The sequence below is a fragment of the Streptomyces sp. NBC_00568 genome (assembly GCF_026341855.1).
Classification (GTDB): Bacteria; Actinomycetota; Actinomycetes; order Streptomycetales; family Streptomycetaceae; genus Streptomyces.
Window position 1 is genome coordinate 6149705 of the sequence record NZ_JAPENW010000001.1, and the last position, 115343, is coordinate 6265047.

The 115343-nt window shown below is 70.7% G+C and carries 90 protein-coding genes, 3 rRNA genes, 1 pseudogene and 1 riboswitch (2 of these 95 running past the window's edge); of the genes and pseudogenes, 53 read left to right on the forward strand and 41 right to left on the reverse strand.

Annotation, left to right across the window (positions count from 1 at the left end; genetic code table 11):
- Positions 1–969, forward strand: the 3' portion of a protein-coding gene (locus OOK38_RS26775) for a hypothetical protein (RefSeq protein WP_266756387.1). The gene continues 144 nt to the left of window position 1, outside the view; 969 of the gene's 1113 nt are visible here — the last part of the coding sequence; its start codon lies off the left edge, out of view; its stop codon occupies positions 967–969.
- Between the two features lie 14 nt (positions 970–983).
- The gene (locus OOK38_RS26780; RefSeq protein ID WP_266756385.1) at positions 984–2096 is read left to right on the forward strand and encodes a phosphotransferase family protein; all 1113 of its coding nucleotides are present in this window, start codon (positions 984–986) and stop codon (positions 2094–2096) included.
- Positions 2097–2109: 13 nt separating this feature from the next.
- Here OOK38_RS26780 and OOK38_RS26785 read toward each other — a convergent pair whose 3' ends face one another.
- A complete protein-coding gene (locus OOK38_RS26785) occupies positions 2110–2547 on the reverse strand; it encodes a hypothetical protein (RefSeq protein ID WP_266756383.1) in 438 nt (145 codons plus the stop codon).
- 268 nt (positions 2548–2815) lie between these two features.
- Here OOK38_RS26785 and OOK38_RS26790 point away from each other — a divergent pair, with 268 nt between their 5' ends.
- The 4 genes from OOK38_RS26790 to fxsA all read left to right on the forward strand — a co-directional run bounded on the left by OOK38_RS26790 (position 2816) and on the right by fxsA (position 7480).
- A complete protein-coding gene (locus OOK38_RS26790; RefSeq protein WP_266756381.1) occupies positions 2816–3256 on the forward strand; it encodes an Lrp/AsnC family transcriptional regulator in 441 nt (146 codons plus the stop codon).
- 567 nt (positions 3257–3823) lie between these two features.
- Positions 3824–5440 carry an amidohydrolase gene (locus tag OOK38_RS26795; protein ID WP_266756379.1) on the forward strand — a complete coding sequence of 539 codons (1617 nt, stop codon included), beginning with the start codon at positions 3824–3826 and terminating at the stop codon, positions 5438–5440.
- A gap of 540 nt (positions 5441–5980) precedes the next feature.
- On the forward strand, positions 5981–6772 hold the full coding sequence (locus tag OOK38_RS26800; protein WP_266756378.1) for a polyprenol monophosphomannose synthase: 792 nt from the start codon (positions 5981–5983) through the stop codon (positions 6770–6772).
- A 138-nt stretch (positions 6773–6910) separates the two neighbouring features.
- Positions 6911–7480 carry an FxsA family membrane protein gene (gene fxsA, locus OOK38_RS26805; protein WP_266756376.1) on the forward strand — a complete coding sequence of 190 codons (570 nt, stop codon included), beginning with the start codon at positions 6911–6913 and terminating at the stop codon, positions 7478–7480.
- A gap of 472 nt (positions 7481–7952) precedes the next feature.
- Here fxsA and OOK38_RS26810 read toward each other — a convergent pair whose 3' ends face one another.
- The 4 genes from OOK38_RS26810 to OOK38_RS26825 form a co-directional block, all read right to left on the reverse strand.
- A complete protein-coding gene (locus OOK38_RS26810) occupies positions 7953–8327 on the reverse strand; it encodes an RNA polymerase-binding protein RbpA (RefSeq protein WP_003977404.1) in 375 nt (124 codons plus the stop codon).
- 255 nt (positions 8328–8582) lie between these two features.
- Entirely contained in the window at positions 8583–9932 is a 1350-nt protein-coding gene (locus OOK38_RS26815) for an MFS transporter (RefSeq protein WP_266756374.1), read from the reverse strand.
- Between the two features lie 40 nt (positions 9933–9972).
- Positions 9973–10740, reverse strand: coding sequence for a glycerophosphodiester phosphodiesterase (locus OOK38_RS26820; RefSeq protein WP_266756373.1), 768 nt, complete (start codon positions 10738–10740; stop codon positions 9973–9975).
- On the reverse strand, positions 10737–11459 hold the full coding sequence (locus tag OOK38_RS26825) for a YitT family protein (protein WP_266756371.1): 723 nt from the start codon (positions 11457–11459) through the stop codon (positions 10737–10739). Before OOK38_RS26825 ends, OOK38_RS26820 begins: the two co-directional genes overlap by 4 nt.
- Before the next feature lie 63 nt (positions 11460–11522).
- Here OOK38_RS26825 and OOK38_RS26830 point away from each other — a divergent pair, with 63 nt between their 5' ends.
- On the forward strand, positions 11523–13022 hold the full coding sequence (locus tag OOK38_RS26830; RefSeq protein ID WP_266756369.1) for a PLP-dependent aminotransferase family protein: 1500 nt from the start codon (positions 11523–11525) through the stop codon (positions 13020–13022).
- 135 nt (positions 13023–13157) lie between these two features.
- Here OOK38_RS26830 and OOK38_RS26835 read toward each other — a convergent pair whose 3' ends face one another.
- Both OOK38_RS26835 and OOK38_RS26840 read right to left on the reverse strand, forming a co-directional pair.
- Positions 13158–14735: an ATP-binding protein gene (locus OOK38_RS26835; RefSeq protein ID WP_266756367.1), complete on the reverse strand. Its 1578-nt coding sequence runs from the start codon at positions 14733–14735 to the stop codon at positions 13158–13160.
- Positions 14736–14774: 39 nt separating this feature from the next.
- Positions 14775–14969, reverse strand: a complete 195-nt coding sequence (locus tag OOK38_RS26840; RefSeq protein WP_037621052.1) for a hypothetical protein — start codon at positions 14967–14969, stop codon at positions 14775–14777.
- 260 nt (positions 14970–15229) lie between these two features.
- Between OOK38_RS26840 and OOK38_RS26845 the strand changes: the two genes are divergently transcribed.
- The 5 genes from OOK38_RS26845 (at position 15230) to OOK38_RS26865 (ending at position 20646) form a co-directional block, all read left to right on the forward strand.
- Positions 15230–15622 (forward strand): ankyrin repeat domain-containing protein, encoded by a 393-nt coding sequence (locus tag OOK38_RS26845; protein WP_266756365.1) that lies wholly within the window; start codon positions 15230–15232, stop codon positions 15620–15622.
- 300 nt (positions 15623–15922) lie between these two features.
- Positions 15923–17341 (forward strand): HEAT repeat domain-containing protein, encoded by a 1419-nt coding sequence (locus tag OOK38_RS26850; protein WP_266756363.1) that lies wholly within the window; start codon positions 15923–15925, stop codon positions 17339–17341.
- A gap of 139 nt (positions 17342–17480) precedes the next feature.
- Positions 17481–18644, forward strand: a complete 1164-nt coding sequence (locus OOK38_RS26855; protein WP_266756361.1) for a glycosyltransferase family 1 protein — start codon at positions 17481–17483, stop codon at positions 18642–18644.
- The gene (locus OOK38_RS26860) at positions 18641–19795 is read left to right on the forward strand and encodes a glycosyltransferase (protein ID WP_266756359.1); all 1155 of its coding nucleotides are present in this window, start codon (positions 18641–18643) and stop codon (positions 19793–19795) included. Before OOK38_RS26855 ends, OOK38_RS26860 begins: the two co-directional genes overlap by 4 nt.
- Entirely contained in the window at positions 19792–20646 is an 855-nt protein-coding gene (locus OOK38_RS26865) for an SGNH/GDSL hydrolase family protein (RefSeq protein ID WP_266756357.1), read from the forward strand. Before OOK38_RS26860 ends, OOK38_RS26865 begins: the two co-directional genes overlap by 4 nt.
- Positions 20647–20800: 154 nt before the next feature.
- Here OOK38_RS26865 and OOK38_RS26870 read toward each other — a convergent pair whose 3' ends face one another.
- The 5 genes from OOK38_RS26870 to OOK38_RS26890 are packed head-to-tail and all read right to left on the reverse strand — an operon-like array spanning position 20801 to position 25314.
- Positions 20801–21670 carry a biotin-dependent carboxyltransferase family protein gene (locus OOK38_RS26870; protein ID WP_266756355.1) on the reverse strand — a complete coding sequence of 290 codons (870 nt, stop codon included), beginning with the start codon at positions 21668–21670 and terminating at the stop codon, positions 20801–20803.
- Entirely contained in the window at positions 21667–22284 is a 618-nt protein-coding gene (locus tag OOK38_RS26875; protein WP_266765584.1) for an allophanate hydrolase subunit 1, read from the reverse strand. Before OOK38_RS26875 ends, OOK38_RS26870 begins: the two co-directional genes overlap by 4 nt.
- 56 nt (positions 22285–22340) lie before the next feature.
- Positions 22341–23114 carry a LamB/YcsF family protein gene (locus OOK38_RS26880; protein ID WP_266756353.1) on the reverse strand — a complete coding sequence of 258 codons (774 nt, stop codon included), beginning with the start codon at positions 23112–23114 and terminating at the stop codon, positions 22341–22343.
- 29 nt (positions 23115–23143) lie between these two features.
- Positions 23144–23941: a putative hydro-lyase gene (locus OOK38_RS26885; RefSeq protein ID WP_266765583.1), complete on the reverse strand. Its 798-nt coding sequence runs from the start codon at positions 23939–23941 to the stop codon at positions 23144–23146.
- A gap of 53 nt (positions 23942–23994) precedes the next feature.
- Positions 23995–25314 carry an MFS transporter gene (locus OOK38_RS26890; RefSeq protein ID WP_266756351.1) on the reverse strand — a complete coding sequence of 440 codons (1320 nt, stop codon included), beginning with the start codon at positions 25312–25314 and terminating at the stop codon, positions 23995–23997.
- A 257-nt stretch (positions 25315–25571) separates the two neighbouring features.
- Between OOK38_RS26890 and OOK38_RS26895 the strand changes: the two genes are divergently transcribed.
- The 4 genes from OOK38_RS26895 (at position 25572) to OOK38_RS26910 (ending at position 34026) form a co-directional block, all read left to right on the forward strand.
- A complete protein-coding gene (locus OOK38_RS26895) occupies positions 25572–26276 on the forward strand; it encodes a GntR family transcriptional regulator (protein WP_266756349.1) in 705 nt (234 codons plus the stop codon).
- 375 nt (positions 26277–26651) lie between these two features.
- Positions 26652–28169: a hypothetical protein gene (locus tag OOK38_RS26900; RefSeq protein WP_266756347.1), complete on the forward strand. Its 1518-nt coding sequence runs from the start codon at positions 26652–26654 to the stop codon at positions 28167–28169.
- 316 nt (positions 28170–28485) lie between these two features.
- The gene (locus OOK38_RS26905; protein WP_266756345.1) at positions 28486–29364 is read left to right on the forward strand and encodes a hypothetical protein; all 879 of its coding nucleotides are present in this window, start codon (positions 28486–28488) and stop codon (positions 29362–29364) included.
- 69 nt (positions 29365–29433) lie between these two features.
- On the forward strand, positions 29434–34026 hold the full coding sequence (locus tag OOK38_RS26910; RefSeq protein WP_266756343.1) for a hypothetical protein: 4593 nt from the start codon (positions 29434–29436) through the stop codon (positions 34024–34026).
- Positions 34027–34127: 101 nt separating this feature from the next.
- Here OOK38_RS26910 and OOK38_RS26915 read toward each other — a convergent pair whose 3' ends face one another.
- The 9 genes from OOK38_RS26915 to OOK38_RS26955 all read right to left on the reverse strand — a co-directional run bounded on the left by OOK38_RS26915 (position 34128) and on the right by OOK38_RS26955 (position 46055).
- Positions 34128–35678 carry a GMC family oxidoreductase gene (locus OOK38_RS26915; RefSeq protein WP_266756341.1) on the reverse strand — a complete coding sequence of 517 codons (1551 nt, stop codon included), beginning with the start codon at positions 35676–35678 and terminating at the stop codon, positions 34128–34130.
- Positions 35679–35695: 17 nt separating this feature from the next.
- Complete coding sequence (locus tag OOK38_RS26920; protein WP_266756339.1) at positions 35696–37258, reverse strand: APC family permease; 1563 nt, start codon at positions 37256–37258, stop codon at positions 35696–35698.
- A gap of 142 nt (positions 37259–37400) precedes the next feature.
- Positions 37401–38867, reverse strand: coding sequence for an aldehyde dehydrogenase family protein (locus OOK38_RS26925; RefSeq protein WP_266756337.1), 1467 nt, complete (start codon positions 38865–38867; stop codon positions 37401–37403).
- Entirely contained in the window at positions 38860–40005 is a 1146-nt protein-coding gene (locus OOK38_RS26930) for an aromatic ring-hydroxylating dioxygenase subunit alpha (protein ID WP_266756335.1), read from the reverse strand. The genes OOK38_RS26925 and OOK38_RS26930 overlap by 8 nt, the downstream gene beginning before the upstream one ends.
- Before the next feature lie 11 nt (positions 40006–40016).
- On the reverse strand, positions 40017–41171 hold the full coding sequence (solA, locus tag OOK38_RS26935; protein WP_266756334.1) for an N-methyl-L-tryptophan oxidase: 1155 nt from the start codon (positions 41169–41171) through the stop codon (positions 40017–40019).
- Between the two features lie 45 nt (positions 41172–41216).
- Entirely contained in the window at positions 41217–43673 is a 2457-nt protein-coding gene (locus OOK38_RS26940) for an FAD-dependent oxidoreductase (protein ID WP_266756333.1), read from the reverse strand.
- Positions 43674–43707: 34 nt separating this feature from the next.
- On the reverse strand, positions 43708–43911 hold the full coding sequence (locus OOK38_RS26945) for a hypothetical protein (protein ID WP_266756331.1): 204 nt from the start codon (positions 43909–43911) through the stop codon (positions 43708–43710).
- A complete protein-coding gene (locus tag OOK38_RS26950; protein WP_266756329.1) occupies positions 43908–44993 on the reverse strand; it encodes an S-(hydroxymethyl)mycothiol dehydrogenase in 1086 nt (361 codons plus the stop codon). The genes OOK38_RS26945 and OOK38_RS26950 overlap by 4 nt, the downstream gene beginning before the upstream one ends.
- A gap of 240 nt (positions 44994–45233) precedes the next feature.
- On the reverse strand, positions 45234–46055 hold the full coding sequence (locus tag OOK38_RS26955; protein ID WP_266756327.1) for an IclR family transcriptional regulator: 822 nt from the start codon (positions 46053–46055) through the stop codon (positions 45234–45236).
- A gap of 211 nt (positions 46056–46266) precedes the next feature.
- Between OOK38_RS26955 and OOK38_RS26960 the strand changes: the two genes are divergently transcribed.
- Complete coding sequence (locus OOK38_RS26960; RefSeq protein WP_266756326.1) at positions 46267–46587, forward strand: bifunctional 3-phenylpropionate/cinnamic acid dioxygenase ferredoxin subunit; 321 nt, start codon at positions 46267–46269, stop codon at positions 46585–46587.
- Positions 46588–46651: 64 nt separating this feature from the next.
- Positions 46652–47851: an NAD(P)/FAD-dependent oxidoreductase gene (locus OOK38_RS26965; protein WP_266756324.1), complete on the forward strand. Its 1200-nt coding sequence runs from the start codon at positions 46652–46654 to the stop codon at positions 47849–47851.
- A gap of 159 nt (positions 47852–48010) precedes the next feature.
- Here the strand turns inward: OOK38_RS26965 and OOK38_RS26970 are convergent, their stop codons facing one another.
- Entirely contained in the window at positions 48011–48649 is a 639-nt protein-coding gene (locus OOK38_RS26970; RefSeq protein ID WP_266756323.1) for a hypothetical protein, read from the reverse strand.
- 422 nt (positions 48650–49071) lie between these two features.
- Here OOK38_RS26970 and OOK38_RS26975 point away from each other — a divergent pair, with 422 nt between their 5' ends.
- Genes OOK38_RS26975 through OOK38_RS26995 form a run of 5 tightly spaced genes read left to right on the forward strand, consistent with a single transcriptional unit; the run spans position 49072 to position 57135 of the window.
- The gene (locus OOK38_RS26975) at positions 49072–52044 is read left to right on the forward strand and encodes a nitrate- and nitrite sensing domain-containing protein (protein ID WP_266756321.1); all 2973 of its coding nucleotides are present in this window, start codon (positions 49072–49074) and stop codon (positions 52042–52044) included.
- Complete coding sequence (locus tag OOK38_RS26980; RefSeq protein ID WP_266756319.1) at positions 52041–52478, forward strand: roadblock/LC7 domain-containing protein; 438 nt, start codon at positions 52041–52043, stop codon at positions 52476–52478. The genes OOK38_RS26975 and OOK38_RS26980 overlap by 4 nt, the downstream gene beginning before the upstream one ends.
- Before the next feature lie 9 nt (positions 52479–52487).
- Positions 52488–52883: a DUF742 domain-containing protein gene (locus OOK38_RS26985; RefSeq protein ID WP_266756317.1), complete on the forward strand. Its 396-nt coding sequence runs from the start codon at positions 52488–52490 to the stop codon at positions 52881–52883.
- 24 nt (positions 52884–52907) lie between these two features.
- Positions 52908–56549, forward strand: coding sequence for a hydantoinase B/oxoprolinase family protein (locus OOK38_RS26990; RefSeq protein WP_266848860.1), 3642 nt, complete (start codon positions 52908–52910; stop codon positions 56547–56549).
- A complete protein-coding gene (locus tag OOK38_RS26995; RefSeq protein ID WP_266756313.1) occupies positions 56530–57135 on the forward strand; it encodes an ATP/GTP-binding protein in 606 nt (201 codons plus the stop codon). Before OOK38_RS26990 ends, OOK38_RS26995 begins: the two co-directional genes overlap by 20 nt.
- A gap of 173 nt (positions 57136–57308) precedes the next feature.
- Here OOK38_RS26995 and glpK read toward each other — a convergent pair whose 3' ends face one another.
- The 5 genes from glpK to OOK38_RS27020 form a co-directional block, all read right to left on the reverse strand.
- Positions 57309–58829 (reverse strand): glycerol kinase GlpK, encoded by a 1521-nt coding sequence (gene glpK / locus OOK38_RS27000; RefSeq protein ID WP_266756311.1) that lies wholly within the window; start codon positions 58827–58829, stop codon positions 57309–57311.
- A 97-nt stretch (positions 58830–58926) separates the two neighbouring features.
- Positions 58927–59667: an MIP/aquaporin family protein gene (locus tag OOK38_RS27005; RefSeq protein ID WP_266756309.1), complete on the reverse strand. Its 741-nt coding sequence runs from the start codon at positions 59665–59667 to the stop codon at positions 58927–58929.
- A gap of 589 nt (positions 59668–60256) precedes the next feature.
- A complete protein-coding gene (locus OOK38_RS27010) occupies positions 60257–61900 on the reverse strand; it encodes a GGDEF domain-containing protein (protein WP_266756307.1) in 1644 nt (547 codons plus the stop codon).
- Between the two features lie 239 nt (positions 61901–62139).
- Entirely contained in the window at positions 62140–63330 is a 1191-nt protein-coding gene (locus tag OOK38_RS27015) for a lipid-transfer protein (RefSeq protein ID WP_266756305.1), read from the reverse strand.
- 28 nt (positions 63331–63358) lie between these two features.
- Complete coding sequence (locus OOK38_RS27020) at positions 63359–63805, reverse strand: Zn-ribbon domain-containing OB-fold protein (RefSeq protein WP_266848862.1); 447 nt, start codon at positions 63803–63805, stop codon at positions 63359–63361.
- Positions 63806–64008: 203 nt separating this feature from the next.
- Between OOK38_RS27020 and OOK38_RS27025 the strand changes: the two genes are divergently transcribed.
- Positions 64009–64545 (forward strand): NUDIX domain-containing protein, encoded by a 537-nt coding sequence (locus OOK38_RS27025; protein ID WP_266756302.1) that lies wholly within the window; start codon positions 64009–64011, stop codon positions 64543–64545.
- Positions 64546–64548: 3 nt separating this feature from the next.
- On the opposite strand, the gene OOK38_RS27030 is transcribed toward OOK38_RS27025, so the two are convergent.
- Positions 64549–66912 (reverse strand): TIM-barrel domain-containing protein, encoded by a 2364-nt coding sequence (locus OOK38_RS27030; protein ID WP_266756300.1) that lies wholly within the window; start codon positions 66910–66912, stop codon positions 64549–64551.
- Between the two features lie 213 nt (positions 66913–67125).
- Between OOK38_RS27030 and OOK38_RS27035 the strand changes: the two genes are divergently transcribed.
- Positions 67126–69093, forward strand: a complete 1968-nt coding sequence (locus OOK38_RS27035; RefSeq protein WP_266756298.1) for an acetoacetate--CoA ligase — start codon at positions 67126–67128, stop codon at positions 69091–69093.
- Here the strand turns inward: OOK38_RS27035 and OOK38_RS27040 are convergent, their stop codons facing one another.
- Positions 69094–70413, reverse strand: a complete 1320-nt coding sequence (locus OOK38_RS27040) for an aminotransferase class I/II-fold pyridoxal phosphate-dependent enzyme (RefSeq protein WP_266756297.1) — start codon at positions 70411–70413, stop codon at positions 69094–69096.
- A gap of 111 nt (positions 70414–70524) precedes the next feature.
- Here OOK38_RS27040 and OOK38_RS27045 point away from each other — a divergent pair, with 111 nt between their 5' ends.
- Both OOK38_RS27045 and OOK38_RS27050 read left to right on the forward strand, forming a co-directional pair.
- Positions 70525–71733 carry an MFS transporter gene (locus tag OOK38_RS27045; protein WP_266756295.1) on the forward strand — a complete coding sequence of 403 codons (1209 nt, stop codon included), beginning with the start codon at positions 70525–70527 and terminating at the stop codon, positions 71731–71733.
- A 22-nt stretch (positions 71734–71755) separates the two neighbouring features.
- Positions 71756–72649, forward strand: coding sequence for a hypothetical protein (locus OOK38_RS27050; protein WP_266756293.1), 894 nt, complete (start codon positions 71756–71758; stop codon positions 72647–72649).
- Positions 72650–72723: 74 nt separating this feature from the next.
- Here the strand turns inward: OOK38_RS27050 and ptsP are convergent, their stop codons facing one another.
- Both ptsP and OOK38_RS27060 read right to left on the reverse strand, forming a co-directional pair.
- Positions 72724–74394: a phosphoenolpyruvate--protein phosphotransferase gene (gene ptsP / locus OOK38_RS27055; protein WP_266756291.1), complete on the reverse strand. Its 1671-nt coding sequence runs from the start codon at positions 74392–74394 to the stop codon at positions 72724–72726.
- A 77-nt stretch (positions 74395–74471) separates the two neighbouring features.
- Positions 74472–74921, reverse strand: a complete 450-nt coding sequence (locus OOK38_RS27060) for a PTS glucose transporter subunit IIA (protein ID WP_266756289.1) — start codon at positions 74919–74921, stop codon at positions 74472–74474.
- Between the two features lie 668 nt (positions 74922–75589).
- On the opposite strand from OOK38_RS27060, the gene OOK38_RS27065 reads away from it, so the two are divergent.
- From OOK38_RS27065 to OOK38_RS27125, 13 genes and pseudogenes are all read left to right on the forward strand, one after another.
- Positions 75590–77115: ribosomal RNA gene (locus OOK38_RS27065) — 16S ribosomal RNA — on the forward strand.
- A 314-nt stretch (positions 77116–77429) separates the two neighbouring features.
- Positions 77430–80552: ribosomal RNA gene (locus OOK38_RS27070) — 23S ribosomal RNA — on the forward strand.
- An 86-nt stretch (positions 80553–80638) separates the two neighbouring features.
- Positions 80639–80755, forward strand: a 5S ribosomal RNA gene (rrf, locus tag OOK38_RS27075).
- Together the 16S, 23S and 5S rRNA genes form the textbook arrangement of a ribosomal RNA operon.
- A 162-nt stretch (positions 80756–80917) precedes the next feature.
- Positions 80918–81526 carry a CDP-alcohol phosphatidyltransferase family protein gene (locus tag OOK38_RS27080; RefSeq protein WP_266756287.1) on the forward strand — a complete coding sequence of 203 codons (609 nt, stop codon included), beginning with the start codon at positions 80918–80920 and terminating at the stop codon, positions 81524–81526.
- A 119-nt stretch (positions 81527–81645) separates the two neighbouring features.
- Entirely contained in the window at positions 81646–84141 is a 2496-nt protein-coding gene (locus OOK38_RS27085) for a mannose-1-phosphate guanyltransferase (RefSeq protein WP_266756285.1), read from the forward strand.
- Between the two features lie 98 nt (positions 84142–84239).
- Positions 84240–85148: a DUF881 domain-containing protein gene (locus OOK38_RS27090; RefSeq protein ID WP_266756283.1), complete on the forward strand. Its 909-nt coding sequence runs from the start codon at positions 84240–84242 to the stop codon at positions 85146–85148.
- Entirely contained in the window at positions 85145–85477 is a 333-nt protein-coding gene (locus OOK38_RS27095; RefSeq protein WP_003988855.1) for a small basic family protein, read from the forward strand. The genes OOK38_RS27090 and OOK38_RS27095 overlap by 4 nt, the downstream gene beginning before the upstream one ends.
- 5 nt (positions 85478–85482) lie before the next feature.
- Complete coding sequence (locus tag OOK38_RS27100) at positions 85483–86328, forward strand: DUF881 domain-containing protein (protein ID WP_266756282.1); 846 nt, start codon at positions 85483–85485, stop codon at positions 86326–86328.
- 61 nt (positions 86329–86389) lie between these two features.
- Positions 86390–87346: an FHA domain-containing protein gene (locus OOK38_RS27105; protein ID WP_266756280.1), complete on the forward strand. Its 957-nt coding sequence runs from the start codon at positions 86390–86392 to the stop codon at positions 87344–87346.
- A gap of 42 nt (positions 87347–87388) precedes the next feature.
- Complete coding sequence (locus OOK38_RS27110) at positions 87389–88144, forward strand: MerR family transcriptional regulator (RefSeq protein ID WP_266756278.1); 756 nt, start codon at positions 87389–87391, stop codon at positions 88142–88144.
- 86 nt (positions 88145–88230) lie between these two features.
- Positions 88231–88704: a bifunctional nuclease family protein gene (locus tag OOK38_RS27115; protein WP_006123076.1), complete on the forward strand. Its 474-nt coding sequence runs from the start codon at positions 88231–88233 to the stop codon at positions 88702–88704.
- Between the two features lie 374 nt (positions 88705–89078).
- Positions 89079–89597, forward strand: a pseudogene (locus OOK38_RS27120) (MerR family transcriptional regulator).
- A 74-nt stretch (positions 89598–89671) separates the two neighbouring features.
- The gene (locus tag OOK38_RS27125; protein ID WP_266756274.1) at positions 89672–91195 is read left to right on the forward strand and encodes a DNA polymerase IV; all 1524 of its coding nucleotides are present in this window, start codon (positions 89672–89674) and stop codon (positions 91193–91195) included.
- On the opposite strand, the gene OOK38_RS27130 is transcribed toward OOK38_RS27125, so the two are convergent.
- Positions 91117–91488 (reverse strand): PRC-barrel domain-containing protein, encoded by a 372-nt coding sequence (locus OOK38_RS27130; protein WP_266756272.1) that lies wholly within the window; start codon positions 91486–91488, stop codon positions 91117–91119. The two genes, OOK38_RS27125 and OOK38_RS27130, sit on opposite strands and share 79 nt — an antisense overlap.
- Before the next feature lie 114 nt (positions 91489–91602).
- Positions 91603–91698, forward strand: a riboswitch (glycine riboswitch).
- A 177-nt stretch (positions 91699–91875) separates the two neighbouring features.
- Between OOK38_RS27130 and gcvP the strand changes: the two genes are divergently transcribed.
- The gene (gene gcvP / locus OOK38_RS27135; protein WP_266756270.1) at positions 91876–94761 is read left to right on the forward strand and encodes an aminomethyl-transferring glycine dehydrogenase; all 2886 of its coding nucleotides are present in this window, start codon (positions 91876–91878) and stop codon (positions 94759–94761) included.
- A 135-nt stretch (positions 94762–94896) separates the two neighbouring features.
- Here the strand turns inward: gcvP and OOK38_RS27140 are convergent, their stop codons facing one another.
- A complete protein-coding gene (locus OOK38_RS27140) occupies positions 94897–95103 on the reverse strand; it encodes a DUF5999 family protein (RefSeq protein WP_323178830.1) in 207 nt (68 codons plus the stop codon).
- 378 nt (positions 95104–95481) lie between these two features.
- Positions 95482–96066 carry a hypothetical protein gene (locus tag OOK38_RS27145; RefSeq protein ID WP_266756267.1) on the reverse strand — a complete coding sequence of 195 codons (585 nt, stop codon included), beginning with the start codon at positions 96064–96066 and terminating at the stop codon, positions 95482–95484.
- A 541-nt stretch (positions 96067–96607) separates the two neighbouring features.
- Between OOK38_RS27145 and OOK38_RS27150 the strand changes: the two genes are divergently transcribed.
- Positions 96608–98125 carry a glutamate--cysteine ligase gene (locus tag OOK38_RS27150; protein WP_266756266.1) on the forward strand — a complete coding sequence of 506 codons (1518 nt, stop codon included), beginning with the start codon at positions 96608–96610 and terminating at the stop codon, positions 98123–98125.
- 150 nt (positions 98126–98275) lie between these two features.
- On the opposite strand, the gene OOK38_RS27155 is transcribed toward OOK38_RS27150, so the two are convergent.
- Positions 98276–100045, reverse strand: coding sequence for a substrate-binding and VWA domain-containing protein (locus tag OOK38_RS27155; RefSeq protein ID WP_266756264.1), 1770 nt, complete (start codon positions 100043–100045; stop codon positions 98276–98278).
- A 185-nt stretch (positions 100046–100230) separates the two neighbouring features.
- Between OOK38_RS27155 and OOK38_RS27160 the strand changes: the two genes are divergently transcribed.
- Complete coding sequence (locus OOK38_RS27160; RefSeq protein WP_266756262.1) at positions 100231–101034, forward strand: CPBP family intramembrane glutamic endopeptidase; 804 nt, start codon at positions 100231–100233, stop codon at positions 101032–101034.
- 96 nt (positions 101035–101130) lie between these two features.
- Here the strand turns inward: OOK38_RS27160 and OOK38_RS27165 are convergent, their stop codons facing one another.
- On the reverse strand, positions 101131–101940 hold the full coding sequence (locus OOK38_RS27165) for a PhzF family phenazine biosynthesis protein (protein ID WP_266756260.1): 810 nt from the start codon (positions 101938–101940) through the stop codon (positions 101131–101133).
- Between the two features lie 260 nt (positions 101941–102200).
- Between OOK38_RS27165 and OOK38_RS27170 the strand changes: the two genes are divergently transcribed.
- The 3 genes from OOK38_RS27170 (at position 102201) to OOK38_RS27180 (ending at position 104764) form a co-directional block, all read left to right on the forward strand.
- Positions 102201–102779 carry a carboxymuconolactone decarboxylase family protein gene (locus tag OOK38_RS27170; protein ID WP_266756259.1) on the forward strand — a complete coding sequence of 193 codons (579 nt, stop codon included), beginning with the start codon at positions 102201–102203 and terminating at the stop codon, positions 102777–102779.
- Entirely contained in the window at positions 102776–103648 is an 873-nt protein-coding gene (locus OOK38_RS27175; RefSeq protein WP_266756257.1) for an RNA polymerase sigma-70 factor, read from the forward strand. The genes OOK38_RS27170 and OOK38_RS27175 overlap by 4 nt, the downstream gene beginning before the upstream one ends.
- Before the next feature lie 378 nt (positions 103649–104026).
- The gene (locus OOK38_RS27180) at positions 104027–104764 is read left to right on the forward strand and encodes an alpha/beta hydrolase (RefSeq protein ID WP_266756255.1); all 738 of its coding nucleotides are present in this window, start codon (positions 104027–104029) and stop codon (positions 104762–104764) included.
- A gap of 132 nt (positions 104765–104896) precedes the next feature.
- Here the strand turns inward: OOK38_RS27180 and OOK38_RS27185 are convergent, their stop codons facing one another.
- Entirely contained in the window at positions 104897–105406 is a 510-nt protein-coding gene (locus OOK38_RS27185) for a DUF2199 domain-containing protein (protein WP_266848864.1), read from the reverse strand.
- Positions 105407–105661: 255 nt separating this feature from the next.
- Here OOK38_RS27185 and OOK38_RS27190 point away from each other — a divergent pair, with 255 nt between their 5' ends.
- Positions 105662–106312 carry a PadR family transcriptional regulator gene (locus OOK38_RS27190; RefSeq protein WP_266756251.1) on the forward strand — a complete coding sequence of 217 codons (651 nt, stop codon included), beginning with the start codon at positions 105662–105664 and terminating at the stop codon, positions 106310–106312.
- 108 nt (positions 106313–106420) lie between these two features.
- Here OOK38_RS27190 and OOK38_RS27195 read toward each other — a convergent pair whose 3' ends face one another.
- Positions 106421–106849 (reverse strand): SRPBCC family protein, encoded by a 429-nt coding sequence (locus OOK38_RS27195; RefSeq protein WP_266756249.1) that lies wholly within the window; start codon positions 106847–106849, stop codon positions 106421–106423.
- Between the two features lie 310 nt (positions 106850–107159).
- Here OOK38_RS27195 and OOK38_RS27200 point away from each other — a divergent pair, with 310 nt between their 5' ends.
- The 3 genes from OOK38_RS27200 (at position 107160) to OOK38_RS27210 (ending at position 110091) form a co-directional block, all read left to right on the forward strand.
- On the forward strand, positions 107160–107708 hold the full coding sequence (locus OOK38_RS27200; RefSeq protein WP_266756248.1) for a Clp protease N-terminal domain-containing protein: 549 nt from the start codon (positions 107160–107162) through the stop codon (positions 107706–107708).
- A gap of 196 nt (positions 107709–107904) precedes the next feature.
- Entirely contained in the window at positions 107905–108915 is a 1011-nt protein-coding gene (locus tag OOK38_RS27205) for a DMT family transporter (protein ID WP_266756247.1), read from the forward strand.
- Between the two features lie 204 nt (positions 108916–109119).
- Positions 109120–110091, forward strand: a complete 972-nt coding sequence (locus OOK38_RS27210) for a DMT family transporter (protein ID WP_266756246.1) — start codon at positions 109120–109122, stop codon at positions 110089–110091.
- A 226-nt stretch (positions 110092–110317) separates the two neighbouring features.
- Here OOK38_RS27210 and OOK38_RS27215 read toward each other — a convergent pair whose 3' ends face one another.
- Positions 110318–111007, reverse strand: a complete 690-nt coding sequence (locus OOK38_RS27215) for a pyridoxamine 5'-phosphate oxidase family protein (protein ID WP_266756245.1) — start codon at positions 111005–111007, stop codon at positions 110318–110320.
- A 35-nt stretch (positions 111008–111042) separates the two neighbouring features.
- On the opposite strand from OOK38_RS27215, the gene OOK38_RS27220 reads away from it, so the two are divergent.
- Entirely contained in the window at positions 111043–112374 is a 1332-nt protein-coding gene (locus OOK38_RS27220) for an aminotransferase class I/II-fold pyridoxal phosphate-dependent enzyme (protein ID WP_266756243.1), read from the forward strand.
- 175 nt (positions 112375–112549) lie between these two features.
- Here the strand turns inward: OOK38_RS27220 and OOK38_RS27225 are convergent, their stop codons facing one another.
- Positions 112550–113485: a DMT family transporter gene (locus OOK38_RS27225; protein WP_266756241.1), complete on the reverse strand. Its 936-nt coding sequence runs from the start codon at positions 113483–113485 to the stop codon at positions 112550–112552.
- 75 nt (positions 113486–113560) lie between these two features.
- On the opposite strand from OOK38_RS27225, the gene OOK38_RS27230 reads away from it, so the two are divergent.
- Complete coding sequence (locus OOK38_RS27230) at positions 113561–114463, forward strand: LysR family transcriptional regulator (protein WP_266756239.1); 903 nt, start codon at positions 113561–113563, stop codon at positions 114461–114463.
- A gap of 22 nt (positions 114464–114485) precedes the next feature.
- On the opposite strand, the gene OOK38_RS27235 is transcribed toward OOK38_RS27230, so the two are convergent.
- Positions 114486–114953, reverse strand: coding sequence for a pyridoxamine 5'-phosphate oxidase family protein (locus OOK38_RS27235; RefSeq protein WP_081223215.1), 468 nt, complete (start codon positions 114951–114953; stop codon positions 114486–114488).
- Between the two features lie 181 nt (positions 114954–115134).
- On the opposite strand from OOK38_RS27235, the gene OOK38_RS27240 reads away from it, so the two are divergent.
- Positions 115135–115343, forward strand: partial view of a cysteine hydrolase gene (locus OOK38_RS27240; RefSeq protein WP_266756237.1) — the start only. 430 nt of this gene lie beyond the right edge of the window; 209 of the gene's 639 nt are visible here — the first part of the coding sequence; the start codon lies at positions 115135–115137; its stop codon lies off the right edge, out of view.

Genomic DNA, 115343 nt, shown 5'->3' on the forward strand with positions numbered 1-115343 from the left:
ATCCTCGGCCTCGGCGTCTATCCGAACCTCGGCGTGATCGACGCGTACGCCACGCTGCGCCTCGGCGACGCACTGCACGCGGTCCGGGCGTCCGACGCGCTCGGCGACGACCGGATGAACCTGGCCGTGGGACCCCTGCGGATCACCGTCGAGGAGCCGCTGCGCCGGCTGCGGCTCCGCTCGGACGACGACACGCTGTCGTACGACATCACCTGGACCGCCGGCTTCCCCGCCCTCTGGGAGCCGCACCACGTTCAGCGCCGCGGTGACAGGCTCACCCTGGAGGGGCGCCGCTTCGTGCAGGCGGGCGGTGTCGAGGGCGTCATACGCGTCGGCGGCGAGGAGATACCCGTCGGCCCGGGGGAGTGGACCGGCACCCGGGACCGCAGCTGGGGGGTGCGCCCGATTCCGGGGGAGGAGGGCGGCCGGCTCGCCGCCGAGAACCCGACCGAGGGTTTCCACTGGATCTGGTGCCCGGTGCGCTTCGAGGACCGCTTCCTGATGGTCGTCGTCCAGGAGGACGCCGACGGGTACCGCTCGCTCAACGACGCGACCCTCGTGCGCGACGGCGAACGTGACCTCCAACTCGGCTGGCCCCAGGCCGACATCACCTACCGCTCCGGCACCCGGCAGCCCACCTCGGCCGTTCTCCACCTCACCCGCCCCCCGGACCGCAAGCCGCTCGAGCTGGGGGTGGAGGTGCTGGCCTCGTCCCCACTCGCGGTCGGTGCGGGATATCCGCCTGCCGACGACTGGCAGCACGGCACCTGGCGCGGCCGTGCCTGGACCGACCGCCGCGTCTACGACCTCTCCGATCCGGCCGCCCATCCCCTCGCCGGTTACGGGGTGACCGACCACGCCGCCCGCTTCACCCTCGACGGGCAGGTCGGGTACGGGATCTTCGAGCACGGCTCGTTCGGCCGCCACGATCCGAGCGGCTTCGCCGGGTTCGACTCGGTCGCGCCCTGAGAGGAGGAGTCGAGATGTCCACGGCACCCCGCCCGCGTACGACCACCCGTGACCCCGAGGAGCTCGCGCGCCGGCTCACCGCCTGGCTGAGCACCCGCCTCCCGGGCGCCGAGGCGGTCGACGTGACCGTCCCGGAGTCCAACGGCATGTCCAGCGAGACCCTGCTCTTCACCGTGGAGCATCCCGAACCACCGCTGCGGGCCTGCGCGTTGAGACTTGCCGCGGACCCGGCCGCGTACAGCGTGTTCCCCGTGTACGACATGGTGCGGCAGTACCGCACGATGCGCCTCGTCGGCGAACACAGCGATCTGCCGGTGCCGCGGGTGCTGTGGCTGGAGGAGGACCCCGGGCCGCTCGGGGCCCCGTTCTTCGTCATGGAACGCGTCGCCGGGCGCGTGCCTCCGGACGTCATGCCCTATACGTACGAGGGCAATTGGCTGCACGCGGCGAGCGACCCCGAACGCGAGCACCTGGAGGCGGCCTCGATCGCGCTCCTCGCCCGGCTCCACGACCAAGTCCCCCTGAAGGAGGCCGACTTCCTCGCCCTGGCCGGAGACGGCAGCCCGCTGCGTCGCCATGTGACGGCCCAACGCGCCTACTACGCATGGGTGATCGCCGGGCAGTCGCGTTCGCCGCTCATCGAGAGCGCCTTCGACCGACTCGAGGCGCTCTGGCCGCGCGACGAGGGCGAGGCGGTGCTCAACTGGGGCGACGCGCGCATCGGGAACGTCGTCTACGACGGCTTCGACCCCGTCGCGGTGCTCGACTGGGAGATGGCGGCACCGGCCCCGCGCGAGGTCGACCTCGGCTGGACCGTCTATCTGCACCGCTTCTTCCAGGACCTGACCGTGGGCTTCGGACAGCCGGGGCTGCCCGGCTTCCTGCGCCGCGACCGCGTCGAGGCCCGCTACGCCCGCCTCACCGGCCACACCCCGCGCGACATGGACTTCTACACGCTGTACGCCGCCCTGCGGCACGCGATCGTCATGCTGCGCATCGCCTACCGTCAGGCGCACTTCGGCGAGGTGACCGTCCCCCCGGACCCGGACACACTGATCCTGCACCACGGCAGCCTGCGGGCCATGGTGCAGGGCAGCTACTGGGATGAACCGGGCGTCGCCCGCTGAGCGCGCGGACCGCTCAGGCGGCCTGGCGCCGCATATCGGGAACGCGCATCGGGCGCGAGCCCGGGCCGCCCACGTGGGAGAACGGCTGCGTCCGCCAGTCGAGGCCCTGAGGGAGCGTCAACAGGAGGGCCGTGTCCTGCTCCTGGAGTTCCGCCGACTCGTCCGCGGGCCGCGCCTCGGTGGCCGTGCGGCCCGTGCCCGAGCAGACCGTGAGCCCGAACGGGTTCCACGGAGAGGCGCACAGCGCGTGCTCCGGAAGGACCTCCTCGTCCGCCAGCAGCGCGATCGGCTGCGCGCAGTCCGGGCAGATCACCCGGTACATCTCGAAGGTGTCGTACGCGTCGAACTCATCGCCGTCCAGGGCGTCGGATTCGACACCCTCCGGCTCGGGCTCGAGAACGGACTGCTGCCGCTTGGGCGCGGTACGACCAGGGCGCTTAAGACTCTGCATGGGATTCTCCCCCTCGGGTGGGCCGACAAGGCACTGCGACCTCGACCACAGCAAGCACTTCCCGTCCCGTCTCTGCGGTAATCACGTGAACATCACGGACCCGGTTCCATCCATGTGTCGTTCGTCACATGATGACCGCAGGTGCCTGGCCCGGCGGAATTTCTCCGCCGGGTGGCGCACAACTGACTCTAGGCCACATCACAAAGCGGGTATGACCTGCGCCGCTGAGGTATCCGGGGGGATCAACGGCCCTGTAGGTTCTTGCGTCATGGAGGAGCTGGACCGACAGATTGTGCAGCTGCTCGTCGCAGACGGGCGGATGAGTTACACCGACCTGGGCAAGGCCACGGGCCTGTCCACGTCCGCCGTGCACCAGCGGGTGCGCCGGCTCGAGCAGCGCGGCGTCATCCGCGGCTATGCCGCGGTCGTGGACCCGGAGTCCGTCGGGCTGCCCCTGACCGCCTTCATCTCGGTGAAACCCTTCGACCCCAGCGCCCCCGACGACATCGCCGAACGCCTCGCCGGCGTCCCGGAGATCGAGGCCTGCCACAGCGTCGCGGGCGACGAGAACTACATCCTCAAGGTGCGTGTCTCGACCCCGCACGAACTCGAGGAACTCCTCGGGCGGTTGCGGGCCCTCGCGGGTGTGTCGACGCGGACGACGGTCGTCCTGTCGACGCCGTACGAGTCCCGCCCGCCCCGCATCTGACGGACCCGCCCGGCCCGGATCGGACCGGCCCACGGGCGTTCGGGCCGATCTCCGGGCGTGATCACGTGGGCCTGCACGGCTGGCCGTGCGGACCGGCCGTGGGCGATCACGTGGGCCGCCCGGACGGAAACGCCGACCGACCCGGGGCGCTGCCGCGGAACCGCCCCGGATCGATGAGGCTCACCCGCCCGTGTGGCCGCGCAGACGTACTCGGGGCGGCCACGCAGACCGACCCCCGGGTGATCTCGGTGACCGCCGGGACCGATCACGCACGCTCAGCCCGAGGCGGTCGGACGGCGCCGCCCGGGTGGCCGCACAGGCTGGCCCGAGGCGGTTGCGTAAGCCCGCTCGGGTGATCAGGAGGTCCCGCGCGGAGCGCCGCGTGGAATCGTCCGCGTGACCGGGCCGACCCGTGCGGACAGCCATGCGACCCGTCCGTGTGACCGTGTCGGCCCGCCGGGGCAGCCGTGCGGATCCGTGCAGGCGACCGTGTCGGCCCGTCCGGGCGGTCGTGCCGAGACCGACCCCGGGAGCGACCCGGCGCCGGCAGGCGCGAGACTGTCTTCCATGAGTGAGAGCACCGCCCCGTCGGACACCGTGCTGCTGCGCGGTGGAGAAGTCCACAGCCCCGCCGATCCCTTCGCCACCGCCATGGTCGTGGAACGGGGACAAGTCGCCTGGGTCGGCTCGGAGGGAGCCGCCGACGCCTTCGCGGACGGGGTCGACGAGGTGGTGGACCTCGAAGGCGCACTGGTCACCCCGGCGTTCACCGACGCCCATGTGCACACCACCGCCACCGGGCTCGCGCTCACCGGCCTCGACCTGTCGGACGCGCCGTCCCTGGAGGCGGCGCTCGCCCTCGTACGCGACTTCGCGGCCGCCCGTCCGGCCGACCGGGTGCTGCTCGGGCACGGCTGGGACGCGGCCCGCTGGCCCGGCGGACGCCCCCCGACCCGCGCCGAACTCGACGAGGCGACCGGCGGGCGCCCGCTCTACCTCTCCCGCATCGACGTGCACTCCGCGGTCGCCACCAGCGCGCTCCTGGACCTGGTCCCCGGCGTCACGGCACGCGCCGGCTACGCGCCCGACGGTCCGCTGACCCGTGACGCCCACCACGCGGTGCGTGCCGCGGCGCTCGGCGCGATCGGCGGCGAGCAGCGCACCGAGGCCCAGCGCGCCGCGCTCGCCCACGCCGCCTCGCTCGGCATCGGCTCCCTGCACGAGTGCGCTGGCCCCGAGATCTCTTCCGAGGACGACTTCACCGGCCTGCTGCGGCTCGCCGCCGAGGAGCCCGGACCGCGGGTCGTCGGCTACTGGGCCGAGCGCGATGCCGACCGGGCACGGGCCCTCGGTGCCGTCGGCGCGGCCGGTGACCTCTTCGTCGACGGCTCCCTCGGCTCGCACACCGCCTGCCTGCACGAGCCCTACCTCGACGCCGACCACACGGGCGTCGCCCACCTCGACGCCGACGCCGTCGCCGCGCATGTGGTGGCCTGCACCGAGGCGGGCCTCCAGGCGGGCTTCCACGCCATCGGGGACGCCGCGGTGACCTCTGTGGTCGAAGGCGTCCGCACCGCCGCCGAGAAGGTGGGCCTGGCCCGCGTGCGCGCCGCCCGGCACCGCGTCGAGCACGCCGAGATGCTCACCCCGGAGACGGTCGCGGGCTTCGCCGAACTCGGCCTCACCGCCTCCGTGCAGCCCGCCTTCGACGCGCTGTGGGGCGGCGAGGACGGTATGTACGCCCAGCGCCTGGGCGCCGAACGGGCCCGCACGCTCAACCCCTTCGCGGCCCTGCTGCGCGCCGGTGTGCCGCTGGCCTTCGGGTCCGACAGCCCGGTCACCCCGCTCGATCCCTGGGGCACCGTCCGTGCCGCCGCCTTCCACCGGACGCCCGAGCACCGGGTGTCCGTGCGCGCCGCCTTCACGGCCCATACGCGGGGCGGCTGGCGGGCCGTCGGACGGGACGACGCGGGCATCCTGGTGCCGGGCGCGCCCGCGGACTACGCCGTGTGGCGCACCGGCGAACTCGTCGTGCAGGCCCCCGACGACCGGGTCGCGCGCTGGTCCACCGACCCCCGCTCCGGCACCCCCGGACTCCCGGATCTGACCCCCGGGAAGGACCTGCCCGTCTGCCTGCGCACCGTGGTCGGCGGACGGACGGTATTCGTACGGCCTAACGAGTGATGTCCCGGGGTTCCGGGGTCGCGATCATGGCCCGGCACCCTGTTGCGCGACCTGCGCATCCTCCGGGCTGACCAGGGCTTTGAGGGAAAAGGCGCAGATCAAGCCAGTGTTGACAGCCGACGGCAGGTGGCCGGTAGGTTCGGCCGGGTCCACCACCGGACGGCCGACCGGGGAACTTCCGCGCGGCCTCGCAGCGCCGCTGGGTCAGGGGTGGTGTGCCGCACCGGCGCATCGCCACTGGCAGCCAGGCCCAGCGCTCGCGCCACGAGGCGAGGGAACGTTCCGACAAGTCGGCAGGTGCGACCCGGGTGGGGCCCGGACGTTCAGTAGACAACGGCTTTCGGTCGACCCGCAGCCAGCGGGTCCCTGGTCGGCCCGAAGGGCGCCGGGCCCCGATCCGCAGCACACGGTTTCCGCCTCGGAACATCGATTGCTACCCGGCTCTCGCGGATTCGACACCCCCGTAGGGACGCTGCGACGCAGCAGCGCAGGTTGGGCGCACTATGGTGGACCCCTGCGTACGGATACGAAGGGGCAGCAGTGAACGACGGCGACGGGACCCTCGCGGCGGAAGCCCAGGGGAGGCAGTTCGGCCCGCTCGGCACGGCCTTGGTGATCATTCCGACCTACAACGAGGCGGAGAACATCAAGAAGATCGTCGGCCGGGTGCGATCCGCCGTGCCCGAGGCGCACGTTCTGGTGGCGGACGACAACAGCCCCGACGGCACGGGCAAGCTCGCCGACGAGCTGGCGGCCGATGACGAGAACGTCCAGGTGCTGCACCGCAAGGGCAAGGAAGGGCTCGGCGCCGCCTATCTCGCGGGGTTCCGCTGGGGCCTGGAGCACGGCTACGGCGTGCTCATCGAGATGGACGCCGACGGCTCGCACCAGCCGGAGGAACTTCCCCGCCTGCTGACGGCGCTCAAGGGCGCCGACCTCGTGCTCGGTTCGCGCTGGGTTCCCGGCGGCCGGGTGGTGAACTGGCCCAAGTCCCGCGAGTTCATCTCGCGCGGCGGCAGCCTCTACTCCCGTGTGCTGCTCGACGTACCGATCCGGGACGTGACCGGCGGCTACCGTGCCTTCCGGGCCGAGACCCTCACGGGCCTCGGCCTCGGTGAGGTCGCCTCCCAGGGCTACTGCTTCCAGGTGGACCTGGCCCGCCGCGCGGTGAAGGCCGGCTACCACGTCGTCGAGGTCCCCATCACGTTCGTCGAGCGCGAGCTGGGCGATTCCAAGATGAGCCGCGACATCCTCGTGGAAGCGCTGTGGCGCGTCACCACGTGGGGTGTGGGGGAGCGGGTCGGGCGGATCACGGGCCGCAAGCGGTCCTGACACGCGGGAGCGGCCCACGGGCCGTCCTGACGTCCGGAACGGGCCCGGTTTCGCTTCGGTACCCCGGCGGGGCGGTTCCCCGGCGGGGCTGATCATCCGCTTATCCCGTACTGAGGCGAGCCCAGGCACACTGGGAGCATGACGACAGGCGCTCCGACCCCCACCCACCCCGCCCGCCCGCGGCGCTCGCGGCTGCGTACCTTCCTGCCGCTCGGTGTCGCGGTGTGGCTGGTGCTGGAGATCTGGCTGCTGACGATGGTCGCGCGTGCCACGAGCGGCTTCACGGTGTTCCTGCTGCTGGTCGCCGGGTTCGTGCTGGGCGCCGTGGTCGTCAAGCGGGCGGGCCGCCGCGCCTTCAGGAACCTCAGCCAGACGCTGCAGCAGGCGCAGAGCGGTGTCACGCCCACGAGCGAGGGCGGCCGGGGCAACGGCCTGATGATGTTCGGCGGTGTGCTCCTGATGATCCCGGGCCTGATCTCCGACGCCGTCGGCCTGCTCCTGCTGGTTCCGCCCGTCCAGAAGGGCCTCAGCCGCTACACGGAGCGGACCTTCGACCGCAGGATGCGTGTGGCCGCCCCCGGAACCGTCGGCGACGCCTTCCAGCAGGCCCGTATCCACCGCCCCGACGGCAAGGTGGTCCAGGGCGAGGTCATCAGGAACGACGACCCGCGCGAGCCCGACGGCCACTATCCGCCGCTGAACGGCTAGACACGACGGCGCTCGGCGGGGAAGCCCGCCGAGCGGCCGGACAGGTCGGTGGCCCGGCCGGCGTACGGAGAACGAGCGGCTGCGAGTGGCCCGGGGGCGAACCGAGGCACCACTGCACCCGGCCGGCGTACGAGAACGAGCCGCTGGGCGCGGCGGCGCCCGGCGCGGGCGAACCGCGGACAGCACGACACCCGGCCCGCATGCGAGAACGAGCGGCCGGGCATGGTGCCGCCCGGCCGCTCGCCGGATCTCCGGCCGCGGGGCCCGGTCGGTCGAGCCGAGTCGCCCGACGCGGCACCCGTCCGGCCGACGCTGCCCGCCGACGTACGGATCCGGTCGGCGCTGCCCGCCGACGTACGGTGAACAGCGCCCCGGAACTCACCGGAACGCACGAGACCGCGGGCCCCGTACGTGACGTACGGTGCCCGCGGTCTCGGCGTGCGTTGTGTATGCCGCTCAACCCTCGGAGGGGTTACGCGGACTTGCGGCTGTCCCGCGGATGCACCGCGATGTTCATCGCGCCGGAGCGAAGAACGGCCAGACGCTCCTCGAGGACCTCTTCGAGCTCCTCGCGAGTGCGCCGCTCCATCAGCATGTCCCAGTGCGTGCGCGCGGGCTTCGCCTTCTTTTCCTCAGGGCCGTCGCCGTCCACGAGAAGTGCCTGGGCCCCGCAGACCTTGCACTCCCACTCCGGCGGAATTTCGGCCTCCACCGAGAAGGGCATCTCAAACCGGTGCCCCTTCTCGCATGCGTACTCCACGGCCTGGCGCGGGGCCAGGTCGATGCCGCGGTCCGTCTCATAGCTGGTCACTACGAGGCGTGTGCCGCGAAGAGCTCGCTCACTCATGAATCGTGCCTCCCGGGCTTGTCGCCCACAGGACAGGTGTCGCTGTCGTCGTCATCCGGTCAACGTCCGGTCGGCGGTAAAGATTCCCGTTAAGGGTCATGCGTCGCCGTCGTAGCCGCCCCTTGTTGTACCCACCGTCGCCCGGTTTGTCACATCTGGCATCAGATGTCACCCAACGCTTCAGTATCATTGACGCGCAGTAACGGTACGCCAGGCAGGCCAAACGCGTACACTACCGCTCTTTGGCCCCGGACGCTAAATCCTCTCGGGTACGGGATTGCCCGCGTCGCGGATCGCCTGCCGGATCGGGACCCGCGCGAGCAGGACGAATCCGAGGGCGAAGAAGACCACGAGCGAGATGATGGCGTCCCGATAGCTTCCCGTCAGCTGGTAGGTCAACCCGAACAGCAGAGGGCCGAGCCAGCTCATTCCGCGGTCGCTCATCTCGTACGCCGAGAAGTACTCGGCCTCCTTGCCGCTCGGTACGAGATGCGAGAACAGGGAGCGCGACAGCGCCTGGCTGCCGCCCAGGACCAGTCCGATGCCGGCGGCGAGGACGAAGAACCACACGGGCGCGCCCGCGGGCAGGAAGTACCCGGCGCCGAGGGTGAGCGTCCAGGCGACGAGCGAACCGAGGATGGTGCGTTTCGCGCCGTACGTGCGGGCCAGCCGGCCCATGCCGAGTGCGCCCCCGACCGCGAGCACCTGGACCAGGAGTACGGCCACGATCAGCGTCGACTGGCTGAGGCCCAGCTCCTCGGAGCCGTAGACCGAGGCCTGCGAGATGACCGTCTGGATGCCGTCGTTGTAGATGAGGTAGGCGAGCAGGAAGGAGAGCGTGAGCGGTTTCCCGCGCATGTCGCGCAGTGTGGCGGCCAGCTGCCGCCATCCGTGCGCGGACGCCTGTCCGGCGGAGGCCGTACGGCGGTCGCGCAGCCGCCTCAGCGGTACGAGGGTGAAGGCGCCCCACCAGACACCCGCCGAGGCGAGACAGATCCGCACGGCCGTCGCCTCGGAGACGCCGAAGCTGTCATGGGCCGTGAACAGGATCAGGTTCGCGACCAGGACCAGCGCGCCCGCCGCGTATCCGAAGGCCCAGCCCCGGGAGGAGACGGCGTCGCGCTCCTCGGGCGGGGCGATCTGCGGCAGGTAGGAGTTGTAGAGGACCATCGAGACGGCCAGCGAGGCGTTCGCGATGATCAGCAGCAGTCCGCCCAGCAGATAGCGGTCGCCGTCCAGGAAGAACATGCCCGCGGTGGCTCCGGCGCCCAGATAGGCCGCCGCGGCGAGCAGCGGCTTCTTGCGGCCCGTGCGGTCGGCGGCCGCGCCCGCGATCGGCATCACGAAGATCGACAGGATGACGGAGGCGGAGACCGCGTACGCGAAGAAGGAACCGGCGCGGACCGGGACCCCCAGGGGATGGACGAACCCGTCCGCGTCCGCCGCGTGCTTGGCCACCGCTGTCAGATAGGGGCCGAGGAACACGGTGAGCACGCTCGTCGAATAGACGGAGCAGGCCCAGTCGTAGAAGTACCAGCCTCGTTGTTCTCGCCGGCGTTCGGCGGCCTCCTCGGCCGCCCCCACCCGCACGGTGTCCGTGCTCACCCGTGCCCTCGCTTCTCCGTGAAGGACCGCGCGAGGAGGCTCAGAACCAGGTGCCCCGGTCTTCCAGGACCTTGCGCAGCGTGTCGATGTGATCGGTCATGATGCCATCGACTCCCAGATCCAGGAGCCGGTGCATGCGTTCCGGTTCGTTCACGGTCCACACATGCACCTGGAGCCCGCGCGCGTGGGCGGCCCGTACGAAACGACGGTCCACCACCGGCACACCCGACTGGGTCTCGGGCACCTGGGCCGCGACGGCGGAGCGGCGCACCGCGGCCGGTGCGCCCCAGGAGCGCAGCCGCAGGTTGAGCACTCCGCGGGTGCCGAAGGACGTGGCCAGGCGCGGTCCGGCCCGATGCTGGGCGCGGACCACGCGCGCCTCCGAGAACGAACCGACGCAGACCCGGTCCCAGGCGTCGGTGCGGCCGATCAGATCGAGCAGCGGGAGGAGAGCGGGTTCGGCCTTGACGTCGACGTTCCAGCGCACATAGGGGAAGGTCTCGAGCAGCTCCTCGAAGAGGGGTACCGGCTCCTGGCCCGCCACGCGCGCCTGGCGCACGTCGTCCCAGGGGAGGTCCGCGATCCGGCCCGCGCCGTCCGTCACCCGGTCCAGGGTCGTGTCGTGGAAGGCGACCAGCCTGCCGTCCGCCGTGGCGTGCACATCGGTCTCGATGTAGCGGTATCCGGCGTTCACCGCCCGCCGGAACTGGGTCAGTGTGTTCTCCAGACCGTCCGCCGACCCGCCGCGGTGCGCGAAGGGGATCGGGCCGGGATGGTCGAGGTACGGGTGAAGGGTGCGGGTGCTCACCCGGGCAGTATGGCGCGCTCCGGTCGACCGGTGGCAACAACCGCGCTGCCGACCGGTGCCGGACGGGCGGCGAACACGCGCAGGAAGAGCTGGGCGAGGGGCCCGATGGCGACGGCGTACAGCACCGTGCCGACGCCGACCGTACCGCCGAGCGCGAAGCCGGTCGCGACGACGGCCACTTCGAGGACCGTGCGCACCAGCCGGACCGAGCGGCCCGTTCGCCGGTGCAGTCCCGTCATCAGACCGTCGCGGGGACCCGGACCGAAGCGGGCGGAGATGTACAGGCCCGTCGCCACACCGTTCAGCACGATGCCCGCCACCAGCAGCGGAATCCGTACGGCCAGGGCGTGCGCGTCCGGGACCAGCGCGAGGGTGCCGTCCATGGCGATGCCGACCACGAAGACGTTGGAGACGGTGCCGAGGCCGGGGCGCTGGCGCAGCGGGATCCACAGGAGCAGCACCGCGGCTCCCACGATGATCGACACCACGCCGATCGTCAGACCGGTCAGCTCGGCGAGACCCTGGTGCAGCACGTTCCACGGCTCCAGTCCGAGACCCGCTTCCACGAGGAGCGCCGAGCTCGCACCGTACAGAGCGAGGCCGGCGTAGAGCTGGACGAGGCGGCGGGGAAGCCGTCCTGGTCCGGGAGCCTCGGCAGGTGCGGACTCGGAAGGTGTGGACACGGGATGCCCCCCAGTGGTGGTAGTGGCCTGGCGCATGACACTCTGTGGCTTGAGAAGTGGTCGCATCCATGGCCAATTCGGGGAAGGTGGACTGGAATCATGGCGCAGTGGACTTCAGCGGTGGGGGCCGCACAGCTCGCCCGGCTCCTCAACTCCCAGCAGGAGCGCCCCGCGGGGCCGGGCACCCGTCGTCCGCCCGCGTATCGCGCGCTCGCCGACGGTGTCCGGCTGCTCGTGCTCGAAGGGCGGGTCCCGGTCGCCGCGCGACTGCCCGCCGAGCGGGAGCTGGCGCTGGCCCTGTCCGTCAGCCGCACGACCGTCGCCGCGGCCTACGAGGCGCTGCGGGCCGAGGGCTTCCTGGAGTCCCGCCGCGGAGCCGGCAGCTGGACCGCGGTCCCCGCCGGAAATCCGCTGCCCGCGCGCGGTCTGGAGCCGCTGCCTCCCGAGACCCTCGGTTCGATGATCGATCTCGGCTGCGCGGCGCTCCCCGCGCCCGAGCCGTGGCTGACCCGCAGCGTGCGGGGCGCTCTGGAGGAGCTGCCGCCGTACGCGCACACGCACGGCGACTACCCCGCCGGACTGCCCGCGCTGCGCGCGATGCTCGCCGAGCGGTACACGGCGCGCGGCATCCCGACCATGCCCGAGCAGATCATGGTGACCACCGGAGCGATGGGCGCGATCGACGCGATCTGTCATCTCTTCGCCGGCCGTGGCGAGCGCATCGCCGTCGAGTCGCCCTCCTACGCCAACATCCTCCAGCTGATGCGCGAGGCCGGTGCCCGGCTGGTGCCCGTCGCGATGGCAGAGGGGCTGGCCGGCTGGGACATGGACCGCTGGCGCCAGGTCCTGCGTGACGCGGCCCCCCGGCTCGCCTACGTCGTCGCCGACTTCCACAACCCCACCGGGGCGCTCGCCGGCGAGGACCAGCGGCGCGGCCTGGTGGACGCGGCGCGCTCGGCGGGCACCGTCCTGGTCGTCGACGAGACGATGAGCGAACTGCATCTGGACGAGGGCCTGGAGATGCCGCGTCCCGTGTGCGGCTTCGACCCGGCGGGCTCGACCGTGATCACCGTGGGCTCGGCGAGCAAGGCCTTCTGGGCGGGTATGCGGATCGGCTGGGTGCGGGCCGCGCCCGACGTCATCCGCAGCCTGGTCGCCGCGCGCGCGTACGCCGACCTGGGCACGCCCGTGCTGGAGCAGCTCGCCGTGAACTGGTTGCTCAGCACGGGGGGCTGGGAGCAGGCGGTCGAGATCCGGCGCGGCCAGGCCCGCGAGAACCGCGACGCCCTCGTCGCGGCCGTCCGCAGGGAGCTGCCCCGGTGGGAGTTCTCGGTGCCGCACGGAGGCCTCACCCTGTGGGTGCGCACGGGCGGTCTGTCCGGGTCGCGGCTGGCCGAGGTCGGCGAGCGCGTGGGCGTGCGCGTGCCCTCGGGGCCCCGGTTCGGGGTGGACGGCGCCTTCGAGGGGTATGTGCGGCTGCCGTTCACCGTGGGCGGGGCGGTCGCGGAGGAGGCGGCGACGCGGCTGGCCGCGGCGGCCCGGCTGGTGGAGACCGGCGCGAGCGGAGGCGACGAAGGACCGCGGACGTTCGTGGCCTAGCGGCTCGGACGCAGGGGGCACGGACGCAGGGGGGCACGGACGACGGAGCGGCACGCATGACGGACGGGCCGGAAACTCACCAGGAGTTTCCGGCCCGTCCGTCATGCACGCGAGAAGACCTTCGGGGAAGTGCCCCTACCCCTCCGCCACCGCGACTTCGGCGACCCCGGCGACCTCCGAGGGTGCCTGTGCCGCGTCTCCCGGAGTGGTCCGCTCCGGGAGGAGGTCGAGCACCGCCCGCCGGTGCGTCTCGCTCGTCGCGTCGTCGTACGGGTCCGGTGTCGCCGGGACCTGGAGGCGCAGGACGGGCCCCGTGCCCAGGCGGGCGTAGCCGCGGCCGGGCGGGACGTCCCGGGTCGGCGTGGTGTGCGGGGGCGCTCCCAGGATCGATTCCAGCTGGGCGGCCGAGGCGGGCCCGAGCACCACGCGCGCGCGGGTGTGCTGGCGTACCGCGTCGCTCAGGAAGTCGAGGTGCTCGAAGTGCTCGGCGACCACCACCGTGACGCCCGCCGCGCGGCCGTGCCGCAGCGGAACCTCGAGCAGGGCCTGCGGGTCCCCCCGTCCGTCGGCGGCGGCCAGGTGACCGAGCGCGCTCGGCCGGTCCAGCAGGATCCACAGCGGGTTCTTGATGTCGTCGGGGGCGGGATGCCCCGCCTGACGGGCGCGGTTCGCGGCGATCAGCCGCCGCTCCGTCTCGTGCGCCGCCCACTCCAGGCTGCCGAGCGCCCCGGTCGCCGAGCACTCGACGGCCAGCACACCGTCGCGCCCGGTCAGGCACGCGTACTCGCCGGTGCCTCCGCCGTCGACGATGACGACATCGCCGTATTGAAGGGACTGCAGGGCGATGGAGCGCAGGAGGGTGGTTGTGCCGGTGCCCGGTTCACCCGCGATCAGCAGGTGCGGTTCGGTGGAACGGGCGCCCGTGCGCCAGACGACCGGCGGGACGTCGCGCTGTTCCTCGCCGTAGGTGAGCGGGAGCGTGCGCTGGACGTCGGCCGGATCGGTGAAGCCGAGGACCGTCTCGCCGGGCGCGGTGACGAAGCGCTGGGCGGCGATGTCGGTGGGGAGGGGCGGCAGGACCGTGACGGTGAGTTCGTTGCCCTCCTCGTCCCAGTCGAAGTGGTACTCACGGCCGCGGCCCGACTTGGCGTGCAGAAGCTGCTCGATACGGGCGCGGGAGTCCGGTTCGCCGTCCGTGAAGTACGCCGGGTAGCGGATGAGGAGACGGGAGACGCGGCCGTCGTCGTCGAAGTCGTACGCGTCGAAGGCCTTCTCCCAGTCGCCGCCGTGGGCGTAGAGGGGATCGGGGTCCTCGGCGGCGGAGAAATACGGGACGAGGGCCTCGTAGAGGGACTGGAGACGTCCCGTCTGTGCCTCGTCGGGACCGGTCGGGGGCGGTGGGGTGCGGTCCCGGCCGGTCCAGGCTGCCGCCGCCATCAGGCTGATGACGGCGAGCAGCGGTCCGTACGGCACCAGGGCCACGACCAGGATCACCGAGGCCACCAGGAACAGCAGCGGCCCGCGCCGGTCCTTGGGGGTGGCGGCCCACTTGCGCCGTCCGGCGGCTGCCAGCCGGCGCAGTCCACGGGTGACCGTGATCAGTGGATGGAGGACATCGGTGGCGCTGTCGGCTGCCGTCCGGGCCAGCTCCCGGCTCTTGGCGATCTGTGCGGTGCCGTTGCTGAGGATGCGGGGGAGAGGGCGCCGAGCCACTGCTGTCTCCTGAAGGTGCGTACGAGGTGGGGGACGTCGTCAGAACTTGATCCCGCCGAGGAGGCCCGCAAGGCTCTCCCCGCCGGCCTTGATGCTCGGCGCGATGGCCGTGCTCGCGAGGTAGAAGCCGAAGAGTGCGGCCACCAGGGCGTGCGACGCCTTCAGTCCGTCCTTCTTGAAGAAGAGGAAGACGATGATGCCGAGAAGGACGACGCCTGACATGGACAGAATCATTTGAGCTCTCCTGGTTCGTGGGGACAGTCACCATGAGTTGTTCCAGGATCACAGCATGTATCCATACGATAAAAGGTGCAACAGGGTGAATTTCGGCGGATTTCACTCGCGTGGTGGAGCTCTCTTGGGCTGCCTGAGCTGGTCTGTTGCTCCCGATGCACCCTTTGTGATCTTTGCCGCGGGCGATGCCTGTCATGTGCCGTCGGAGCCAGTACCCTGTCGATTCACCCGAACGGTTGCAGTGAGAGGCGGTCCGGCCGATGAGTGAAGCCCCCGACCCCGAGGTCGTGGAGCTGGCGACCAAGATCTTCGATCTGGCGCGACGCGGCGAGACGGAGACGCTCGTGGCGTATGTCGACGCGGGCGTACCGGCCAACCTCACCAACGACCGCGGCGACTCGCTCGTGATGCTCGCCGCCTACCACGGTCACGCGGCGGCGGTCGGCGCCCTGCTGGAGCGCGGCGCCGAGGCCGACCGCATCAACGACCGGGGGCAGACCCCGCTCGCCGGAGCCGTCTTCAAGGGCGAGGAAGCCGTCATCAGGGTCCTCCTGGCGGCCGGCGCCGATCCGGCCGCGGGCACCCCCTCGGCCGTCGACACGGCGCGCATGTTCGCCAAGACGGACCTGCTCGAACTGTTCGGAGCGCACTGAACCGAACGCTCTGACCAGGCGAAACGCAAGAAAAAAGGGAGGCGGAACGGGGCCGCCGGAAATACGGTCGCGGCAGGAAGAACCGCCGGGTCATCATGACGACGTGATTCACGGACGCGATGGCTGGGCAGAAGTTGCCGCACCGCGCGGGCCGTGACGCGGCCCGCATGGGCCACCGACGAGAGGCAGAGGAAGATGGTCTACAGCAAGCAAGAGACGGCGGGCGCTCCGACGTGTTGTCACGCGGCCAGGTAATGCAGGATCCCGGTTGCGTCGACGCTTGATGTGAGGCTGTTTCCCATGTTCGATCCGGTCATAGCGCCCAGCGGAACCCTGCTCGGCCTGCTCCAGAGGGGCCGCGGCGACGGCACGCTGCACGCGCTCACCGCTCCGCGAGCCGAAGCGCTCGCGGCACTGAACCACTGTGTTCTGAGGGACCCCCGCCATGACTGGCAGGTGGAGAACCGCTCCCTGTACTACGCCCGTCTCTACCTCGATCTGAGCGGTGAGCTCGACGAGATCGAGCGGCACCTCTTCGATGCCGAGGACGTTCTCGACGACTACGAGTCACGCACGGGGCTCGCCCTCGCGGTCCTCGGACACCTCGCCTCCTACGGCAGGCCGGACGCGCTCGCGCTGCTGCGCAGGTACGCCGCCGCCGGCACCAACTGGGCCTGGGCCCTCGACGAACTGGCCCTGCGCGACGACGACGCGGGCCTGCGCGCCCTCGCCGTCCCCGTGCTCGCCCGGTTCCCGGCCGACGCGGAGGGCGAGGCCGCCCTCGCCGCCGCCGTACGCGACTCATTCGAGCCACGGCCCTGGCGGCTGTGGGCCGACGACCCCCGCGCATCCATCGCGGCACGCGTGCGTGCCGCCCAGGAAGCCGGGTCCTTCGACCGCTGGCAGCGCCAGATGCGGCCGACAGGACCCCGCCCGGGGTGGAGTGTCCGCGCCGTCTTCGAGTGGGCCCAGCAGGGCATCGACCGCGGAGCCGCGCTGCACGTCCCGGCCGCCCGCTGCCTGACCGCCGTCGCCGGACCGGAGGACCGTCCCGAGATCGTCGAGGCCGCGCGCCAGGGCACCGAGGGGGCCCGCTGCACGGCCCTGCGCTATCTCGCCGACAGCAATGATCCCGACGCCCTCGACCTGATCGAGGTAGCGGTCGCGGCCGGTCCGACGGCCGTCGCCGAGGCCGCCGTCGACGCCTTCGAACGGATGCGGAGCGTCGCCGCGGTCGACCGCGCGCGGGGCTGGGCGCACCGGCCCGACACCCTCGGCGCCGCCGCCGGCCGCATGCTCGCCTGCCGGGGCGGGGCGCAGGACCAGGACCTCGTGCTGGCCGCCCTGCGCGAGGCGGTACGGGGCGAGGGCCCCGACGCGCCGACCCTGTGGACCCTCGTCGACGGCACCGGACGGCTCGGCATCGCCTGCGCCGCCCCCGTGCTGCGGCACATCTACCGGGAGACCGCGTCGTCGCATCTGCGTCAGCGCGCCGCCCGTGCCCTGGCCGTCACCGATCCCTCCTTCCCCGCCGGCTTCGCCGTCGAGTGCCTGTGGGACTGCGAGGAGACCACCCGCGAGACCGCCGCCCGGCACGCTGAGACGGGTGACGCGCGCGTGGTGGATCAGCTGCGCCGGCTGGCCGCTGATCCGGCCGAGGAGGCCGAGGTCCAGACAGCGGTACGGAGCCGGATCGGGCCCGACATGCCGGCCGTATGAACGTTCGGTGACCCGCGAGTCAGGGGTGCGTGGACGGGGGCTGACCTGGACGGGGGCGGAGTGCAACGCTCACGGGACGTTCATCGCTCGCAAAGATCCACGTTGACGCGGCCACGTCCAGTGCGGCGAGAACACCCGTATGCGTGTCGTCATCGTGACCGAATCCTTTCCCCCCGATGTGAACGGCGTGGCCCACTGCGCGCTCCAGACCGCCCGGCACCTCGTCGATCGCGGTCACGCTCCCCTCGTCGTCGCCCCGGCCACCTCCCCCAGGCTCTCGGCTTCCCCTGAACCGGGAGGCACCCCCGCCGGGAGCGGGCCCGATGCCCTGGCGCCGTGCCCGGTCGTCCGAGTCCCCTCCCTTCCGCTCCCGGGCTACCCCCAGGTCCGCGTCGCCCTCCCCAGCCGACGCGTCGCCGCGGCCATCACCGAACACCGCGCCGACATCGTCCACCTGGCCAGCCCCTTCATCCTCGGCGTCCGCGGCATGGCGGCCGCCTCCCGGCTCGGCATCCCCGCCGTGGCCGTCTACCAGACCGACCTCGCCGGATACGCCCGTACGTACATCAGCGCGGGCGAGGCCACCGCGTGGCGGCGCATCCGCTCCGTGCACGCGGCGGCCGACCGGACCCTCGCGCCGTCCAGCGCGGCTCTGCGCGACCTGGAGGCACACGGCGTGCCCCGGGTGCGGTTGTGGGCGCGCGGCGTCGACACGGCCCGCTTCCGCCCCGAGCACCGGGACGAGGCGCTCCGCCGCGAACTGGCGCCGAACGGCGAACTGATCGTCGGCTACGTCGGCCGGCTCGCCCCCGAGAAGCAGGTCGAACTGCTCTCCGGGGTGTGCGGGCTGGACGGCGTCCGGGTCGTCGTGGTCGGCGACGGCCCCAGCGAAGCCACCCTGCGGGGCGCGCTCCCCGGAGCGGTCTTCCTCGGCCGGCGCACCGGTGACGAACTCGCGCGGATCTTCGCGTCACTGGACGTCTTCGCGCACACCGGCCCCTTCGAGACCTTCTGCCAGACCGTGCAGGAGGCCATGGCCAGCGGAGTACCCGTCGTCGCGCCCGCCGCCGGCGGACCGCTCGACCTGGTCGCCCACGGGCGCACCGGGCTGCTGGTCCCGCCGATCGACAGCGCCGCCGTACGGGAAGCGGTGCGCACCCTGGCCGCCGATCCCGCGCTGCGGGCGGCCTACGGCGCCGCCGGACATGCCATGGTCGAGGGCCGCACCTGGGCCGCGGTGGGCGACCAGCTCATCGGCCATTACGAGGACGTGTTGTCCGCGCGGAAGCTGGTGGCGGCATGAGTCTGCGCATCGTACGGCTCGCCAACTTCGTCGCCCCCGCCTCAGGGGGCCTGCGCACCGCGCTGCGGGAGCTGGGAGCCGGCTATCGGGCGGCCGGCCATGAACCGGTGCTTGTCGTTCCCGGTGAGCGCGCGAGCGACCGTGACACCGAGCAGGGGCGGGTGATCACGCTGCCCGGGCCGCTGCTGCCCGGGACCGGCGGCTACCGCGTCCTCACGGACAGGCGGCGGGTGGCCCGGCTCCTGGAGTCGCTCGCCCCCGACCGCCTGGAGGTCTCCGACCGCACCACCCTGCGCTGGACCGGAGTCTGGGCGCGGCGGGCCCGGGTGCCCGCGGTGATGGTCTCCCACGAGACCGCCGACGGTGTGCTGCGCACCTGGGGACTGTCCGAGGGGATGGCCCGGCGGACCGCCGACGCCCTCAACGTCCGTACCGCGCACTCCTACGCGCGGGTGGTGTGCACCACGGAGTTCGCCGAGCGCGAGTTCGTGCGCATCGGCGCCCGCAACGTCGTACGCGCCCCCCTGGGCGTGGATCTGGTGAACCGGCACCCGGAACTGCGGGACCCGGCGCTGCGTGCCCGCTACGCGCGCGCGGACCAGGCCCTGCTCGTGATGTGCTCCCGGCTCTCGGTCGAGAAGCGTCCCGGCACGGCGCTCGACGCCCTGGAGGCGCTGCTGCGGCGCGGAGAGCGCGCCGTCCTCGTCGTCGCCGGGGACGGACCGCTCAGGGCCCGGCTCGAACAGCGGGCGAGGGACCGGCGCCTGCCCGTCGCCTTCCTCGGGCACATAGCCGACCGCACCCTGCTCGGTTCGCTCCAGGCCTCGGCCGACGTGTGCCTGGCACCGGGGCCCGCGGAGACCTTCGGGCTCGCCGCCCTGGAGGCGATGGCCTGCGGCACCCCCGTGGTCGCCAGCTCGCTCTCCGCCCTGCCGGAGATCGTCGGCTCCGCCGGAGCCACCGCCTCCGACAGCGGGGACTCCTTCGCGGACGCGGTACGGCTGCTCCTCGGCCGCACCGAGAGCGAGCGCAGGCGGACCGCACGCGCGCGTGCCGAGTGTTTCGGCTGGGACGCAGCCGCGGCGGGCTTCCTCGCCGCGCACGACGCGGTGGTCCCGACCCGGCCGCGCCTCCAGGAGGGCGTGGCATGAGACCGGTGCGGTTCGTCGCCCTCGGGGACTCGCTCACGGAAGGCGTGGGCGACCCCGTCGGGGACCGGTGGCGGGGGTGGGCCGAACTGCTCGCCCCCGGGCTCGCCCCGGCGGACACCCCCGCGCGGTTCACCAATCTCGCGGTCAGCGGGGCACAGACACGGGACGTCCTCGAGCGGCAGACCCCGGAGGCGCTCGCCCTGGAGCCCGACCTCGTCTCCGTCGTGATCGGCGTCAACGACACCCTGCGGTGCACGTTCGACATCCATGCCGTGGCCGAACGGCTCGACAAGGTGTACGCGGCGTTCCGCGCACGGGACACGGTCGTGATGACGGCCTGCCTCCCGGACCCCGGCTCGATGCTCGGGCTGCCGGGAGCCCTGGCCCGCCCGCTGGCCCGGCGGCAGCGCGCGGTCAACGCGGTCGTGCACGCCCTCTCCGAGCGGCACGGTGCGGTGCATCTGCACGCGGCGGAGGAGGAATGGCTGAGAGACCGCGCCGTGTGGAGCGCGGACCGGCTGCACCCCGGGGAGCTCGGGCACCGCCGGCTCGCCCTGCACTTCCACACCCTGCTCGCCGAGGAGGGCGTCGCGACCGGGACCACGCCCTCGGCCGAGCCCGAGTTCCCCGCGCCGACCCGTTCGGCGAGCCTCCTGTGGCTGGCCACCGCGGGGACGGGATGGGTGGCCCGGCGCTGCACGGACCTGCTGCCCCAACTGCTCACCCTGGCCGCGTCCGAAGTGCGCCACCGGGCCCGGGGCACCAGTGCCCGCCTCGACCTGAGCGCCTCGCACGCCGTCGCGTCCGCCCTGGCCGCCCTGTCCGTGGCCGAACAGCCGGACGTGGCGTGACGGGTGGCCGAACAGCCGGACATGGCATGACGGGTGGACGGATGGATGGACGTGGCATGACGGGTGGACGGATGGATGGACGGAAGGGCGCGAGAGGTGCCGGGTGCGCGTGGCCCCGGCACCCCGAGCACCGGCGTACGGGGCCCCGACGGCCTCAGCGGCGGCGCACGGCCACGAAGCGCACCGGGGTTCCCGGGACCGCCTGAGCGGCCGCGGGGAGGTCGGTGCCGCGGACGACCGCGATCACCGGATACCCCCCGGTGGTCGGATGGTCGGCGAGGAACACGACCGGGCAGCCGTCGGGAGGCACCTGGACGGCACCCAGCACCATGCCCTCGCTGGGGAGTTCGCCGGAGACGGCCCGCTCCAGCGAGGGCCCTTCCGTCCGCAGGCCGATACGGTTGCTCGCCGACGACACCCGGTAGGCGCGGGTCGTGAGCGTCCGTACGGCCGGCTCCGTGAACCAGTCGTCGCGCGGGCCGAGCGTCACGCGCAGGACCAGCTCGGCGCGCGGGGCGCTGTGCGGAACGACGTCCGCGCGCGCGTGAACGGCGCCCGGACGCCCCAGGGGAAGCACCGCGCCGTCCGTGAGGGGCGCGGGTCCGAGACACGAGAGAAGGTCGGTGGAGCGGCTGCCGAGCACCGGCTCGACCGCCACACCACCGGACACGGCCACATAACTCCGCAGACCCGCGCGGGCGGAACCGACGTCCAGGAGCGTACCGGCGAGCACCCGGACCGGAGCTCCCCACGGGGCCGGGCGGCCGTCCACCGTGACCGGGCAGGGCGCTCCGGTCACCGCCACGGTGACCGTCGAACGGGGGCGCAGGGCGCAGCCGTTGAGCGTCGTCTCCAGCACGGCCGCTTCGGGGGGATTGGCGACGAGCCGGTTGGCCAGCGCCGCCGCGGGCGCGTCCAGCGCTCCGGAGCGCGGTACGCCGAGGTGCGCGTGGCCCGGTCGCCCCTGGTCCTGGACGGTGGTCAGCGCTCCGGCCCGCACGACCGCGAGGGCCCGGTCGCTCATGGACGACCCGCCGGTACGAAGCGGACACGCGCGCCGGGGGCCAGCAGCGCGGCCGGTACGCGCGCGTGGTCCCACAGCACCGCGTCCGTCGTGCCGATCAGCTGCCAGCCGCCCGGTGAACTGCGCGGGTACACCCCCGTGTACGGGCCCGCGAGCGCCACGGACCCCGCCGGAACCGTCGTCCGCGGGGTCGCCCGGCGCGGCACGTCGTAGCGCGCCGGCAGTCCCGTGAGGTAGCCGAAGCCGGGCGCGAACCCGCAGAAGGCGACGCGGAATTCGGCCGCCGCGTGGATCTCCGGCACTTCGCGCACCGCCACCCCCCAAAGGGCCGCCACATCCGCCAGGTCGGGACCGTCGTAGCGTACGGGGATCTCGACGGCGGCGTCCGCGCGCGCGTTCAGCGGGGGGATCTCCCAGCCGGGCAGCCGCTCCGCGAGACGCGCGGGATCGTCCAGCCCGTCCAGGAGCACCGTGCGGGCCGCCGGGACGATCTCCCGCACGGAGAGCGAGCCCTCCGCGCGGCGCCGCAGCAGCTCGGCGTGCAGGGCCTGGGCGGCCTCCCCCGAGGAGACCTCGACGAGCAGCGCCCGGTCCCCGACGGGCAGGGCCTTCATGCTGTCGTCGGCGGACACCGCGTCCGCGCGGCCGCCTTCGCCGGCCGGCCGAGCGCTCACGCGAACGCCTCCACGCGCACGCCCGAGGACTCCAGCCGGGCACGCACCAGGCGGGCCAGGTCGACCGCGCCCGGAGTGTCCCCGTGCAGGCACAGCGAGCGCGCGCGGACCGGAACACGCTCCCCGGAGTGGGACGTGACCACTCCGAAGCGGGCCAGGCCCAGGGAGCGTTCCACGACCGTCTCGGCCTCGGTGATCACCGAGCCCTCCTGGGTCCGCGGCACCAGAGTGCCCTCCTCGGTGTAGGCGCGGTCCGCGAACGCCTCGGTGACGACGGGCAGTCCGGCCCGCTCGGCCACCTTCAGGAAGCGCGAGGACGGCAGCCCGAGGACGGGCAGACGCCCCGCCCCGCTCCCGGCGCCCGCGAGCACCACGCCGTCGACGACCGCCGCCGCCTGCTCCTCGTCGTGCACGACGCGGTTGTAGAGCGCGCCGTGCGGCTTCACGTACGCCACGCGCGAGCCGGCCGCGCGCGCGAAGACCTCCAGGGCGCCGATCTGGTAGGCCACTTCGGCCGCCAGCTCGTCGGGCGGCACGTCCATCGCGCGCCGCCCGAACCCCGCCAGGTCGCGGTAGGAGACCTGGGCGCCGATCCGTACACCCCGCTCCGCCGCCAGCTCGCACACCCGCCGCATGGTGGCCGCGTCCCCGGCATGGAAACCGCAGGCCACATTGGCGCTGGTGACGACGGACAGCAGCTGCTCGTCGTCGGTCAGCCGCCAGCGGCCGAAGCCCTCGCCGAGATCCGCGTTGAGATCGATGGGGGTCATGAGCTGCCGTGTCTCCTCTTCCGGCCCGTTCAGGCCACTCGGTACTGCTCGTCGCGGGTGTCCGTGAGGAACATCTGCCCGGGCGCGTGGGTGATCGCGAACGGTGGCCGGGACGCCATCACGGCCGCCTGGGGCGTCACTCCGCACGCCCAGAACACCGGGATGTCGTCCGGTGCCGCCGTCACCGGATCGCCGAAGTCGGGGCGCGAGAGATCCTCGATGCCCAGCACCGACGGTTCCCCGCAGTGCACCGGACTGCCGTGCACGGCGGGCAGCAGGCTGCTCTCCCGGATCGCCGCGGCCAGGTGCTCGGGCGGCACGGGGCGCATCGACACGACCATCGGCCCGTGCAGCCGCCCGGCGGGGCGGCACTGACGCGCCGTCACGTACATGGAGACGTTGCGGCCCTGCTCGATGTGGCGCATCGGGACACCCGCCGAGCTCAGCGCCCACTCGAAGGTGAAGCTGCACCCGATCAGGAAGGACACCAGGTCGGACCGCCAGTACGCGACGACGTCCGTGGGCTCGGCCACCAACGTGCCGTGTTCCCACACCCGGTAGCGCGGCAGGTCGGTGCGCAGGTCCGCGCCCGTGGCGAGCGGAGTGGTCCAGGAACCGGCGTCGGTGACGTCGAGGACGGGGCACGGCTTCGGGTTGCGCTGGCAGAACAGCAGTGTCTCGTACGCCCAGTCGGCGGGCACGGAGACGAGGTTCGCCTGGGTGTGGCCCGCGGCGATTCCGGCGGTGGGGACCGACAGCCCCGAACGGAACCGCCGGCGCGCTTCTTCGGGGGTCCACGCGCGCGCGTGGCCGTCGATCGCCGACAGACTCTGCGAGGGGCTCCCGGCGAGGGCCGGAGGCCGTACCTGGACGGTGTCGTTCACAGGAGCTCCTTGCCACGCGTCTCGGGGAGTCCGATCAGGGCGACCGCGGCCAGGGCGTAGCCGATCGCGCCGAACACCAGCGCGCCGCCCACGCCCCAGCTGTCGGCGAGGAAGCCGACCGTGGTGGGGAAGGCGGCGCCGACGGCCCGCCCGGTGTTGTACGTGAAGCCCTGTCCCGTGCCCCGTACCGCCGCCGGGTACAGCTCGCTGAGGAACGAGCCGAAGCCGCTGAAGATCGCCGACATGCAGAAGCCGAGCGGGAAACCGAGCACGAGGAGAAGGGTGTTGGAGCCTTCGGGGATGTTCGCGTAGGCGAGGATGCACGCCGCGGAGAGGATCGCGAAGAGCAGGATGTTGCGCTTGCGGCCCAGTCTGTCGGTGAGGACACCGCCCGTGAGGTAGCCGAGGAAGGCTCCGGAGATCAGGAGCGTCAGGTAGCCGCCGGTGCCGACGACGGACAGTCCGCGCTCCGTCTTCAGATAGGTGGGCACCCAGGTGGCCAGCGTGTAGTAGCCGCCCTGGACGCCGGTGGAGAGAAGGACCGCGAAGAACGTGGTGCGCAGCAGGCCCGGGGCCTTCGCCGTACCGGGTTTGAAGATCGTGGTGAACGATCCCTTGTCCGCGCTCTGTTCGCGGACCGCGGCCGCCTCGGGGGCGTCCTGCACCCGGTGCCGGACCCAGAGCACGAGCAGCGCGGGCAGCGCGCCGGTCCAGAACATCACACGCCAGGCGATGTCGTCGTCGAGGAACTGGAAGACGAGCGTGTAGACGACCACCGCCAGGCCCCAGCCGACGGCCCAGGCGCTCTGGACCGCGCCGAGTGTGCGCCCCCGGTGCCGGGGGCTCGCGTACTCGGCGACCAGGATCGCGCCCACCGCCCACTCACCGCCGAAACCGAGGCCCTGGAGGGCGCGGAACACCAGCAGCGTCTCGTAGTTGGGCGCGAAACCGCAGGCGACCGTGAACACGGCGTAGGTGATCACGGTGATCATCAGCGCCTTGACGCGTCCGATCCGGTCCGCGACCACACCGGCGACGGCGCCGCCGACCGCGGAGACGACCAGCGTGACCGTGGTGAACAGACCGGTCTGGCCGCTGTCGAGGCCGAAGTAGGCCGCGAGGGCGACCATGCTCAGCGGCAGGGTGAAGTAGTCGTACGAGTCGAGGCCGTAGCCGCCGAACGCGCCGCCGAAGGCGCGCCGGCCCCGCGGGCCGAGTGCGCGCAGCCAGCCGAACGCGCCTTCCTGAGCAGTGGGTTCACCCGCGACGGGTGGAGTGTCGGCGGTCAGGGCCTGGGATGGAGGGTTCGTGCTCATGGGCACCTCGCAGTGAGGGACGGAGCGTGCATGAGGACTGAGCCGTGCCGTGCCGTGCGGAAGCCGTGGGCGCCTGGGTGGTGCGCAGTGGTGCGCAGCAGTGCGGAGCGGTGCGCGGAGAGCTGTGCGGAGAGCCGAGCGGAGCGGTGTGCACATGCGGTGGTGCGGTGGCGCCTGTCCGACAAGGTAGAGGATCGTTGAACGATCCCTCAATACCCATGTTGTTTCGTTCTTGTATCTGCGATTGAATTCCGGGCATGGCAGAGCTGACGGAACTGGCCGACGATCGCGCCCTGTTGGGGCGCACCAGCACCGCCGAGCGGGTCTCGGACATCCTCAGGAGCCGGATCGCCGAGGGCTTCTTCCCGCCCGGGACCCGGCTGTCCGAGGACAGCATCGGCGGTGCGCTCGGCGTCTCGCGGAACACGCTGCGGGAGGCGTTCCGGCTGCTCACGCACGAGCGGCTGCTGGTGCACGAGCTCAATCGCGGCGTGTTCGTCCGGGTGCTCACCGTCGAGGACGTCGAGGACATCTACCGCACCCGCGCCCTCGTCGAGTGCGCCGTGGTCCGCGGGCTCGGCAGGCCGCCGTACGCCGTGGACGGGCTCGCCAAGGCCGTCTCCGAAGGGCAGCGGGCGGCCCGCGAAGGTGACTGGAAAGGGGTGTCGACCGCCAACATCCACTTCCACCGCGAGCTGGTCGCCCTCGCCGGCAGCGCCCGCACCGACGAGGTGATGCGCAGCGTCTTCGCCGAGCTGCGTCTCGCCTTCCACGTGGTGGACGACCCCCAGCGGCTCCACGAGCCCTACCTCGCGCGCAACCACGAGATCCTGCAGACCCTCCAGTCGGGCGACGGGGACGGCGCGGAGCGCCTTCTCGCGGGCTACCTCGACGACTCCCGCAAGGGCCTCGTCGAGGTCTACGCACGCCGGGTCGCCGACGGGGGGCAGGGCACCGACTGACGCGGTGGCCCTCCGGTGGCAGCGGCGGAGGTCGCGGCGCCGCGCGTCGGGTGCGTGCCGCGGCCCGTCCGGGCCGTGGCCGACGCGGGGCAGGCGACCCGTCGACAGGTGGTCCGGGCCCCGCGGGTCGAGCCCCTGATACTCCGGGCCCGGTGGTGCGGGGTCCACGGTGCGGGCTCCGGTGGCCTGGGGCGCGGGGCCGGCGGTGCGGGCCCGGCCTGGAGGTGCAGGCCCGGTGGTGCGGGCCTGGCGGGGCAGCCCCGGGTGTAGCGGGGTGTGGGGTGGCGGGGTGGTGGGCTTGTGGAGGGGCCGGGGGCGGCGGTCGCTTCTGCGTCGTTTCGACCGTTGTCGGACCGAGGACCTAGTCTGTGCACCGTGACTTCGCCTGCATCGACGGACAGCGCTCCGCCCCAGCTCAGCGCGGGGCCGCGCCCGGCGCCGGGCCCGGCCGCCGACGAGGGCCTGGCGCGGCGGCTGCGCGCGCTCGCCTGCACGGCGCCGCTGCACGACCTGGACGTGCGCAAGGCGAACCTCGCGGGCGAGTACACGGTGTACGGCATGGCCGAGGTCGCCCTCGCCGCCATCGATCTCGTCACACTGAACATGGACTTCGACACGGGCGCCGACCACGACCAGATAGTGGCCAGGCTCATCCCGCGCATCGCCGCCCAGGCCCCGCGCCGCCCGGTCGTCGAGCACGAGCGCGTGGCCCGCTGGGTCCTCGAGAACCTGATCAACGTCGGCAGCGTCGACCGGGGCTTCCGTGCCGTGTACGGGACCTTCGCGCCCGACGGCACCTATGTGCGCCGCGACTACGACTTCAAGCTGATCGAGGAGGTACCGGGCTACGGGGGGAGCGTCTACCTCCGTACGACCGACGAAGCGGTCAACGTCCTCGTCGGCGCCCTCGACACCGACGTCACCAGCGCGCAGATCGCCGCCGAGGTCAAGCTGGAGGTCCTGATCAGCCGCGGCCGGCTGGCCGACGCCCAGCTCGCCGCCGAGCAGGCCCGCTACCGGACCGTGCAGTACGCGGAAACACTGCGCAAGGCCCTCGACGCGACCCGGCGCAATGTGCGGGCCGTCGACTGGCTCCAGGCCGTCCCCGACATGATCGCCGAAGCCCTGGACCACGTGGCCGACCGCTACCGCCACGAGAACGCGATCCTCACGAACATCCGCAAGGCCCGGGACGAGTCCGAGGACCCTGAGCAGAAGCGGCGCGCCGCCGAGCTCGTCGACATAGTCAAGGACTGCATCCGCAGGCACACCCAGCTCCAGTCCCGCCTCCTGGAGGCCGGCCCGCTGTTCCGCGCCGAGCAGGATCGGCAGGCCTTCGGGACCCCCATGACGAGCTCGGGGATCGACCTCTACGGACACCTGGTCGCGCCGGTGCTGCCTCTGCCGGTGGAGCGGGCGCTGCGCGTCACCGACGCGTTCTTCGCGCGCGGGACGGGACTGCGTACACCTGTCGCCGTACGTGTCGCGGACCTCGTCGACATCCTGCTGACGCCGCCGCTGGAGCGGGAGCACCTCGGGGCCGAGATGCCCGAGCCCGATCTGATCGCGACACCGGACGACAGCCGGTTCAGCGATGAGCAGCTCGCCTCCGCCATGGAACTGCTGAATCTGTCCCCGGACGCGCCGCGCCGGTTGTCCGGGCTGCTCGCGGAGGCCCGCCGCCGCGATCCCGAGCTGCCGTATCTCGTGGCGCTCCTGGCCGTGCACGCCGCGAGTCCACCGGTCGGCACCGCCTACCGGCAGGGCGAGGAGCGCCTGCTCTTCGCCGTGGACGACGGGACCGAGCTGGAGGATCCGGAGTTCGGCGGGGCCGACCTGATCGTGGGCATGGCCCTGCTCGACGCGGCCGGGATGAAGGCGGACCGGGCATGAACGGTCTGCCGCCCGGGCTCGGGGACAGCGGGGCGCCCCCGGCCCTCGCGTCCGCCCCCGTCCTCGCGCCCAGACGGATTCTCGGGTCGGGCCGGATTCTCGGGTCGGGCCGGATCCTCGGGTCGGGCCGGACTCTCAGGTCGGGCCGGATCCTCGGGTCGGGCCGGATCCTCGGGTCGGGCCGGATCCTCGGGTCCGGCGTCGTCGGCCGCGCCCGGCCGACGGGGCCCCGGTCGTCCGGTCGGCCCGCCCCGTACGGGGCACCGGCCCGCACCCACGTACGCAACCCCGTACTTCCGAACAAGGAGCCCCAGCCGTGACCGAGCACGTCGAGTGGAGTGAACCGGAGGCCACCGCCGCGCCGGCGAACGCCCCCGTCACACCGGCCGACGCCGCCGACGCGGCGCGGCTCGTGGCCTTCGGACTGCAGCCGAAGCTGCAGCCCGCGCGCGACCAGGAGTACGCCGAGCTGCTGCGCCGCTATCGCGAGGACCCGCCCTTCGCGCGGCTCGCCGACGCGGTCGCCGCCGGCCTCGGGCTGATCGTCCTGGAGGTGTCCCCGCGCGCGGGGATGGCGGTCACCGCCGCCGAGGACTCGGTCTTCGCCGTCCGCATGGGCGACTACGCGCGTCGCGCATCGGCCGACTCCGGGGACCGTTTCCTGCACGGACTCGCCCACCTCGCCGTGGCCGCCCTGGCCTTCCCCCGCCCCGAGGACCTCGCGGACGACGGATACATCGGCCGCGTCTCGGTCAACGGCGTCGACGCGTTCGTACGGCAGGCCTGCCGACGCCTGGAGGAGCGGGCCGAGGAGACCGGCGAGAACACCGACCCCGCGACCGACGCGCCGGGCCTTGAGGCGGCCTGGCGGATCTGGGCGCGGCGCAGCTCCACCGGGGCCACCAAGGACGCCCGAAGACTGGCCGGCTCGACGACGGGCATCATCGCCAAGGCCGTCGCCTTCCTCACCGACTCCGGGTTCCTCCAGCGCACCGGCGACGATTCCGGCGGCACGTACCGGACGACCGCCCGCTACCAGCTCCAGGTCCGCGACATGGCGGGCAGCGCGGCCATGGCCGAACTGCTGGAGCTGGGCATCGTCCCGGTGACCGACGGCACGGCGACGCTGCTGCCCGCGGAGGACTCCGACGACCTGGAGCTGGCGGCCGGAGCCGGACTGCCCTTCCACTCCTGACGTCCGCCGGCCGCCCCCGGCTTCCTCCCACGACCTCACCTCCCTTTACGACTACGAGAGTCCGCCGCCATGTACGAGCTGTCCCGGGTCCGCCTCTACTCCATCGGGCCCGCCGGTGCGCGCTATGCCGACACCGTGCTGGATCTGCGCGGTGTCGGCCAGCCCGTGCCCGACCCCGCGCCCACCCAGGCGGAGTTCTTCGCGGAGGAGCCGGTCGGCCCGCCGCGCCGGCCCGCGCCCGCCGGCGTGCTCTTCCTGGAGAACGGCGGCGGCAAGTCGGTCCTGCTCAAGCTGATCTTCTCGGTGATGCTCCCGGGACACCGCAACACCCTGGGCGGCGCCAGCTCCGGCGTGCTGCGCAAGTTCCTGCTCGCCGACGACTGCGGACACGTCGCCCTGGAGTGGCAGCACACGCTGACCGGCGAGTGCGTGGTGGTCGGCAAGGCGAGCGAGTGGCGCGGGCGGCAGGTCTCCAACGACCCGCGGAAGTTCGCCGAAGCCTGGTACTCGTTCCGTCCCGGTCCGGGGCTCAGTCTGGACAACCTGCCCGTCGCCGAGGCGGGGCGGCGGCGCACCATGAAGGGCTTCCGCGACGCGATCACCGAGGCCGGCAAGGTGTACCCGCACCTCGAAGTGCACTGGGAGGAGATCCACGACCGCTGGAACGAACACCTCGGCGACCTGGGCCTGGACCCCGAACTCTTCCGCTACCAGCGGGAGATGAACGCCGACGAGGGTGAGGCCGCCGGCCTCTTCGCGGTCAAGAAGGACTCCGACTTCACCGATCTCCTGCTGCGCGCGGTCACCGACACCCGCGACACCGACGGGCTCGCCGACCTGGTCGGCGGCTTCGGCAACAAGCTGGGGCGCCGCGCCGAACTCATCGCCGAACGCGACTTCACCGCCGGTTCCGCGGATCTGCTCGGCCGGATCGTCGACGCCGCCGAGGCACGAGCACGCGCGCGTGACATCCACACCGGCGCCGAGCGGCGGACCCGGACGCTGGCACGCCGGCTGTCCGCGCGGGCCGTGCGGGAGCGCGTGCGCGCCGGTGAGCTCGCCCAGCGGGTGACCGCCGCCGCGTACTCCGTCACCCATGCCGAGGGCGCCCGCGAGCGCAGCGCGCTGATCGCCGCCGAACTCGCCTACCGCCACGCCTCGCTGGCCCTCGCCGGCGCGGAGAAGTCCGCTGCCGCGCAGAAGCGCGAGCTCGCCGACGCGCGCACGCTGCACTCGGCCTGGCAGGCCGCCGAGCTCGTCCTGCGGCACCGCGCCGCCGCCGACCGCTCGACCCGCGTGGCCGACGCGATCCGCGAGGCCGAACGGGACGCCGCTCCCGCGCTCGCCGCCCGCGCCCGGGCCGCCGTCGACCTCGTCCGCGCCCTGCACCGGGCCGCCGAGGGCGCCGAGTCGCTCGCCAACGAGGAGGAGGAGCGGTCCGCCGGCCTCCAGGAGATCGGCGAGACTGCGCACGCCGACTCGACGTCCGCCGCCACCGCCGCCCAGCGCGCCCGCAGCGAGGTCGGTCATCTGCGGCAGCGCCTGTCCGAGGTCGAGCAGGAGACCGCCGAGGCGGTCCGCGCCGGCTGGCTCGACGACAGTGCCCCCGACGCCGACCCGGCCCGGGCCGCCCTCGCGGCCAGCGACGCGGAGAAGTCGGCCGTCGCCTCCTGGGACACCGCCCGTGAGGCCTCGCGGCGCGCCGCGGACCACGCGCGGGAGGCGGCGTCCGCCGAGTCCCGTGCCGAGCTGACGGCGGCCCGCGCGGCCGACGCGGCGACGGCCGCGGAGCGTTCGTACGAAGCGGAACGGCGTACGGCGGAGGCGCTGGCGGAGGAGGAGCGGCTCGCCGAACTGCTCAGTCTGCCGGGTGCCGACGCCCGCGGCGGCGTTCCGCAGCCCCGCCGTGACGAGGAGTCCGACGGACCCGCCGGCTCGTCCGGGGGCGCGCCGCTGACGCCCGAGGAGCTCGACCGGTACGCCGACGAACTCCGCGAACTCCTCGACGAAGGAGTCACCTCCGCCGAGCGGCAGCTCTTCGAACTGCGCACGGCCGCGGCCGACGACGCCCGGATTCTCGGGGCCCTCGGCGACGGCGGACTGCTGCCGCCCGGCCCGGACGTCCTGGCCACCGTCGAGTACCTGGGCGAGCACGGCATTCCCGCGCTGCCCGGGTGGCGCTACCTCGCGCAGGCCGTCGACCCCGTTGACCACGCGCGCGTGCTGGCCGCCCGGCCCGAACTCGTCGACGGTGTGATCATCACCGACCCCGACACCCACGCGCGGGCCCGCGAGGTCCTCGGCGAAGCGGCGCTGCTGCCGCGCTCGGCGGTGGCCGTCGGCACGGCCGCCGCGCTGCTCGCCCCGACCCCGGCCTCCGACGCGGGAGACGGCGGCGTCTTCCTCGTACCGCCGAACCCGGCCATGCACGACGAGCACGCGGCCGACGAGGAGCGCCAGACACTGCGGGCCCGCGCGGGCCTGCGGGACGAGGAGATCCGGGCCCTCGCCGCCCGCCTCGGCAAGGACCGCGAGCTGGCCGCGCGGCTCGCGTCCTGGCGCACCGGCTGCCCGGCGGGGCGGCTCATCGAGCTGGCCGCGACCGCGCGGGACGCGCGCGCGTTCGCGGAGGAGGCCGAGGCCGAGCTGGCCGAGGCCCGTACCGTCCGGGCGGAGGCCGACGAGACGGCGGCCGACGCGGCCCATGTGCGTGACGAGCGGCAGGAGGCCGCGCAGAAGGCCCGGCGCGCGGCCGACGCCCTCGCCGGACTCGCCTTCCGGCTCCGTGAGCGCGCCGGATGGCAGGTCAAGGTGCGCGAACTCGCCGACGAGGCCGCGGAGTCGGAGGCCCGGGCCCAGGTGTGCCTGGAGCGTGCCCGCGCCGCCGACGAGGACCGCCGCGCCGCTCAGCGCGCCGCCGACGACGCCCGCCGCACGGCCCGCGCGCTGCGCGCCGAGCGCGCGGAGATCGCGGGCGCCCCCGACGATGTGACGCAGGACGGTACGGCGGCGCCCAAGGCCTCGCTGCCCGCCCTGCGTGAGGCGTACCGAGCCGCGTCGCAGCTGTATGAGAAGGTCGGCGTCGGCGCCGATCTGCGGGCCGAACAGGCCCGGGCCGAGAGCGACGAGAGCGCCGCGCTCGCGGAGCTGGACCGGCTCAGCAACAAGGTGCGCACGCGGGCCGCGCAGCTCCTGGAGTCGCCGGACGGTTCCGACGGCCCCTCACGGCAGGCCGCCGCGGCGCGGGCCGACGAACTGGTGCAGCTCCTGGAGACCCGGATGTCGACCGCGAGCGAACAGCTCGGGCGGCTGCGCGGCGAGGCCGAGCGGCACGCGCCCGAGGACGGCGAGGCGCACACCGAACTGGCCGACGACCTGGTCCCGAGCGACGCCGAGCACGCGCAGGCCCTGCTGCGCACGGCCACGACCGAACTCGCCGCCCGCACCGAGGCGTTGAACCAGGCACGCGAGTCGCACGCCGAGTTCCTCGGCGCCCACCGGTCCGCCGAGGACGCGGCCGGCGGCTTCGACGAGACGTCGGCCCTGCTCAGGGACCTGATCCGGGAGCACCCCGACGAGGAGCAGGACGAGCCCGAGCCCTACCCCGGCACCCTCGAGGAGGCGCGGAACTCCGCCGCCGAGAGCCGCCGCTCGCTGCGCGGCTGCGCCGCCGATCTCTCCGCGGCCGAGGGCGCCGTCCGCGAGGCGAGCGACATCCTCGTACGGCACGCCAACTCCACCCGCTACGAGCAGGTGCGGACCCCCGCCCGGCAGCAGATCCGCGAGCTGCCCGCCTCCTCGCTGCCCGAGCACGCGCAGAAGTGGGCGGACGCGTTCGCGCCCCGGCTGCGGGTGCTGACCGACGAGCTGGAGCAGCTGGAACGCAACCGGGACTCGATCGTGGACCGGCTGCGCGGGCTCGTGGAGTCCGCCCTCGCCACCCTGCGGTCCGCGCAGCGGCTGTCCAGGCTGCCGGAAGGGCTCGGCGAGTGGTCCGGGCAGGAGTTCCTGCGCATCCGCTTCGAGGAACCCGATCAGGCCACCCTCACCGAGCGGCTCGGCGAGGTGGTGGACGAGGCCACCCGCGCGGCCGTCAAGAAGAACTCCGACATGCGGCGCGACGGCATGTCACTGCTGCTGCGCGGGGTCGGCGCCGCGCTCCAGCCCAAGGGCGTCGCCGTGGAGATCCTCAAGCCGGACGCCGTGCTGCGCGCCGAACGGGTCCCCGTCGGGCAGATGGGCGATGTGTTCTCCGGCGGTCAGCTGCTCACCGCGGCCATCGCGCTGTACTGCACGATGGCCGCGCTGCGCAGCAACGACCGCGGCCGTGACAAGCACCGGCACGCGGGCACCCTGTTCCTCGACAACCCCATCGGGCGCGCCAACGCGACGTATCTGCTGGAGCTCCAGCGGGCCGTCTCGGACGCGCTCGGCGTCCAGCTCCTCTACACCACGGGCCTGTTCGACACGACCGCGCTCGCCGAGTTCCCCCTCGTCATCCGGTTGCGCAACGACGCCGACCTGCGTGCCGGGCTGAAGTACATCAGCGTCGAGGAGCATCTGCGGCCGGGACTGCCGCGTGAGGCGCCCGCCGGGGAGACCGTGCACACCGAGATCACGGCGACGCGGATGTACAAGCGCCCGGCGCCGATCGTTCCGTAGAGACAGGGCCGTGGGGGAACCGCGGGTCGTCCTCGGCCGGCCGCGCCCACGCGGCGGAGCCGCATGTCGCTACAGCCCCGCGCCCCTCGCGGGGCGCCCGTCTACGCGTCCTCCTTCATCATGTCGGCGCACTTCTCGCCGATCATCATCGTGGTGATGCAGGGGTTCACGGAGATCAGATCCGGCATGGCCGAGCCGTCCGCGACCCGCAGGCCCTCGACTCCCTTGACCCGCAGCCGTGCGTCGAGCGGGGCCGAGGTGTCGTCGTCCGCGCCCATCTTCACGGTGCAGGACGGGTGGTAGACGGTGTTGTGGGTCTTGTGGATGTAGTCCAGCAGCTCCTCGTCGGAGCGGATGTCCGGCCCGGGGGCCAGCTCGGCACCCGCCCAGCCGCTCAGCGCGGGCTGCGAGGCGATCCGCCGTGCCAGCTTCAGCCCGTACGTCATCACCCGCACGTCGTGTTCGTGGGTGAAGTACCGCGGGTCGACCATCGGTTTGTCCCGGTAGTCGCGGGTGCGCAGCCGCACGGTGCCGCGGGACTTCGCGCGCGTGACGTTCGGGGTGAGGCAGAACGCGTTCTCCGAGGTGGGGAATCCGTGCCGCGCGGTGTTCATGTCGAACGGCACCGAGCCGTAGTGGAACATCAGGTCGGGCCGGTCCAGGCCCGGTTCGGTGTCGTAGAAGATGCCCGCCTCCCACCACTGGCTGGACGTGGTGGGCATGGGCCGCTTCGCCTCCCACATGATGACGCCCTCGGGGTGGTCCTGGAGGTTCTCGCCGACGCCCGCCGCGTCCGCGACCACGTCGATGCCGACCTCGCGCAGATGCCCGGCGGGCCCGATGCCCGACAGCATCAGGAGCTTCGGCGTGTCGATGGAACCGCAGGAAACGATCACCTCGCGGCGGGCCCGGACCGTCCGGGTGTGGATCAGATCCGGGTCGAGGTACTCGGCGCCGACACATCTGCGGCCTTCCAGGACCAGCTTCTTCGCCCGCACCCCCGTCCGCACCGAGAGATTCGGCCGCTTGCCCATGACCGGGTGGAGGTACGCGACCGACGAGGACTGCCGGATGTTGTTCTCGTCGGAGTTGATCTGGAACCAGTTGGCGCCCCGGACCACCGTCGTGCCGCTGTTGAACGCGGTGGTCGGGATGCCCGCCTGCGCGCACGCCTCCAGCAGGGCGGCGCCGCACGGGTCCTCGCCCTTCAGCGTGCGCAGCTTCACCGGGCCGGTGCGGCCGTGGTGGTCGCCCGGAGCGTCGTTCGACTCCAGCCGCCGGTAGAGCGGGAAGAGTTCGGCCGAACTCCAGCCCGTACAGCCCGCGGCGGCCCAGTCGTCGAGGTCCTCCGCGGGAGCCCAGAAGGCGATGCACGAGTTGTGCGAGGAGCAGCCGCCGAGCACCTTGGCGCGGGCGTGCCGCATGAAGCTGTTGCCGGTGGCCTGCGGCTCGACCGGGTAGTCCCAGTCGTAGCCGGATTCCAGCAGGCCCATCCAGCGGTCCAGTCTGAGGATGTCGTCGTCGCCGACGTCGCTGGGGCCGGCCTCCAGGACGCACACGGTGACGGACGGGTCCTCGGAGAGGCGGGCCGCGACCACATTCCCCGCGGTACCGCCGCCGACCACGACATAGTCGAACTCATCGTTGCTCATGAGCTGTTGACCCTCCTTCAGTCGGCCGCCGGAGCGGTGAGCGGAGCCGGGACGGCGGGCTGCAGCCGGTGCTCGTCGAGGACGCCGGTGCGGTGGCGCTGGACGAACCAGTAGTAGGCGAAGCCGCCGCCGGCGATGACGGCGACGAACAGCACCGCACCCCAGCGCAGATACCAGTGGAACGGCGCGGCGGCGTTGTAGACCTCGGCGCGCGGCCAGATCAGGTTGATCGTCATGACCGCGCCCCAGACGACGGCGAGGACATTGACGAGCAGGCCCCAGCGGCCCAGCGAGAACTTCCCGTCGCCCGCGGGCTGCCACGTGCCGCGCAGCCGGGCCACCAGCATCGGGGCGGTCACACCGAGGTAGGCGAGATAGATCATGATGATGCCGATGCTGGTGACCACGGTGAAGATCTGCGGCTGGCGGATGTTCACGACGAGGATCGCCACGGCCAGAATGCCGATGATCACCGCGGGCAGGACCGGCGTCTTGAAGCGCGGGCTGACCCGGGCCATCAGCGCGGACGCGGGCAGGTTGTTGTCCCGGGACATCGCGAAGGCCAGCCGGATAGCCGCCGTGTGCACCGCGAGCGCGCACACCGTGACCGCGATCAGCACGCACCACAGCATCGCCTTGCCCGCCGTCGGGCCGAGCACGTCGAGCACGATGTACTGCAGACCGTCCGTGGACAGCTTCTCCCCCTTCAGGCTGGAGACGCTCATCAGCGCGAGCAGCAGCACCAGGCCGCCCAGGACGAACGAGGCGACGATCGCGCGGATGATGGCCCGCGGGGCGTTGCGGGAGGGGTCCAGGGACTCCTCACCGAGCGAGGCCGCCGTGTCGAAGCCGTACATCACGTACGCCGAGGCGAGCGAGGCCACCAGGAACGCGCCCAGATAGCCGGACGAGTGCCCGGCACCCGTGCCCGCCGTCTCCGTGACCACCTGTGGTCCCCGGGTGATGTGGACGGCGAACAGCACGATGAGGACGACGGTGGCGATCAGCTCGATGAACACGCCCGCGCTGTTGATGGTGGCCATCAGCTTCACGCCGAAGGCGTTCACCAGGGTCGTGAAGAGGATGAGCACCGTGGCCAGGACGACCGCGTTGGTCGCGACGTCGTACTTCCCGGTCCCGTCCCCGACGAACTGGAAGGTGTCGGAGATCTGCGGGAGCGTCAGCTGATAGGCGAGTGCCACCGCCGAGATCGACACGATGGAGGCGATCAGCATCATCCAGCCGGCCAGCCATCCGAGATGCGGATTGCCTATCTTCTTCGACCAGTTGTAGACGGAGCCCGCGACGGGATAGCGCGCGGCCAGCTCCGCGAAGCAGAGGGCGACCATGAACTGCCCGCCGAAGACCATCGGCCAGGACCACCAGTAGGCGGGACCTCCGCTGCCGTAGCCGAAGTAGAAGAGCTGGAACGTGCCGGTGAGGATGGAGATGTAGCTGATGCCGGCGGCGAAGGTGTGGAAGTTGCCGAGGGTGCGCTTGAGTTCGGGTTTGTAGCCGAACTCGGCGAGTTCGGCGTCGTCGTGGTGCTGTGGGCCGGACGGTTGCTCGGTGGTCGTCATGAGCGGACTCCAGATGGGCCTGGGGGCGGGGTGAGGGAGCGGCTCGTGCGGGTGCCGGGTTCCATGAGGGGGTGCTACGCGGGCGCCATGTCCGCGGTGGTGCGCCGGGGCGGCGGGGGTGAGCAGCCCCGGACGATCCGGATCAGGCGAACCAGCCCTGCGGGGACGGGTCGGTGTTGCGCCAGATGTGTTTGGCCTCGCGGTACTCGGCCAGTCCCGACGGCCCGAGTTCGCGCCCGAAGCCGGACTGCTTGAAGCCTCCCCACTCGGCCTGCGGGACGTAGGGGTGGTAGTCGTTGATCCACACCGTGCCGATCCGCAGACGGGCCGCGACACGCTGGGCCTTGGCCTCGTCGGTGCTGAAGACGGCGCCCGCCAGTCCGTAGATCGTGTCGTTGGCGAGGCGCACGGCCTCCGCCTCGCCGCTGAAGCGCTCCACGGTGAGCACGGGCCCGAACGACTCTTCCTGGACCACGGACATGTCGCCGCTGCACTCGTCGAGGACGGTCGGCGGATAGTAGAAGCCCGCGTCCAAGCCGGGTCCCGTCGGCCGGGCGCCACCGCAGCGCAGCACCGCTCCTTCCGCCAGGCCCTTGGCGACGTACGCCTCGACCTTGGCGCGGTGCGCCGCGGAGATGAGCGGCCCGGTCTGCGCCCGCTCGTCGAACGGTCCGCCCATCCGGATCTCCGACGCCCTGCGTACGACCTCGTCGACGAACCGGTCGTGCAGGGAGTCCTCGACCAGCAGTCGCGCGCCCGCCGAGCAGACCTGCCCGGAGTGCAGGAAGACCGCGGTCAGCGCCATGTCGACGGCTGTCTCGAAGTCGGCGTCGGCGAAGACGATGTTGGGGTTCTTGCCGCCGAGTTCGAGGGCGACCTTCTTCACCGTCCCGGCGGCGGCGGCCATCAGCCGGCGCCCGGTCGCCAGGCCCCCGGTGAAGGAGACCAGGTCCACGTCCGGATGGTCGGCGAGGGGGGCGCCCGCCTCGGGGCCGGCGCCCAGCACCAGGTTGGCGACGCCCGGCGGCACTCCCGCCTCTTCCAGGAGCCGCATCAGATGGATCGCCGTGTGCGGAGTCAGCTCGCTCGGCTTGAGCACGAAGGTGTTGCCCGCGGCCAGCGCCGGTGCCACCTTCCAGGCCGTCTGCAGCAGCGGGTAGTTCCACGGGGTGATCAGCGCGCAGACCCCGACGGGTTCGTACACGACACGGCTGTCGACGCTCTCCGTGCCCGTCTCGACGACCCGGCCGGTCTCGGCGGCGGCCAGCCGGCCGAAGTAGCGGAAGCAGTTCGCGATGTCGTCGATGTCGTACTCGCTCTCGACGAGCCGCTTGCCGGTGTCGAGGGACTCGGCGCGGGCGAGGGCGTGCTTGTCGCGGACGAGGAGATCGGCGACACGCAGCAGCAGGTCACCGCGGTCGGCCGACGGGACCGCGGGCCAGGGGCCCTCGTCGAAGGCACGGCGCGCGGCGGCGATCGCCTCCACGGTGTCCTTGCCGCCGGCCTCGTCGACGACTCCGACCAGCGAGCCGTCGGCGGGGCAGCGGATCTCGCGGGTCCGCGCGTCGAGCGCGCCCCGCCACGATCCGTCGATGTACAGGTCAGGCACGTGGGCCTCCCAGTCGCTCGATCAACCACGCATGGAAGACCCCGATGTGATGCTCTGTCGGAACCAGCACACCACCGTTGCGATACGCACGTGACGCCATCGCCGGCTGTGTCCTTTCACAGGCTTCGAAGTCCTGTTCGTTCACCCGGTGGAAAAGCTCCACCGACTTGGACACGTCGGCGCCCGACTCGACGACCTCCGGGGCGTAGAGCCAGTCGCACTCGACGACCGTGCGGTCCTCGGCGAGCGGGAACATGCGGTGCAGGATGACATGGTCCGGGACCAGATTGACGAAGACCGTCGGTTTCACCGTGATCGCGTAGTAGCGGCGGTCCTGGTCGTCCGCGACCTCGGGCAGCTTGGCGAAGCCCTCGCTGCCGTCGACCGTGAAGCCCTTGATCTCCTCCCCGAACTCGGCGCCGTGGCCCACGTAGTACTGGGCCGCGTACCCGTCCGCGAACTCCGGGAGCACCTCCGTCAGTTCGGGGTGGATCGTGGCGCAGTGGTAGCACTCCATGAAGTTCTCGACGATCAGCTTCCAGTTCGCCCGTACGTCGTAGGTGACGCGCCGGCCGAGCGCGAGGTTCTCGGCGCCGTAGTGCTCGATGGCCGCCGCGGTGCCGAGCCGCTCCACGGCCGCGCCCGTCACCGTCTCCTCGAAGGAGGGTGGCTCGTCGGCCAGGCACACCCAGGCGTAGCCGAGCCACTCGCGCAGGGCGACCTTGACCAGGCCGTACTCGACGCGGTCGATGTCCGGCATCTTCACCAGGTTCGGCGCCGCGACCAGCTTGCCGTCGAGGTCGTACGTCCAGGCGTGGTATGGGCATTGGAGGTTGCGCCGCACCTCGCCCGACTCCTCGGTGCACAGCCGGGCACCCCGGTGCCGGCAGATGTTGAGGAAGGCGCGCAGCTCACCCGTGCGGGAGCGGGTGATCAGGACGCTCTCCCGGCCGACCTGCACGGTGCGGAAGGCTCCGGGCCTCGCGAGATCCGCGGAGCGCACCGCGCAGAACCACATCGACTCGAAGAGCCGCTCCTGCTCCTGCCGGAAGATCTCCGGGTCGGTGTAGTAGTGCCCGGGGAGCGTGGCGATCAGGCTGGGGGACAGCGGGGACGGGGAGACGGGGATCGTCGTCACGTGCGTACTCCTCAGGCGGGCGCGGCGGCGAGGCGCTGGGGGTCGAACAGGCCGATGGGGTGCTCGGTGGAGCCGTCCAGGGCGAGGTCGGCGAGGATCTCGCCGACGACCGGTACGAATTTGAAGCCGTGTCCGGAGAACCCGCAGGCCACCGTGACGGACTCCGGGTGCGCGGGATGGCGGGCGATGACGAAGTGCTCGTCGGGCGTGTTGGAGTACATGCAGGTGGCGGCTTTGAGGAAGGTGCCGGGCAGATCGGGGATGCAGCGGGACATGTGGTCCGCCATGGCCCGGATCTCGTCCTCGTGCACGGTCCGGTCGATGTCCTCCGGGGTGCACTCGACGCCCTTGCGGAAGAAGGCGACCTTCGCGCCCAGTTCGGGTCCGTCGATGGAGGGGAAGCCGTAGACCTGGACTCCGGCCGGGTCCTCCCAGATGTAGATCGGATGCCTCTCGGGCACGAACGGCCCGACCCCGCCGGTCGGCTGGAACCAGTACATGACCTGCCGCTCGATCCTGAAGGGCACGCCCAGATCGGTGAGCAGCTGCGGCGCCCAGGCTCCCGGGCAGATCACCAGCTGACCGGCGGTATAGGTGTTCTCGGCCGTGTGCACCCGCACGCCGTCCCGGTATGGCTCCCAGCGGGTCATCGGCTCGTCGAAGTGCAGGTCGGCGCCCTGCCGGGTGGCGAGCTGGAGGTGCGCGGCGACGGTGTTCTCGGGGCGGAGCAGTCCCGCCCGCGCCTCGAACAGCGCGACCTCGTCGTCGCGCGGAGTCAGGGTGGGGAAGCGGCGCCGGATCTCCGCCGCGTCCAGCATCTCGTGGGGCAGGTCCCACCGTTGCGCCGAGAGCAGCGAACCGGAGACGGTCCGTGAGTCCGGGGGCCCGACCATCACGCCGCCGCACAGGGTGGCGATGTCACGGCCCGTCGCCCGCTCCAGCTCGTCGTACAGCTCGTAGGCGCGCAGCAGCAGCGGGACGTACGCCGGGTCCTCGAAGTAGGACTGCCGCGTGATGCGCGAGCCGCCGTGGCTGGAGCCGCGGTTGTGCACCGGGCCGAACTTCTCCAGCCCGAGCACCCGGGCGCCGCGCGCGGACAGATGGTGCGCGGCGGCGCTGCCCATGCCGCCGAGACCGATCACGATCACGTCATACGTGGGGGACACAGGGCTCCTCCTGCCTTTCGTCCGGCTCTTGCCTCTTCATCGGATTCAGCGGCGGATTCGGTTCATCTTCGGGTCGAAGAGCGGTTCCTCGGCGACGGTCGCGGGGATCTTCTCGCCGAAGTAGTCGATGTGCACGCCCGTGCCGGTGGCGAGCGCCGGCAGCCAGGCGTAGGCGACACAGCGGCCGAGCGTGTAGCCGTACGAGGCGCTGGTGACGTAGCCCGCGGGGGCGCCGTCGACGTAGACCGGCTCCTTGCCGAGGACCACGGCGGAGGGGTCGTCGAGGAGGAGCGGGGTGAGCCGGCGCGCGGGCTCCTGGGCCGCGCGGCCCTGCAGGGCCTCCTGGCCGACGAAGCCGTCCTTGTCCATGCGGACGGCGAAGCCGACGCCCGCCTCGTACGGATCGTGCTCGTCGGTCATGTCGGTGCCCCAGGCCCGGTACCCCTTCTCCAGGCGGAGGGAGTTGAAGGCCGAGCGCCCGGCCGCGATCACGCCGTGCCGGCGGCCCGCCTTCCAGAGCGTGTCCCAGAGCCTGAGTCCCAGGTCGGCCGTGGTGTACAGCTCCCAGCCGAGCTCCCCGACGTAGCTCAACCGCATGGCGGTGACGGGGACATGCCCGAGGTAGGTCTCCTTCGCGCGGAAGTAGCCGAACCCCTCGTGCGAGAAGTCGTCGCGGGTCAGCGGCTGGACGAGGTCCCTGGCGAGCGGACCCCACACGCCGATGCAGCAGGTGCCGGAGGTGATGTCTCTGAGGTGCACGTCCTGGGGTGCGTGCCGCAGGAGCCAGTCCAGGTCGGCGGGGGAGTTGGCGCCGACCTGGAAGCGGTCGGGGGCCAGCCGGGCGACGGTGAGGTCGGAGCGTACGCCGCCGGTCTCGTCGAGGAGCAGCGTGTAGGTGACCGCGCCGGGCTTCTTGCGGAGGTTGTTGGTGGTCATGCGCTGGAGGAAGGCGAGGGCGCCGGGGCCGGTGACTTCGAGCCGGCGCAGCGGGGTCATGTCGTAGAGGGCGACCTTCTCGCGGGTCGCCCGCGCTTCGGCCGCGGCGATGGGGGACCAGTAGCGGGCCGACCAGGCGTCGCGTTCGGGGAGGGGACCGAGTGTGTCGACGAGGGGGGCGTTCGCTTCGTACCAGTGCGGCCGCTCCCAGCCGCCGCCCTCCAGGAAGCGCGCTCCGAGTTGCTGCTGCCGGGCGTGGAAGGGGCTGACGCGCAGGGGGCGCGGCCGCTCCATCGGCTGGAGGGGGTGCAGGATGTCGTAGACCTCGACGAACTGCTGCGAGCCGCGCTCACGGACGTACGACGGTGAACGCTGCGCGTCCTCGAAGCGGGCGAGGTCGCATTCGTGCAGGTCGATGGAGGCCCGCCCGTCGACCATCCACTCGGCGACCGCCTTCGCCACCCCGGCGGAGTGGGTGACCCAGACCGCTTCGGCCAGCCAGAAGCCGCGGAGCTGCCGGGACTCCCCGAGCAGCGGCATGCCGTCCGGGGTGAACGAGAAGACGCCGTTGAAACCCTCCTCGATCTCCGTGTCGCGCAGGGCGGGCAGCAGTCGGCGGCAGTCGTCCCAGCTCGGCGTCCAGTCCTCTTCGGTGAAGGGATACGACGACGGCATCTCCATGCCGTTCGCGCGCGCCTCGTCGTAGGGGAGGATCCCGAACGGGTCGACCGGCAGGGGCCGGTGGGCGTAGCTGCCGATGCCGATGCGGTCGTGGTGCTCGCGGAAGTAGAGGTCGCGGTCCTGGAAGCGGAGGATGGGCTTCGAGGCTTCGGACGCCGCCCCGGCGAGTTCGGGGAGCGGCCGTGTCCTCGCGTATTGATGGGCGAGCGGTTGCAGGGGTACGTCGACTCCGGCCATGCGCCCGATGACGGGACCCCAGAAGCCGGCGGCGGAGACCACGTGATCGGCGGGGAACGTGCCCCGGTCGGTGACGACGCCGGTGACTCTGCCGTCCGCCTTCTCGATGCCGGTGACCGTGTGGCGGTCGAGGAAACGGGCGCCCCGCTCGGTCGCGCGCTCCATCTGGGCCCGGGCCGCGAGCAGGGCGCGGGCCAGCCCGTCGTCCGGGGTGTGGAAGCCGCCGAGGACGGCCGAACGGTCGAGGAGCGGCCAGAGTTCCTTGCATCGGTCGGTGCTGACGATCTCGCCGCGGACCCCCCAGGAGGCCGCGTATCCGGCCCTGCGGTGCAGGTCGGCGAGGCGCTCGGGGGTGGTCGCGAGCTCCAGCCCGCCGACCTGGTCGAAGCAGGAGACGCCGTCCACGGTGAGGGAGGAGAACTTCTCGACCGTGTAGCGGGCGAACGCGGTCAGTGTTCTGGAGGGACTCGTCTGGAAGACCAGGCCCGGTGCGTGCGAGGTGGAGCCGCCCGGGGCGGGCAGCGGACCCTGTTCGAGAACGGTGACGTCGGTCCAGCCGCGGGCGGTCAGCTCGTCGGCGAGGGAACAGCCGACGATGCCGGCGCCGATGACGACCACACGGGGACGGGTTGCGGGCGTGCTGGACATGCCCCTCCTTGCCGGGGTGGGGGAGTGAACGCGCTCAGGTGGCGTGGACGCCGGGCCGCCGGGCGGTGACCGTGCGGTCCGAGCCGTGTCCGCTGGGGACGACCGTGTTGCCGGGGAGGAGGAGCCGGTCGCGGACGGCGGTCCCGCCGGCCGGGCGGTCCGCGTGTGTACGGCCGGTCGTGCCGAACGTGCCGGATGTGACGACGCGTTCGGCCCGCGGGGCGCCCGGGGTGCTCACAGGACCACGACCGACCGGAGCACCTCGCCCCGGTGCATCTTCGTGAACGCCTCCTCGACCTGATCGAGGGAGATCGTCTCGCTGACGAAGGCGTTGAGGTCCAGCAGCCCGTACAGGTACTGGTCGATGAGGAACGGGAAGTCGCGGCTCGGCAGACAGTCGCCGTACCAGGAGGACTTCAGGGCGCCACCGCGCGAGAACAGGTCGATCAGCGGGAGGTCGATCCTCATCTCGGGGTCGGGCACGCCGACCTGGACGAGCACACCCGCGTGGTCGCGCATGTAGAAGGCCTGCTTGTACGTCTCCGGTCGGCCCACCGCGTCGATGGCGATGTCGACTCCGAAGCCGTCGGTCAGCGCGCGGACTGCTTCGACCGGGTCCGTTCCCCGCGAGTTGACGGTGTGCGTGGCGCCGAACCTCTCCGCCAGGTCGAGCTTCTTGTCGTCGATGTCGATGGCGATGACCTTCATCGCGCCGTTCAGACAGGCGCCCGCGATGGCCGCGTTGCCCACGCCGCCGCAGCCGATGACGGCGACGGTGTCGCCGCGCCCGACGTTGCCGGTGTTGACCGCGGCGCCGTATCCGGCCATCACGCCGCAGCCGATCAGCCCCGCGGCCTCCGGCCGCGCCGCCGGGTCGATCTTCACCGCCTGACCGGCCGCGACCAGGGTCTTCTCGGCGAAGGCGCCGATACCGAGGGCGTTGCTGAGAGGGGTGCCGTCGAGGAGGGTCATCGGCTGTGTGGCGTTGCGCGAGTCGAAGCAGTACCAGGGCCGGCCGCGGCGACAGGAGCGGCAGGTGCCGCAGGGGGCGCGCCAGGCGAGGACCACGTAGTCGCCGGGGACCAGGTCGGTGACGCCGTCCCCGACCGCCGAGACGGTGCCGGCCGCCTCATGGCCCAGCAGGAAGGGGAACTCGTCGTTGATCGCGCCCTCCCGGTAGTGCAGATCCGTGTGGCACACCCCGCAGGCCTGGACGTCGACGAGCACCTCACCGGGGCCCGGGTCGGGAACGAGGATCGTCTGCACCTCGACGGGTGCGCCCTTTTTGACGGCGACTACGGCACGGACCTCGTGGGGCACGACAAGCTCCTCTGCTGTTGCGCAATGCACGATGGGTTGCGTGATGAGGAACATATTGAGAACGCCGTCAGGCGGCCGTCAAGGGGTGGGAGTTAACCCTTGGCAAAAGGAACGGGAGGCCCGAAACGTGGCCGACACACGACGGCGCGGCGCGGCGCGGGGCCGGTGGAATCCACGGCCCCGCGCCTGGAGCGGGTGTGCGCCCGAGGGAGGCGCCGACGCCGGCGGCGAAGCGCCGTCTCAGAAGCCGTAACCCATCCGGCGGGACAACTCCGCCCCCGCCGCCACCGTCCGCTTGGACAACTCCGGCAGGCGGTCCGCGTTCAGCCGGTACACCGGTCCCGAGACGCTGATCGCGGCGATCACCTTGCCGTCGTGCGCCCGCACCGGAGCGGCCACGGCGGCGAGACCCAGCTCCAACTCCTCGAGGGTGATGCCGTAACCCTGCTCGATCACGGCCTCCAGCTCGCCGCGCAGCGTGGACGGCCCGGTGATCGTGCGCTCCGTGAAACGCGGCAGAGGGCGTGCCAGCAAACCCTCCCGCAGCGTGGGCGACATGTGCGCGAGCAGCACTTTCCCGCTGGACGTGGCATGCAGCGGGGTGCGCCTGCCCAGCCAGTTCTGCGCCGTGACCGAGGCCGTGCCGCGGGCCTGCATGATGTTGACCGCGGCGTCGTCGTCCAGGACCGCGATGTTGACGGTCTCGCCCAGCTCGTCGGCGAGTTCGCGGCAGACCGAAACACCCTCCTGGGAGATGTCGAGGCGCACCGCCGCCGCCCCGGCGAGGCGCAGCATGGCTGCTCCCAGGTAGTACTTTCCGCGGTCCTTGGCCTGCGCGACCAGGCCACGGTTCTCCAGGACGCCGAGCAGCCGGAACGCGGTGGACTTGTGCACGTCCAGTTCCTCGGCGATCTCGGTGACGCCCGCCTCGCCGAGCCGGGCGAGGATCTCCAGCACGCTCACGGCGCGGTCCACCGACTGGACGGCGCTGCCCGTGCCTCTGCCGCTCTGCTTCTCGAGGGTCTGCTCGGTGCGCTCAGCCTGCTTCTGCGTGCGGGTCATAGGTCAACTCTCACCACCTGACGGCCGTGTTCGGGCCGCATCTGCGGGAAGCCCTTGACGTGACGGGATCCCCGCGCGGATTCTGTTGCGCATAGCGCTCCCTCGTGCGCCATGCGAAACATCATGTTACCGAAGCGTCCGGAACCCGGAAGGTTCCCGACGACCTGGACCTGAGGTCGCGGACGAGACGTCCGCACCGAGAGGGGGGCCCATGATTCCCGTCTGCCGCCTTGAAGACCTCCCCGAGGGCGAATCCGTCCGTGTGGAGACCACGCCACCGGTCGCCGTGTTCAACGCCGACGGTGAGCTGTACGCCATCGACGACACCTGCACCCACCAGGACGCCTCCCTCTCGGAGGGCTGGCTGGAGGGCTGCCTGATCGAATGCCCGCTGCACGCAGCCTCATTCGATCTCCGCACCGGCCGGCCGACGTGCCTGCCCGCACGCCGCCCCGTCCGTACCCACCGCGTCACCGTCGACGACGGAATCATCCACGTCCACCTCGCCGCGGAGGAGGGCACCGCCGCATGAACGCCGTGACCCTCGCACCCGGACGCCGCGTCACCGCCCTCGCCGCCGATGAAGGGCGGGCCGTATGAGGACCGTGACCGTCGTCGGTGCCTCACTCTCCGGCCTGTACGCGGCCCGAGAACTGCGCGCCCAGGGCTTCGACGGACGTCTGGTGATCGTCGGTGACGAACCCCACCGCCCGTACGACCGGCCTCCCCTCTCCAAGGACTTCCTCACCGGTCGCGCCGACGAGGACCAACTCGCCCTCACCGACGCCGAGGAGAGTGCGGAACTCGACGCCGAATGGCTCCTCGGCGTGCGCGCCCGCGGCCTCGACGCCCGGGGCCGCACCGTCCTCCTGGACGGCGGCCGCACCGTCTCCACGGACGGAGTGGTCATCGCCACGGGCGCCTCCGCCCGCCGCCTACCCGGCGACGAACTCGCCGGCGTGCACACCCTGCGCACCCTCGACGACGCCCGTGCCCTGCGCGCGGAACTCACCGCGGGTCAGCGCCGCGTCGTCGTGATCGGCGGAGGCTTCATCGGCGCCGAGACCGCGTCCTCGTGCGCCGCCCTCGGCCATGACGTCACCGTCGTCGAGGCCGCCCCGCTGCCCCTCCTTCCTCAACTCGGCCCGGACATGGCCGCCGTGTGCGCCGCACTGCACCGGCGCGCAGGCACCGTCCTCGTCACCGGAACCGGCGTCGCCGGGATCCGGGGAAGTGGTGGCGCGTCCCCTGGCGCGGTCATCGGAGTGGAACTGTCCGACGGCCGCTTCCTGCCCACTGATGTCGTGATAATGGGGATCGGCGCTTCCCCGAACACCGGCTGGCTCGCGGGTTCGACGCTCGCCCTGAACGACGGTGTGCTGTGCGACGACGGCTGTGCGACCGGACTCGCGCAGGTGGTCGCCGTCGGTGACGTCGCCCGGGTCGGCGGCACCCGCACCGAACACTGGACCTCCGCCACCGAGCAACCCCGCGTCGCGGTGGGCAACTTGCTCGCCGGACGCACCGTGACGACCTTTCGGTCCCTGCCCTACTTCTGGTCCGACCAGTACGGTGCGCGGATCCAGTTCGCGGGGCGGCGGCGGGATACGGACACGGTCCGGATCATCGAGGGAGCCCTCGACGAGGGCGGACCGGCCGAGGGCGGCTTCCTCGCCCTCTACGAGCGCGCCGGCGGCACGACGGCGGTGCTCGGCGTCGACCACCCCCGCCCCTTCACGCGTGTCCGCCGTGAACTGGCGCGCGACGAGAACCCGGTGGAGCCGGCGGCCCTGTGAGGAGGCGACCGGGATCACGCCCACGGGCGGCCGACGCGACGTCAGGAGGTCCGTCCCGTACCTCCTGGGCCGGCCGCGTGAGCAGCGATCCACCTCAGGTCCGGTCGTGGCGCGCCGCTCCACGCACCCGGGGCCGGGGCGGACACGGCTGCCGCTCCGCTACGAGTGCGACAACTGTCCGGCCCCGCCCCGCCTGCGTATCCGCTCCTGGGCCCGCGCCGCGATCCGCTCCTGACGCCGGGCCTTGCGGCGCTCGCGCCGCATTGCCCGCGCGGTGCTGCTCGGCACCGACACCACGCCGTTCCGCTGGTTCCACACCTGCCGTGTCACCCAGACGTCCAGGGCGCCCCATGTGGCCACAACCGTACTGGCCACGCTGCTCAGGACCATCGGGAAGGCAAGCCAGGACCCCGCCATCGTGCAGAGGAAGGCCACCACGGCCTGCGTCAGCGTCACCGCGATGATGAGCACCGCGCGCACGGCCGACGTGCGCACCGGATCGGGCAGCCGGTGCCTGCGCGCGGGCTCCTCGATCCACAGCGGCCGGTAGTACGCCTGCTCGTCGTCGTCCTCGTGTCCGTCCGTGGCAGCGCCCTTCTCGCCGGCTCGGCCGCGTATGTCCGTGGCGGTGCCCCCGACCTCCGCGGCGGCGCGCTCGCCCGTCGTGGCCCGCCGCCTGTCCGGCCGACCCTGCTCAGGCGCCGGAATGCCGTGATCCTGGGCCTGAGTGGCCAGTTGTTCCGCCTCGCGCGTCGCATCCCGTGTCCCGGGTGCCCCGCTCCGCTCCGCCGTGCCCATCAACTCGTCACTCCCCACCGCCCAGCAACCCTCTCGCACGGGTGTCTCGCGACTCCCGCTCCCCAGTGGCTGCCCGGCTTGCGCTCTTTTACGCCGCCTGAGCGCGGCATGCGGCACCTGTGGCCGATTCCGCCCTCAATTCCCGTACAGAAAGACGAACGACCTGCCCCGAAGATTCCCAACGAGCGAAGAATTTCGGCCAACTGACGAAGTTCCCCGCTCCGATGTGATCCGGCCCCAAGTGCCGGATTCAGGGAGGCAATCTCCCCCAATGAACGGACAACTCCCCATGTCCCGTTTCCCGTCGAGCGGCTGCGCGACCGGACGGGTCTTCGAGTTACCTATGAGTCAGTAGTAGGCTCACGCCGTTTGTTGACGCACATGTGTACCCCCGGCCGGAGGGGGTCGAGCTGGGGGAGGCCATGCGCTTTCGCGGGAAGTCCATCCGCCGGAAGATTGTGGCGCTGCTCCTCGTGCCTCTTGTGTCCTTGACCGCGATCTGGGCCTTCGCGACCGTGCTCACGGGGCGTGAGGCCAGCCAACTCTTCAGCGTGTCCGACATCGTGGAGAAGATCGCCTATCCGACCGAGGACACCGTCAGGGTCCTCCAGCGGGAACGCCGCCAGACGCTCGTCTATCTCGCCGATCCCCGCGCCTCCGACGGACTCGCGGCCCTCGAGCGCAGTCGGAGCGCCACGGACCGGATCGTGGCGAAGGTCCGCAGGAACGCCAAGGACAAGGACGTGCGCAGCGAGCTGAGCGGGGGCACCTCGCAGCGCCTCACCTCCCTCCTCGAAGCGATCGACGGGATCGACTCGCTGCGCACCGGTGTCGAGAAAGGCACCGTCGACCGGGCCGGGGCCCTCGGCCTATACAACCGTCTGATCGACCCCTGCTACGTCCTGCTGGCCAACCTGCACGTGGTCGACAACGTGGAGCTGGACAAGCAGGGCCGTGCTCTCGTCAACGTGTCCCGCGCCCGCGAACTGCTCTCCCGCGAGGACGCCCTGCTCGGCTCCGCACTGGTCGCCGGTCGCATCACGCGCGACGAACTCCGTGGCATCTCCGACCTCGTGGCCCAGCGCGCTCTCCTGTACGACGTCAGCCTGCCGTTGCTGCCCGCCTCGGAACGCGAACGCTTCGAGCGCTATCAGAAGAACGCGGCCATGGTGTCCCTGCACGCGGCGGAGCAGGCCGTCGCCGATTCCACCACCGGCTCGCCGCGCGGAGTCACCGCGAAGAGCTGGGACGGCGCGGCCGGGCCCGTGCTCGACGAACTCGGCACCCTCGAGGACCGGGCGGGCGACCACTACCAGGACAGGGTCAGGCCCGTGGCCATGGCCGTCATCCTCAAGGCGGTCGTCGCGGGCGTGATCGGCCTGATCGCCCTGCTGATCTCGCTCGTCATGTCCGTGCGCATCGGCCGGAGCCTCATCCGCGACCTGCGACGGCTGCGCCTGGAGGCCCATGAGGCGTCCGGTGTACGGCTGCCCAGCGTCATGCGCCGTCTCTCCGCCGGCGAGCAGGTCGACGTCGAGACCGAGGTACCGCGCCTGGAGTACGACAGGAACGAGATAGGCGAGGTCGGCCAGGCCCTCAACACCCTTCAGCGCGCCGCCGTCGAGGCAGCCGTCAAGCAGTCCGAACTGCGCGAGGGCGTCTCCGAGGTCTTCGTCAACCTCGCGCGCCGCAGCCAGGTACTGCTCCACAAGCAGCTCACCCTGCTCGACACCATGGAGCGCAGGACCGAGGACACCGACGAGCTGGCCGACCTGTTCCGCCTCGACCACCTGACCACCCGTATGCGCCGCCATGCCGAGGGCCTGGTCATCCTGTCCGGCGCCGCGCCGTCCCGGCAGTGGCGCAAGCCGGTCCAGCTCATGGACATCGTCCGCGCCGCCGTCGCCGAGGTCGAGGACTACGAGCGCATCGAGGTACGCCGACTGCCGCGGGTAGCCGTCACCGGTCCCGCCGTCGCCGACCTCACGCATCTCGTGGCCGAACTCCTGGAGAACGCCACGGTGTTCTCGCCTCCGCACACGGCCGTTCACGTGGTCGGCGAGCGCGTCGCCAACGGCTTCACCCTGGAGATCCACGACCGCGGCCTCGGTATGGCGGCCGAGGCTCTGCTCGACGCCAACCTGCGGCTCGCCGAGACTCCCGAGTTCGAACTCTCCGACACCGACCGGCTCGGTCTCTTCGTGGTCAGCCGGCTCGCCCAGCGGCAGAACGTCCGCGTCTCACTCCAGCCGTCCCCGTACGGCGGCACCACCGCGGTCGTCTTCATGCCGGACTCCCTGCTCACCGACGACGTGCCGGACACCAACGGCATCGGATTCCGCCTCGACCGCACCCTGCCGGCCAAGGAGGCCGAGTCGGAGGAGCGCCGCAAGGCGGCACTCACCCAGGCGCCGGCGCGTCTGCCGGGACTGCCCGCCTCGATCCTGGACGGCCCCGTCGAGCTGGACGCGCCCGTCGACCTGGACACGCTCACCGGATTCCCCGGCGCCCTCGGCGACGACGACAGCGAACGCGGCGGACTGTTCCGCCCGCGGCGCTCCATAGCCGGCGTTCCCGCGGGGCAGCACCAGCAGACCGACGGCAGCGACGACGAGCCCGCCCGCTCCGGGGACGACGACCGCCCGGGCACCGCTCCTGCCGGGCTGCCGCGACGCCGGACCCCGAAGCTCGTCAGCTCGCACGGCCGTACTGTCGGCCAGACCAGGTCGCGGCGCGACCAGGCGGACGACGACCCGGCGCAGGACCTCGAATCGGCGCAGAACCTGGAGCCGGTGCAGCGTCTCGGCACCCCGTCGGACCCGGAGCCGATGAAGGGCGCGGACCGCCTGGAACGTCGTGCGGCGGAACCCGATGGCATGAAGCCACTGCCCCAGCGGCGCGGCGAGCGGTCCACGCCGTCGGGCCGGCGCGGCGGCGAGCGTCCCGGTGTCCCCGGCCCGCGCGGACCTTCCGGCACACCCGAGAGGTCCGGCCTCCGTGAGGCACCCGAACTCCGCCCGGCGCCCGGCCTCCACGACGCCCCGGCTCTGCCCCGCCGCACCCGCGGTACCGCCGCGGGTGCCGGCCCGGACGACACCGCCCCGCGCCGCGACACCACGGCGGGCCCGGCAGAAACGGAAACGACCCCGCTGCCACGGCGCGTGCGGCAGGCCAGTCTGGCCCCGCAGTTGAAGGACGGACCGGCGCGGCTCGCCGAGCGCGACAAGGCCCGCGGCGGCACGGGGGCGGATCCCGCCGAGCGGGACGCCGACGAAGTACGCAGCCGGATGGCCTCGCTCCAGCGGGGCTGGCAGCGCGGCCGCGACGAGAACGCCGTGGGCGACCAGGCCCAGGACGGCTCAGCACGACGAACGACAAAGGGGGACGGTCGATGACCGCACCGAAGGCCGCAGGGCCCGCGACCAGCAGCGTGTCCGGCGAGCTGAACTGGCTCCTCGACGAACTGGTGGACCGCGTCGCCAGCATCCACAAGGCGATCGTGCTCTCCGGCGACGGCCTTCCGACCGGGGCCTCGAAGGACCTCAGCCGGGAGGACAGCGAGCACCTGGCCGCCGTCGCCTCCGGTTTCCACAGCCTCGCCAAGGGCGTCGGCCGGCACTTCGAGGCGGGCAGCGTCAGGCAGACCGTCGTCGAACTCGACGAGGCCTTCCTGTTCGTCACGGCCGCCGGTGACGGCAGTTGCCTCGCCGTGCTGTCGGACGCCGACTCGGACGTGGGCCAGGTCGCCTACGAGATGACGCTCCTCGTCAAGCGGGTCGGCGTACATCTGGCCGCCAGTCCGCGCACCGATCTGCCTTCGGGCGGGTAGTGGGATGACATGAGCGGAGACGGTCAGGGAACACGCCACTGGTTCGACGACGAGGCCGGACCGGTGGTCCGTCCGTACGCCATGACACGCGGCCGCACCACCAGCGCGGCCCAGCACCGCCTCGATCTGATCGCGGTAGTGGTCACGGAACAGCACGCCGAGGACCCCGAGGCCGACCACACACTGTCCCCGGAACACGTGGACATCGTCGAACTCTGCCGTGACGCTCCCCAGTCGGTCGCCGAACTCGCGGCGGAACTCGATCTGCCCATCGGAGTGGTGCGGGTCCTCATCGGGGACCTGGTGGACGACGAAATGGTCCATGTGACACGTCCCGTACCCCCTGCCGAGCTGCCGGACGAGAGTATTCTGCGCGACGTGATCAGCGGCCTCCGGGCGCTCTGAGCTGGGCGGAAACGGGGAACAGACGTGACAGGCTGGCAGTTCTGGGTCGACCGGGGCGGTACTTTCACGGACATCGTCGCGCGGCGCCCCGACGGTCGCCTGCTCACGCACAAACTCCTGTCCGACAATCCGGCCCGCTACGCCGACGCCGCCGTCGCGGGCGTCCGTGAACTCCTCGGTGACGCGGGGGACGCCGCGGGCGCCCCGGTCGACGTCGTCCGGATGGGCACCACCGTCGCCACCAACGCCCTGCTGGAACGCAAGGGCGAGCGCACGCTCCTGGTGACCACCCGGGGCTTCCGCGACGCCCTGCGCATCGCCTACCAGAACCGCCCCCGCATCTTCGCCCGCGCGATCGAGCTCCCCGAGCTGCTCCACGAGCGGGTCGTCGAGGTCGACGAACGGATCGCCGCCGACGGCACGGTCCTGCGCGCCCCCGACCTGGACGCCCTCGCCGTACCCCTCCAGGAGGCGTACGACGACGGGATCCGCGCGGTCGCCGTCGTCTGTATGCACAGCCACCTCCACCCCGCGCACGAACAAGCCGTGGGTGAGCTGGCGGCCCGCGTCGGCTTCCCGCAGATCTCCCTCTCCAGCGAGGTCAGCCCGCTGATGAAGCTGGTGCCCCGCGGTGACACGGCCGTCGTCGACGCCTACCTGTCGCCCGTGCTGCGCCGCTACGTCCGACGCGTCGCCGATGAACTCCGGGGCGTACGGCTGATGTTCATGCAGTCCAACGGAGGCCTCGCCGAGGCCGGTCAGTTCCGCGGCAAGGACGCCATCCTGTCCGGACCCGCGGGTGGCATCGTCGGCATGGCCCGGATGTCGCAGCTCGCCGGTTTCGACCGCGTCATCGGCTTCGACATGGGAGGCACGTCCACGGACGTCTCCCACTTCGCCGGAGAGTACGAGCGGGTCTTCACCACGCAGATCGCCGGGGTCCGGCTGCGCGCCCCCATGCTGGACATCCACACCGTCGCCGCTGGCGGCGGATCGGTGCTCCACTTCGACGGCTCCCGCTACCGGGTGGGCCCCGACTCGGCCGGCGCCGACCCCGGGCCAGCGTGCTACCGGAGCGGCGGCCCACTGACGGTCACCGACGCCAACGTCGCACTCGGCCGCATCCAGCCCGATCACTTCCCGAAGGTGTTCGGCCCCGGCGGGGACCAGCCTCTCGACGGCGCCCTGGTCCGCGACCGGTTCACGGCGCTCGCGCGCGAGATCCGCGAGAGGACCGGCGACGACCGCACCCCGGAACAGGTCGCCGAGGGCTACCTCCAGATCGCCGTGGCCAACATCGCCAACGCCGTCAAGCGCATCTCCGTACAGAAGGGCCACGACGTCACCCGCTACGCGCTGACCACCTTCGGCGGCGCCGGTGGCCAGCACGCGTGCATGGTCGCCGACTCGCTCGGCATCCGCACCGTCCTCGTCCCGCCGATGGCAGGCGTCCTGTCCGCCCTCGGCATCGGACTCGCCGACACGACAGCCATGCGTGAACAGTCCGTCGAGGCGCCCCTGGAACCGCTCTCGATGCCGGGCATCCTCAAGACGGCCGACGACCTGGAGGGCGCCACCCGCGCCGAACTCCTCGCCGAGGACGTCCCCGAGCACCGCATCCGGATCACGCGCCGGGCCCAGCTCCGCTATGACGGCACGGACACGGCGCTGACCGTCGAGCTCACCGAGCCCGACACCATGACCCACGCCTTCGAAGAACGCCATCGCGCCACCTACTCCTTCACCCTCGACCGCCCGGTCGTCGTCGAAGCCCTCTCCGTGGAAGCCACCGGTCTCACCGAACCCCCCGATCTGTCCGCCCTCGCCCCCTACGGAGCCGCACCCGCGTCTGCCCCGGCCACCCGGGAGACGGTCAGACTCCACACGGGCGGCACCTGGCGCGACGTGCCCCTGCACCGCCGTGAGGAACTCCCGCCCGGCGAGACCGTGACGGGACCGGCGATCATCGCCGAATCGGGCTCGACGACCGTCGTCGACGACGGCTGGCGGGCCGCGACGACGGGCGACGGGCATCTGGTCATGGAACGCGCGGTGATCACGGAGAGTTCCGATCTGGCTACGGAAGCGGATCCGGTTCTGCTCGAGGTCTTCAACAACCTCTTCATGTCCATCGCGGAACAGATGGGCGCCCGCCTGGAATCGACCGCCCAGTCCGTCAACATCAAGGAGCGCCTGGACTTCTCCTGCGCCCTGTTCGACCCCGACGGCAACCTGGTCGCCAACGCGCCGCACATCCCGGTCCACCTGGGCTCGATGGGGACGAGCGTCCAGGAGGTCGTGCGGCGGCGCGGCGACAGCATGCGGCCGGGCGACACGTACGCCGTGAACGATCCTTACCACGGGGGTACCCACCTCCCCGATGTCACCGTGATCACCCCGGTCTTCGACACGGAGGGTGACCGGATCCTGTTCTACGTTGCCTCGCGCGGTCACCACGCCGAGATCGGCGGCATCGCCCCGGGCTCCATGCCCGCGAACAGCCGGACCATCGACGAGGAGGGCATCCTCTTCGACAACTGGCTGCTCGCCGAGAACGGCCGCTTCCGCGAGGCGGAGACACTGGCCCTGCTCACCGAGCCGCCCCACCCCTCGCGCAGCCCGAGGACGAACCTCGCCGATCTGCGTGCCCAGATCGCAGCCAACCGGAAGGGCGTCGACGAAGTCGGCCGCATGATCGAGGACTTCGGGCTCGATGTCGTACAGGCGTACATGAAACACGTCCAGGACAACGCGGAGGAAGCGGTACGCCGTGTCATCGACACGCTCGAAGGCGGCGAGTGCGCCTACGAGACCGACTCGGGGGCGGTCATCCGCGTCCGTGTCACCGTGGACCGCGAAGAACGCGCCGCCACCGTCGACTTCACGGGTACGTCCACGCAGCTCACCACCAACTTCAACGCGCCCTTCGCCGTGGTCAACGCCGCCGTCCTGTACGTCTTCCGCACCCTGGTGGACGACGACATCCCGCTCAACGACGGCTGTCTGCGCCCCCTGCGCATCGTGGTGCCGCCAGGCTCGATGCTCGCCCCTGAGCCCCCCGCCGCCGTCGCCGCCGGCAACGTGGAGACCTCCCAGGCGATCACCGGCGCCCTCTACGCGGCCCTGGCCGTGCAGGCCGAGGGCTCCGGCACCATGAACAACGTCACCTTCGGCAACGAGCGCCACCAGTACTACGAGACCGTGGCCTCCGGATCGGGTGCGGGCGACGGCTTCCCCGGCGCCTCGGTCGTCCAGACCCACATGACCAACTCGCGGCTCACCGACCCCGAGGTCCTCGAGTGGCGACTGCCCGTCCAACTCGACGAGTTCGCGATCAGACACGGCAGCGGCGGCCCCGGACACTGGCGTGGCGGCGACGGCGCCGTGCGCCGCATCAAGTTCCACGAACCGATGACCGTCTCGACGCTCTCGCAGCACCGCAGAGTGCCGCCGTACGGCATGGCGGGCGGCGAGCCCGGTGCCCTCGGCGTCAACCGGGTGGAGCACGCCGACGGCACCGTCACGGAACTCGGCGGAAGCGGCGCGGCGGACGTCGGCCCCGGCGACGTACTCGTCATCGAAACCCCCGGCGGCGGAGGCTACGGCCCACCGCCGCGCGACCCCCATCAAGCAGGAGAAGAGATCGATGATCTTCGGGCGTTCTGAGCGCGGCAAGCCTCCGGTCGAGCCCGTCACGCTCAAGATCCTGGTGGCCGGCGGCTTCGGCGTGGGCAAGACGACCCTCGTCGGCGCGGTCAGCGAGATCAAGCCGCTGCGCACCGAGGAACTCCTCACGGAGGCGGGCCGGCCCATCGACGACACCAGCGGCGTGGAGGGCAAGCACACCACCACCGTCGCCATGGACTTCGGCCGGATCACCCTCCGCGAGGACCTGGTGCTCTACCTGTTCGGCACCCCCGGCCAGGACCGTTTCTGGTTCCTCTGGGACGAGCTCGCCACCGGCGCCCTGGGCGCCGTCGTGCTGGCCGACACCCGCCGCCTGGAGGACTGCTTCGCCGCGGTCGACTACTTCGAACGGCGGTCCATACCCTTCGTCGTCGGGGTCAACTGTTTCGAGGAATCCGCCCGTTACCCCGCGGAAGCCGTCCGTCAGGCCCTCGACCTCGACCCGGGTGTGCCCGTCGTCCTCTGCGACGCGCGGGACCGGGAGTCCGTCAAGGAGGTCCTCATCCGCGTCGTCCAGCACGCGATGGCCTACGCCGCCGCGCTCCGGGAGACCGTCACCACCTGACGCGCGACCCGACGCGCCCGCAGTGCCGAGCCCGTCACGCAGGACGGGTGCGGCCCGTACCCCCGCCGACCGGGGTACGGGCCGCGGTCTGCACGCGCGCGTGGTTCACGCGGGACGCACGCGCGCGTGGACACCCGTTCCGCGCCGACGCTCCGTCGGCGTGGACGCGGGAGTCAGCCGATGGCGTCGTCGTGCCAGCCGAAGCTCTTCTCCACCGCCTTGCGCCAGTTCTGGTACTCGCGGTCGCGCACCGAGCTCTCCATGGACGGTGTCCATTCGACGTCCTTCTGCCAGTGCGTCTTCAGCTCGTCGAGGTCGTTCCACACGCCGGTCGCGAGCCCCGCCGCGTACGCGGCGCCCAGACAGGTCGTCTCGGAGACCTTCGGACGGATCACCGGCACACCGAGGACATCCGCCTGGTGCTGCATCAGCAGATTGTTCTTGGTCATGCCGCCGTCCACCTTCAAGGTGGTGATCTGCACCCCGGAGTCCTGGTACATGGCGTCCACGACCTCGCGTGTCTGCCAGCTCGTCGCCTCCAGGACCGCGCGCGCGAGGTGCGCCTTCGTGACGTACCGCGTGAGACCGGTGACCACTCCGCGGGCGTCCGAGCGCCAGTAGGGGGCGAACAGGCCCGAGAAGGCGGGAACGATGTACGCACCGCCGTTGTCCTCGACGCTCGCCGCGAGCGTTTCGATCTCGTCGGCGGAACGGATGATGCCCAACTGGTCGCGGAACCACTGCACCAGCGCGCCCGTGATCGCGATCGACCCCTCCAGGCAATAGACCGGCGCCTCCGTGCCGATCTTGTAGCCCATGGTCGTCAGCAGTCCGTTCTTCGAGGGAACGGGACGGTTGCCGGTGTTCAGCAGCAGGAAACTGCCCGTGCCGTAGGTGTTCTTGGCCGTGCCGACGTCGTAGCAGGCCTGTCCGAAGATCGCCGCCTGCTGGTCGCCGAGCGCCGACGCGACCGGGACGCCACCGAGTTGGCCCACGGCGGTGCCGTACACCTCGGCGGAGGACCTGATCTCGGGGAGCACCGCTTCGGGGATGTTCATGGCGGAGAGGATGGACGGGTCCCACTGGAGCGTTTCCAGGTTCATCAGCATGGTGCGCCCGGCGTTGGTCACGTCGGTGACGTGCCGCCCGCCGTCCGTGCCACCGGTCAGGTTCCAGATGAGCCACGAGTCGATCGTGCCGAAGGCGATCTCACCGCGCTCGGCGCGCGTGCGCAGGCCCGGGACGTTGTCGAGCAGCCAGGCCGCCTTGGGCCCGGAGAAGTAGCTGGCCAGGGGCAGTCCGGTCTGCTCGCGGAAGCGGTCCTGGCCGTCCGAGCCGCCCAGTTCGTTGCAGAGCGCCGACGTACGGGTGTCCTGCCAGACGATCGCGTTGTGGACGGGCTTGCCGGTGGCGCGGTCCCACAGGACCGTCGTCTCGCGTTGGTTGGTGATGCCGAGCGCGCTCAGCTGGTCGGCGCGCAGCCCGGCCTTGGCGATCGCTCCCGCGACCACGGCCTGCACCTTGGACCAGATCTCGGTGGCGTCGTGCTCCACCCAGCCCGGCTTGGGGAAGATCTGGCGGTGTTCGCGCTGGTCGACGGCGACGATCGCGCCGTCCTGGTCGAAGATGATGCAGCGGCTGGAAGTGGTGCCCTGGTCGATTGCGGCGACGTATTTCTCGGCGTTGTCCGTCATGACGTCCCCTTACGTGTTCTTCGTCAGGAGGCTGCGTTCTCGTCAGGAGCGTGTGTTCTTGTCAGGTGGCTGCGGTTTCGGGGGAGGCGGCGATGCGTCAGAAGGCCACGTTGTAGATCCCGGCGCCGATGGCGGCACCCACGATCGGGCCCACCACCGGAATCCAGGAGTAGCTCCACTCCGAGGTGCCCTTGTTGGGAATGGGCAGCAGCGCGTGGGTGAGGCGCGGTCCCAGGTCGCGGGCCGGGTTGATCGCGTACCCCGTGGGACCGCCCAGCGAGAGGCCGATGCCCACGACGAGGAAGGAGATGAGCAGGACCGGCAGGCCCGCGTCGCCGATGCCCGCGACGTGCTTGCTGCCGCCGACCAGCCCGAGGATGGGCAGCATCAGGGCGGCGGTGGCGATGATCTCGGTGATCAGGTTCTGCACCGGGTTGTCGATCTCGGGGCGCGTCGAGAAGATCCCCAGCGTCTCGATGGCCTTGTCCTCCTCGGCGTTGAGGTTGAACTGGCCGAGGTAGAGCAGCCAGCACAGGGCGGCCCCGATGATGGCTCCGGCGAACTGTCCGAGGATGTAGAAGGGCACGTCCTCCCACTTCGTGGAGCCCTCGATCGCGAATCCGATCGTGACCGCCGGGTTGATCTGCCCTCCCGACAGCGGCGCCGACGTGTAGGCGCCGGCGAGGACGCCGAAGCCCCACCCGAAGGCGATGACGACCCAGCCGGCCCCCTGGGCCTTCGACTTGTTCAGTGTCACGGCGGCGCACACACCCGCGCCGAACAGAATCAGAATCGCGGTGCCGATCAACTCGCCGACAAAGATGTCTCCGTTGCTCATGGCGGCTCCTAGGCCTTCGCCCGGGGCGATCCGCTCCGGGCCACCGTGCAGGGTGCGTTTCCCATGGCTACTTCAGCCGAAGGCAGGGAGATCCCGCGCCCCGCCCGGCGTCCGTGACGAGCGTGCCGTCGCAGCGGAATCGCCCGTGGGGACGGCCCTGGGTACAGGTCGGAGACCCGAACGGTGCGGTGCTTGAAGACGCCCGAATGCGGCGATGCCGACTGACACCCGGAAGTGTTCACCGGCACCCAGGGGCCGTCAAGGTCGTGGACCGCAACGGTTCGAAGGGCACAAAGAGGACGCTCCACGGAGGGACGTCGGTGAGGGCGGCGGGCGGACCGACGGCACGGCGGCGGTTCGCCCGTCGCGTCGCCCACCGACCGGATCCGCCGGCGGGTGCCGCGGTGGCGCCGTTCGAGACCGGCAAGGATCGAGGGCATCGGCGGCCTACTCGTGGACCACTCGTCGCCAGAGCGGTGAGAGGGCAGAGGTCGGCGGCCGGCCGCGAGCCGCCTGCGGCCGGCGGTCAGGGGCGAGCGAATCGGTGAGTGAGTCGGTGAGGCGGTGAGTGAGTGAGCGAGTCGGCCGGTCAGCCGGTCAGTGTCTGCCCGTACGGCTCCATCGGCGCGGTCCCCGTGCCGCGGCGGATCTCGTGACCGGGCAGCCCCGCTCGTCCCAGCACCCAACTCGCCCCGTTCAGCGCCTTGGCGGCTTGCTTGAGGGGCGCCAGACAGGCGGCCGCCTGCCGGTGATCGCTCACGCTGCCGGGGGCGCACACCACCGTGGCCAGCGACATCGTGACGGCGCGCCCGCCCGCCGCCCAGGGCGCATCGAGCACCGAGGCCGCCAGCGGACCGAGGGTGTCCGGGTCGGCGAGGACCAGGAAGTCGTCGCCGCCGATGTGCCCGACGCGCGTCGCCTCGGACGCCGATACCTGCAACGCCCGCCCCACCGCCCGGATCAGCTCGTCGCCGGCCGCGAACCCCGCGCCGTCGTTGACCTGCTTGAAGTGGTCGACGTCCAGCCAGCTCAGCGCGAACATCCGGCCGTCCGCGATCCGCCGGTCGACCTCCCCGGTGATCGCGTCCGAACCGGGCAGCCGGGTCAGCGGGTTGAGCCCCGCCGCCTCCTCGACCCGGTTTTCGGACAGCGCCCGTACGAGGTCCGCGAGGCGCACGACGCCCACGCACCGCCCGTACCGGTCGACGACCGCGACGTCGTCGGACGTACGGTCCCGGTCCCCGTCCGCGACGACGTCGAGCACCTCCCACGCCGTGGCGTCGACGCCGACCGTACGCGGAGGATCTCCCAGTCTGGCGGCCGGCCGATCGGCGTACAGCGCATGCCCGTAGCGCCCGGACATCGACAACAGGAACCGTGACCGGTGCACCGACCGGACCGGAATCCCGGAAGGGTTCACGAGCAACACGCCGGACACGTCGGGCGACCCGGTGAGCAACGCCCTGACCTGCCCTGCCGATGCGGTTGCCGGCAGCAGCGCGGCCGGGCGCACGAACTGCCGTACGGACGGCCCGGACCGGGGCGTGGTGACGGCGCCGGGCGACAGCGCCGGAACGTATACGTCCGCCGAGGGCAGCCGGGCGGGCGGTGCGAACAGCTCGCCCTGCGCCAGTTGCGCGCCCGCCGACACCGCGGCGGCGCACTGCAGTTCCGTCTCGACGCCTTCGACGGACAGCAGCGCGCCCAGTTGCTCGCACAGTGTCCGCATGGCGCGTACCGCGGCGGGTCGCGACAGCAGGGACGCATCGAGCTTCATCAACTCGGGCGCGAGGTCTGTCAGCAGCCGCAGGGGTACGTCGCCGTCGCCGATCCCGTCCGCGCAGATCCGGAAGCCCTCTTCGCGCACCACGGCCACCGCCTCCAGCAGCGCCTGCTGCGGAACGTGCGTGTACGGCGGGCCGATGTCGACGGTGACCTCCCAGGGCAGCCGCCCGGCCTCCCGCACCGCGTTCCGCAGCGCCGAGAGCCTGCCGAGGTCGGCCAGGGTTCCGGCGAACACGTTGACGTGCAGGGGCAGCAGCGTCTCCTTGCGGGCGGCGACCCGGATGGCCAACGCGGCCAGCCGCCCGTCGAGTTCGGGATCACGGCGGGCCTGCGCCAGGATGTCGCCGGACTCCGGACGGGCGAGTATCTCCAGCGCCGCGACCCCTCCGGTCGTCAGATTGACGACCGGCTGGAAGGCGAAGCGGACAGTATCCGTCCTGGAGGGCACGGCAGCAGCATGCCGCCGTCGATGTGCGCCGGTGCGCGATTCATATGGTGTTCACGCAGGATTCCCAAGTCGTCACAATGGGTGCGTACGGGCATCCGGACGCGCCGCTCAGACCTTTGCGGAGACTGGTTCGAGCGCGGGCTCGTCCGGGTGGGAAACGGGGTGATGGTTGGTGTCGCGGCAGGGCGGAGTGACGGCCGGCCGCCCCCTGACCGTGGCCCCGGCCGGACCATGCGGGGCTACCGCACCGCGACGACGGAGGAGCCGTGGCCGAACAGCCCCTGATTCGCGGTGATCCCGACGCGGGCCCCGGCGACCTGCCGGTCACCCGCACCGTCCCGCAACTGCCAGGTCAGCTCGCACACTTGGGCGATGGCCTGTGCCGGGACGGCCTCTCCGAAGGAAGCGAGCCCGCCGCTGACGTTCACCGGTATGCGTCCGCCGAGCGCTGTCTCCCCCTCGCGCAGCAGCTTCGCGGCCTCGCCCTCCCCGCAGAGCCCGAGATCCTCGTACCACTGCAGCTCCAGGGCGGTGGACAGGTCGTACACCTCGGCGACCGAGAGATCCTCGGGCCCGATCCCCGCCTCCTCGTACGCCGCTCGGGCGATCGACGCCCGGAAGGTGCCGCCCGCGGGCTCCACCGCGACCGCGGAGTCCGTGGCGATGTCCGGCAGGTCCAGCACGGTGTTGGGATAGCGCGGCGTCACCGTCGACACCGCGCGGATCCGCACCGGCTCCGACGCCCCGTGCCGGCGCGCGAACTCCATACTGGCCAGCACCACGGCCGCACCGCCGTCGGAGGTCGCGCAGATGTCGAGCAGCCGCAGCGGATCGGCGACCACGGCCGACCCGGCGACCTCCTCCGCGGTGACCCTCTTGCGGTAGCGCGCGTTCGGGTTGAGCGCGCCCAGCGCCGCGTTCTTCACCTTGACCTGGGCGAAGTCCTCCGGAGTGTCGCCGTACAGAGCCATCCGGCGGCGTGCGTACAACCCGAAGTACGTCGGATTCGTCGCCCCGAGAACACGGAAGCGCAGCCAGTCCGGATCGTCCTGCCGGTCCCCGCCCGCGGGACGGAAGAAGCCCTTGGGCGCCGCGTCCGCGCCCACCACGAGGACCACGTCCGCGAGACCCGAAAGGATCTGCGCACGCGCCGTGCCGAGGGCCTGGGCCCCGGACGCGCACGCCGCGTACACGCTGGCGACGCGCGCCCCCTGCCATCCGAGCGCCTTCGCGAACGTCGCCCCCGCCACATACCCCGGATAGCCTCCGCGCACGGTGTCGGCGCCCACGATCGAGCCGACGTCCCGCCAGTCGATCCCCGCGTCGGTCAGTGCCGCGCGCGCCGCCACGACCCCGTACTCGACGAAACGTCGCCCCCACTTGCCCCATGGGTGCATTCCCACGCCGAGCACCGCCACATCGCCGTTCATAGCGCCACCTCCGTCCGCTGTGCGCCCTTCATGTCGTCACCCCTGTAGGCCGCCAGTGCCAGGTCGTCCAGGTCGTCTCCGTGTCCTCGTGCAGCACACCGGGGACGACCTCCACCTCCATGCCCACCGTCAGATCGGCGACGGTGATCCCGGGAGCCGCCTGGCCGAGGACCACGAGGCGCTCGGATTCCAGCTCCACAGCGATCAACGCGTAGGGCTTCCAGGAGAGTTCCGGATCGGTCACATAGGGTGACGGAGGTCGGTACCGGCTGTCGGTGTACGACCAGACGCGGCCCCGGGAGGGCAGCGGCACCTCGGCCAGCTCGCCGCCCGCACACCCCGGATTGCGGCAGAAGGCGTCCTCGCGGGGGAAGAAGACCGAGGTGCACGCCGAGCAACGGGTGCCCAGCAGGCGGAAGTCGTTACCGTCCCCGGTGAACCACCCGGCGACGACGGGTGTACGTGAGCGCGACAAGATCCCTCCACGACACTGGATCTGACGGAACGTCAGAAGTGTGCCACGGGCAACGGGAATTGGGCAGGGCATCGGTGAACCACTGATGCCGCCCGGGCGTCGGAGTACCTGTGGGGGTGGCCGGGGCCCACGGGGGTGGTTCCGGCCACCCGATCCTGACCACCCTGAAGACGTCCGTTCGGTGATCCGCTACAGTCCGCGGCGTGTCAGCATCCCCGCACCCACCCGCCGACTTCGCGCCCGATTCGCACTGTTCCAGCTGCGGCGCCCCCTACGGAGAGGGCATCTCCGGCTGGCCCCGCACCTGCGCCGCCTGCGGCACGGTGGCCTACCGCAATCCCCTGCCGGTCGCGGTGGCCCTGCAGCCCGTCTACGACGACAGGGGGTCCTCCTTGGTCGTCATCACCCGGACCATCTCTCCCGCGCGCGGGGGCGTTGCCCTGCCCGGGGGATTCATCGACCACCGGGAGGACTGGCGGCACGCCGTCGTGCGTGAGCTCAAGGAAGAGACGGGCATCGACGCGGCGAGCAGGGACGTGCGGCTCGCCGACGCGATGAGCTCTCCAGCGGGTCATCTGCTGCTCTTCGGGCTCCTCCCGGAACGCCCGGCCGCCGATCTGCCGCAGTCCGCCGCCACGGACGAGACGGAAGGCTGGCATCTGCTCCGCAGGCCGGCCGAACTCGCCTTCCCGCTCCACACCCTGGCGGCCCGGGCCTGGTTCGAGGGACGGTACATCTGAGGGTCAGCGTGCCCCCAGCCCCCGCACCCGCACGGGATACGGCGGCTCGCCAGGGTCCTCCCCGGCCCGCCGTACCACCACCTCGTCACCTTCCCAGCGGGTCACGTAACGCTCGGCCTCCGGTTCCTCCCAGCCGTCACCCGCGTCCGGCACGACGAGCCCGCCTCCGGTGCGCCCGCGCGCGGGCGCCCACGCCTCCAGCTCCAGACCGCCGTCCGCACCGCGTACGGGCACGACGGCACCGGCCCGCGCAAGCACCGGAATCCGCGACAAGGGGGCGTCGATCAGCACCTGCGCCGGTCCCTCGTACGCCGCCCCGGTGACCGTGTCGTACCAACGCCCCCGCGGCAGCTGCACCGCCCGCCGCTCCGTCCCGTGATCCAGTACGGGGGCCACGAGGAGGCTGTCGCCGAGCAGGAAGGCGTCCTCGCAGTCGCGCAGCGACCGGTCCTCCGGCGCACCCCACCACAGAGGCCGCACATACGGGGCACCCGTGCGGCGCGCCAGGTGCGCCAACGTCATGAAGTACGGGAGCAGCCGACGTCGTTCGACGAGCGCCACGCGCGCGTGCTCCAGAACCTCGTCACCGAACCCCCAGGGCTCCCTTCGCCCGGCTCGCAGGCTCGCGTGCGTACGGAACAGCGGCAGATACGCCCCGAGCTGGAACCACCGCAGATAGAGCTCGGGCGACGGGCTGCCGTCGAAGCCGCCCACGTCGGGTCCCGAGTAAGGCACCCCGCACAGCCCGAGCCCCATCACCAGGGACAACGACGCCCGCAACCCCGGCCAGCCCGTGGCCACATCGCCGGACCAGGTCCCCCCGTAGCGCTGCAGTCCGGCCCACCCCGAGCGCGAGAAGAGGAACGGCCGCTCCTGGGGAGCGAGTTCACGCAGCCCCTCGTAGGCGGCCCGGGCCATGCCCAGCGCGTACACGTTGTGCGCCTCGCGGTGGTCACCGCCGCGGCCCTCCAGGGAGTGCCGGGCCGAACGCGGCAGCGTCGACTCCCCGAAGGCCGTGAACGACGTCGGCTCGTTCATGTCGTGCCAGAACCCCGCGAACCCCTGCGCGAGCCGCTCCTTGTAGAGCCCGCCCCACCAGGCACGCGCCCGCGCGTGCGTGAAGTCCGGATAGACGGACTCCCCGGGCCACACGACCCCCTTCACGAGCTGTCCCGAGGCATCCCGCACAAAGGCGTCCTCCGCGAGACCGCTGTCGTACACGGCGTTGCCCGGCTCGGCCTTGACCGCCGGGTCGACGATCGACACCAGGCGGATTCCGTCGCGCCGCAGCTCGTCCGCGAGTACGGGAAGCTTCGGGAAGTTGTCGCGATCGACCGTGAACACCTGATGGGCGTCGTAGTGGTCGATGTCCAGGTGCACGGCGTCAAGCGGCAGGCCGCGCTCCTGATAGCCCGCGACGATCCGCCGCACCTCCTGCTCGCTGCCGAAGCCCCACCGCGCGTGCTGATGCCCCAGGGCCCAGGCGGGTGGCAGCGCGGCCGCGCCGGTCAGCGACGCCCAGGCGTGCAGCACGCGCGCGGGAGTCCCGACCATCACCCAGCAGCGCAGCGGGCCGCCGTCCATACGCAGCTCGCACGATCCGGCGCGGTCGTGCCCGGAGCCTGCGCCCTCCTCGCCCTCGCGCAGGGTCACGGTGCCGTCCCACGGCGTGTCGTGGAACACGAGGTGCGTGGCCGCGTCGGCGACCACCATCTGCACGGGCATCGTGAGGTACAGCGGATCGTCGCCCGGCCCGAAAGCCCGCCCCGGGTCCGTGTTCCACAGCCGGTACGTCCCGTCGCGCAGCCGGGAACCCGCGGCCCTCCCACCCAGACCGAAGAAACGGGCGTCGGCCGCGACTTCGGAACGCTGCATCCAGCGGGCCGCGCCGCCCTCGACGGGTTCCCACCACCGGGGCGGCAGGTCGCGACGCAGGATCACTCCGCCGGGGGTGAGCACCTCGACCGCGCCGTGCCGGGAGACCACGACCGTGACCCGCTCGGCCACGACCCGCCAGCCGCCGTCCTTGTCCGGCTCCAGGACGGCCCGCAGGTCCGGCTCCGGGCAGCGCCCGGCGAGCGCGTACGACGGCTCCGGCGCGACCGCGTCCCAGCCCCAGAACACCGCTCCGCTCACCGCGACCGTGATCCGCAGCTCCGACCGGGTGAACCGGACGACCCCGCCGCCGGGGCCCGGCTCCACACCGAGCACCGGCCCGGGCACCCGGGCCCGCTCGGTGCCCCGGCGCGGCAACCCGGCGGCGTCGGCACGCCTCCTGCGCCATGCGGCACGCACCGTCAGCAGCCCTTGAGCAGCACCCCCCGAGCCGACCGCTTTCACCGAACGCACCAGGTCACGACCGTCCATGGTGCTCACCCTGCCACTAGCGGAACCCTACGAGTGAGCCGTTCAACTGCCGTTCACCTGTAGCGACACCACATCTTCATGTCGCCGACTATGTGTGGCGTGCCCTGGTGCAGAAGTCGATCACATGGCATCGTCCGTGTCAGCCGCGTGACGCGCACACCCCCGCTCGTGCGCGACCGACGCACACGACGCGCACAGTCCGGGAGCCGCTCCATGTCCACTCCGAACCCCTCACCGCTCTGGCAGCCCACCGACGAGGTCATCGCCCAGGCACAGATCACGAAGTTCCAGGCTTGGGCGGCCGAACGGCACGGAGCCCCGTCCGACGGCGGCTACGCGGCCTTGCACCGCTGGTCGGTCGACGAGCTGGACACCTTCTGGAAAGCCGTCACCGAGTGGTTCGACGTACGGTTCTCGACCCCCTACGCGCGCGTGCTCGGCGACCGCTCCATGCCCGGTGCCGAGTGGTTCCCCGGAGCGTCCCTCAACTACGCGGAGCACGCCCTGCGCGCCGCGGAGACCCGCGCGGACGAACCGGCCCTTCTGTATGTCGACGAGACCCATGAGCCGGTCCCCGTGACGTGGTCCGACCTGCGCCGCCAGGTCGGCTCCCTCGCCGCCGAGCTGCGCGCCCTCGGCGTACGCCCCGGAGACCGCGTCAGCGGCTATCTCCCGAACATTCCCCAGGCCGTGGTCGCCCTGCTCGCCACGGCCGCCGTGGGCGCGGTCTGGACTTCCTGCGCCCCCGACTTCGGTGCCCGCAGCGTCCTCGACCGCTTCCAGCAGGTCGAACCCGTGGTCCTCTTCAGCGTCGACGGCTACCGCTACGGCGGCAAGGAGCACGACCGCCGCGACGAGGTCGCCGAACTGCGCCGTGAACTGCCCACCCTGCGCGCCGTCGTGCACATCCCGCTGCTGGGCACCGAGGCACCCGAGGGCGCCCTGGACTGGTCGGCCCTGACCTCCGCCGACGTGGAGCCCGTCTTCGAGCAGGTCCCCTTCGACCACCCTCTGTGGGTGCTCTACTCCTCCGGCACGACAGGCCTCCCCAAGGCCATCGTCCAGTCCCAGGGCGGCATCCTCGTCGAGCACCTCAAGCAGCTCGGCCTGCACTGTGACCTGGGCCCCGAGGATCGCTTCTTCTGGTACACGTCCACCGGCTGGATGATGTGGAACTTCCTCGTCTCCGGTCTGCTCACGGGCACCACGATCGTCCTGTACGACGGCAGCCCCGGGTACCCGGACACGGGCGCCCAGTGGCGCATCGCCGAACGCACGGGAGCGACCCTCTACGGCACGTCCGCCGCGTACGTCATGGCCTGTCGCAAGGCCGGCGTCCACCCCTCACGCGACTTCGACCTCACCCGCGTCCGGTGCGTCGCCACCACCGGCTCGCCCCTGCCGCCCGACGGATTCCGCTGGCTGCACGACGAGGTCCGCGACGACCTGTGGATCGCCTCCGTCAGCGGCGGCACGGACGTGTGCTCCTGCTTCGCGGGAGCGGTACCGACGCTCCCCGTGTACATCGGGGAACTCCAGGCCGCCGGCCTCGGCACCGACCTCCAGTCCTGGGACCCCAGCGGAAAGCCCCTCACGGACGAGGTCGGCGAGCTGGTCGTCACCAACCCGATGCCGTCGATGCCCATCCGCTTCTGGAACGACCCCGACGGCAGCCGCTACCACGACAGCTACTTCGACACATATCCCGGAATGTGGCGTCACGGCGACTGGATCACCGTCACCTCACGAGGCTCGGTCGTCATCCACGGCCGCTCCGACTCGACGCTCAACCGGCAGGGCGTGCGCATGGGCTCGGCCGACATCTACGAAGCCGTCGAGCGACTCCCCGAGATCAAGGAGTCGCTCGTCATCGGCATCGAACAGCCCGACGGCGGCTACTGGATGCCGCTCTTCGTCCACCTCGCCCCCGGAGCCGTCCTCGACGAGGACCTCCTGAACCGCATCAAGCGGACCATCCGGGAACAGCTCTCGCCCCGCCACGTCCCCGACGAGGTCATCGAAGTGCCCGGAGTGCCCCACACCCTCACCGGCAAGCGCATCGAGGTGCCCGTCAAACGCCTCCTCCAGGGCGCCCCCATGGAGAAGGCGGTCAACATCGGCTCCGTGGACAACGTCGAGCTCCTGCGCTTCTACGAAGAGCTGGCCCGCAAGCGCGGCTGATCAGCCTCCGTAGGTGGCCTCGGACTCGCCGAGCACAGCGGCGAAGTCCGAGGCCAGGCGCACGGCGTCGGCGGGCGCGAGTTCCGCGACCGAGATGCGTACTCCGGGCGGGGTCGAGGTGCGGAAGCGCGCACCCGCCGCGACCCACCATCCGTACGAACGCAGCCCGTTCACGACGGCCGACTCGTCCCCCACCGGTACCCAGACGTTCAGCCCGCTCACGCCATGGGCCGCCATGCCCCGGTCGGCGAGCTCATGGACGAGTGCGTTCCGACGCAGCGTGTACACGTCCCGCGCGCGCGCCACCAACGCGCGCGTGCCCTCGTCCGTCATCAGTCCGTGCACCGTCTCCTGCAACAGATGACTGACCCAGCCCGATGTCAGCAGCAGGCGGCCGTCGTGCCGGGCCAGGGTCGTCGGATCGCACGCCGCGGCCGCCCATCGCAGATCGGTCCCCAGGAACTTGCTCACCGTCCGCACATGGACCCACCGGGCCAGGCCGCCGCTGGTCAGGGTGTGCAGCGGTGCGTCGGCCACCGACGACGCGTGATCGTTCTCCATGACCAGCACATCGGGCTCCGCCTGAAGGACGTCGACCAGTGCGTCCCGCCGTGCCTCCGAGAAGCCGCCGCCGTAGGGGTTCTGCGCCCGCGGGCTGCACACCACCGCGCGTACCCCCGCCCGTAGTGCCGCGCGCAGGGCCTCGGGACGGATGCCCTGGTCGTCCACCGCGACCGGAATCGTGCGCAGTCCCAGCGCCGTGACCAGATCCAGCAGATGGTGATAGCCGGGGTCCTCCATCGCGACGGCGTCCCCGGGACGCAACTCCACCGACAGCAGGCGGCCGATCAGATCCAGCGCGCCATGAGCGAACGTCACGTGCTCCGTCGGTACTCCGTCGGGCCCCAGCCAGTCGCGCACCACGTCCTCCAGCCGTGCCAGACGCGGCGTACTCCGGTGCGATCGCGCACCGGGGGAGAGCCGCGACGGCGGCACCAGATGGGGGAGGAGTTCGGGGTCCGGATGCCCGCCCGCCACGTCGCGCAGCCCGTCAGGCACACGCGGCGGCCGCCGTGACGCCACCGCGGGCGCGGCGGCGACCACGGTCCCGCCGCGCCCGCGGGTCACCACGATCGCGCGCCGCCGCAACTCCTTGTACGCCGTCGCGACCGTCCCCGGGCTCACGCCGAGCAGATCGGCCAGGGCGCGCACCGGAGGCAGTGCGGTGCCCGGCTCCAACGCGCCTTCGGCAACGCCTCGTTCGACGGACGCGGCAATTCCCTTGGCCGTCGTACCACTGATCCCATATTGTGTTGCCACGTTATTGATTATGTATCAATACATAATCCAGGGCAAGGGGGAACAGTGAGTCCGATGCGCCGCGCAGCCGCATGGTCGACCCGCATTCCAGGAGGCCCTGACGGCCGCAGAATGCTCTGGATCGCCCTGTTGGACCGCATCGGCAGTGGACTGTGGGCATCCGTCTCCGTCCTGTACTTCACCTACGTCACCGGTCTCTCGGTCGCGCAGATCGGCACCCTCGTCGCCGCGGCCGGAGCCGTCGGCATCGCGGGCGCGCCCCTGGGCGGTCGCATCGCCGACCGCCTGCCGCTCACCCACGTCCTGATCGCGCTGCAACTCCTGCGCGCCCTCGCCTCCTTCGCGCTGCTGACCACCGACAACTACGCCCTCCTCCTGGCGTTCTCCGCCGCGGGCAGTTTCGGCGACCGCGCCGCGAACGTCCTCACCAAGCTCTACGCCACCCGCGTCGCGGGACCCGACCGTGTCCGCTACCAGGCGGTCACCCGGACCGTCGCCAACGCCGGCTGGGCCCTGGGAGGGCTCGTCGCGGCGGCGGCGCTCACCATCGGCACCACCGCCGCCTACCAATGGCTGCTCGCGGGCGACGCCGTCTCGTTCGCGGCCGTCGCCCTCGCGACCGCCCGCTGCGGCGAACCGCCCTCGGCCACCCGCACGATCGCCACATCGAAGGACCCCGTCCCCACGACGCGGCCGGCCAGTCCGTGGCGCGACCGGACCTACCTCGCCTACGTAGCCACCGAGACCGTCCTCTTCCTCGACGACGCCGTGTTCAAGGTCGGACTGCCGCTGTGGATCGCCCACTCCGACCACGCGCCGCACGGGCTCGCACCACTGCTGATGGTCCTCAACAACGTCATGGTCGTGACTCTCCAGGTCCCCCTGGCCCGCTTCGGCGCCACGACGGCCAAGGCCCGGGCCCTGCTCATGCCGCTCTCCGCCGTCTTCGCCCTCGGAGGCGCCACCATGGCACTCTCCGCCACAGGCGGAGTCGTGGCCGTGACCCTCTTCCTGACCATGGCGGCCGCCGCCTTCACCGTGGCCGAGATGCTGCACGCCACCGTCTCCTGGGAACTCGCGGTAGCCCTCGCCCCCGAAACCGCGCAGGGCACCTATCTCGGTGTCCACGGACTGGCCCAGGCCGCGCAGCGCAGCGTGGGGCCACTCGCCGTCACCGCGGCCATCGCCGCGGGCCCACCCGGCTGGACCATCTTCGGTACATTCATAGCTCTGACCTGCGTGTTTCAGCATCGCATCGTGCGCGACCGGCTCAACCGTCCGGCGTTGTCAGTGCCGCCCGTTACTGTGAGTGAGCATTGATCGACTGCGCACAGGGGGAAAAATGGCGCACACCCAGCACCTCACCATGCGACGCGTCCTGCGCCGCGAAATCGCCGGCACCATCGGCCTGCTGACCGACGAACAGGACTTCCGGGCGATGCGGCGCTACCGCACCTTCGCCTTCGACGACCACACGACCTATCTCCAGCAGGTCGAAGCCCTGCTCAGGACCCTCGCCGCCCAGGGCAGCCACACCACGGTGGCACTCTTCGACCCCGAGGAGTACGCCGAATACTGCGCGGAAAGCGGCCTGGAACCCGACGCCCCGACCAGCCGCACCCGCTTCACCGCGCAACTCGCAGCGACCGGCCCCACCGTTCCCTACGACGGACAGAGCCTCGACCAGCTGGTCCCGGACCTCGTCGACGAAGCGGTCCGCCGAGCCACCTGGGAATACGCGACCACACTCCTGGCCCGCATCGGCACCTGCTCGACCTGCGGAGAGGACATCGGCCGCACCTCCTTCGTCCGCGCCGCCCACCTGCTCACCCGAGTCGTCGGCACCGCGAGCCCTGGAGACCTCCACCTCGTATGCAGCGTCTCGGCGGCACCCGACACACTCGTCGCCGTACTCCGAGCGGAGGAGCGCACCGAAGGTGCCACGCGCCTCGACGAAGCCGAAGCCCTCGAATTCACCACCGTCCTGGCTCTCGGCATCGCCACCGGAAGCGCCGGCGGACTCGTCATGCGCACCACCGCACCCGACACCACCGACCGCGTCTACGGATGGCGTCTGCGCGGAGACACCCTGGAGCCACTCACCGCCGCGGAGGTGTTCGACGCCTACTGCACCGACATCGAATCCGGCGACCTGGTCTCCCCGGAATCGGGCGTCGACTACTGCGTACCGCCCGACCTCGGTGACGAGGTGAAGGGGACGGGACACACGCACTGAACGCGAAAGGGGCGCCCCATCCGCAGATGGAGCGCCCCTCCGTACCGCATGCCGCTGTCGACGACGCGGCCCGGCTACTCGCCGGACAGCACCGCCTGCGCCGCGGTGCGCGCCTCTTCCGCCGTGTCCGTGGCACGTGCCGCCGAGGCGGCGCGCTCGCACTGGGCCAGCGTGTACTTGGCCAGCGTGGCCCGCACATAAGGAATCGACGCGGCACCCATCGAAAGGGAGGTGACGCCCAGACCGGTCAGCACACAGGCGAGCAGCGGGTCCGACGCGGCCTCACCACAGACACCACAGCTCTTGCCCTCGGCCTTCGCCGCCTCGGCGGACAGCGCGACCAGGTCGAGCAGCGCCGGCTGCCACGGGTCCTGCAGACGGGACACCGCGCCCACCTGCCGGTCGGCGGCGAACGTGTACTGCGCGAGGTCGTTCGTCCCCAAAGAGAGGAACTCGACCTCCTGCAGGATCGACCTCGCCCGCAGCGCGGCCGACGGGATTTCCACCATCGCGCCGAACTTCGCCCGGAGCCCGGCCGCACGGCACGCGTCCGCGAAGGCCTTGGCATCCGTACGGTCCGCGACCATCGGAGCCATGACCTCGAGGTAGACAGGCAGCCCCTCCGAAGCCTTCGCGAGGGCGGTGAGCTGCGTACGCAGCACATCCGGGTGGTCGAGCAGCGAACGCAGACCCCGCACACCGAGCGCGGGGTTCGGCTCGTCTGCCGGAGTCAGGAAGTCCAGCGGCTTGTCCGCGCCCGCGTCCAGCACCCGCACCACGACACGGCCCTCCGGGAAGGCCTCGAGCACCTGGCGGTATGCCTCTACCTGCTTCTCCTCCGACGGCGCCTGCTTGCTGTCGTCGAGGAAGAGGAACTCGGTACGGAACAGTCCGACGCCCTCGGCACCCGCCTCGACGGCCGCCGGTACGTCCGCAGGACCGCCGACGTTCGCCAGCAGCGGCACCTTGTGTCCGTCGGAGGTGGCACCGGGACCCGTCGAGGCGGAGAGCGCCGCCTTGCGCTGGGCCGCCGCGGCCTCCAGCTGCGCCTTCTTGTCCGCGCTCGGCTCCACGAAGATCTCCCCCGTGCTGCCGTCGACGGCGATCACGGTGCCTTCGGCGAGCTCACCGGCGCCGGGGAGGGCGACGACGGCCGGTACACCGAGCGCACGCGCCAGGATCGCGCTGTGGCTGGTCGGCCCGCCCTCCTCGGTGACGAAGCCGAGAACCAGCGTCGGGTCGAGCAGTGCCGTGTCGGCGGGAGCCAGGTCACGTGCAATAAGGACGTAGGGCTCGTCGCTGTCCGGGACGCCCGGCATGGGCACGCCGAGCAGCCGCGCGACGATACGGTTCCGCACGTCGTCCAGATCGGCCACGCGTCCGGCGAGGTACTCACCGGCGCCGGCGAGCAGCGCCCGGTACGCGGCGAACGCGTCGTAGACGGCACGCTCGGCCGTACTGCCGACGGCGATCCGCCGTTCCACATCGGCCATCAGCTCGGGGTCCTGGGCCATCATGGCCTGGGCCTCGAGTACCGCCTGGGCTTCGCCCCCCGCCAGATTGCCGCGCGCAATCAGGTCGGCTGCCACAGCTTCCACGGCCTTGCGGGCGCGCCCCTGTTCGCGCGCCGCGTCCTCCGCGGGGATCTGCTTGGCAGGCGGTTCAAGAACCGCCGTTCCCATGTGCCGAACCTCGCCGATCGCCACACCGTGGCTCACGCCGACGCCTCGCAGCGTTGTCTCCATCTCACCCGTCTCCGATAGTGCGGCAGGTCTCGCCGCCGTGATGGTTGTCGAACGCGCCGTCTTCGACAGCGTTGATGTCACTGCCAGCCGAAGAGCTCGTCGCCGGCCTTCACATCGCCGTCCTCGCGGACGTCGGAGAGGGAGTCCGCCGTGGCTTCGAGGGCCACGACCGGGCACACCGGGGACTTACCGGCGGCCTCGACCGCGGCCGGGTTCCACCGCACGACGCTCTGACCGCGCGTCACGGTGTCCCCCTTGTTGACGAGCAGCTCGAAGCCCTCGCCATTGAGCTGCACGGTGTCGATGCCCAGGTGCGTGAGTACACCGTGGCCCTCGCTGTCGACGACGACGAACGCGTGCGGGTGAAGAGAGACGATCACTCCGTCCACGGGGGCGACAGCCTCCGAGGGTTCACGCACGGGGTCGATCGCCGTGCCGGGGCCGACCATCGCTCCGGAGAACACGGGGTCCGGTACCGCGGCAAGGCCGATGGCGCGTCCTGCAAGAGGGGACGTCACTGTGGTCATGGGAAGCCTCCCAGGGGTGGAGATCTATATGGGCCGTCACTGCCTGTCCCGGACGGCGCACTGCTGAGCAGGGTATGTCATATGAAGTGCCGGTTCCGTGCGAGAGGTCCCGGTTGGCGTCCGTAGGGCACAGGGCAAACGATTTGCGCCCGCTCCCGGCACCGATGTAGAGTCGTACTCCTGCTTGAGGCTGAGCGGCGTGACCAAGCGTCGTTGCCCGGCAGCACCCAACTTGTCAGATCCTATCTCGGGGTCTCCTTCCGTATGTCTACGGGACGGTGGTCAGAGAGACGGAAAAGCACTGATAGAGTCGGACTCGCCGGAAAGGGAAACGCGGAAGCGGGAACCTGGAAAGCACCGAGGAAATCGGATACGGAAACGGTCTGATAGAGTCGGAAACGCAAGACCGAAGGGAAGCGCCCGGAGGAAAGCCCGAGAGGGTGAGTACAAAGGAAGCGTCCGTTCCTTGAGAACTCAACAGCGTGCCAAAAATCAACGCCAGATTTGTTGATACCCCGTCTCCGGCCGATCGGTCGGGACGTGGTTCCTTTGAAAAAGTCCTGCCGGGCACTGCCTGGTAGGCGCATCAGCGAGGACGCTGTGAACGACCGGTCCTATTCCGACCGGTTGTTCCGCTCTCGTGATGTCGTCCCGATTACGGGAAAACATTCACGGAGAGTTTGATCCTGGCTCAGGACGAACGCTGGCGGCGTGCTTAACACATGCAAGTCGAACGATGAAGCCCTTCGGGGTGGATTAGTGGCGAACGGGTGAGTAACACGTGGGCAATCTGCCCTTCACTCTGGGACAAGCCCTGGAAACGGGGTCTAATACCGGATAACACTCCTGCCTGCATGGGCGGGGGTTAAAAGCTCCGGCGGTGAAGGATGAGCCCGCGGCCTATCAGCTTGTTGGTGAGGTAGTGGCTCACCAAGGCGACGACGGGTAGCCGGCCTGAGAGGGCGACCGGCCACACTGGGACTGAGACACGGCCCAGACTCCTACGGGAGGCAGCAGTGGGGAATATTGCACAATGGGCGAAAGCCTGATGCAGCGACGCCGCGTGAGGGATGACGGCCTTCGGGTTGTAAACCTCTTTCAGCAGGGAAGAAGCGAAAGTGACGGTACCTGCAGAAGAAGCGCCGGCTAACTACGTGCCAGCAGCCGCGGTAATACGTAGGGCGCAAGCGTTGTCCGGAATTATTGGGCGTAAAGAGCTCGTAGGCGGCTTGTCACGTCGGTTGTGAAAGCCCGGGGCTTAACCCCGGGTCTGCAGTCGATACGGGCAGGCTAGAGTGTGGTAGGGGAGATCGGAATTCCTGGTGTAGCGGTGAAATGCGCAGATATCAGGAGGAACACCGGTGGCGAAGGCGGATCTCTGGGCCATTACTGACGCTGAGGAGCGAAAGCGTGGGGAGCGAACAGGATTAGATACCCTGGTAGTCCACGCCGTAAACGGTGGGAACTAGGTGTTGGCGACATTCCACGTCGTCGGTGCCGCAGCTAACGCATTAAGTTCCCCGCCTGGGGAGTACGGCCGCAAGGCTAAAACTCAAAGGAATTGACGGGGGCCCGCACAAGCAGCGGAGCATGTGGCTTAATTCGACGCAACGCGAAGAACCTTACCAAGGCTTGACATACACCGGAAAGCATTAGAGATAGTGCCCCCCTTGTGGTCGGTGTACAGGTGGTGCATGGCTGTCGTCAGCTCGTGTCGTGAGATGTTGGGTTAAGTCCCGCAACGAGCGCAACCCTTGTTCTGTGTTGCCAGCATGCCCTTCGGGGTGATGGGGACTCACAGGAGACTGCCGGGGTCAACTCGGAGGAAGGTGGGGACGACGTCAAGTCATCATGCCCCTTATGTCTTGGGCTGCACACGTGCTACAATGGCAGGTACAAAGAGCTGCGAAGCCGTGAGGCGGAGCGAATCTCAAAAAGCCTGTCTCAGTTCGGATTGGGGTCTGCAACTCGACCCCATGAAGTCGGAGTTGCTAGTAATCGCAGATCAGCATTGCTGCGGTGAATACGTTCCCGGGCCTTGTACACACCGCCCGTCACGTCACGAAAGTCGGTAACACCCGAAGCCGGTGGCCCAACCCCTTGTGGGAGGGAGCTGTCGAAGGTGGGACTGGCGATTGGGACGAAGTCGTAACAAGGTAGCCGTACCGGAAGGTGCGGCTGGATCACCTCCTTTCTAAGGAGCATCTAGGCCGCCAGGCATTGCCTGGTGGTCCAGGGCCATTACGTCGGCACACGTTCGGCGGTGGTTGCTCATGGGTGGAACGTTGATTATTCGGCACTTTCAGTCATCTCGGGCTGCCAGTACTGCTCTTCGGAGCGTGGAAAGCTGATCATGAGTGGCGAGGGTGTCGGGCACGCTGTTGGGTGTCTGAAGGTACGGCCGAGAGGCTGCCTTCAGTGCCGGCCCCAGTGCACTCGAACTACTGGTTCGGGGTGATGGGTGGTTGGTCGTTGTTTGAGAACTGCACAGTGGACGCGAGCATCTGTGGCCAAGTTTTTAAGGGCGCACGGTGGATGCCTTGGCACCAGGAACCGATGAAGGACGTGGGAGGCCACGATAGTCCCCGGGGAGCCGTCAACCAGGCTTTGATCCGGGGGTTTCCGAATGGGGAAACCCGGCAGTCGTCATGGGCTGTCACCCTTGCCTGAACACATAGGGCAAGTGGAGGGAACGCGGGGAAGTGAAACATCTCAGTACCCGCAGGAAGAGAAAACAACCGTGATTCCGGGAGTAGTGGCGAGCGAAACCGGATGAGGCCAAACCTTGTATGTGTGAGACCCGGCAGGGGTTGCATGCAAGGGGTTGTGGGATCTCTCTTTCACAGTCTGCCGGCTGTGAGGCGAGTCAGAAACCGTTGATGTAGGCGAAGGACATGCGAAAGGTCCGGCGTAGAGGGTAAGACCCCCGTAGTCGAAACATCAACGGCTCGTTTGAGAGACACCCAAGTAGCACGGGGCCCGAGAAATCCCGTGTGAATCTGGCGGGACCACCCGCTAAGCCTAAATATTCCCTGGTGACCGATAGCGGATAGTACCGTGAGGGAATGGTGAAAAGTACCGCGGGAGCGGAGTGAAATAGTACCTGAAACCGTGTGCCTACAAGCCGTGGGAGCGTCGCGCATTGAGTTTACTCAGTGCGTCGTGACTGCGTGCCTTTTGAAGAATGAGCCTGCGAGTTTGCGGTGCGTTGCGAGGTTAACCCGTGTGGGGAAGCCGTAGCGAAAGCGAGTCCGAATAGGGCGATTCAGTAGCGCGCTCAAGACCCGAAGCGGAGTGATCTAGCCATGGGCAGGTTGAAGCGGCTGTAAGAGGTCGTGGAGGACCGAACCCACCAGGGTTGAAAACCTGGGGGATGACCTGTGGTTAGGGGTGAAAGGCCAATCAAACTCCGTGATAGCTGGTTCTCCCCGAAATGCATTTAGGTGCAGCGTCGTGTGTTTCTTGCCGGAGGTAGAGCACTGGATAGGCGATGGGCCCTACCGGGTTACTGACCTTAGCCAAACTCCGAATGCCGGTAAGTGAGAGCGCGGCAGTGAGACTGTGGGGGATAAGCTCCATGGTCGAGAGGGAAACAGCCCAGAGCATCGACTAAGGCCCCTAAGCGTACGCTAAGTGGGAAAGGATGTGGAGTCGCACAGACAACCAGGAGGTTGGCTTAGAAGCAGCCACCCTTGAAAGAGTGCGTAATAGCTCACTGGTCTAGTGATTCCGCGCCGACAATGTAGCGGGGCTCAAGCGTACCGCCGAAGTCGTGTCATTGCAGCAATAGGGCCAACGCCCGCTGTGATGGGTAGGGGAGCGTCGTGTGCCGGGTGAAGCCGCGCCGGAAGGCAGTGGTGGACGGTTCACGAGTGAGAATGCAGGCATGAGTAGCGATACACACGTGAGAAACGTGTGCGCCGATTGACTAAGGGTTCCTGGGTCAAGCTGATCTGCCCAGGGTAAGTCGGGACCTAAGGCGAGGCCGACAGGCGTAGTCGATGGATAACCGGTTGATATTCCGGTACCCGCTGTGAAGCGTCAAACATTGAACCAGGCGATGCTAAGTCCGTGAAGCCGCCCCGGAGCCTTCGGGCAAAGGGGAGTGGTGGAGCCGACGGACCAGACCTGCAGTAGGTGAGTGATGGGGTGACGCAGGAAGGTAGTCCATCCCGGGCGGTGGTTGTCCCGGGGTAAGGGTGTAGGCCGTGTGATAGGCAAATCCGTCACACATCAAGGCTGAGACCTGATGCCGAGCCGATTGTGGTGAAGTGGATGATCCTATGCTGTCGAGAAAAGCCTCTAGCGAGTTTCATGGCGGCCCGTACCCTAAACCGACTCAGGTGGTCAGGTAGAGAATACCGAGGCGTTCGGGTGAACTATGGTTAAGGAACTCGGCAAAATGCCCCCGTAACTTCGGGAGAAGGGGGGCCATCACTGGTGATCCGATTTACTCGGTGAGCTGGGGGTGGCCGCAGAGACCAGCGAGAAGCGACTGTTTACTAAAAACACAGGTCCGTGCGAAGCCGTAAGGCGATGTATACGGACTGACGCCTGCCCGGTGCTGGAACGTTAAGGGGACCGGTTAGTCACTCTTCGGGGTGGCGAAGCTGAGAACTTAAGCGCCAGTAAACGGCGGTGGTAACTATAACCATCCTAAGGTAGCGAAATTCCTTGTCGGGTAAGTTCCGACCTGCACGAATGGCGTAACGACTTCTCGACTGTCTCAACCATAGGCCCGGTGAAATTGCACTACGAGTAAAGATGCTCGTTTCGCGCAGCAGGACGGAAAGACCCCGGGACCTTTACTACAGTTTGATATTGGTGTTCGGTTCGGCTTGTGTAGGATAGGTGGGAGACTTTGAAGTCATGGCGCCAGCCATGGTGGAGTCGCCGTTGAAATACCACTCTGGTCGTGCTGGATGTCTAACCTGGGTCCGTGATCCGGATCAGGGACAGTGTCTGATGGGTAGTTTAACTGGGGCGGTTGCCTCCTAAAGAGTAACGGAGGCGCCCAAAGGTTCCCTCAGCCTGGTTGGTAATCAGGTGTTGAGTGTAAGTGCACAAGGGAGCTTGACTGTGAGACCGACGGGTCGAGCAGGGACGAAAGTCGGGACTAGTGATCCGGCGGTGGCTTGTGGAAGCGCCGTCGCTCAACGGATAAAAGGTACCCCGGGGATAACAGGCTGATCTTCCCCAAGAGTCCATATCGACGGGATGGTTTGGCACCTCGATGTCGGCTCGTCGCATCCTGGGGCTGGAGTCGGTCCCAAGGGTTGGGCTGTTCGCCCATTAAAGCGGTACGCGAGCTGGGTTTAGAACGTCGTGAGACAGTTCGGTCCCTATCCGCTGTGCGCGTAGGAATATTGAGAAGGGCTGTCCCTAGTACGAGAGGACCGGGACGGACGAACCTCTGGTGTGCCAGTTGTCCTGCCAAGGGCATGGCTGGTTGGCTACGTTCGGGAGGGATAACCGCTGAAAGCATCTAAGCGGGAAGCCTGCTTCGAGATGAGTATTCCCACCCCCTTGAGGGGTTAAGGCTCCCAGTAGACGACTGGGTTGATAGGCCAGATCTGGAAGGCGGGCAACCGCTGGAGGTGACTGGTACTAATAGGCCGAGGGCTTGTCCTCAGTTGCTCGCGTCCACTGTGTTGGTTCTGAAACCACGAACAACCGTCGTAGCTATGCCACGGCTCCGGTTGACAGTTTCATAGTGTTTCGGTGGTCATAGCGTGAGGGAAACGCCCGGTTACATTCCGAACCCGGAAGCTAAGCCTCACAGCGCCGATGGTACTGCAGGGGGGACCCTGTGGGAGAGTAGGACGCCGCCGAACTAAAATTAGAGCTCCGGCTCTCGGGAATTCATCCCGAGAGCCGGAGCTTTTTTGTTTTCCGGCAGGTTTTCCCCGTGACGCCTCCCCCTCTGCGCTGCGGCGTCGGGGCTGCGGGTAAGGTCAGGGGGCATCGTTGGCTCATTTCCCACAGGAGGCCCCCGGGTGGAGGTCCAGGAGACCCGCGTTCAGACGGACCGGGTCCTCACCATCCCGAACATCCTCAGCATGGCGCGCCTCGTCGGCGTACCCGTCTTCCTGTGGTTGATCCTCAGGCCGGAGTTCGGCGGCCCCAACAGCGACGGCTGGGCGCTGCTCATCCTCATGCTGAGCGGTATCACCGACTATCTGGACGGGAAGCTCGCCCGGCGCTGGAACCAGATCAGCAGCCTCGGCCGGCTACTGGATCCCGCGGCGGACCGGCTCTACATTCTGTCGACGCTCGTCGGCCTCACCTGGCGCGAGATTCTTCCGATCTGGCTGACGGCCGCCCTACTGGCACGCGAGCTGGTTCTGCTGGTGATGGTGTGGATCCTCCGGCGCCACGGCTATCCGCCCCCGCAGGTGAACTTCCTCGGGAAGGCGGCCACCTTCAACCTGATGTACGCCTTCCCGTTGCTGCTGCTCAGTGACGCGAGCGGTTGGATCGCGTCACTCGGCGCTATTTTCGGATGGGCGTTCGCCGGATGGGGTACAACCCTCTATTGGTGGGCAGGAGTCCTCTACGTGGTGCAGGTCCGCCGGTTGGTCCGGGCGGACACCATGGCCGATTGAGCTCGGCCCGATTGGGCGGCTGCAGTAGTGCCCCGATGGCCCGCGCTCGAAAACTGCGGGACAATCAGGACGGGTGAAGTCGGCTGTACCGTCGTCTCTTCAAGGAGGACGCTTCCGACATGAAGGCCGTCGTGATGGCCGGAGGTGAAGGCACACGCCTTCGCCCTATGACCTCAAGCATGCCCAAGCCGCTCCTGCCGGTGGTGAACCGCCCGATCATGGAGCATGTGCTCAGGCTGCTCAAAAGGCATGGGCTCAACGAGACCGTCGTTACCGTCCAGTTCCTGGCCTCGCTGGTCAAGAACTACTTCGGTGACGGTGAAGAGCTCGGCATGGAGCTCACCTATGCCAATGAGGAGAAGCCCCTCGGCACTGCCGGGAGCGTCAAGAACGCCGAGGACGCGTTGAAGGACGACGCGTTTCTCGTCATCTCCGGTGATGCGCTCACCGACTTCGATCTCACCGAGCTCATCAATTTCCACAAGGAGAAGGGCGCGCTCGTCACCGTCTGTCTGACGCGCGTCCCCAACCCGCTGGAATTCGGGATCACCATCGTGGACGAGGAAGGCAAGGTCGAACGCTTCCTGGAGAAGCCGACCTGGGGCCAGGTCTTCTCGGACACAGTGAACACCGGCATCTATGTCATGGAGCCCGAGGTCTTCGACTACGTCGAGGCCGATGTCTCCGTCGACTGGTCCGGAGACGTCTTTCCCCAGCTCATGAAGGAAGGCAAGCCGGTCTACGGCTATATCGCCGAGGGCTACTGGGAGGACGTCGGTACTCACGAGAGCTATGTGAAGGCGCAGGCCGACGTCCTGGAGGGCAAGGTCGACGTCGAGCTCGACGGGTTCGAGATCTCCCCGGGCGTATGGGTCGCCGAGGGCGCCGAGGTGCATCCGGACGCGGTGCTGCGCGGGCCCCTGTACATCGGTGACTACGCCAAGGTCGAGGCCAACGCCGAAATCCGCGAACACACCGTCATCGGTTCCAACGTCGTCGTCAAGACCGGCGCCTTCCTGCACAGAGCTGTCGTGCACGACAACGTGTACATCGGCCAGCACTGCAATCTGCGCGGCTGCGTGATCGGAAAGAACACCGACATCATGCGAGCCGCGCGGATCGAGGACGGCGCTGTCATCGGCGACGAATGCCTCGTAGGTGAAGAATCGATCATTCAGGGCAACGTCCGTGTCTATCCGTTCAAGACCATCGAGGCCGGCGCCTTCGTCAACACCTCGGTGATCTGGGAGTCGAGAGGGCAGGCACAGCTCTTCGGCGCCCGCGGTGTGTCCGGGATCCTGAATGTGGAGATCACCCCGGAACTCGCCGTGCGCCTCGCGGGGGCGTACGCGACGACCCTCAAGAAGGGCTCCACCGTCACCACGGCCCGTGATCACTCCCGAGGTGCTCGCGCGCTGAAACGGGCCGTGATCTCGGCGTTGCAGGCAAGCGCCATCGACGTGCGCGACCTGGAGAACGTACCGCTGCCGGTGGCCCGGCAGCAGACGGCCCGGGGCAGTGCGGGCGGAATCATGATCCGGACGACACCCGGAGTGCCGGACTCCGTCGACATCATGTTCTTCGACGAGCAGGGCGCCGACCTGTCGCAGGGCGGGCAGCGGAAGCTCGACCGGGTGTTCGCGCGGCAGGAGTACCGGCGCGCGTTCCCCGGCGAGATCGGGGATCTGCATTTCCCGGCCAGTGTCTTCGACTCCTACACGGGATCGCTCCTGCGGAACGTCGACACCACCGGTATCGCGGATTCCGGGCTGAAGGTGGTCGTCGACGCCTCCAACGGCAGTGCGGGACTGGTGCTGCCCAGCCTGCTGGGCAAGCTCGGGGTCGATTCCCTGACCATCAACCCCGGTCTCGACGAGTCCAGGCCGACCGAGACCGCGGACACACGGCGGGCCGGCCTGGTGCGGCTGGGCGAGATCGTCGCTTCGGCGCGAGCCGCGTTCGGAGTGCGTTTCGACCCGGTGGGCGAGCGGCTGTCGCTCGTCGACGAGAAGGGACGGATTGTCGAGGACGACCGGGCCCTGCTCGTCATGCTCGACCTGGTGGCCGCGGAGCGGCGCAGTGGGCGGGTGGCGCTGCCGGTCACCACCACACGGATCGCCGAGCAGGTGGCGGCGTACCACGGCACGCAGGTGGAGTGGACGACCACGTCGCCTGACGACCTGACGAGGGTGGGCCGCGAGGAGACGACGATCTTCGGCGGTGACGGGCGCGGCGGCTTCATCATTCCCGAGTTCAGCGGCGTCTTCGACGGCGCGGCCGCGTTCGTCCGGCTCATCGGTCTTGTGGCGCGGACACAGCTCACGCTCAGCCAGATCGACGCGCGGATTCCGCGGGCGCATGTCCTCAAGCGGGACCTGGCGACGCCGTGGGCCGTGAAGGGGCTGGTGATGCGCCGGGTCGTGGAGGAGGCGGGAGACCGCTTCGTGGACACGACGGACGGTGTGCGGGTCGTGGAGACGGACGGGCGCTGGGTGATGGTGCTGCCCGACCCCGCCGAGGCGGTCACCCATCTGTGGGCGGAGGGACCGGACGACGCTTCCGCGGAGGCCCTGCTCGACGAGTGGGCGGCCGTTGTGGACAGCGCCGGACGCTGAAACGATCTTCACTCGTGCGTGTCGGACAAGTGTCCCCAAGGGGGCCTGTCCGGCACGCTGGTGGGGCCATTCGGAGGTAGCACCCGCGACGTGCGACGATGTGCGGCATGCCGCAGCAGCCCCCCGTTCGGAGCAGCGCTCCGCGCCCCCCGCGCCCGGACGCCTCCATGTCGCTGCTCACCAACGTCATGGACCACAGCCTCGACGACGGATACGCCGAGGCGGCCGCCCGCAGGGAGGCCGAGGGCGCCGGCGGCATGCCGAAGACGCTCCGGTCCAAGCTGGGTCTTGCCGCTGGTCTGGTACTCGCGGCGCTCGTGGTCACCGTGGGGGCGGCGAACGCGCGGATCGCGGCTCCTGTCGTCGCCAAGGAGCGCCAGGAGCTGATCGACCGCATCGAGCGGGAGACGTCCGCGGCGGACAAGCTGGAGAACAACGTCGACACCTTGCGTGCCGATGTGAGTGCCCGCCAGCGCGAGGCGCTCAAGAAGGACGGCGGCGGTGAGCAGGCCGACCTCGTGAGCATCCTGTCGGGTGCCACCGATGTGCACGGCCCGGGTGTGAAGCTCGTCGTGAACGACGCCAAGGAAGCCAGCACGGGCGGTGACGGCAGCAATCCGAGGGAGACCTCGGGGTTCTCCGACACCGGACGCGTGCGGGACCGTGACATGCAGCGCGTGGTCAACGGTCTGTGGGAGTCGGGCGCCGAGGCCATCGCCATCAACGGACAGCGGCTGACCGCCCTCTCGGCCATCAGGGCCGCGGGTGACGCGATACTGGTCGACAACAAGCCGCTCGTGCCGCCGTACACGGTGCTCGCGGTGGGGGACGGTCAGCGGCTCAGCACCAGGTTCCAGAACAGCGCCGACGGGCTGTATCTGCATGCCCTGCAGGAGAACTACGGCATCAGGACCGGCATCTCCGTCGAGGGGGACGTCCGGTTGTCCGCCGCACCGAGTGTGATCGTACGTACAGCAGAGCCGAGCACAGAGAAGGGCACACCGTGATCGCCGTACTGGGCCTCGTCGTGGGAGTCGTGGCTGGATTGTTGGTCCGGCCCGAGGTTCCGGCGGTTGTCGAGCCTTACCTTCCGATCGCCGTCGTGGCGGCGCTCGACGCCGTGTTCGGCGGTCTGCGCGCGATGCTCGACGGCATCTTCGACGACAAGGTCTTCGTGGTCTCGTTCCTGTCGAACGTGGTCGTCGCCGCGCTGATCGTCTTCCTGGGCGACAAGTTGGGTGTGGGTGCCCAGCTCTCCACCGGTGTCGTGGTCGTCCTCGGCATCCGTATCTTCTCGAACGCCGCGGCGATCCGTCGGCACGTTTTCCGGGCGTGAGGGCGATGAGTAAGAGCAACGAGGACGAAGTCCCCGAGAACCCGCTGCGCAGAGAGCTGCCGGCAGAGGTCTCCGCGGCCGCTGAGGAGCCCGAGCCGGAGAAGGCCGAGGAGAACGGCGAGCCGTCGCTCTCCGGCCGTCAGAGGCTGGGCAAGGGGTTGTGGCCGCCGCGTGTGTCGCGCGCCCAACTCATCGTCGCGGTGCTGCTGTTCGGCCTCGGCTTCGGCCTGGCGGTCCAGGTGGCGTCCAACAGCGACGGCGACAGCGCCCTGCGCGGAGCGCGCCAAGAGGATCTCGTGCGCATTCTCGATGAACTCGACAACCGAACTCAGCGTCTTGAGGACGAGAAGCAGGGTCTCGAGGATCAGCGCACCGAGCTGGAGAACAGCTCGGACCAGGCCGAGGAGGCCCGCAAGCAGACGGTCGAGAAGGAGAAGCAACTCGGCATTCTGGCGGGCACCGTAGCCGCTCAGGGACCCGGCATCACCCTGACGATCGACGACACGAAGGGGACGGTCAAGGCGGACATGCTGCTCGACGCGATCCAGGAGCTGCGCGCGGCCGGCGCGGAGGCGATCCAGGTGAACGGTGTACGCGTGGTCGCCGGTACCTATCTCGCCGATTCCGGCAGCGGAGTGAAGGTCGACGGGAACAAGATCACCCAGCCCTATCGTTTCAAGGTCATCGGCAAGCCTCAGGACCTTGAGCCGGCGCTGAACATCCCGGGAGGCGTGGTGCAGACACTGGAGAAGGAGCAGGCCACCGTCACGGTGGACCGCTCGACGAAGATCGTCGTGGACGCCTTGCGACCGGCGGAGCGGCCTGACTACGCTCGGTCGTCCTCCCGGTGAACCGGGGGCGCATGCGGACCGCCGGGCGAGGGCATGAGGTTGCGGGGGGTCGGCGCACCGAATGGGTGGTGCGTGGTGGAAACTGTCTGGTGGATACGGACGTTGTGAGGATGTCCGGGTCGACCGGTGTGTTCAATCAGGGTTCGTCCTGCCCCACGGGCGGGTCTGTTTCGGTCAAGGGGAATCGCCCGTGAAGTTGTTTGCGAAGTTGTTCGGCAAGAGCGCGCGAGAGGGCAGCGGTGACAACGCGACTGCCCGGCACCGCGCACCGCGCCAGGGAGACGCGGAGGCCCAGGGCGGCGACCGCCCGTTGTTCCGGGACCAGGTCACCGGTCCCGGTGGTCAGGGCGCGTCGTCTGTTGACCCTGCCCAGCCCGGCCGCATAGGTTTCGGGGACCCGTCAGCCTCAAGCACGGGTGGAGGGTTCGCCCCCGATCCGTATGCGTCCCATGCCCCTGGTGGGCAGCCGCGGCAGGAGGATCCGTCCATGTCGGCCCAGGTGTGTACGAGGTGCGGTAACCGCAACGCGGAGAACAGCCGGTTCTGCTCCAACTGCGGTGCGCCGCTGCGGGGCGCCGCGGAGCGTCCGTCGGAGACGACGTCCACGATCTCCATCTCCGGCATCGAGGCCTACGACGCCGAGGTGACGGGCCAGACGCCGTCGCCGATGCTCTCCCCGGAGGCTCAGGCGGCGGTCGACGCGCTGCCGGTCGGCTCGGCGCTGCTGGTGGTGCGCCGTGGCCCGAACTCGGGCAGCCGCTTCCTGCTGGACGGTGAGCTGACCACGGCCGGGCGTCATCCGCAGAGCGACATCTTCCTGGACGACGTGACCGTGTCGCGTCGGCATGTTGAGTTCCGTCGTGTGGCGGACGGTTCGTTCACGGTCGCCGACGTCGGCAGCCTGAACGGCACGTACGTCAACCGGGAGCGGATCGACCAGGTCCCGCTGTCGAACGGTGACGAGGTGCAGATCGGCAAGTACCGGCTGGTGTTCTACGCGAGCCAGCGGGGCATCTGACCCTCCCCCAACTCCGTCCGGGGGGACACCGAGGGAATGTCCATGCTTCAAACACCGAGCGGCGGTGCCGGCAGCGGTACCGCCGCGGCGGACAGTGGGCTGATGAGCATCGGCGCGGTGCTGAACGTCCTGCGCGACGAGTTCCCCGAAGTCACCATCTCCAAGATCAGGTTCCTGGAGTCGGAGGGGCTCGTCGAGCCGCGGCGGACCCCTTCGGGGTATCGCAAGTTCAGCACGAACGACGTCGAGCGCCTCGGCCACGTCCTGAGGATGCAGCGTGACCACTACCTGCCGCTGAAGGTGATCCGCGAGCACCTGGACGCGCTGGAGCGCGGTGAGCAGGTGCGTCTGCCCTCCGTGGGGCGCCAGCGCGGCTCGGGTGACGGAGAACCCCTCGGAGAGCTCTACGGCGAGCCCGAGGGGCCCACGGCGGCCCGGGTGGGCCGTGAGGAGTTGCTGGCCGCCGCGGAGATCGGCGAGCAGGAGCTCCAGGAATGGGAGTCGTACGGGCTGATCGGCCCGTTGCCCGACGGTGTCTACGACGCCGAGGCGGTGACCGTCGCCGCGCTCGTCGTCGAGCTGGGACGCTTCGGGATCGAGCCGCGCCATCTGCGGGCGATGAAGGCGGCGGCGGAGCGCGACGCGGGCCTCGTGGACCAGGTGGTCGGGCCCCTGCGGCGGCACCGCAATCCGCAGACCCGGGCCCACGCGGAGGCCCGTACGAAGGAGCTCGCGGGCCTCACGGTGAAGCTGCACGCGGCGCTCGTGCAGACCGCGCTGGGAGTGCGACTGCGCTGATCCGGGCCACCGGCGCGGGCTGTGGATCGTCCACCCGTTCTGTGCCCGACTACCCAAACGTCCCGGGCACGGCCTAGGGTTGCTGTGTGAACGAGCTCGATGTCGTAGGTGTCCGGGTCGAAATGCCCTCCAACCAACCGATCGTGCTTCTGCGTGAAGTGGGAGGCGACCGCTACCTCCCCATCTGGATCGGACCGGGGGAGGCGACGGCGATCGCTTTCGCTCAGCAGGGCATGGCCCCGGCGCGACCGCTGACCCACGACCTGTTCAAGGACGTGCTGGAGGCCGTCGGCCAGGAGCTCACCGAAGTACGCATCACGGACCTGCGCGAAGGCGTCTTCTACGCCGAGCTCGTGTTCGCCAGCGGCGTCGAGGTGAGCGCCCGTCCGTCCGACGCCATAGCGCTCGCCCTGCGCACCGGGACGCCGATCTACGGCAGCGACGGCGTGCTCGACGACGCGGGCATCGCGATCCCGGACGAGCAGGAGGACGAGGTGGAGAAGTTCCGTGAGTTCCTCGACCAGATCTCGCCCGAGGACTTCGGCACCAACAGCCAGTGACGCCGGGGAGCGGAGGGAAGCTCCGGGTGGCATTTGCCCGCGGCGAGTGTGGTGTGCCGCGGCCCGTGCCGGGAGCATTCGGCTAGCCTTTCCCCGCGGTAGGGCACGGGAAACCACTCTTAGGGTGATTATCACTCGGCGTGCCGAGTGTGGCGATCGTTGACGCGCCCCTGGTGACTGCCTACCGTCGAGAAGGCAGGTCAAGGACGGAGGTCGGCGTGAGAAGCAGCGGCGACGGTACGGCTGGGGGTGCCCCCGGACGCGGTCTGGGGGAGAGCGGCCCGTACCCTCCCCCAAGCTCTCGGCTCGACTCGAGCAGGGGGCACCCTCATCATGGCGGCGCGGCCGATCAGGTTCCGCGGCGGCCGACGGCAGTGCCCGGCGAGGGAGAGGCTGTTCCCGAGGAGGTCGGTTACCGGGGACCCACGGCGTGCGCCGCCGCGGGCATCACCTACCGGTAGCTGGACTACTGGGCGCGGACCGGGCTGGTCGAGCCCAGTGTGCGTCCCGCCTACGGGTCGGGGACGCAGCGTCTCTACAGCTTCCGGGACGTGGTGGTCCTGAAGATCGTCAAGCGGTTCCTCGACACCGGGGTGTCGCTGCAGAACATCCGCACCACGGTCCAGCACCTGAGGGAGCGCGGCTTCCAGGACCTGGGGCGCATGACGCTGATGAGCGACGGTGCGACGGTCTACGAGTGCACCTCGCCCGACGAGGTCCACGCGTTGCTGCAGGGCGGCCAGGGGGTCTTCGGGATCGCCGTGGGCGTCGTGTGGCGGGACGTCGAGGGCGCCCTGTCGCAGCTGCACGGAGAGCGTGTGGACACTGGTGAGACGCTCCTCGGGCACAATCCCGCGGACGAACTGGCGCGGAGACGCAACCGCGCGGTGTGACGCGTGGGACCTTCGATGACGTGATGCCCCGGCGTGCCGGGGCATTGTCAGTGGCGTAGGGCAGCATCGGACATGTGAGAACCGCGCCCACGATCCTGCATCTCGACATGGATGCCTTCTTCGCCTCGGCGGAGCAGGCGTCCAAGCCGAGCCTGCGCGGGAAAGCCGTCGTCGTGGGCGGACTCGGACCACGTGGGGTCGTCGCCACGGCCTCGTACGAGGCCCGCGTCTTCGGGGTGAACTCGGCGATGCCCATGGCCCAGGCACGGCGGCGCGCTCCGAACGCCGCCTATCTCGTGCCGCGCTTCGGGCTCTACCGGGAGGTCAGCGAGCAGGTGATGGGCCTGCTGCGGGCCCTGTCGCCGCTGGTGGAGCCGCTGAGCCTGGACGAGGCGTTCGTGGACCTGGAGGCGGGCGGGACGGCCTGGGACGACGCCTCGGCGCGGCTGGCCGGTGCCAAGCTGCGCGCGGACATCCGGGCGGTCACGGGGCTCACGGGGTCGGTGGGGCTGGCCGCCTCCAAGATGCTGGCGAAGATCGCCTCGGAGCAGGCCAAGCCCGACGGTCTCGTGCTGATCGAGCCGGGCACCGAGCGCGCGATGCTGGGACCGATGTCGGTGCGGACGCTGCCGGGTGTGGGGCCGGCGACCGGCGACCATCTGCGGCGGGCGGGCATCACCACCGTCGAGGAACTCGCCGAGGCGGGTGAGGACGAGCTCGTACGCCTGCTGGGGAAGGCTCACGGGCACGCGCTGTTCGCGATGGCGCTGGCCCACGACGACCGGCCCGTGGTGGCCGAGCGGGAGACCAAGTCGGTGTCGGTCGAGGACACGTACGACGTGGACATCCACGACCGGGTCCGGGTGGGGCGGGAGGTGGCGCGGCTCGCGGACCGGTGTGTGCGGCGGCTGCGCGGGGCCGGACTGTCGGGGCGGACGATCGTGCTGAAGGTGCGCAGGTACGACTTCTCGACGCTGACCCGGTCAGAGACGCTGCGGGGGCCCACGGACGATGTCGGAGTCGTGCGGGAGGCCGCCGCGCGGCTGCTGGAGGGCGTGGACACGACCGGAGGCGTACGTCTGCTGGGGGTCGGCGTCTCCGGGCTCGCCGACTACACGCAGGAGGATCTGTTCGCGCAGGCCCAAGCCCAAGCCCAGGTCCAGGCCTCTGCCGCCGAGCCGACGGCCGAGGAACATCCGGCGGACGAGCCGGCGGAAGGTGCCGCAGCGGAGGAGGAGGCGCCGGCCGAGCGGCGGTGGCCCTCGGGGCACGACGTGCGGCACGCCGAGCACGGGCACGGATGGGTGCAGGGGAGCGGGCTGGGGCGGGTCACGGTCCGGTTCGAGACGCCGTACTCCGAGCCCGGGCGGGTGCGGACGTTCCGGACGGACGATCCGCGGCTGGAACCGGCGGATCCGCTGCCTCTGGTGGAGCGAAGACCCGAGACGGCCGACGAGTCGCCGGCCGGTTCCGGGCCGGGGGCGTCGGAAGCCGGGACACAGGATCCGGACCCTGGGTCTCAGGCGTCGTCCGTGCCCGCGAGTCGGCCGAAGTCCCGGTCCGGCGGCGGGGGAGGGGCTGCCACGTCGAGACCGTAGTGGTGGTAGAGCTGGAGTTCCTGTTCGGGGGAGAGGTGACGTCCGACACCGAAGTCGGGGGCGTCCTTGATCAGGGCGCGTTCGAAGGGAATGCGCAGGGTCCCCTCGACGACTTCGCTCGGCTCCAGGGGAACGAAGGCGTCCCTGCTGAACAGGCCGGTGCGTATGGCCGCCCACTCCGGGACCCCGGTCGCGTCGTCGAGGTAGACCTCGTCGATCGTGCCGATCTTGGTGCCGTTGCTGTCGAACGCCTTGCGGCCGATCAGGTTGCGCGGATCGATGTCGGTCTGCACGGTCCCTCCACGTGGTCGCAAACTCATCCGTAAGTACTACAAAAGAGCACATTAGGGAAGGCGGCCACTCGAAGCTCGTGTCTTGTCCTCGCTGGTAGGCTGGCAGACGGCTGCTGATCCCGTGCGGGAGAGTCCTCCAGACTTCACCGGAGGCGCCGAAGGAGCAAATCCTCCCCGGAATCTCTCAGGCTCACGTACCGCACGGACGAGGTCACTCTGGAAAGCAGGGCGGGTGCCGATGGCCTCCGCTCTCACCGACGGTGAAAGCCGGACCGTCCAAGGACGCTCCGGTGAAACTCTCAGGTTGAGATGACAGAGGGGGAGGCCGTCGGGGTACCCGTGCCGGGGTGCCCCTCGAAGGTCGCGTCAGACCAGGAGGCCTCCGCCATGACCGCCCCTCGCATTTCGCTCTCCGAGCTCGAACAGGGAATCCCCTTCGAGCAGCGTCACATCGGGCCCGACTCCGAAGCACGGGCCAAGATGCTCGCGCACGTCGGATACGGCTCGCTCGACGAGCTGACGGCCGCCGCGGTGCCGGACGTGATCAAGAACGTCGAGGCCCTGAAGCTGCCGGCCGCGCGCACCGAGGCCGAGGTACTGGCCGAGCTCCGCTCCCTCGCGGACCGCAACCAGGTGCTCGGCTCGATGATCGGCCTCGGTTACTACGGCACGTTCACGCCGCCGGTGATCCTGCGCAACGTCATGGAGAACCCGGCCTGGTACACCGCGTACACGCCGTACCAGCCGGAGATCTCGCAGGGCCGTCTCGAGGCGCTGCTGAACTTCCAGACCGTCGTCGCCGAGCTGACCGGACTGCCGACGTCCGGTGCCTCGCTGCTCGACGAGGGCACCGCCGCCGCCGAGGCGATGGCGCTGTCCCGCCGTATGGGCAAGAACAAGAAGGGCCTCTTCCTGGTCGACGCGGACGCGCTGCCGCAGACCATCGCCGTCATCGAGACCCGCGCCGAGCCGACCGGTGTCGAGGTCGTCGTCGCCGACCTCGGCGAGGGCATCCCGGCCGACCTGGCCGGGCGCGAGATCAACGGCGTGCTGATCCAGTACCCGGGTGCCTCCGGTGCCGTACGCGACATCAAGCCGATCATCGAGCAGGCGCACGGGCTGGGCGCGGTCGTCACCGTCGCCGCCGATCTGCTCGCCCTGACCCTGCTGACCTCGCCCGGCGAGCTCGACGCGGACATCGCGGTCGGTACGACGCAGCGCTTCGGTGTGCCGATGGGCTTCGGCGGACCGCACGCCGGTTACATGGCGGTGCGCGAGAAGTTCGCGCGCAGCCTCCCCGGCCGGCTGGTCGGTGTGTCCGTGGACGCCGACGGGCACAAGGCGTACCGCCTCGCCCTGCAGACGCGTGAGCAGCACATCCGCCGTGAGAAGGCGACCAGCAACATCTGTACGGCTCAGGTCCTGCTCGCCGTGATGGCCGGTATGTACGCCGTCTACCACGGCCCCGACGGCCTGCGGACCATCGCGCGGCGTACCCACCGCTACGCCACCCTCCTGGCCGCGGGTCTCACCGCCGGCGGCGTCGAGATCGTGCACGGTGCGTACTTCGACACGCTCACCGTCCGGGTCCCGGGCCGCGCCGCCGAGATAGTGGCCGCCGCCCGCGACCACGGCGTCAACCTCCACCCCGTCGACGCCGACCATGTGTCGATCTCGTGCGACGAGACGACCACGCGCGAGCAGCTCGCCGCCGTGTGGACCGCGTTCGGTGTCGAGGGCGACGTCGAGGCGCTGGACGCGAGCGCCGAGGACACCCTGCCGGCCGCGCTGCTGCGCACCGACGAGTACCTCACGCACCCCGTGTTCCACGACCACCGCTCCGAGACGGCGATGCTGCGCTACCTGCGCAGGCTCTCCGACCGCGACTACGCGCTCGACCGCGGCATGATCCCGCTGGGCTCCTGCACGATGAAGCTCAACGCGACCACCGAGATGGAGCCGGTCACCTGGCCCGAGTTCGGGCAGCTGCACCCCTTCGTGCCCGCCGAGCAGGCGCGCGGTTACCTGACGCTCATCCACGAGCTGGAGGACCAGCTCGCCGAGGTCACCGGCTACGACAAGGTGTCGCTCCAGCCCAACGCCGGTTCGCAGGGCGAGCTGGCCGGTCTGCTGGCCGTCCGCGGCTACCACCGCGCCAACGGTGACGACCAGCGCACCGTCTGCCTGATCCCGTCCTCCGCGCACGGCACCAACGCCGCCAGCGCCGTGATGGCCGGCATGAAGGTCGTCGTCGTGAAGACCGCGGACGACGGCGAGATCGACGTCGAGGACCTGCGGGCCAAGATCGAGCAGTACCGCGACGAGCTGTCGGTCCTGATGATCACGTACCCCTCGACGCACGGGGTGTTCGAGGAGCACGTCGCCGACATCTGCGCCCAGGTGCACGAGGCCGGCGGCCAGGTCTACGTCGACGGCGCCAACCTCAACGCCCTGGTGGGCCTCGCCAAGCCGGGCCACTTCGGCGGCGACGTCTCGCACCTGAACCTGCACAAGACCTTCTGCATCCCGCACGGCGGCGGCGGTCCGGGCGTCGGTCCGGTCGGTGTGCGCGCGCACCTGGCGCCGTACCTGCCGAACCACCCGCTTCAGCCGGAGGCCGGTCCGGAGACCGGTGTCGGCCCGATCTCGGCCGCTCCCTGGGGCTCCGCGGGCATCCTGCCCATCTCCTGGTCGTACGTCCGCCTGATGGGCGGCGAGGGCCTCAAGCGCGCCACGCAGGTGGCCGTGCTCTCCGCGAACTACATCGCCAAGCGCCTGGAGCCGCACTTCCCGGTGCTGTACACCGGCCCCGGTGGCCTGGTCGCGCACGAGTGCATCATCGACCTGCGCCCCCTCACCAAGGCGACCGGCGTCAGCGTCGACGACATCGCCAAGCGCCTGATCGACTACGGCTTCCACGCGCCGACGATGTCGTTCCCGGTGGCCGGCACGCTGATGATCGAGCCGACCGAGTCCGAGGACCTGGGCGAGGTCGACCGGTTCTGCGACGCGATGATCGCGATCCGCGCGGAGATCGAGAGGGTCGGTTCGGGCGAGTGGGCCGTGGACGACAACCCGCTGCGCGGGGCGCCGCACACCGCCGCCGCGCTCGGCGGCGACTGGGAGCACCCGTACAGCCGCGAGGAGGCCGTCTTCCCGGCCGGTGTCTCGGCCGCCGACAAGTACTGGCCGCCGGTGCGCCGCATCGACCAGGCGTACGGCGACCGCAACCTCGTCTGCTCCTGCCCGCCGCTGGACGCCTACGAGGACTGATCAGCGCTCGGCACGTGGACGCCTACGGGGAGTGATCACCCTCGGACATGCGTCGGGGCCGGTTCGGAGAGTACGTCTCCGGGCCGGCCCCTCGTGTGTCTGGGCGGCCTGTCACGGCCGCCCGGGTCGTGCGGCTCAGGCGGCCGTCATCACCGGTGCGCCGCCCAGCGGGCGGTGCGGGGCGATGATCTGGCCGTCCGGCAGGAGCTCACCGGTGTCCTCGAAGAGCAGAACGCCGTTGCACAGCAGGCTCCATCCCTGCTCCGGGTGGTGCGCCACAAGGCGGGCGGACTCCCGGTCGGCTGATTCGGCTGAGGGACACGGCGGCTGGTGCTGGCACATGGATGGGATCTTTCGCTGGGTCGAGTCGTGAGTGATGGCAGTGGTGTCTGTCGTGCGGCTTGAAGTGCTCATGGCCGCCCCCCGTTGGTGTGTGGTCCGGAACCCAGTGTTGCCCCACGGGCGTGAATCCGCAGGGATTTGCGGGCACCGCTTCTCACAGGTTCATGACGCGTCACCCGAGCGGAGGGTTCACCTCAACTGCACTGCCCTTTTGGGTGGTTCGAGGTGGCCGAATAGGGCTAGTCAGGTCGGGCCCGGAGCGCGTTTTCCCTCGTACGAGCGCTACGGGGCCCTAACGAGCGAGCGGCAATTCCCGCTCGCGACAGCGACGTGCCCCGCGGCCGGGTGACGGCGGCGGGGCACGGGGGATGTCGGGGCTCAGGCGGGTGAGCTGAGCAGGGGCCCGGGGGTGACCCGGTGGGTGAGGACCGGCAGCAGTTCGGCGACGCGGTGCGGACGGTGTGCGGCGATGCCGGGCGGGGCGGGTGCGAGCGGGACCAGGAGGTCGGTGGCGGCCGGATGGCCGGTGGCGCCGTCCGCCGTGCAGTCGCCGTGCAGCCAGAGGGTGAGCATGTACAGCTCGGGTACGGACAACAGGCGCGCCTGGTAGGGCTGTTGCATGGTCTCGGCCTGCCGCACGGCGTGTTCCGTCGCGGCGATGTAGGGGCCCTCGAAGAAGCGTGAGAACGCCCAGCCGTCCGGAGTCAGCATGGTGTCGGCCGCGGCCACCGCGCGCTCGCCGCAGCGGATCAGGAAGCGCCATCCCGCGAGCCGGGTGGTGGAGGCGCCCTCGGGAGTGATGCGGTCCAGGACGTGGACGGGCAGCGGGAGTTCGGGAGTGGCGGGTCCCTGGGCCAGGCGCAGGGACGGGGTACGGGCTTCGCGGACAGCGGTGGGGGAACCGAGTGCCGTGAGAACGGTGCGCAGGGCGGGCGCGGGAGCCGGGGGTACGTGCAGCGGCATGGTGGGTCGCCTCTCATTCGACAGGCACAGTGGCGCGAGGGCGGGGGCGGACGGCGCTGTCAGCTCTCGGGTCAGAGGGGCGAGGGGTCTGGATCTGCCGACAGGTTGTCGCCTGTCGCCGTCACCGAGACGACAGGGCCTAGGACCGCGAGCGCCAACTCTCTGCCTCGGTAGCGGAGTTTATACGACGCGTGTTCAGACGGTGTTTCGTCTAGTCGTCCCGAATATGAAGAACAAGTCGCTATTCGGTCGATGAAATGAGGAGTTCATCCCGATTCTGCGCGCTCGAACCGCGGTGACCTCGGAATACCTCGCCGTAGCGGTCGGCCGATTCTCGTCGGCGTTTTTCACGAGATCATGTCGGGCGGTAAACTTGCGTATTGCTTCATGCCCGGTGAATGTGCCCGGGGACCGGGGTCCAGCGTAGCGGTCGAAGAGCGCGCACGGGACGTTATGGATCGCGTTGCCTGGGCATCATCCCCCGTGACCCGGGACGCCAGGGCCGGATCATCGGCCTGCCCATCCGAGGAGGGACACTTCGATGGGGGAGAAGGTCGTGGCAGGGACGTTCGGCCTGTCCGATCGGCAGCACTACCGCGACAAGCTCCGGCAGTGTCTGACGGGGCTGGAGCGACTGCTGGGGGAGAAGCGGTTCGATCGCCCGAAGAACCTGATGGGTCTGGAGATCGAATTGAATCTCGCAGGCCCCGACGGCATGCCGAGGATGATGAATGCCCAAGTACTCGAAAGGATTGCGAGCCGCGATTTCCAAACAGAACTCGCCATGTTCAACCTGGAAGTCAACATAGCCCCACACCGCCTGGGCGGCCGGGTATTCGACCGGCTCGCCGAGGAGATCCGCACTTCGCTCGCGTATGCCCATCGGAAAGCCAGCGAGGTCGACGCCGGAATCGTGATGATCGGAATCCTGCCGACGCTCGGCCAGGACGACCTGGTGTCCTCGAACCTCTCGGACGTCGACCGCTACACGCTGCTCAACGACCAGATCGTCGCCGCGCGCGGAGAGGACTTCGAGCTCGACATCGACGGTGTCGAGCGCCTGGTCTGCAGGTCGGCGTCCATCGCGCCCGAGGCCGCCTGCACCTCGGTGCAGTTGCATCTCCAGGTCACGCCGGGCCGTTTCGCGGATGTGTGGAACGCCGCGCAGGCGGTCGCCGCCCCGCAGGTCGCGGTCGGAGCCAACTCGCCGTTCCTGTTCGGGCACGAGCTGTGGCGGGAGTCGAGGCCACCGCTCTTCCAGCAGTCCACCGACACCCGGCCACCGGAACTTCAGGCGCAGGGCGTCAGACCGCGCACCTGGTTCGGCGAGCGGTGGGTCACCTCGGCGTACGACCTCTTCGAGGAGAATCTGCGGTTCTTCCCGCCGCTGCTGCCCATCTGCGACGAGGAGGACCCCATCGGTGTCCTCGACGCCGGGGGCGTACCCAAGCTCGCCGAACTGGTGCTGCACAACGGCACGGTGTACCGCTGGAACCGGCCCGTGTACGGCATCGCCGACGGCGTCCCGCATCTGCGCGTCGAGAATCGGGTGCTGCCCGCCGGTCCGACCGTCACCGACGTCATCGCCAACGCCGCCTTCTACTACGGGCTGGTCCGCGCGCTCGCCGAGGAGCCGCGACCGGTATGGACACGGCTGTCCTTCGAGGCGGCCGCCGCCAATTTCGACGCGGCCTGCCGGTACGGCATCGACGCGCGCCTGGAGTGGCCGCGGCGCGGCCGTTACGGCGGAACCACGCAGGTGGACGCCGCGAACCTGATCCGCGACGAGCTGCTGCCGCTCGCGGCCGCGGGGCTCGACGCGTGGGGTGTCGAGCCGGCCGACCGGGACTTCTACCTGGGCGTGATCGAGGACCGGTGCCGGCTGCGCGTCAACGGCGCGACCTGGCAGGCGGCCACCTTCCACCGGGCCCTGGAAAAGGGGCTCGGGCGGGATGCCGCGCTGGCCGCCACGACGCGGAGGTACGGCGAGCTGATGCATCTCGGGGAGCCGGTGCACACCTGGCCGGTGGGCCTGCCCGAGCCGGTTCCGCTGGGGTGACGCGGGGCGGTGTGCCGGTGCCCCCCCGGCTGACGCGGGGACGCGGGGACGCCGGAGCCGGTACCGAGGGTCGGTCCGGGGCCGGCGTCCTGGGTGGCCGTCGCGTGCCGGCGACTCTGTCCGCGGGGCCGGGCGGAGGCCGAGTGGTCGTCAGGTCGGGTTGTTCGCGCCTGCCGCCACGATCGCCTTGAGCATCGCCGAGTGGATCTGCGAGGGCTCGTTGACCCGCTGGCCGGAGCCGCCGGTCGCCTTGGCGATCTGATCGACCTCCCGCTTGTCGGTGTCGGGGCCCACCGCGATCGCGATCAGCGCCACCGGGCGTTCCGGGTCGGCCAGTTTCCGCAGTTCGGCCACGAGCTCGGACCGGGAGATGCTGCCGGGGTCCTTGTTGACCCCGTCCGTGAGGACGACCACCGCGTTGAACCGGCCCTTGGCGTAGGAGGCGACGGCCGCCTTGTACGCGGCGAGTGTGGTGTCGTACAGACCGGTGTCCCCGTCCGGGACCGGCTTGAGGGACCTGAAGGCCGCCGACAGCTTCGCGTGCTGGGTGGCGGCGCCCTTGCCGTCGCCGAGCCGCCCGGTCGGCACGAGCACACGGTAGTCCTTGTCGCCGTCGAGCTTCGTGGAGAACTTCCACAGCCCGATCTCGTCCTCGGGGGTGAACGTGGCGAGCGCCTGGAGCAGGGCCGTCCTGGTGACCTCCATGCGGGAGCGGTCGCTGCCCGGTACCAGCTCGGACATGGAGGCGGAGGCGTCGACGACCGTGGTCATCCGGGCGTTCTCCACCGTGATCGTCCACATGCCGAGGGCCTCCTGCACGGCCTCCGCCGACGACGGTCCGGTCAGGACGCGCGCGTACGGCTGCGGAGAGCTCCCGCCCGCCTCGGTGACCAGCGTGTCCGACGGGTTCTCCGCGTCCGTGCGGAAGCCGAACAGGCGCAGGAACTGCCGAGGTGCCGGCTCCTCGAGCAGCGTCATGAACCGCAGGGCCGCACGGCTCTCGTCCGTGCTCAGCCCTGGGTTGTCGACCAGTGTGTACGGGTAGTCGAGGAGCGGCGCGCCGTCCTCGGGGTAGAAGAGGTCGAGGCCGGCGCCGGCGCTCCGCGAGGCGTTGTGGGTGAACGCCGCCTGCTCGGAGAGGATCAGCGCCTGATTGCGCCCGGCATCGCTCCGACCGGTGCCGGAGGAGTCGCGGAGCAGGGTGTCCAGGACCTGGGTGTCGCTGTCGGACGTGCGCCGCGAGAGGGTCTTCGCCATGGCGGCAGCCTGGGTGTCCCCGCCCTTGCCCCGGGCGGCGGCCGCGCTGAGCCGGGTGAGCGCGAGCAGTCCCGTCGAGCTGTGGGCGGGATCGGCCGTGCCCAGCCTGAGCGCTTCGTCCGCCGTCGTCGACCCGGCCAGCTCGGTCCAGGTGTATGTCTTCCTGGGCCAGCCCAGTGCCTTGGCGGCCGAGGGGACCATGGCGACGCCGATCGGTGAGGAGGCGACGTTGCCCGCGCCGGTGACCTGCGTCGCGGTGCTGGACTCGGCGACGCGCTGCACCCACACGCCGGAGTCCGGGACCCAGACCTGCGCGTCGGTCTTCTTGCCCGACCGGAGTTCGTCGGCGACCTTGTAGGACTCGCGCGCCCTCACCCTGACGTCGAGACAGCGGCCGTCGGAGGTGATGTTCTTCTCGCGGGCGTCCTCGGCGGTGGCCCTGAGTGCCGGCGCGATGTCCGGCGAGGCGACCACCTCGATGTGCACGGCGTCGTCCTGGCAGGAGCCCTCGAAGGAGAGCAGCCCCCCGCGGACGGCGGCGGCCGCGCCCCCGGCGACGGTGAGGACGAGCGCCGTCGCGACGGCCACATTCCGGCGGCGTGCGCGGGTCCGGGGGTCGGCGGTGCCCGCCCGGTGCGCGTCGGGCAAGCTGTGACGTCCCATGACGGTGATGTTCCTCCCGGGTGAGGCCTGAGCCGTGAGAGAGCCGTAGAACAGGCAAGGGGGAAGTACGCGCCGTACGGCGCCCGCCCCCCAACGGCCTGTCGCGCACGATCTTCGCAACTTCTTTCGAGACCCTAGCGGGGCGAAGATGGGGATGAGGCGGGATTACCCAACTGGAGGCGGGAGTGCAGGTGGAGGCTGGGTCGGTGGGGGATTCCATTCCGGGGACGGAGGGGCTGACACGACGGATTCTCCGGGACGAGACGCTGCTCGTCCTGGCGCTGTCGCTCGGCGCGAGCGGAGTGTCCGCGCTGATCAGTTTTGTCGGATCGGTCACCAAACCGGGGGGTCTCAAGGACCAGGCGGCCACCCTCAACGCCTCGGCGGCACCGGGCCGTCCCTGGCTCGATCTGGCCTGGCAGCTCTTCGGCATCGCGTCGGCCCTGGTGCCGGTCGCGCTCGTCGCGCACCTGCTGATGCGCGAGGGCAAGGGCATGCGGGTGATCGGCTTCGACCGGACGCGTCCCTGGCCGGACCTCGGGCGGGGTGCCGTGGTCGCGGCGGTGATCGGCAGTACGGGGATCGCCTTCTATCTGGCGGCACGCGGGTTCGGCGCCAACCTCACGGTGGTGCCCGAGGCGTTGCCGGACGTGTGGTGGAAGTTCCCGGTGCTGATCCTCTCGGCCGTGCAGAACGCCGTGCTGGAGGAGGTCATCGTCGTCGGGTATCTGCTGCGCCGGCTCGGGCAGTTGGGCTGGACGCCGGGGACCGCGCTGATGGCGAGCGCGGTGCTGCGCGGCTCGTACCACCTCTACCAGGGCATCGGCGGGTTCGTCGGCAACATGGCGATGGGCGTGGTCTTCGTCTGGCTGTACCGGCGTTGGGGCCGGGTCGGGCCGCTGGTGGTCGCGCACTCGCTGCTCGACATCGGGGCCTTCGTGGGGTACGCGCTGCTCGCGGGCAAGGTGGGGTGGCTCCCGACGGCGTGAGCCGAGCAACGGGACCTGATCTCGACGGATCGCGAAGGGGCGTACGACCATCTCGTACGCCCCTTTCGTGTGCTGCGGCGCGAGGCCCGAAGGCTGTTACGCGAGCAGTTCACCCTCGATGACGGTGACCGCGTGCCCGGTCAGGAGGGTGCGGTCGCCGCGCACTTCGGTGCGGACCAGGCCGGAGCGCGGGGAGGCCTGCAGGCCGGTGAGAGCGGGGCGGCCGAGGCGCTCGGACCAGAACGGGGCGAGCGCCGTGTGGGCGCTGCCGGTGACCGGGTCCTCGTCGATGCCGACGTTCGGGAAGAAGCAGCGGGAGACGAAGTCGTAGCCCCGGGAGGGGTCTTCGGCGCGGGCGGTCGCGATGATGCCTCGCTCGGAGTAGCGGGCGAGCGCCTTGTGGTCCGGCGCCAGACCGAGGACCGTCTTCTCGTCGGCGACCTCGACCAGCAGGTCACCGGTGTTCGGGCCGGTGTCGAGGGTGGTGAGCGGCTGGGCGCCGAGTGCCTCGGCCACGCCGTCGGGGATCTCGACCGGGGTGAGCGGCGCGGTCGGGAAGTCCAGGGTGATCGAGCCGTCGGCGTCGGGCGTGGCGATGAGAACACCGCTGCGGGTGGCGAACCGCACGGGGCCCTCGTGGGCGCCCGTGCCGAGCAGGACGTGCGCTGCCGCCAGGGTCGCGTGCCCGCACAGGGCGACCTCGGTGGTGGGGGTGAACCAGCGCAGCGCCCAGTCGGCCTCGCCGCCGTCGGGAAGACGGTGCGTGAACGCCGTCTCCGCGTGGTTGACCTCCCTGGCCACGTTCTGGAGCCAGGCGTCGTCCGGGAAGGAGTCGAGGAGGAGGACCCCGGCCGGGTTGCCGGCGAAGGGACGGTCGGTGAAGGCGTCGACGATACGAATGCGCATGTCCCGAAGCTAGCGCTCGCGGGAAGCCGTGGGCCAAGGCCAATCCGGGGGATCTGGACTCTTGTCGGCCCGGGCGGGCGGTGAGGGCCGGGGGAGGCACAGAGGGCGAGGGCGGCAAGGTGGCCGGGTGGCACGGTGGCGAGAGCGGGACGGTGGGCACCGGTGGCACGGGTGTCGTGCGTCGTGGTGACGGCGGGTGTCACATCCGTGGGCCCGGCGGTGTCTTCATGCCGAGGAAGCAGACGTCCGAGGAGGACACCATGGTGATACGCGTTCCGAAGGCCCAACTCCCCACCGAACTCCGCGCAGACATGATCGCGCGGCTCGGTGCCGTGCCCGAGCCGGTCGAGGTGGTGTGGCACAGCCCGAAGGTCGCCACGTCCAACTTGGAGTTCTCGGCCAGGCTGGCCGAGTGGGACGAGGCCGACGCGAGCCTCAAGTCGTTCGCGCACATGGCGGTCGCGGCGCAGGTGGGCTGCAACTGGTGCCTCGACGTCGGCTATTTCCAGGCTCGGAACCAGAACCTGGACCTGGCCAAGGCGAGCCAGGTGCCGCGCTGGCGGGAGTCGGACGTGTTCACCCCGCTGGAGCGGGACGTACTGGAATACGCCGAGGCCATGACGAACACACCGCCGACCGTCACCGACGAGCTGCATGCGAGCCTGCTCGACCGGCTCGGCCCGGCGGCGATGGTCGAACTCACGGCGTACATCGCCTTCGTCAACATGGCGACCAGGAACAACAACGCGAACGGGATCTCCTCGCAGGGCTTCTCCGATGCCTGCGAGATTCCGCTGGCCGCGCGTCCTGGGATGTCCGCCGTGGTGTCGCCGACGTGACGGAGAACCCGTTCGTGACGCATCGCAGCCTGCTGTTCACCGTCGCCTACGAGATGCTCGGCTCGGCGGCCGACGCCGAGGACGTGGTGCAGGAGTCCTGGCTGCGGTGGGCCGACGTCGACCCCGCGCGGGTGCGTGACCCGCGGGCGTATCTCGTCCGGGTCGTCACCCGGCAAGCGCTCAACCGGCTGCGGTCGTTGTCGCGCAGCCGCGAGGACTACGTCGGCGAGTGGCTGCCGGAACCGCTCTTGACCAGCCCCGATGTCGCCGAGGACATCGAACTCGCGGAGAGCGTCTCGATCGCGGTGCTGACCGTGCTGGAAACCCTCGGTCCGACGGAGCGGGCGGTCTTCGTGCTCCGCGAGGTCTTCGATGTGCCGTACGGGGAGATCGCCGAAGCCGTCGGGAAGTCCCCGGCCGCGGTGCGGCAGATCGGGCGGCGGGCGCGCGAGCACGTCGCGGCCCGGCGGCCTCGGACGCGGGTGAGCAGGTCGGAGCAGCAGGTCGTGGTGGAGCGGTTCCTGGAGGCGTTGCGCACCGGGCGGTTGCAGGAGCTGGTGGAGGTCATGTCGCCCGACGTGGTCCTGATCGCCGACGGTGGCGGGCTCGCCGCCGCCGCTCTCGCTCCGATCCACGGGTCCGGGCCGGTGGCGACGGTGCTCACGCGCGCGGGCCGGGCGGGAGCGACCGCGATCGAGACGACGCTCGTGTGGCTCAACGGCGCGCCCGCGGGCCGGATCGAGATCGACGGCGAACTCGCCACGGCGCTGAGTGTCGTGGTGGAGAACGGGCAGGTCACCCGGGTCTACCTGGTGAGGAACCCACGGAAACTGACGAGCCTCGACAAGCCGACGGGACTCGCCAGGTAGACCGCGGCTGATCCGGGCGTAGGGAAAGGAGGGTGGCGGAGGTACGTGGTGGACGGGAGCCCGGGGCGCGCCCGGCCCACCACGGAGCTCATGGTGGCGGCACCCTCGCAGCTGTACCAGGCCTGGGCCAAGGCCCGAAGCCCTTGACCACACGGCCTTGACCTTGGGGTGAGGGGCTCCGTGGCATCCGGCAGCAGAGCCCCCGCGAAAACCGTTTGGCGGACCACGGCGAGCACTGCTAACTTCCGGGAGGCCGTGCGAGAGAACGAGGAGGTGGTACCCGTGAACGTATTGACATGGGTGCTCTCCTCAGGGGTCACGGTCGGGCGATAGGTCGTCCGGGAGCGCCGTACATGAGCACTCCCGAAAGGCACGACCATGCAGTTCACTTCTGAGCAGCGCCTCGATGACGGTGTCCTCGAGCGCGAATTCACCCTTGGCGAGATCCCCGGCATCCTGTGGACGCCCGCATCCGCATCCGCGCCGGCGCCGCTGATCCTGATCGGCCACCCTCCCCTCGGACTGCGCAAGATGTACCCCCGGCTGGCGGGGCGGGCCCGGCACTACGCGGCGGAGTACGGCTGGGCCGCGGCCACCATCGAGCTCCCCGGGAGCGGTGACCGGCCCCGTTGGGCCGCCGCCGAGCAGGCCCGCGCCGACCTGCGCCGGGCGATGGAGGCCGGTGAGCCGGTGAGCGACGAGATCGTCGACGCCCTCGTCCTCCCGCTGGTCGACAAGGCGGTCCCGGAATGGCAGGCCGCCCTGGACGCGCTTCTTTCGCTGCCGGAGATCGGCGGCCCGGTCGGGTTCGAGGGGGGAGTGATCTCCATCGGCATCCGCCTCGCGGTGGTCGAGCCGCGCATCGCGGTCGCCGGCTTCTTCGCCGGGAGTTTCGTCCCCGCCGCCATCTTCGAGGAGGCCCGCCAGGTCACCCTTCCGCTGCGGGTCCTGTTGCAGTGGGACGACGAAGGGAACGACCGGCAGGCGGCCCTCGACCTGTTCGACGCCTTCGGCTCCAAAGAGAAGTCCCTGCACGCCAACCTCGGCGGGCACACCGGCGTCCCGCGGTCCGAGATGGAGGACGGGGCCCGGTTCTTCGCCCGGCACCTGAAGTGAGGCCGGGCCGTCAGGCCGGCAGCACACGGTAAGCGGCGTCGGCCATGATGCCGTCATCGAGGACAGGCCCCGGCCCTCCTCGGTGACGGCGCCCGGCAGATGCACAGCCGCCAGACCTCGACCCGCGGTGACTCAGGCCGGATGCAGCACAGCCATGGCGATCTCACGCACGCGGTCCTGCGTGATCCCGGTGCGCTGTTCGACGGCGAGCGGGTGGTCGGTGGGCTCCAGCTCGATGAAGGGGCGCTTGCCGACCGGTCGCGTGTGGGCGTTGGTCTTCAGGTCGGTGGTGCCCTCGGAATAGAGCGCGAGCTCGGTGCTGAGCCAGCCGAAGTACGGCCTCTCGGCCTCGCGGCCCTCCGTGTTCCACACCTCGAGGGCGCGGGCGAAATTCTCCTTGCTCAGAGAGACCCAGACACCCCAGGAGAAGACGTCCTGGCTGCCGATCACAGGTATCTCGATCAGCCCCCTGATGAAGAAGTGCCGGCCCCTGATCACGCACTGGTCAGACGACAGCATGCTGTCCGGATCACTCTCGAAGCGGGGATCCCAGACGTCAGGGGCCATGGTCGAGTAGCTCATGGGGAGCTCCGCGTGGTGGTCGCCGCAGCATGAGCACGTGAAACCGAGATCGCTGGTCATGGCGCGAGCCTAGCGAGCACCCGCACAGGGGTTTGTCCGGCCCGTCCAACAGCGCCTGGTGCCGTCACCCAGGCCCGGCTCGCTGGCCCCGTTCGGTGAAACGTCGACGGGACGAACAGGCCGGTCGTCCGCAGTGGGACCGGTGCGTCTTCGCTGAGGCAGGTCGGCTGTCGCTCTCAAGGGGTTGTCATCAGAACAGTCTCGATATATCGTTGACGCATCGCGACCGATCAACGATGGAATGGAGTGATTGCGATGCGTTCCCGTGGAGAAGACTTCGGATACGAACAAGGACATGGACACCACGGTGGATCCGGCCATCGAGGTCGGGGCGGCTTCGAGGGGCGGCGGGGGGCTTTCGGGCCCTTCGGGCCGGGTGGTCCCGGCGGCGGCCCCGGCTTCGGTGGACCCGGCTTCGGCCCGGGTCCCTGGGGCGGGCGCGGCGGCCGGGGCGGACCGCGGGGGAGGGCGCGGCGCGGCGACGTACGAGCGTCGATCCTCGCCCTGCTCAAGGACCGGCCCATGCATGGTTACGAGATGATCCAGGAGATCGCCGAGCGCAGCGGCGGGGCATGGAAGCCCAGCCCGGGTTCGGTGTACCCGACCCTTCAGCTGCTCGAGGACGAGGGCCTGATCGTCAGCGAGGCCGAGGGCGGCAAGAAGCTGTTCGCCCTCACCGAGTCCGGCCGCAGCGCGGCCGAGGAGGGCCCCGACGCGCCTTGGGAAGAGGCCGGGCGAGGGGTCGACTGGGAGACGCTGCACGAGATCCGGCAGGCCGGGTTCGGCCTCATGGAGGCCTTCGGCCAGGTCTGGAAGACCGGCAGCAAGGGTCAGCGCGACAAGGCGCTGGCGGTCATCAACGACGCCCGCAAGAAGCTGTACCTGATCCTCGCCGACGAGGACTGACGGCGTGCTGTGGTACCTGCCGGCGCCCCGTGGAAGTGTTTCCGCGGGGCGCCTTTCCGCATATGGAGCGCCGAGCGCCGCTTCGGGCGACGCGCGGCCGTGCGAGGCTCAGGCGACCAGCCCGGCCAGTTTGCGCAGCGACTCGTCGAGGGCGGCCGTCGCCGAGTCCTTGAGCTTGCCGGCCATCAGCGAGACGGCCGCACCCGTGAACTCCCCGTCTATGCGCACGGACGTGGCGCCGCCGTCGGGGGCGAGCGTGTAGCGCGTGGTGACGTTCACCGACATCGGACCCTTGCCGCGGATGGCCAGCGTGCGGCCGGGCTCCAGTTCGTCGATGGTCCAGGTGACCTCGGCCGGGAAGCCCATGAGCTTCATGTTCTCCGTGAAGGTGCCGCCCACTTCGAGCTTTTCCGGGCCGCCCTTCGGGAAGTCGGTGTGCGTCGCGTTCCACTCGCCGTACGCGGACCAGTCCGTGAGCTGGGCCCAGATCTTCTCGGCGGGCGCCTCGATACGTGCTTCCGCGCTGACTTCGGCCATGCGACCACCCCTTCGTGTCGGGCGCTGCGCCCGGCGCAGCTACGGTGTCGCGGAACGTAGTCGCAGGTCGTGGAACATTCAATACTGATGAACCGTCAGAAATTGTGGAGGGCCCCGGAGGACGAGCTTCGGTGCGGCATGGGTTGCCTGCGGAGCTCGGGGCAAGGCGGCGCGCGCCCTTGAGGGGGAAATCGGCGCGAAGTCATCCGCAGGGAGGAGAACCCGCACCGGGTTGCCCAACCTGCGTGGGACGTGAAGATGCTGCCCGCCGCGGATGACCCGGCTCCCCGGGACTGATGAGGTGGGGGTTGTGTCGTCCCGTATCCCCCGGCAGTCCGCCCGCGAGAGCGGCCGGAACCACCCCGACATCGAGGCCGGACTCAGCGCAGAGCTGGCCTCGGTGGTCTCCGGCGCGCGCAGAAGAGCGCTGCGGGACGGGGACCGGCAGATCGACACGGCCCATCTGCTGCACTCGCTGCTGGAGTCCGACCCCGAGGTGCGCGCCGTCTTCGACGGCGGGGCGCAGGTCGCCCGGCTGCTCGGCTACCTCGTGCAGCGCAGCATCGGTTACGGACTGCGCTGGCAGAGCACCGTCGAGGACTTCGGCGCCGGGCCGGTGGTGGTCGATGCGGGCTGGTCCCCGGTGGCGGCGGGGGCCATGGAGGAGGCGTACGCGCGCGCTGTTCTGCGCGGCGACGAGCGGGCCCGCGGTCTCGACCTGCTCGCGGCACTCGTCGCCGACCGCCGGTCGCGGGCCGCCGAGGTCCTCGGGCGGGCGGGGGTCGATCTCCCGCCGCTGCTGGAGCGGATCGAGAGCGGCTGCGAGGAGCCGGTGGGCCGGGGCGACGGGGGCCGGTGAGCCCCGGCGGGCGCGGAGGCGGGCGGAGAAGCGGGCGGAGAAACGGGCGCCGAGGCGGGGGCTCGGTAGCCGGTCGCCGTTGTCCGCCGGTGCGGTCGGTGGGGTCCGGCGGGTCGTCGGTGCGACCGGGTGCCGGCGTCCAGTCGTTGAGACAGGTGTCATCGGGGGTGACGGTCATGTCGTCGCCTGTCATCATGTGCCCGTGCATACGTCTCAGGGGAGTCAGGGGAACCGCGGAAGGGGCGTCGGCCTGAGCCTGGCGCTCGTGTCGGCGGTCGCCTTCGGTGGTTCGGGTGTCGCGGCCAAGCCGATGATCGAGGCCGGGCTCGACCCGCTCCACGTGGTGTGGCTGCGGGTCGCGGGCGCCGCCCTCGTCATGCTGCCGCTGGCCGTGCGGCACCGGGCGCTGGTCAAGCGGCGCCCCGCGCTGCTCGCCGGGTTCGGACTGCTAGGCGTGGCCGGAGTCCAGGCCTTCTACTTCGCCTCGATCTCCCGCATCCCCGTCGGTGTCGCCCTGCTCGTGGAGTACCTCGCCCCCGCGCTGGTGCTCGGCTGGGTGCGCTTCGTGCAGCGCCGGCCGGTGACGCGTGCCGCGGCCCTCGGCGTCGTCCTCGCCGTCGGCGGACTCGCCTGCGTGGTGGAGGTGTGGTCGGGACTGAGCTTCGACCTCGTCGGGCTCCTGCTCGCGCTGGGCGCCGCCTGCTGCCAGGTCGGCTACTTCGTGCTGTCCGACCAGGGCAGCGACGCGGGGGACGAGGCACCCGACCCGCTGGGCGTGATCGCGTACGGGCTGCTCGTCGGCACCCTCGTGCTGACCGCGGTCGCGCGCCCCTGGACCATGGACTGGTCCGTCCTCGGCGGCAGCGCGGACATGAACGGGACCTCCGTGCTCGCCTCGCTGCTCCTCGGCTGGATCGTGCTCATCGCCACCGTCGTCGCGTACGTCACCGGGGTCCTCTCCGTGCGCAGGCTCTCCCCGCAGGTCGCGGGCGTCGTGGCCTGCCTCGAAGCGGTGATCGCCACCGTCCTGGCCTGGGTCATGCTGGGCGAGCACCTCTCGGCGCCGCAGATCGTCGGCGGCGCGGTGGTCCTGCTCGGCGCGTTCATCGCGCAGTCGTCGGCCCCGGCGAAGCCCTCGCAGGAGCCGGTCGCGAGTGGGCCGGGCGACGCCGAAAGGGAGTTGGCGGCCCGCGGAACGGCCGTCTAAGGTGCTGATCATGCCGACGACGCTCGTTCTTCCGCCTCCGGCCGCCTGAGGCGGGCACACCGGAATCCCGGCCCGGCCCCGTGCCGGGCGGAACGGCGCTGCCCGCAGAAGAAGTCCGAGGACCTTTCCGTACGCCCCCGCCGTCATGGCACGGGCTGCGACGTGGTCCCTTCCTGACCTTCTGCGGATCTGCGGAGAGAACACGTGTCGAACCATGCTGTCGGCCTGCCCGTCGGGCGAGGCCTGCTCTATCTGATCGTCGCCGGTGCCGCCTGGGGCACCGCGGGCGCCGCCGCGTCGCTGGTCTACCGGGCCAGTGACATGGGGCCGATCGCCCTTTCCTTCTGGCGCTGTGCGGGCGGACTCGCCCTGCTGCTCGCCGTACGCCTGCGCCCGGGCCGGACCGCCGACCGCTCCGCCGTGCGGGAGCCGCTCCGCCGCAAGGCGCTGCGGATCGGTCTGACCGGCCTCGGGCTGGCTGTCTTCCAGACCGCCTACTTCGCCGCCGTCGAGGCGACCGGCCTGGCGGTGGCGACCGTCGTGACGCTGGGCGCCGGGCCCGTGCTCATCGCGCTGGGCGCCCGCCTGGCCCTGGGGGAGCGGCTCGGCCGCGGCGGGAGCGTCGCCGTCGTCGGAGCGCTGACCGGGCTCGGGGTGCTGGTGCTGGGCGGCGAGGGTGCCGCGGTGCGCCCCTGGGGTGTCGCGCTCGCGGTCCTCTCCGCGGCCGGATACTCCGCGATGACGCTGCTCACCCGGTGGTGGGGGCGCGACGGTCGCTTCGACGGGGGCGGTACGACGGTGTGGACGTTCGCCGTCACCACCGTCTGCCTGCTGCCGTTCGGGCTCGCCGAGGGGCTGGTCCCGCATGCCGCGCAACCTGCCCAGGTGCTGGCCCTGCTGGCGTACATCGCCGCCGTCCCCACGGCGCTGGCCTATGCCCTCTTCTTCGCCGGTGCCGCCGTCGTCCGCTCCGCGACCGTGTCCGTGATCATGCTCCTGGAGCCGGTCAGCGCGGCCGTGCTCGCCGTCGCTCTGCTCGGTGAGCGGCTCACCCTGCCGACGCTCGCCGGCACCCTGCTGATGCTCGGCTCGGTCGCGGGACTCGCGGTGGCCGAGACGCGCGCCGCGGGGGCCGAACGGCGCTCGGCCCCCGAGAAGGAGGCGGCGCTCGTGTGAGGACGGACGGGCACCGGTCCGGGCGGGGGCCGGTGCCCGTCCAGGGCGTCGGGTGCGGGCCCGGGAGGGCCGGTGTTCCTACGGGCCTCCCGGGCGCGCGCAGAGGCCGGTGCCCTCCGAGGTGCCGGCCGGGGCGCGGCCGGTGTGCTTCTGTGCGGGGCGGGTGCGGGACCGTGTGGGTCCGCACCCGCCCCTCACCGGTCGATGTCCCGGACAGCTCGCCTGGTCACAGGGCGGTCAGGTAGCCGGGCACTTCGATGCCCGGCGCCAGGTCGTCCGCCGGGACCGGGGCGCCGTACCCCTTCGTCAGCGGGAGCACGCCGGTCCAGTGGGGGAGGGAGAGGTCCTCGGGCTCGTCGTTCGGGCCGCCGCTGCGCAGCTTGGCGGAGACCTCGTCCAGATCCAGGCGGATCACGGCGGTGGCCGCGAGTTCCTTGGCGTTGGCGGGGCGGGAGTCGCCCGAGCGGCCGGGGACGACGTGGTCGACCAGCGCGTCCAGCGCCACGCGCCGCTCGTCGGGGTCGGTCACCTGGTGGGCGATGCCGTGCACCACCACGGAGCGGTAGTTGATCGAGTGGTGGAAGGCCGAGCGGGCCAGTACCAGTCCGTCGACGTGGGTCACGGTGAGGCAGACGGCCAGCCCGGGATCGGCCTGGCCGGTCATCCGCAGCGGGCGCGAACCCGTCGAGCCGTGCACGTAGAGCCGCTCGCCCACCCGTGCGTACAGCGTGGGCAGGACGACCGGCGCGCCGTCGCGGACGAAGCCGAGGTGGCAGACGTACCCCTCGTCGAGTATCGCGTGCACCAGCTCGTGGTCGTACGCGGCGCGCTCCTTGGAGCGGGTGGGGACGGTGCGGTCGGTCGGGGTGTAGGCAGCGGACTGCGTCGTCCTCGGCTGGGTGCTCGTCTCCGGCATTGCCTTCTCCATTGCACTAGTGCATAATCTCTTTTGTGCTAGGAGAGTATCGGATCGAAGGCCGTCGCGCAGCCGACATCGCCGCCAGTGTCGAGCGGGCGGTGGGGTCGGGTGAGCTGGAGCCGGGTCAAACGCTGCCGCCGATGCGGGAGTTGGCCGAAGAGCTCGGGGTCAACGCGAACACGGTCGCGGCCGCCTATCGCACGCTGCGCGAGCGCGGGGTCATCGAGACCGCGGGCCGGCGGGGCAGCCGGGTCCGCCCGAAGCCGGCCACCACGGGGCGCGATCACCTTCGCGTCGACGTCCCCGAGGGTGTGCGGGACGTGGCCGACGGCAATCCCGACCCCGCCCTGCTGCCCGCCCTCGCCGAGGCCTTCGCGGCGGCGGCCCGGCAGTCCGACCGCCATCCCGTGCAGTACGGGGAGGACGCCGTCGAACCGGAGCTGGGGCGACTCGCGCGCTCCGGTCTCGACGCGGACGGGGTGCCCGCGGGGCCCGTGGTCGTGACCTCTGGATCGCTCGACGCCATCGAGCGCGTGCTGATGGCGCACCTCAAACCCGGCGACGCGGTGGCCGTCGAGGATCCCGGCTGGGGCAGCCTGCTCGACCTCGCCCCGGCGCTCGGGCTGCGCACGGTCGGTGTCGGCGTCGATGACGAGGGTCCCCTTCCCGACGACGTGCGACGTGCGCTGACCGCCGGGGCGCGGGCCCTGATCGTCACGGACCGGGCGCAGAATCCCACCGGCGCCGCGATCACCGCCCCGCGCGCGCGTGCCCTGCGTTCCGTGCTCGGGGAGCACCCGGAGACGCTGCTCATCGAGGACGACCACGGCCACCGGATCGTCGACCTGCCCCTGTACTCCCTCGCCGGGGTCACGCACAGCTGGGCCTTCGTGCGCTCCGTCGCCAAGGCGTACGGGCCCGACCTGCGGCTCGCCGTGCTCACCGGCGACCCCGTCACCGTCGACCGCGTGCACGGGCGGCAGCGGCTCGGGCCCGGCTGGGTGAGCCGCCTGCTGCAGAAGGCCGTGGTCCACCTGTGGACGTCCGGCACGGTCGACGCCGGGGCCGTGGCGGCCTCGTACGGGCGGCGCCGCGACGCGCTGATCGGCGCCCTGAAGGCGCGCGGCGTGGAGGCGCACGGGCGCAGCGGGATGAACGTCTGGATCCCCGTCCCGGACGAGACCGGGGCGGTCGCCCGGCTGCTGCATGCGGGCTGGGCGGTCGCGCCCGGGGCACGCTTCCGGATGGGCTCGCCGCCGGGCGTCCGGATCACCGTCTCGACGCTTCGGTCCGAGGACATCGAGCCGCTCGCGGACGCCGTCGCGTCCGCCGTGGGACCGGCACCCGCACGCCGCTACGTCTGAGGTGCCGGTGCCGGTGCCGGTGCCGGTGCCGTAGGGGCCGGACGGCGGGTGCCCGGGGGCGCGGACGGCCGGTGTAGTGAGGCCCGTACACCCGGTGTCGTCAGGCCCGTACACCCGGTGTCGTGGGGCCCGCGCGCGGGTGCCGTGGAGGCGCCGACGGCCGGCGCCGCGGGCGTCAGCGGCGCGGCCTCGCCTGGGTGAGGGCCGCGCCCGCGAGGACGATCACCGCGCCGACCGGCGTCGACCAGGCCAGCGACTCGCCGAGGATCGCGACACCGGCAGCGGTGGCGATCACCGGGATGAAGTACGTGACCATCTGGGCCGTCGTCGGGCCGACCTCGGCGACGATGCCGTACTGGAGGAGCATGGCCAGACCGGTGCCGAGGGCTCCCAGGGCCACGACCGCGAGCAGCGGCACCACCGCGAAGTGGCGGGGCAGCGTGGTGAACAGCGGCGTGACGAGAGCCAGTTGGGCGGTGGCCAGGAGCAGCTGGGCGCCGGTCATCGACAGATGCGAGTGGCCGGTGCCGGCCAGTGTCCGGCGGACGTAGATCCACCCGATCGGATAGCTGAGCGAGGCGAGCAGGGCCATCGCCGTGCCCGTGGCGTCCAGGCCGTGGAAGCCCTGCCAGACACCGAGGACCGTCAGGACGCCGAGGAAGCCGATGCCGAGACCGGCGACTCTGCGCCGGGTCGGCCGGTCCTCGGAGAGGGCGACCAGGGAGAGGGCCATGCCCCACAGCGGCGACGTCGCGTTGCAGATGCCCGCGAGCGTGGAGGGGATGGTCAGCTCGGAGTAGGCGAAGAGGGAGAACGGCAGCGCGTTCAGCAGGAGGGCCGCGACGGTGAGGTGTCCCCACGTCCGTGCCCCGCGCGGCAGCCGCTCCCGCTTCACCGCCATCGCCGCCGCGAGCACCGCGGTCCCGAACAGCAGCCGCCCGAAGGTGACCTGGAACGGCGCGTAGCCCTCCGTGCCGACCTTGATGAGCAGAAAACTGAAGCCCCAGATCAGCGAGAGGACGCCGAAGCGGATACGCCAGTCGAGGGCGGTGCGGCGGCGGGGTGCGACGCCGGTCGGCGTGACGGGTCGAGGAGTGGCGACGGTGCTCATGGGGCCAACAATGAAGCAGAACGATCTCTTAGCACAAGCGAGAATTTCCGAGCGTTATCTCGTAGCATTGCTTACATGTTGAATCTGGAGCGCCTGCGCACCCTCGACGCCCTCGCACGGCACGGCTCGGTGAGCGGCGCGGCCGAGGGGCTGCACGTGACCACGTCGGCCGTGTCCCAGCAGATGGCGAAGCTGGAGCGCGAGGTGGGGCAGCAGCTGCTCGCCAAGAACGGCCGGGGGGTGCGCCTGACCGACGCCGGGCGGCTGCTCGCCGAGCACGCGGCGCGCATCCTGTCCCAGGTCGAGCTCGCGCAGTCCGATCTGGAGGCGCAGCGCGGTCAGGTGGTCGGTGAGCTGCGGCTCTCCGCGTTCCCGACCGCGGCGCGCGGACTGTTCCCGGCGGCGCTCGCCGCGCTGCGCGCAGACCACCCGGGACTGCGTGTGCGCTCAAGCGAGCTGGAACCGGAGGCCGGAGTCGCGGGGGTGGTGCGCGGGGACCTGGACCTGGCGGTCGTGCTCGACTGGCACAACAAGCCGATGCCGCTGCCCGACGGCCTGGTGAAGGCGTCGATCCTCGACGACCCGGCCGATGTGGCCATGCCCGTCGGCCATCGGCTCGCGGGCCGCGACGAGGTGGATCTCGGGGACTTCGCCGACGACGAGTGGATCACCTGGGCCGAGGGCGAGTTCTGCCACGAGTGGCTGATGTTCACCCTGCGCTCCAAGGGCGTCGAACCGCGCATCGGGCACCGCGCCGCGGAGACGCACACCCAGCTCGCACTGGTCGCAGCCGGCCTCGGCGTGTGCGTGGCCCCGCTCCTCGGGCGCCATCCGATGCCCGAGGGGGTTGTCACGGTGCCGGTGCATCAGCGTGTGCGCCGCCATGTGTACGTCGTGTGGCGGGCCGACGCCGACCGCCGACCCTCGATCAGGGCGGCGGTGGACGCCTTGCGCAGAGCCGGTGAGGCCGTCAAGTAGGCCCCGCTGAAGGGTGGTTCGGCTACATCGGAGGGAGCTTGCGGAAGTCCCACGAGGCGATCGCGTCCGGAGTCAGCCGCATCCAGGCGTGCCGGCCGTCGTGCGGCATCTCCTCCAGGCCGAAGTTCTTGCGGGCGAACAGCGTCTCCGGGACGTCGAGTTCGGCGCACAGTTCGCCCGTGCGCGGGAACTCGCCCACGAACTCCACCGTGCCGGACAGCTCGACGCCCCGCAGCTCCCCGTACTCCTCGCCGGAGTCGATCACCACCGCGACCCGCGGGTCGTTGCGCAGCTGCACCCAGCGCTTGCTGCGCACCACCGAGTACAACCACAGCGAGGTGCCGTCCCAGGTGAACCAGAGGGCACTCACATGCGGGACTCCGTCCTTCGACACGGAGGCGACACGGCAGGTGCGCTGGGTGGTGAGGAACTCGTCCAGTTCACCGGGAGTCATCATGATCTTCCGGCCTCTGCGCTGAGTGACGGCCATACGGTCCCCTCTTCTTCTCTTCTTCTGTGTGTCGGCCCTGTCCGTGCCGAGCTCCGCCGGCGGCCCGCCCCGGGCCCGCCGAAGTATTCTGACGTTCCGTCAGAAAAGCATGAGGCGTCTTCCGTCCTCACGCAATGGTCGTTACGCTCGCCCGCCCCGACCCGCGACGACAAGGAGAGTCATGCCGTCGTTCGAACAACTCAGTGAACTCCTCGACCCCGTCGGCACGGTGCTGCTGACCGTGGAATGCCAACAGGGTGTCGTGGGCCTGGACAGCGCGCTACCGGAACTCGCCAAGGAGGCACGGTCCTCCGGAGCGCTCGCCCGTGTCGCCCGGCTGGTCGACGCCGCGCACGAGAGCGGGGTGCAGGTGATCCACGCGGTCGCCGA

Coding starts and splice junctions, on each gene's coding strand:
- OOK38_RS26790 (WP_266756381.1), top strand. CDS start 2,816: ATGGAGGAGCTGGACCGACAGATTGTGCAGCTGCTCGTCGCAGACGGG.
- OOK38_RS27155 (WP_266756264.1), bottom strand. CDS start 100,045: ATGGGACGTCACAGCTTGCCCGACGCGCACCGGGCGGGCACCGCCGAC.
- OOK38_RS27190 (WP_266756251.1), top strand. CDS start 105,662: ATGCGTTCCCGTGGAGAAGACTTCGGATACGAACAAGGACATGGACAC.
- OOK38_RS27100 (WP_266756282.1), top strand. CDS start 85,483: ATGAGTAAGAGCAACGAGGACGAAGTCCCCGAGAACCCGCTGCGCAGA.
- OOK38_RS26870 (WP_266756355.1), bottom strand. CDS start 21,670: ATGAGCGACCGGGCCCTCGCGGTCGTGCGGGCCGGAGCGCTGACCACC.
- OOK38_RS27215 (WP_266756245.1), bottom strand. CDS start 111,007: ATGCCGGAGACGAGCACCCAGCCGAGGACGACGCAGTCCGCTGCCTAC.
- OOK38_RS26955 (WP_266756327.1), bottom strand. CDS start 46,055: ATGACCCGCACGCAGAAGCAGGCTGAGCGCACCGAGCAGACCCTCGAG.
- OOK38_RS26840 (WP_037621052.1), bottom strand. CDS start 14,969: ATGATTCTGTCCATGTCAGGCGTCGTCCTTCTCGGCATCATCGTCTTC.
- OOK38_RS27015 (WP_266756305.1), bottom strand. CDS start 63,330: ATGAACGGCGATGTGGCGGTGCTCGGCGTGGGAATGCACCCATGGGGC.
- OOK38_RS27035 (WP_266756298.1), top strand. CDS start 67,126: ATGTCCACTCCGAACCCCTCACCGCTCTGGCAGCCCACCGACGAGGTC.
- OOK38_RS27005 (WP_266756309.1), bottom strand. CDS start 59,667: ATGAGCAACGGAGACATCTTTGTCGGCGAGTTGATCGGCACCGCGATT.
- OOK38_RS26780 (WP_266756385.1), top strand. CDS start 984: ATGTCCACGGCACCCCGCCCGCGTACGACCACCCGTGACCCCGAGGAG.
- OOK38_RS27185 (WP_266848864.1), bottom strand. CDS start 105,406: ATGACCAGCGATCTCGGTTTCACGTGCTCATGCTGCGGCGACCACCAC.
- OOK38_RS26975 (WP_266756321.1), top strand. CDS start 49,072: ATGCGCTTTCGCGGGAAGTCCATCCGCCGGAAGATTGTGGCGCTGCTC.
- OOK38_RS26795 (WP_266756379.1), top strand. CDS start 3,824: ATGAGTGAGAGCACCGCCCCGTCGGACACCGTGCTGCTGCGCGGTGGA.
- OOK38_RS26875 (WP_266765584.1), bottom strand. CDS start 22,284: ATGAAGGCCCTGCCCGTCGGGGACCGGGCGCTGCTCGTCGAGGTCTCC.
- OOK38_RS26960 (WP_266756326.1), top strand. CDS start 46,267: ATGATTCCCGTCTGCCGCCTTGAAGACCTCCCCGAGGGCGAATCCGTC.
- OOK38_RS27060 (WP_266756289.1), bottom strand. CDS start 74,921: ATGACCACAGTGACGTCCCCTCTTGCAGGACGCGCCATCGGCCTTGCC.
- OOK38_RS26970 (WP_266756323.1), bottom strand. CDS start 48,649: ATGGGCACGGCGGAGCGGAGCGGGGCACCCGGGACACGGGATGCGACG.
- OOK38_RS26965 (WP_266756324.1), top strand. CDS start 46,652: ATGAGGACCGTGACCGTCGTCGGTGCCTCACTCTCCGGCCTGTACGCG.
- OOK38_RS27140 (WP_323178830.1), bottom strand. CDS start 95,103: ATGTGCCAGCACCAGCCGCCGTGTCCCTCAGCCGAATCAGCCGACCGG.
- OOK38_RS26940 (WP_266756333.1), bottom strand. CDS start 43,673: ATGTCCAGCACGCCCGCAACCCGTCCCCGTGTGGTCGTCATCGGCGCC.
- glpK (WP_266756311.1), bottom strand. CDS start 58,829: ATGACGGACAACGCCGAGAAATACGTCGCCGCAATCGACCAGGGCACC.
- OOK38_RS26830 (WP_266756369.1), top strand. CDS start 11,523: ATGGCGCAGTGGACTTCAGCGGTGGGGGCCGCACAGCTCGCCCGGCTC.
- OOK38_RS27170 (WP_266756259.1), top strand. CDS start 102,201: ATGGTGATACGCGTTCCGAAGGCCCAACTCCCCACCGAACTCCGCGCA.
- OOK38_RS27150 (WP_266756266.1), top strand. CDS start 96,608: ATGGGGGAGAAGGTCGTGGCAGGGACGTTCGGCCTGTCCGATCGGCAG.
- OOK38_RS26980 (WP_266756319.1), top strand. CDS start 52,041: ATGACCGCACCGAAGGCCGCAGGGCCCGCGACCAGCAGCGTGTCCGGC.
- OOK38_RS26985 (WP_266756317.1), top strand. CDS start 52,488: ATGAGCGGAGACGGTCAGGGAACACGCCACTGGTTCGACGACGAGGCC.
- OOK38_RS26860 (WP_266756359.1), top strand. CDS start 18,641: ATGAGTCTGCGCATCGTACGGCTCGCCAACTTCGTCGCCCCCGCCTCA.
- OOK38_RS27180 (WP_266756255.1), top strand. CDS start 104,027: ATGCAGTTCACTTCTGAGCAGCGCCTCGATGACGGTGTCCTCGAGCGC.
- gcvP (WP_266756270.1), top strand. CDS start 91,876: ATGACCGCCCCTCGCATTTCGCTCTCCGAGCTCGAACAGGGAATCCCC.
- OOK38_RS27235 (WP_081223215.1), bottom strand. CDS start 114,953: ATGGCCGTCACTCAGCGCAGAGGCCGGAAGATCATGATGACTCCCGGT.
- fxsA (WP_266756376.1), top strand. CDS start 6,911: ATGACGACAGGCGCTCCGACCCCCACCCACCCCGCCCGCCCGCGGCGC.
- OOK38_RS26910 (WP_266756343.1), top strand. CDS start 29,434: ATGTACGAGCTGTCCCGGGTCCGCCTCTACTCCATCGGGCCCGCCGGT.
- OOK38_RS27225 (WP_266756241.1), bottom strand. CDS start 113,485: ATGAGCACCGTCGCCACTCCTCGACCCGTCACGCCGACCGGCGTCGCA.
- OOK38_RS26995 (WP_266756313.1), top strand. CDS start 56,530: ATGATCTTCGGGCGTTCTGAGCGCGGCAAGCCTCCGGTCGAGCCCGTC.
- OOK38_RS26865 (WP_266756357.1), top strand. CDS start 19,792: ATGAGACCGGTGCGGTTCGTCGCCCTCGGGGACTCGCTCACGGAAGGC.
- OOK38_RS27165 (WP_266756260.1), bottom strand. CDS start 101,940: ATGCGCATTCGTATCGTCGACGCCTTCACCGACCGTCCCTTCGCCGGC.
- OOK38_RS26810 (WP_003977404.1), bottom strand. CDS start 8,327: ATGAGTGAGCGAGCTCTTCGCGGCACACGCCTCGTAGTGACCAGCTAT.
- OOK38_RS26825 (WP_266756371.1), bottom strand. CDS start 11,459: ATGCGCCAGGCCACTACCACCACTGGGGGGCATCCCGTGTCCACACCT.
- OOK38_RS27090 (WP_266756283.1), top strand. CDS start 84,240: ATGTGCGGCATGCCGCAGCAGCCCCCCGTTCGGAGCAGCGCTCCGCGC.
- OOK38_RS27105 (WP_266756280.1), top strand. CDS start 86,390: ATGGGTGGTGCGTGGTGGAAACTGTCTGGTGGATACGGACGTTGTGAG.
- OOK38_RS26880 (WP_266756353.1), bottom strand. CDS start 23,114: ATGACCCCCATCGATCTCAACGCGGATCTCGGCGAGGGCTTCGGCCGC.
- OOK38_RS26855 (WP_266756361.1), top strand. CDS start 17,481: ATGCGTGTCGTCATCGTGACCGAATCCTTTCCCCCCGATGTGAACGGC.
- OOK38_RS26850 (WP_266756363.1), top strand. CDS start 15,923: ATGTTCGATCCGGTCATAGCGCCCAGCGGAACCCTGCTCGGCCTGCTC.
- OOK38_RS27145 (WP_266756267.1), bottom strand. CDS start 96,066: ATGCCGCTGCACGTACCCCCGGCTCCCGCGCCCGCCCTGCGCACCGTT.
- OOK38_RS26915 (WP_266756341.1), bottom strand. CDS start 35,678: ATGAGCAACGATGAGTTCGACTATGTCGTGGTCGGCGGCGGTACCGCG.
- OOK38_RS27050 (WP_266756293.1), top strand. CDS start 71,756: ATGGCGCACACCCAGCACCTCACCATGCGACGCGTCCTGCGCCGCGAA.
- OOK38_RS27195 (WP_266756249.1), bottom strand. CDS start 106,849: ATGGCCGAAGTCAGCGCGGAAGCACGTATCGAGGCGCCCGCCGAGAAG.
- ptsP (WP_266756291.1), bottom strand. CDS start 74,394: ATGGAGACAACGCTGCGAGGCGTCGGCGTGAGCCACGGTGTGGCGATC.
- OOK38_RS27085 (WP_266756285.1), top strand. CDS start 81,646: ATGAAGGCCGTCGTGATGGCCGGAGGTGAAGGCACACGCCTTCGCCCT.
- OOK38_RS26920 (WP_266756339.1), bottom strand. CDS start 37,258: ATGACGACCACCGAGCAACCGTCCGGCCCACAGCACCACGACGACGCC.
- OOK38_RS27045 (WP_266756295.1), top strand. CDS start 70,525: ATGCTCTGGATCGCCCTGTTGGACCGCATCGGCAGTGGACTGTGGGCA.
- OOK38_RS27030 (WP_266756300.1), bottom strand. CDS start 66,912: ATGGACGGTCGTGACCTGGTGCGTTCGGTGAAAGCGGTCGGCTCGGGG.
- OOK38_RS27230 (WP_266756239.1), top strand. CDS start 113,561: ATGTTGAATCTGGAGCGCCTGCGCACCCTCGACGCCCTCGCACGGCAC.
- OOK38_RS26785 (WP_266756383.1), bottom strand. CDS start 2,547: ATGCAGAGTCTTAAGCGCCCTGGTCGTACCGCGCCCAAGCGGCAGCAG.
- OOK38_RS27110 (WP_266756278.1), top strand. CDS start 87,389: ATGCTTCAAACACCGAGCGGCGGTGCCGGCAGCGGTACCGCCGCGGCG.
- OOK38_RS26895 (WP_266756349.1), top strand. CDS start 25,572: ATGGCAGAGCTGACGGAACTGGCCGACGATCGCGCCCTGTTGGGGCGC.
- OOK38_RS26845 (WP_266756365.1), top strand. CDS start 15,230: ATGAGTGAAGCCCCCGACCCCGAGGTCGTGGAGCTGGCGACCAAGATC.
- OOK38_RS26890 (WP_266756351.1), bottom strand. CDS start 25,314: ATGAGCACGAACCCTCCATCCCAGGCCCTGACCGCCGACACTCCACCC.